This window comes from Streptomyces sp. NPDC058637 (assembly GCF_042717325.1).
Lineage (GTDB): Bacteria > Actinomycetota > Actinomycetes > Streptomycetales > Streptomycetaceae > Streptomyces.
The window spans coordinates 1-92,164 of sequence record NZ_JBHXRD010000017.1; the positions used below are offsets into that span (position 1 = coordinate 1).

The 92,164-nt window shown below is 71.3% G+C and carries 70 protein-coding genes and 1 pseudogene; 41 read left to right on the top strand and 30 right to left on the bottom strand.

What is annotated here, in order from left to right:
* Window positions 1–156 precede the first annotated feature (156 nt).
* The gene (locus ACFWVP_RS18630) at window positions 157–4,005 is read right to left on the bottom strand and encodes a GH92 family glycosyl hydrolase (RefSeq protein ID WP_384497894.1); all 3,849 of its coding nucleotides are present in this window, start codon (window positions 4,003–4,005) and stop codon (window positions 157–159) included.
* 498 nt (window positions 4,006–4,503) lie between these two features.
* On the opposite strand from ACFWVP_RS18630, the gene ngcE reads away from it, so the two are divergent.
* The 4 genes from ngcE (at window position 4,504) to ACFWVP_RS18650 (ending at window position 8,536) form a co-directional block, all read left to right on the top strand.
* A complete protein-coding gene (ngcE, locus tag ACFWVP_RS18635; protein ID WP_384497895.1) occupies window positions 4,504–5,952 on the top strand; it encodes an N-acetylglucosamine/diacetylchitobiose ABC transporter substrate-binding protein in 1,449 nt (482 codons plus the stop codon).
* Between the two features lie 50 nt (window positions 5,953–6,002).
* Window positions 6,003–6,926: a carbohydrate ABC transporter permease gene (locus tag ACFWVP_RS18640; protein ID WP_384497897.1), complete on the top strand. Its 924-nt coding sequence runs from the start codon at window positions 6,003–6,005 to the stop codon at window positions 6,924–6,926.
* A gap of 97 nt (window positions 6,927–7,023) precedes the next feature.
* Window positions 7,024–7,941, top strand: coding sequence for a carbohydrate ABC transporter permease (locus ACFWVP_RS18645; protein WP_384497899.1), 918 nt, complete (start codon window positions 7,024–7,026; stop codon window positions 7,939–7,941).
* Window positions 7,942–8,047: 106 nt separating this feature from the next.
* Entirely contained in the window at window positions 8,048–8,536 is a 489-nt protein-coding gene (locus ACFWVP_RS18650) for a hypothetical protein (RefSeq protein ID WP_384497900.1), read from the top strand.
* 17 nt (window positions 8,537–8,553) lie between these two features.
* Here ACFWVP_RS18650 and ACFWVP_RS18655 read toward each other — a convergent pair whose 3' ends face one another.
* Window positions 8,554–9,027: a hypothetical protein gene (locus ACFWVP_RS18655; RefSeq protein ID WP_384497902.1), complete on the bottom strand. Its 474-nt coding sequence runs from the start codon at window positions 9,025–9,027 to the stop codon at window positions 8,554–8,556.
* 324 nt (window positions 9,028–9,351) lie between these two features.
* Between ACFWVP_RS18655 and ACFWVP_RS18660 the strand changes: the two genes are divergently transcribed.
* The 6 genes from ACFWVP_RS18660 to ACFWVP_RS18685 all read left to right on the top strand — a co-directional run bounded on the left by ACFWVP_RS18660 (window position 9,352) and on the right by ACFWVP_RS18685 (window position 17,843).
* Window positions 9,352–10,551, top strand: coding sequence for an ROK family protein (locus ACFWVP_RS18660; RefSeq protein ID WP_384497904.1), 1,200 nt, complete (start codon window positions 9,352–9,354; stop codon window positions 10,549–10,551).
* A 121-nt stretch (window positions 10,552–10,672) separates the two neighbouring features.
* Complete coding sequence (locus ACFWVP_RS18665; RefSeq protein ID WP_384497906.1) at window positions 10,673–11,785, top strand: sugar ABC transporter substrate-binding protein; 1,113 nt, start codon at window positions 10,673–10,675, stop codon at window positions 11,783–11,785.
* Window positions 11,786–11,977: 192 nt separating this feature from the next.
* The gene (locus ACFWVP_RS18670; RefSeq protein WP_384497907.1) at window positions 11,978–12,766 is read left to right on the top strand and encodes an ATP-binding cassette domain-containing protein; all 789 of its coding nucleotides are present in this window, start codon (window positions 11,978–11,980) and stop codon (window positions 12,764–12,766) included.
* Window positions 12,763–14,040: a sugar ABC transporter permease gene (locus ACFWVP_RS18675; protein WP_384497909.1), complete on the top strand. Its 1,278-nt coding sequence runs from the start codon at window positions 12,763–12,765 to the stop codon at window positions 14,038–14,040. The genes ACFWVP_RS18670 and ACFWVP_RS18675 overlap by 4 nt, the downstream gene beginning before the upstream one ends.
* 172 nt (window positions 14,041–14,212) lie before the next feature.
* Entirely contained in the window at window positions 14,213–16,126 is a 1,914-nt protein-coding gene (dxs, locus tag ACFWVP_RS18680) for a 1-deoxy-D-xylulose-5-phosphate synthase (protein WP_384497911.1), read from the top strand.
* 253 nt (window positions 16,127–16,379) lie between these two features.
* Entirely contained in the window at window positions 16,380–17,843 is a 1,464-nt protein-coding gene (locus ACFWVP_RS18685; RefSeq protein ID WP_384498097.1) for an amino acid permease, read from the top strand.
* A gap of 30 nt (window positions 17,844–17,873) precedes the next feature.
* On the opposite strand, the gene ACFWVP_RS18690 is transcribed toward ACFWVP_RS18685, so the two are convergent.
* Together ACFWVP_RS18690 and ACFWVP_RS18695 are read right to left on the bottom strand one after the other, a co-directional pair.
* The gene (locus tag ACFWVP_RS18690; RefSeq protein ID WP_384497913.1) at window positions 17,874–18,287 is read right to left on the bottom strand and encodes an NTP pyrophosphohydrolase; all 414 of its coding nucleotides are present in this window, start codon (window positions 18,285–18,287) and stop codon (window positions 17,874–17,876) included.
* 20 nt (window positions 18,288–18,307) lie between these two features.
* Complete coding sequence (locus tag ACFWVP_RS18695) at window positions 18,308–19,408, bottom strand: LCP family protein (RefSeq protein WP_384497915.1); 1,101 nt, start codon at window positions 19,406–19,408, stop codon at window positions 18,308–18,310.
* Between the two features lie 342 nt (window positions 19,409–19,750).
* On the opposite strand from ACFWVP_RS18695, the gene ACFWVP_RS18700 reads away from it, so the two are divergent.
* Window positions 19,751–20,872: a hypothetical protein gene (locus ACFWVP_RS18700; RefSeq protein WP_384497917.1), complete on the top strand. Its 1,122-nt coding sequence runs from the start codon at window positions 19,751–19,753 to the stop codon at window positions 20,870–20,872.
* 67 nt (window positions 20,873–20,939) lie between these two features.
* Here the strand turns inward: ACFWVP_RS18700 and ACFWVP_RS18705 are convergent, their stop codons facing one another.
* The 9 genes and pseudogenes from ACFWVP_RS18705 to ACFWVP_RS18745 form a co-directional block, all read right to left on the bottom strand.
* Window positions 20,940–22,943, bottom strand: coding sequence for a glycosyltransferase (locus ACFWVP_RS18705; protein WP_384497918.1), 2,004 nt, complete (start codon window positions 22,941–22,943; stop codon window positions 20,940–20,942).
* A gap of 37 nt (window positions 22,944–22,980) precedes the next feature.
* Complete coding sequence (locus ACFWVP_RS18710; protein ID WP_384497919.1) at window positions 22,981–24,477, bottom strand: SDR family NAD(P)-dependent oxidoreductase; 1,497 nt, start codon at window positions 24,475–24,477, stop codon at window positions 22,981–22,983.
* 47 nt (window positions 24,478–24,524) lie between these two features.
* A complete protein-coding gene (locus tag ACFWVP_RS18715; RefSeq protein ID WP_384497921.1) occupies window positions 24,525–26,537 on the bottom strand; it encodes a hypothetical protein in 2,013 nt (670 codons plus the stop codon).
* Between the two features lie 412 nt (window positions 26,538–26,949).
* On the bottom strand, window positions 26,950–29,082 hold the full coding sequence (locus ACFWVP_RS18720) for a 3-hydroxyacyl-CoA dehydrogenase NAD-binding domain-containing protein (protein ID WP_384497923.1): 2,133 nt from the start codon (window positions 29,080–29,082) through the stop codon (window positions 26,950–26,952).
* Window positions 29,079–30,299 (bottom strand): thiolase family protein, encoded by a 1,221-nt coding sequence (locus ACFWVP_RS18725; protein WP_384497924.1) that lies wholly within the window; start codon window positions 30,297–30,299, stop codon window positions 29,079–29,081. The genes ACFWVP_RS18720 and ACFWVP_RS18725 overlap by 4 nt, the downstream gene beginning before the upstream one ends.
* 122 nt (window positions 30,300–30,421) lie before the next feature.
* A pseudogene (locus ACFWVP_RS18730) lies at window positions 30,422–31,019 on the bottom strand (ferritin-like domain-containing protein).
* Between the two features lie 139 nt (window positions 31,020–31,158).
* Window positions 31,159–32,433 (bottom strand): HRDC domain-containing protein, encoded by a 1,275-nt coding sequence (locus ACFWVP_RS18735; RefSeq protein WP_384497926.1) that lies wholly within the window; start codon window positions 32,431–32,433, stop codon window positions 31,159–31,161.
* 117 nt (window positions 32,434–32,550) lie between these two features.
* Window positions 32,551–33,213, bottom strand: a complete 663-nt coding sequence (locus tag ACFWVP_RS18740) for a response regulator transcription factor (protein WP_056791805.1) — start codon at window positions 33,211–33,213, stop codon at window positions 32,551–32,553.
* Window positions 33,214–33,433: 220 nt separating this feature from the next.
* Complete coding sequence (locus ACFWVP_RS18745; RefSeq protein WP_384497927.1) at window positions 33,434–34,090, bottom strand: DUF3000 domain-containing protein; 657 nt, start codon at window positions 34,088–34,090, stop codon at window positions 33,434–33,436.
* 92 nt (window positions 34,091–34,182) lie between these two features.
* Between ACFWVP_RS18745 and hemE the strand changes: the two genes are divergently transcribed.
* Window positions 34,183–35,253, top strand: coding sequence for a uroporphyrinogen decarboxylase (hemE, locus tag ACFWVP_RS18750; protein WP_384497929.1), 1,071 nt, complete (start codon window positions 34,183–34,185; stop codon window positions 35,251–35,253).
* 325 nt (window positions 35,254–35,578) lie between these two features.
* Here the strand turns inward: hemE and ACFWVP_RS18755 are convergent, their stop codons facing one another.
* Window positions 35,579–36,961 carry an FAD-dependent oxidoreductase gene (locus ACFWVP_RS18755; RefSeq protein WP_384497931.1) on the bottom strand — a complete coding sequence of 461 codons (1,383 nt, stop codon included), beginning with the start codon at window positions 36,959–36,961 and terminating at the stop codon, window positions 35,579–35,581.
* A 45-nt stretch (window positions 36,962–37,006) separates the two neighbouring features.
* A complete protein-coding gene (locus ACFWVP_RS18760) occupies window positions 37,007–38,002 on the bottom strand; it encodes a DUF4349 domain-containing protein (protein WP_384497933.1) in 996 nt (331 codons plus the stop codon).
* Window positions 38,003–38,127: 125 nt separating this feature from the next.
* On the opposite strand from ACFWVP_RS18760, the gene hemG reads away from it, so the two are divergent.
* Entirely contained in the window at window positions 38,128–39,672 is a 1,545-nt protein-coding gene (hemG, locus tag ACFWVP_RS18765; protein ID WP_384497935.1) for a protoporphyrinogen oxidase, read from the top strand.
* A 4-nt stretch (window positions 39,673–39,676) separates the two neighbouring features.
* Window positions 39,677–40,390, top strand: coding sequence for a hydrogen peroxide-dependent heme synthase (hemQ, locus tag ACFWVP_RS18770; protein ID WP_384497937.1), 714 nt, complete (start codon window positions 39,677–39,679; stop codon window positions 40,388–40,390).
* A gap of 288 nt (window positions 40,391–40,678) precedes the next feature.
* Here the strand turns inward: hemQ and ACFWVP_RS18775 are convergent, their stop codons facing one another.
* From ACFWVP_RS18775 to ACFWVP_RS18795, 5 genes are all read right to left on the bottom strand, one after another.
* Window positions 40,679–41,461 carry a TIGR04222 domain-containing membrane protein gene (locus ACFWVP_RS18775; RefSeq protein ID WP_384497939.1) on the bottom strand — a complete coding sequence of 261 codons (783 nt, stop codon included), beginning with the start codon at window positions 41,459–41,461 and terminating at the stop codon, window positions 40,679–40,681.
* Window positions 41,462–41,561: 100 nt separating this feature from the next.
* Entirely contained in the window at window positions 41,562–42,635 is a 1,074-nt protein-coding gene (locus ACFWVP_RS18780) for a TIGR04222 domain-containing membrane protein (RefSeq protein ID WP_384497940.1), read from the bottom strand.
* Window positions 42,632–43,933, bottom strand: a complete 1,302-nt coding sequence (locus ACFWVP_RS18785; RefSeq protein ID WP_384497942.1) for a DUF692 domain-containing protein — start codon at window positions 43,931–43,933, stop codon at window positions 42,632–42,634. Before ACFWVP_RS18785 ends, ACFWVP_RS18780 begins: the two co-directional genes overlap by 4 nt.
* Before the next feature lie 123 nt (window positions 43,934–44,056).
* Window positions 44,057–44,809: a DUF4142 domain-containing protein gene (locus ACFWVP_RS18790; RefSeq protein WP_384497944.1), complete on the bottom strand. Its 753-nt coding sequence runs from the start codon at window positions 44,807–44,809 to the stop codon at window positions 44,057–44,059.
* Window positions 44,810–45,011: 202 nt separating this feature from the next.
* Complete coding sequence (locus tag ACFWVP_RS18795) at window positions 45,012–45,770, bottom strand: peptidyl-tRNA hydrolase (RefSeq protein WP_384497946.1); 759 nt, start codon at window positions 45,768–45,770, stop codon at window positions 45,012–45,014.
* 71 nt (window positions 45,771–45,841) lie between these two features.
* Between ACFWVP_RS18795 and ACFWVP_RS18800 the strand changes: the two genes are divergently transcribed.
* Both ACFWVP_RS18800 and ACFWVP_RS18805 read left to right on the top strand, forming a co-directional pair.
* On the top strand, window positions 45,842–46,519 hold the full coding sequence (locus ACFWVP_RS18800; protein WP_384497948.1) for an AIM24 family protein: 678 nt from the start codon (window positions 45,842–45,844) through the stop codon (window positions 46,517–46,519).
* Between the two features lie 26 nt (window positions 46,520–46,545).
* The gene (locus ACFWVP_RS18805) at window positions 46,546–46,725 is read left to right on the top strand and encodes a hypothetical protein (RefSeq protein ID WP_384497950.1); all 180 of its coding nucleotides are present in this window, start codon (window positions 46,546–46,548) and stop codon (window positions 46,723–46,725) included.
* A gap of 42 nt (window positions 46,726–46,767) precedes the next feature.
* Here ACFWVP_RS18805 and ACFWVP_RS18810 read toward each other — a convergent pair whose 3' ends face one another.
* The 4 genes from ACFWVP_RS18810 to zapE all read right to left on the bottom strand — a co-directional run bounded on the left by ACFWVP_RS18810 (window position 46,768) and on the right by zapE (window position 51,011).
* Window positions 46,768–47,613, bottom strand: coding sequence for a polysaccharide deacetylase family protein (locus tag ACFWVP_RS18810; protein WP_384497952.1), 846 nt, complete (start codon window positions 47,611–47,613; stop codon window positions 46,768–46,770).
* A 194-nt stretch (window positions 47,614–47,807) separates the two neighbouring features.
* Window positions 47,808–49,184 carry an alkaline phosphatase PhoX gene (locus tag ACFWVP_RS18815; protein ID WP_384497954.1) on the bottom strand — a complete coding sequence of 459 codons (1,377 nt, stop codon included), beginning with the start codon at window positions 49,182–49,184 and terminating at the stop codon, window positions 47,808–47,810.
* 134 nt (window positions 49,185–49,318) lie between these two features.
* Entirely contained in the window at window positions 49,319–49,744 is a 426-nt protein-coding gene (locus tag ACFWVP_RS18820) for an OsmC family protein (RefSeq protein ID WP_384497956.1), read from the bottom strand.
* Between the two features lie 85 nt (window positions 49,745–49,829).
* Window positions 49,830–51,011, bottom strand: coding sequence for a cell division protein ZapE (gene zapE / locus ACFWVP_RS18825; protein ID WP_384497958.1), 1,182 nt, complete (start codon window positions 51,009–51,011; stop codon window positions 49,830–49,832).
* On the opposite strand from zapE, the gene ACFWVP_RS18830 reads away from it, so the two are divergent.
* From ACFWVP_RS18830 to msrB, 4 genes are all read left to right on the top strand, one after another.
* A complete protein-coding gene (locus ACFWVP_RS18830) occupies window positions 51,010–51,792 on the top strand; it encodes a pyrimidine reductase family protein (protein ID WP_384497960.1) in 783 nt (260 codons plus the stop codon). The two genes, zapE and ACFWVP_RS18830, sit on opposite strands and share 2 nt — an antisense overlap.
* A 156-nt stretch (window positions 51,793–51,948) precedes the next feature.
* Window positions 51,949–52,401: an indole-3-glycerol phosphate synthase gene (locus ACFWVP_RS18835; protein ID WP_384497961.1), complete on the top strand. Its 453-nt coding sequence runs from the start codon at window positions 51,949–51,951 to the stop codon at window positions 52,399–52,401.
* Window positions 52,402–52,446: 45 nt separating this feature from the next.
* Window positions 52,447–53,841 carry a UDP-N-acetylmuramate--L-alanine ligase gene (gene murC / locus ACFWVP_RS18840; protein ID WP_384497962.1) on the top strand — a complete coding sequence of 465 codons (1,395 nt, stop codon included), beginning with the start codon at window positions 52,447–52,449 and terminating at the stop codon, window positions 53,839–53,841.
* Between the two features lie 10 nt (window positions 53,842–53,851).
* The gene (msrB, locus tag ACFWVP_RS18845; protein WP_384497963.1) at window positions 53,852–54,259 is read left to right on the top strand and encodes a peptide-methionine (R)-S-oxide reductase MsrB; all 408 of its coding nucleotides are present in this window, start codon (window positions 53,852–53,854) and stop codon (window positions 54,257–54,259) included.
* A gap of 21 nt (window positions 54,260–54,280) precedes the next feature.
* Here msrB and ACFWVP_RS18850 read toward each other — a convergent pair whose 3' ends face one another.
* Window positions 54,281–54,751 carry a hypothetical protein gene (locus tag ACFWVP_RS18850; protein ID WP_384497965.1) on the bottom strand — a complete coding sequence of 157 codons (471 nt, stop codon included), beginning with the start codon at window positions 54,749–54,751 and terminating at the stop codon, window positions 54,281–54,283.
* 673 nt (window positions 54,752–55,424) lie between these two features.
* Here ACFWVP_RS18850 and ACFWVP_RS18855 point away from each other — a divergent pair.
* The 20 genes from ACFWVP_RS18855 (at window position 55,425) to ACFWVP_RS18950 (ending at window position 84,599) form a co-directional block, all read left to right on the top strand.
* Entirely contained in the window at window positions 55,425–57,275 is a 1,851-nt protein-coding gene (locus ACFWVP_RS18855; RefSeq protein WP_384497966.1) for a phage tail sheath C-terminal domain-containing protein, read from the top strand.
* A 42-nt stretch (window positions 57,276–57,317) separates the two neighbouring features.
* Window positions 57,318–57,842, top strand: coding sequence for a phage tail protein (locus ACFWVP_RS18860; protein ID WP_384497968.1), 525 nt, complete (start codon window positions 57,318–57,320; stop codon window positions 57,840–57,842).
* Between the two features lie 8 nt (window positions 57,843–57,850).
* Window positions 57,851–58,609, top strand: coding sequence for a hypothetical protein (locus tag ACFWVP_RS18865; RefSeq protein WP_384497969.1), 759 nt, complete (start codon window positions 57,851–57,853; stop codon window positions 58,607–58,609).
* Window positions 58,602–59,321 carry a hypothetical protein gene (locus ACFWVP_RS18870; protein WP_384497970.1) on the top strand — a complete coding sequence of 240 codons (720 nt, stop codon included), beginning with the start codon at window positions 58,602–58,604 and terminating at the stop codon, window positions 59,319–59,321. Before ACFWVP_RS18865 ends, ACFWVP_RS18870 begins: the two co-directional genes overlap by 8 nt.
* A gap of 4 nt (window positions 59,322–59,325) precedes the next feature.
* Window positions 59,326–60,162, top strand: a complete 837-nt coding sequence (locus ACFWVP_RS18875) for a DUF4255 domain-containing protein (RefSeq protein ID WP_384497972.1) — start codon at window positions 59,326–59,328, stop codon at window positions 60,160–60,162.
* Between the two features lie 30 nt (window positions 60,163–60,192).
* The gene (locus tag ACFWVP_RS18880; RefSeq protein ID WP_384497974.1) at window positions 60,193–62,250 is read left to right on the top strand and encodes an ATP-binding protein; all 2,058 of its coding nucleotides are present in this window, start codon (window positions 60,193–60,195) and stop codon (window positions 62,248–62,250) included.
* Window positions 62,241–62,528 (top strand): hypothetical protein, encoded by a 288-nt coding sequence (locus tag ACFWVP_RS18885; RefSeq protein ID WP_384497976.1) that lies wholly within the window; start codon window positions 62,241–62,243, stop codon window positions 62,526–62,528. The genes ACFWVP_RS18880 and ACFWVP_RS18885 overlap by 10 nt, the downstream gene beginning before the upstream one ends.
* On the top strand, window positions 62,525–68,674 hold the full coding sequence (locus ACFWVP_RS18890) for a DUF4157 domain-containing protein (protein ID WP_384497978.1): 6,150 nt from the start codon (window positions 62,525–62,527) through the stop codon (window positions 68,672–68,674). Before ACFWVP_RS18885 ends, ACFWVP_RS18890 begins: the two co-directional genes overlap by 4 nt.
* Window positions 68,674–69,360, top strand: coding sequence for a hypothetical protein (locus tag ACFWVP_RS18895; RefSeq protein ID WP_384497979.1), 687 nt, complete (start codon window positions 68,674–68,676; stop codon window positions 69,358–69,360). The genes ACFWVP_RS18890 and ACFWVP_RS18895 overlap by 1 nt, the downstream gene beginning before the upstream one ends.
* 11 nt (window positions 69,361–69,371) lie before the next feature.
* A complete protein-coding gene (locus ACFWVP_RS18900) occupies window positions 69,372–70,058 on the top strand; it encodes a hypothetical protein (RefSeq protein WP_384497981.1) in 687 nt (228 codons plus the stop codon).
* A gap of 5 nt (window positions 70,059–70,063) precedes the next feature.
* Window positions 70,064–70,438, top strand: coding sequence for a LysM peptidoglycan-binding domain-containing protein (locus ACFWVP_RS18905; protein ID WP_384497983.1), 375 nt, complete (start codon window positions 70,064–70,066; stop codon window positions 70,436–70,438).
* Window positions 70,431–71,570 (top strand): hypothetical protein, encoded by a 1,140-nt coding sequence (locus tag ACFWVP_RS18910; protein ID WP_384497985.1) that lies wholly within the window; start codon window positions 70,431–70,433, stop codon window positions 71,568–71,570. The genes ACFWVP_RS18905 and ACFWVP_RS18910 overlap by 8 nt, the downstream gene beginning before the upstream one ends.
* 37 nt (window positions 71,571–71,607) lie before the next feature.
* Window positions 71,608–72,138: a phage baseplate assembly protein V gene (locus ACFWVP_RS18915; protein ID WP_384497986.1), complete on the top strand. Its 531-nt coding sequence runs from the start codon at window positions 71,608–71,610 to the stop codon at window positions 72,136–72,138.
* Between the two features lie 45 nt (window positions 72,139–72,183).
* A complete protein-coding gene (locus ACFWVP_RS18920) occupies window positions 72,184–72,525 on the top strand; it encodes a hypothetical protein (RefSeq protein WP_384497988.1) in 342 nt (113 codons plus the stop codon).
* Window positions 72,522–72,899 carry a GPW/gp25 family protein gene (locus ACFWVP_RS18925; protein ID WP_384497990.1) on the top strand — a complete coding sequence of 126 codons (378 nt, stop codon included), beginning with the start codon at window positions 72,522–72,524 and terminating at the stop codon, window positions 72,897–72,899. The genes ACFWVP_RS18920 and ACFWVP_RS18925 overlap by 4 nt, the downstream gene beginning before the upstream one ends.
* The gene (locus ACFWVP_RS18930) at window positions 72,896–76,063 is read left to right on the top strand and encodes a putative baseplate assembly protein (RefSeq protein WP_384497992.1); all 3,168 of its coding nucleotides are present in this window, start codon (window positions 72,896–72,898) and stop codon (window positions 76,061–76,063) included. The genes ACFWVP_RS18925 and ACFWVP_RS18930 overlap by 4 nt, the downstream gene beginning before the upstream one ends.
* Window positions 76,060–79,875, top strand: coding sequence for a putative baseplate assembly protein (locus ACFWVP_RS18935; RefSeq protein WP_384497994.1), 3,816 nt, complete (start codon window positions 76,060–76,062; stop codon window positions 79,873–79,875). The genes ACFWVP_RS18930 and ACFWVP_RS18935 overlap by 4 nt, the downstream gene beginning before the upstream one ends.
* A gap of 22 nt (window positions 79,876–79,897) precedes the next feature.
* Window positions 79,898–82,063 carry a hypothetical protein gene (locus ACFWVP_RS18940; protein WP_384497995.1) on the top strand — a complete coding sequence of 722 codons (2,166 nt, stop codon included), beginning with the start codon at window positions 79,898–79,900 and terminating at the stop codon, window positions 82,061–82,063.
* 75 nt (window positions 82,064–82,138) lie between these two features.
* Window positions 82,139–83,686: a DUF6519 domain-containing protein gene (locus tag ACFWVP_RS18945; RefSeq protein WP_384497997.1), complete on the top strand. Its 1,548-nt coding sequence runs from the start codon at window positions 82,139–82,141 to the stop codon at window positions 83,684–83,686.
* Window positions 83,687–83,714: 28 nt separating this feature from the next.
* On the top strand, window positions 83,715–84,599 hold the full coding sequence (locus ACFWVP_RS18950; RefSeq protein ID WP_384497998.1) for a peptidoglycan-binding protein: 885 nt from the start codon (window positions 83,715–83,717) through the stop codon (window positions 84,597–84,599).
* 67 nt (window positions 84,600–84,666) lie between these two features.
* Here the strand turns inward: ACFWVP_RS18950 and ACFWVP_RS18955 are convergent, their stop codons facing one another.
* From ACFWVP_RS18955 to ACFWVP_RS18970, 4 genes are all read right to left on the bottom strand, one after another.
* Window positions 84,667–84,993, bottom strand: a complete 327-nt coding sequence (locus ACFWVP_RS18955; protein WP_384497999.1) for a hypothetical protein — start codon at window positions 84,991–84,993, stop codon at window positions 84,667–84,669.
* A 249-nt stretch (window positions 84,994–85,242) separates the two neighbouring features.
* On the bottom strand, window positions 85,243–87,666 hold the full coding sequence (locus tag ACFWVP_RS18960) for a GTPase-associated protein 1-related protein (protein WP_384498000.1): 2,424 nt from the start codon (window positions 87,664–87,666) through the stop codon (window positions 85,243–85,245).
* A 284-nt stretch (window positions 87,667–87,950) separates the two neighbouring features.
* Window positions 87,951–88,202: a hypothetical protein gene (locus tag ACFWVP_RS18965; RefSeq protein WP_384498002.1), complete on the bottom strand. Its 252-nt coding sequence runs from the start codon at window positions 88,200–88,202 to the stop codon at window positions 87,951–87,953.
* A 56-nt stretch (window positions 88,203–88,258) separates the two neighbouring features.
* On the bottom strand, window positions 88,259–89,017 hold the full coding sequence (locus ACFWVP_RS18970) for a DeoR/GlpR family DNA-binding transcription regulator (RefSeq protein ID WP_384498004.1): 759 nt from the start codon (window positions 89,015–89,017) through the stop codon (window positions 88,259–88,261).
* A 74-nt stretch (window positions 89,018–89,091) separates the two neighbouring features.
* On the opposite strand from ACFWVP_RS18970, the gene ACFWVP_RS18975 reads away from it, so the two are divergent.
* Window positions 89,092–90,303 carry an MFS transporter gene (locus ACFWVP_RS18975; protein WP_384498006.1) on the top strand — a complete coding sequence of 404 codons (1,212 nt, stop codon included), beginning with the start codon at window positions 89,092–89,094 and terminating at the stop codon, window positions 90,301–90,303.
* A gap of 81 nt (window positions 90,304–90,384) precedes the next feature.
* On the opposite strand, the gene ACFWVP_RS18980 is transcribed toward ACFWVP_RS18975, so the two are convergent.
* Window positions 90,385–91,977 (bottom strand): MFS transporter, encoded by a 1,593-nt coding sequence (locus ACFWVP_RS18980; RefSeq protein WP_384498007.1) that lies wholly within the window; start codon window positions 91,975–91,977, stop codon window positions 90,385–90,387.
* Window positions 91,978–92,164: the final 187 nt, after the last annotated feature.

Genomic DNA, 92,164 nt, shown 5'->3' on the forward strand with positions numbered 1-92,164 from the left:
TCCCCCGCCCTTCCCGGCCCCCGGCCGGGGGGCCCGGGGGGGGGGGGGCCCCCGCCCCCCCCCCGCGGCCCGGGGGGGCGCCCCCCCCGGCGGGGGGGGGCCCCCCCCCCGCACACGCGGGTGGCCGCCCCCGGCCCCGTAACTCCGGTCAGGTGATCAGGAGATCAGTTCGATCTCCGCCAGCGTCGCCGCCGCCGTGCTCACCAGCCGGTACTTCGCGTACGAACCCGGCGCGCCCACCGAGAACACCCGGGTCTGCTTGTCCCAGGCGAACGTCTGGCCGGACCGCTTGTCGAGGTCCTTCCAGGTCGTGCCGTCCGAGGAGCCCTGCAGCACCCAGCCCGTCGGCGCCTTCGCCGCCGCGGACGAGGTCAGGGTGTACTGGACGGCCTTCGTGGCCGCGTCCACCGGCAGGTCCACCGACTCGACCGCGGCCGAGGTGGCCGAGGTGTTGTCGTACAGCGCGCCGTCGCCCTTGAGCACGTCGCCCTTCGGGGCGGGCACCTCGTCGTCCTGAGTGATGGAGACCGGGGCCGCGTTCCCGCCCGTGCCCCACGACGAGGGCTTGGAGCCCATGTCGAACTCCAGCACGCCGCCCTTGGCCAGCAGGTCGTGCGGCAGCGAAGTGGACGTCCACTTCTTGCCGTTGACCTTCAGGCCCTGGACGTAGATGTTCTTCGCGCTGTTCTTCGGAGCCTTGACGACCAGCTCGCGGCCGTTCTCCAGGTGCACGGTCGTCTTCGTGAAGAGCGGCGAGCCGATCGCGTACTCGCCACTGCCCATGACCAGCGGGTAGAAGCCGAGCGAGGAGAAGAGGAACCAGGCCGACTGCTCGCCGTTGTCCTCGTCGCCGTGGTAGCCCTGGCCGATCTCGCTGCCCGTGTACAGCCGGCCGAGGACCTCGCGGACCTTCTCCTGCGTCTTCCAGGGCTGCGAGGCCGCGTTGTACATGTACGTGGCGTGGTGCGCGACCTGGTTGCTGTGACCGTACTGGCCCATCCGCACGTCACGCGCCTCCGTCATCTCGTGGATGACGCCGCCGTAGGAACCGACGAACTCGGGTCCGGCGGTCTCCGGGGTCGAGAAGTACGTGTCCAGCTTCTCGCCGAGACCGTCGCGGCCGCCGTACAGATTGGCCAGGCCACGGCTGTCCTGCGGGGCGGTGAAGGCGTAGCCCCAGCCGTTGGTCTCGGTGTAGTCGTAGCCCCAGACCCGCGGGTCGTACTGGTCCGAGGGCAGACGCCAGTCGCCGTTCGCCTTCCTCCCCTGGAAGAAGCCGGCCTTGTCGTCGAAGAGCTTGACGTAGTTCTGGGCGCGGTTGAGGAAGTACGCGGACTCCTCCTTGTAGCGCGCCTTCTTCGTCTTCGCGTAGAGCGCCTTGCCCATCTGCGCGATGCCGTAGTCGTTGAGGTAGCCCTCCAGCGACCAGGAGAGGCCCTCGTGCGTCGAGGTGTTGGCGTAACCGGTGAAGACCGAGGTCTCCATGCCCTTGCGGCCGACACCCGGGGCCGGCGGGGCCACCGTGGCGTTCTTGACGGCCGCGTCGTACGCCGCCTCCGCGTCGAAGTCCACGCCCTTGACGTACGCGTCCGCGAAGGCCACGTCCGAGCTCGTGCCCGTCATCAGGTCGGAGTAGCCGGGGGAGGACCAGCGGGAGATCCAGCCGCCGTCCTTGTACTGCTGGACGAAGCCGTCGACCATCTTGCCGGCCTGCTTCGGGGTGAGGAAGGAGTACGCCGGCCAGGTCGTCCGGTAGGTGTCCCAGAAGCCGTTGTTGACGTACACCTCACCCTTGACGATCTTCGCGCCTGTGTGGGTCGGGGTGTCCGCGCCGGTCTGCGGCGAGAAGGGGCTCGCGTAGGTGCTCTGCCCGTCGACCTGCTCGAAGCCCGAGTTCGGGTAGAGGTAGAGCCGGTAGAGGCTGGAGTAGAGCGTGGTCAGCCGGTCGGCGTCGGCGCCCTCGACCTCGACCTTGCCGAGGATCTTGTCCCAGGCCTTCTGCGCGTTCTTCCTCACCTTGTCGAAGGAGGTCTTCGCCGGCAGCTCCATGGCGAGGTTCCTCTTCGCCTGGTCGACACTGATCAGCGAGGTGGCCAGGCGCAGACCGACCGTACGGTCCTTGCCCGCGTCGAAGCGGAAGAAGCCCGTCACGTCGTCACCGCCGCCGCCCTTCAGTTTTCCGCTGTCGGTGACCGGCGCGTCGAAGGAGCCGTACACGAAGAGCCGGGTGGCCCCGGTGGAGCCTCCGCTCTTCACGTCGGAGTATCCGGTGAAGGAACCGGTCTCCGGGTCGAGGGTGAGGCCGCCGTCGTTGGAGACGTTGTCGAAGACGAGGCTCGCGTCGTCACCGGGGTAGGTGAACCGCATGCGCGCCGCGTGGTCGGTGGGCGTCATCTCGGCCTTGAGGCCGTTCTCGAACGTCACCCCGTAGTAGTGCGGGGTCGCCGTCTCGTTCTCGTGGCGGAACGGCAGCGCGCGCGCCGTGCGGGAGGCGTCCGGGGTGCCGGAGGCAGCCGACGGCATCATCTGGAAGGTCTGGCGGTCGCCCATCCAGGGGCTCGGCTCATGACTGGCGCTGAAGGCCTGCAGCGTCGGCAGGTTGTCCGCGTTGTTGCCGCGCGCGTAGTCGTACAGCCAGCTCGTGGAGCCGGCGTTGGTCACCGGCGTCCAGAAGTTGAAGCCATGCGGGACCGCGGTCGCGGGGAAGTTGTTGCCGCGCGAGAAGCCGCCGCTGGAGTTGGTGCCGCGGACCGTCGAGGCGTAGTCGGAGAGGTGCGCCTTGCGCTTCTCCGGAGCCTTCGGGGCGATAGTGATGTCGTCGAGCCAGCCCTGGAACTTCGAGGGGCCCTTGGGGGAGTCGTACGCCACCAGGATCCGGTCGACGGTCTTGCCGGCCGCGACCGTGCCGATGCGCGAGGCGACCTTGTTCCACTGGTTCACGTACAGCCGCTTGGCGTCGGCCTGGCCCTGCGGGTTCAGCGGCCCGCCGTGGCTGTCGGTGGCCTTCAGTCCGCTCAGGTAGGTGCCGTCGGTGAAGGCCAGGTCCACGGCGACATGGGTCGCCGGGTAGTCGAGGTCCGTCTCGGTCATCTGGGGGTAGACCAGGTACGAGAGCTGGGTGTCCGCGGTGACGGCGGTGTCGACGTCGAAGACCTTGTTGTACGAGTACGCGTGGCCGTCCGGCCTGTGCGTGCCGGCGTACCGCAGGGCCTTCTTCCCGGTGAATCCCGCACCCGACTTCGCGGTGGGGGAGCCGGACGGGCCGCGGTCGACCAGGCTGCGCATGTCGGCGGGCGCGGGGGTGGTGGTGTCGCCGTCGGAGAACTGGACGTCGGCGAGCTGGATCGCGTCCGACGCGCCGTTGTTCTTCGTGATCTCCAGCCGGAAGTGCTGATAGGCCGTTTCGGCGGTGAAATCATACGACTTGGTCTGGAAACGCTCGGAGAAGGCCTGGTCGGTCCGGGTGTCCAGATCCGTCCAGGTCTTTCCGTCGGTGGAACCCTTCAGGGTCCAGTCCCTGGGGTCGCGCTCGGCGTGGTCATTTGCGGAAGTGAGCGCGTATGTCACGACCTTGACGGGTTCCACGAGATCGAATTCGGCCCAGCCGGAGGACGCGAAGGCCAGCCACTTGGTGCCGGACTCCACATCGGCCAGGTTCTCCTTGACCTCGCCGCCGCCGGTGTTCTCGCCACTGGCACGGACCTCGGTGACCTGATCGGTGACATTGCCCGGTATTCCGGCGGAGAACCCGCCGTCGATGCCCGACGCCCTCTTCTTTCCGTCCGCACCCTCTTCGACTGTATTACGCCAGTCCGGCTGCTTTTCGTCGTCCTCGAAGGAGGAGCTGAACGACGTTTCCCCGGAGGGCTTCTGTGAGGGTCCGGACGGTTGCGCGAAGGCCGCGGTGGGGGCCGCCGCGACCAGGACGAGAGAGGCCGCGATCACCGCGGCGGAGTGGCTTTGTCTCTTTCGAGAGCCTTGCTGAAGACCACGCAGGGGCTGCATACGGAGTCGTTCCTCCCGGGGGGCGTACATGGACAACGTTGTCATTGCGGGATACGTGTTCCAGTAGGGAGCCAAGTGCTGGGATGTGTCAAGGGTGTTGCGTGCGGTCGCATGCGCGAATCGACCGTAATCCGGAAATGAGCGTTCCGGTGCGAGGGCGCGCGGTGCCGAGGAGCCGGTGAGGTCTCAACTCGGGAAAGACTGCCGCTCAACCCTGCTTTCGATCTTGCTCAGTTGGCGGCAAGTGGACTATACCTGTCGGCGTCTGCACAGGCCGTTCCACACGGCCCGCGGACACGGGGGACGGTGGAACGTTCTGTGGGGTGCCCGAGGCATCTCCCTGTACGGTCCTCGGAACTCCCCCACTGCACCTGGAAAACCGGCAATCTGTACGACCCAAGCGCAACTGACCGCGGTGGCGGGGCCCTTCGCCTGAGGCGAATTCACGACGGGTGACCGGTACACCGCCTGAGTCCTGGAGAAGGCGAGGACTTGAGCATGGGATCCACCTCCGCCCACAAGAATGAGGGCCTTGGCCGTCGCGATGTGATCAAGCGTTCTGCCGCACTCGGCCTGATCGCTGTTCCGACGATGAGCTTCCTTTCGGCCTGCGCGAGCGGCGACAGCGGGAGCGACGAAAAGGTCACCAAGGGCAAGACGTCCGCGAAGAACCCGCTGGGCGTCAACGAGACCGCAGCCCTCGAGGTCGTCATCTTCAACGGTGGCTTCGGCGAGCAGTACGCCATCGACGCGGAGAAGAAGTACAACGAGGCCTTCCCCAAGGCTCCGAAGGTCAAGCACGCCGCGACCCAGAAGATCCAGTCCCAGCTGCAGCCGCGGTTCAACGGCGGCACCCCGCCGGACCTGATCGACAACTCGGGCGCCGAGCAGATGGACATGGGTGTCCTCGTCGGCAAGAAGCAGCTGCTCGACCTGACGCCGCTGATGGACGCCCCGTCCTACGACGACCCGGCCAAGAAGGTCCGCGACACGCTGCGCCCCGGTGTCCTGGAGATGGGCCAGTTCGACGGCGACCCGGTCTGGATCATGTACTACGCGTACACGGTCTACGGCGTCTGGTACTCGCAGACGAACCTGGAGAAGCTCGACTCGGCGTACCCCGAGACGTGGGACGACATGCTCGCCCTCTGCGCGAAGGCTAAGAAGCAGGGCATCGCCGGCTGGACGTACCCCGGCAAGTACCCGTACTACCTGCCGTTCTCGCTGTACCCCTTCATCGGCAAGATCGGTGGCCGCGAGGTCCTCGACAAGATCGACAACCTGGAGCCGAACGCCTGGAAGGACCCGGCCGTCAAGGCCGCGTTCGAGGCGTACTACGAGCTGTTCCAGAAGGGCTACATCCTCAAGGGCACCCCCGGTCTGACCCACATCGAGTCGCAGACCCAGTGGACCAAGGGCAAGGCCCTCTTCATCCCGAACGGCTCGTGGGTGGAGAACGAGGCCGCGCCGACCACGCCCGAGGACTTCAAGATGATGGTCGGTGCGCCGTCCAGCCTGGACGCCTCCGACAAGCTGCCCTACGGCACCATCTGGGCCTCCGGCGGCGAGCCCTTCATCGTCCCGTCCAAGGCGAAGAACCCCGAGGGTGCCATGGAGCAGCTGCGCATCATGCTCTCCGAGGAGTCCTCCAAGAACTTCACCAAGCAGGTCAAGTCGCTCAGCGCCTTCAACGGCGGCACCGACGGGCTGACCCTGTCCACCGCCATGCAGTCCGGTGTCGACGTGCTGAAGACGGCCGGCGACAACGTGGTGAACCCGCGGCTCCAGGACTGGTACGTGAAGCTGCAGAAGGAGCAGATCGGTATCGCCGGCATCGGCGAGATGATGGCCGGCCGCGCGACCCCGGCGGAGACCATCAAGAAGATCCAGGGCTTCGCGGACGCCGCGGCCAAGGACCAGTCCATCAAGCACTACAAGCACCAGTGAGCAACCGTCACCAGCGGCGGCACCCGCTCAGAGATCGGGGTCGGTAAACGATGCAGCACGGCAGGTACCGGTTCATCGTGGGGTTCCTGGCAGCCCCACTGGCGTTGTACGCCATCTTCGTCATCTGGCCCTTCGCCCAGTCCATCTACTACTCGTTCACGGACTGGACCGGCTTGAGTCCGGACTTCCAGATGGTCGGCTTCGACAACTACAGCCGGATGCTCGACGACGACATCTTCTGGAAGTCGCTGCAGCACAGTGTGCTGCTCGTGCTGCTGCTGCCGCTGGTGACGCTCGGCCTGGCGCTCTTCTTCGCCTTCATGCTCAACGTCGGCGGTCGGCGGCGTAAGAACGCCGCGATCGCCGGCGTGCGGGGCTCCTCGTTCTACAAGATCGCGTACTTCTTCCCGCAGGTCCTGTCGATCGTGATCGTGGCCCTGCTCTTCCAGTTCGCGTTCAACCCGACGTCGGGCATGCTGAATTCGACGCTGAAGGCGGTCGGCCTCAACAGCCTCCAGCCGGACTGGCTCGGCGACCCCGACCTCGCGCTCTACTGCGTGATGGTGGTGCTGATCTGGTCGACGGTCGGGTTCTTCGTCGTCCTCTTCTCCGCCGGAATGGCGTCCATCCCGAAGGACTTCTACGAGGCGGCACTGCTCGACGGTGCCAGCCGCATCACGACGTTCTTCAAGATCACGCTGCCGCTGCTCTGGGACACGGTGCAGTCCGGCTGGGTCTACATGGGCATCCTGGCGCTCGGCGTGGAGGCCTTCACCGCCGTACAGGTCATGACGGTGGGGCCGGGCGGTCCCGACTACTCCACCACCGTCCTGCCGCTGTACGTCTACCAGACGGCCTTCCGCGACGCCCAGGCCGGATACGCGACCACGATCGGTGTCGGTCTGCTGATCGTCACGATGCTCTTCGCGGCCGTCGTGATGCGGCTGGGCCGGCGCGATCGGCTGGAGTACTGATGCCGGCCGTCGCGGGGTACGGCGACCGGGACACCGGGAGCACGCACATCAGCTCGGTCCCGGAGGCCGGCTCGACAGCTGTACGAGGTGAACACACGTGAAGGTCACTGAGACTCCTCCCGCTGCCCGGGCCCAGCGCCCGCCGGTGGCGAAGACGGACGGTCCGGGCGGCGAGCCGGCGAAGAGCGGCGAGGGCAAGGTCCTCAACGTCTTCTCGCACGGCGTCCTGGTCATCTGGGCGGTGCTCGTCGTCATGCCGCTGCTCTGGGCGGTGATGGCCTCCTTCAAGACCGACGACTCGATCCTGTCGACACCGTGGGCGCTGCCGGACAAGCTCCACTTCGAGAACTGGTCACGGGCCTGGACCCAGGCCCACATGAGCGACTACTTCCTCAACACCATCCTGGTGGTCGGCGGTTCGCTCATCGGGACCCTGCTGCTCGGCTCGATGGCGGCGTACGTGCTGGCGCGGTTCGACTTCCCCGGGAACCGCTTCATCTACTTCCTCTTCATCGGCGGGATGAGCTTCCCGATCATCCTGGCGCTGGTCCCGCTGTTCTTCGTCATGAACAACATGGGGCTGCTCAACTCGGTGCACGGGCTGATCCTGGTCTACATCGCGTACTCGCTGCCGTTCACCGTCTTCTTCCTCACCTCCTTCTTCAGGACGCTGCCGACCTCCATCGCGGAGGCGGCCATGCTCGACGGGGCCTCGCACACCAGGACGTTCTTCCAGGTGATGCTCCCGATGGCGAAGCCCGGCCTGATCAGCGTCGGGATCTTCAACTTCCTCGGTCAGTGGAACCAGTACATGCTGCCGACGGTGCTCAACACCGACCCGGACGGCAAGGTGCTCTCCCAGGGCCTGGTCGAACTGGCCACCAGCCAGGGGTACAAGGGGGACTGGTCCGGCCTCTTCGCCGGACTGGTCATGGCGATGCTGCCGGTCCTCCTGGCCTACATCGTCTTCCAGCGCCAGGTGGTCGCCGGTCTGACGGCCGGGGCGCTCAAATAGCCCCGGCAGGCCGCCGGCGACGGAAGACCGTGCCCGTGAGGGCGCGGTCTTCCGCACGCGTCCGAGGTGGCGGCGGGGGCTTGGCGCCCGGGAACCCGGAGGTTTCGTGATCACCGCGTCCGACCCCTGGCAGGGGCACGACTTCGCGACGCTGTTCACGGTCCTGCTCGCCGGAGCACCCGCCCTGCTCGGCCTCGCCGCGTACCTCTGTTCCCGGCTCTCGCGGCGGGCGCGACGAAGCCGCACCTCTCTCGCCGTCGCCGTGTGGCGGGACCTGTCCCTGGCGGCGGCCGGCGCGACGCTCGCCCTCTATCTGTGGGGATGCCTCCACGTCCTCTTCGTCGAGGACCAGGAACTGGCGCAGGAGTGCGAGCGGAACCGCCCCGAGGGGGCCCCGGAAATGGTCGGGCGCAGGGGCGACTTCGTCCCGTTGCGGCTCGTGTGCGAGGTCTCGGACGGCCGCGACTTCACAGTCCTCATCCCCGGCTACGTCAACCCCGCCCTCGCCGTCCTGCTGTCGCTCGCACTCGTCTGCGGCGTCGTGGCGGGCCTCCTCCACCTGAGGCGGCGCAAGGCAGTGGGCGGCGAAAGCTGATCGTCGGGCGCACGGCCTCAGGGTCTGCCCTGCCTCACTTCGATCCAGTACCTCGGGCGTGCGGCCCAGGTCAGCGCCAAGGCGGTCCCGCCGAAGAGCCCCGCGGCGGGGTTCACGTACCCGGGTACGACGGCCTCGTACGTCCGCCCGTCGGTGAGGTGGCACCGGAATTCCAGGGGGAGGAACCCGTAGGCGGACCCGCTGACGGACCCGGCGGGCTCCGTGCGCAGCCTCTCCTGACAGGCCAGCGCCTGACGGCTCTCGTCCAGGGTCATGAGATGGAGCAGGCCCCACGTGCAGAACCCGAACGCGCAGGCCCACGCGGCGGCTGCGGCGCCTCGGACGGCGGTGTGCGCGTCCCGCCGGCCCCGCCGCCCGCGCAGCAGCCGCAGGCCGCGGACGGCCGCCCACAGCGTGAGGCCGATGCCCAGCGGGGTCAGCAGGAACACGAGACCGATGGAGAGGTCGTCGGAGGTGTCGGTCACCAACATGCGGCGGTGCCTTGTCAGTTGTCCCGGAAATGTGGAGCGGTACTTCTCCATGTTCGGGCAGGGTGCTGTCCGCCGTCCGCCCGTCGGCCGGCCCCGTCCCCCGGCACGGTATCCGGCCGCCCGTTGCGCCCGGGTTCCTGCCTGTGTGCCGCGTGCCCGTTCGAGAGTTTCAGACAGTGGGGGCGCTTCGGCCGGGTTCGGGCCGAGAAGCGGAGCATCGTGCTCATCAGAGGCTCTGACTGCTCAAGGTCTTGACGGGGGGCACCCCAAAACGCTCAGCTTAGGGTTCACATGTTAGAGAAACCGGCAGGAGTGAGAGAGTCGATGGAGACTCCGGGGTCGCAGACATCTCTGCACAGGGCCAACCTTGAGCGGGTCGTACGTGCCGTGAGGATGGCGGGGTCACTGACCCAGGCCGAGATCGCCAGAAGCACCGGCCTCTCCGCAGCCACTGTCTCCAACATCGTTCGCGAACTGAAGGAGGGCGGCACGGTCGAGGTGACCCCCACCTCGGCGGGCGGGCGCCGTGCCCGGAGCGTCTCCCTGAGCGGGGACGCGGGCATTGTCATAGGGGTTGATTTCGGACATACCCACCTTCGGGTGGCCATCGGTAACCTGGCCCACCAGGTGCTGGCCGAGGAATCGGAGCCGCTGGACGTCGACGCCTCGTCGGCGCAGGGCTTCGGCCGGGCGGAACAGCTGGTCAACCGCCTGATCGAGACCACCGGGATAAGCCCCGGGAAGGTGATCGGCGTGGGCCTGGGCGTACCGGGACCGATCGACGTCGAGTCCGGCACGCTGGGCTCCACCTCGATCCTGCCGGGCTGGACGGGTATCAATCCGAGCCAGGAGCTCGCCGGTCGCCTCGGTGTGCCCGTGTACGTGGACAACGACGCCAACCTCGGGGCGCTGGGCGAGCTCGTGTGGGGCAGCGGCCGCGGGGTCAGGGACCTCGCGTACATCAAGGTCGCCAGCGGCGTGGGCGCCGGTCTGGTGATCGAGGGGAACATCTACCGCGGACCGGGCGGCACGGCCGGCGAGATCGGGCATATCACGCTCGACGAGTCGGGCCCTGTCTGCCGCTGCGGCAATCGCGGCTGCCTGGAGACCTTCACGGCCGCCCGGTACGTCCTGCCCCTGCTGCAGCCCAGCCACGGGCCCGATCTCACGATGGAGCGGGTGGTCCAGCTGGCCCGTGAGGGCGATCCGGGCTGCCGCAGGGTCATCGGGGACGTGGGCCGGCACATCGGCAGCGGGGTGGCCAACCTCTGCAACCTGCTCAATCCCAGCCGGGTGGTCCTCGGCGGGTCCCTCGCGGAGGCCGGGGAGCTGGTGCTCGGGCCCATCCGTGACTCCGTCTCGCGGTACTCGATCCCCAGCGCGGCGCGACAGCTCTCCGTGCTGCCCGGCGCGCTCGGCGGCCGGGCGGAGGTGCTGGGCGCGCTGGCCCTCGTTCTCAGCGAGATGGGGGATTCGACCCTTTTGGAAAGCACACTCCCTGCCGCGACGCCTGTCTTCACTTAGATAACGAATGGCACCGTTGTCATCTCGTTAAGGATTTACTCCTTGACGCTGACGTTGCGGCCGAGTTGACTTCCGTCCACCTCGGCCGCAACGTCGCGGCCTCGTCAGGGAGGTTCGAAGGATGAACACGCGTATGCGTCGTGCCGCCGTTGCCGTTGCCGCCACCACGATGGCCGTCTCGCTCGCTGCCTGTGGCAGCGCCAAGGAGTCGGGCGACAAGACCAGCACGGAGTCGGGCGACAAGGGTGATGGCGTCAAGATCGGGCTGCTCCTGCCCGAGAACGTCACCGCCCGCTACGAGAAGTTCGACAAGCCGATCATCGAGAAGAAGGTCAGCGAGCTGACCAACGGCAAGGGCGAGGTCGTCTACGCCAACGCCAAGCAGGACGCGACCCTGCAGGCGCAGCAGGTCGACACCATGATCACGAACAAGGTCGACGCGCTCATCGTCGACGCGGTCGACGCCAAGGCGATCGAGAACAGCGTGAAGAAGGCCAAGGACGCGGGCATCCCCGTCGTCGCCTTCGACCGTCTCGCCGAGGGCCCGATCGACGCCTACACCTCCTTCGACAACGAAGAGGTCGGCCGCGTGCAGGGCACCGCCCTCCTGGAGGCCCTGGGCTCCGCGAGCAAGCCCACGATCGTGATGATGAACGGGTCGATCACCGACCCGAACGCCGCGCTCTTCAAGAAGGGCGCCAAGTCCGTCCTCGACGGCAAGGTGACGTACGGCAAGGAGTACGACACCAAGGAGTGGAAGCCGGAGAACGCCAACGCCAACATGGAGGGCGCGATCACGGCCCTCGGCAAGGACAAGATCGCCGGCGTCTACTCCGCCAACGACGGCATGGCGGGTGGCATCATCCAGGCCCTCAAGTCCGCCGGTCTCTCCAAGCTCCCGCCGGTCACCGGCCAGGACGCCGAACTCGCCGGTGTCCAGCGCATCGTCACCGGTGAGCAGTTCATGAGCGTCTACAAGCCGTACCCGCAGGAGGGTGTCGTCGCCGCGGAGATGGCCGTCGCGCTCGCCAAGGGCGAGAAGCTCGACGCCATCGCCACGTCCAAGGTCGACAACGCCGGCACGAAGGGCATTCCCACCGTGCTCGTCCCGGTCGTCTCGCTGACCAAGGACAACATCACCGACACGGTCATCAAGGACGGCATCTACACGTTCGACGAGATCTGCTCGGCGAAGTACAAGGCCGCCTGCGACGCCGCCGGTCTGAAGAAGTAGGCCCCACCGCGGGGCGCCTGTCACAGGCGCCCCGCGCGGCCTCCCGAAGCCTGTCCGGTGTCCCGCCCACCAACTGTCCCGCTACCGGGCGGGGCGCCGGACGGAACGCTTCCGCTGTTTCTCACTCTTCTGCTCAACCACCGCACCCCCTCGGGCGGCGCGGTATCCCCGCCGGGTCAGGCGGCGAAGGAGATGGTGCACGTGTCCGCTACGCCCGTGTTGGCGTTGCGAGGGGTCTCCAAGCGATTCGGTGCCGTCCAGGCGCTCACCGACGTCGAGCTTGAGGTCCACGCCGGTGAGGTGGTCGCCCTGGTGGGTGACAACGGAGCCGGAAAATCAACGCTGGTCAAGACGATCGCCGGAGTCCACCCCATCGATGACGGAGTCATCGAGTGGGACGGCCGGCAGGTCCAGATCAACAAGCCGCACGACGCCCAGAACCTCGGGATCGCGACCGTCTACCAGGACCTCGCGCTCTGCGACAACATCGACGTCGTCGGCAACCTCTACCTCGGCCGGGAGCTCCGCAAGTTCGGAATCCTCGACGAGGTCGAGATGGAGCGCCGCTCCCGCGAGCTCCTCAGCACCCTGTCCATCCGCATCCCCAGCGTCCGCATCCCGATCGCCTCGCTCTCCGGCGGTCAGCGCCAGACCGTGGCCATCGCCCGTTCGATGCTGGGCGAGCCCAAGCTCGTCATCCTCGACGAGCCCACCGCCGCACTCGGCGTCGAGCAGACCGCACAGGTCCTCGACCTCGTCGAGCGGCTGCGCGAGCGCGGCCACGCGGTCATCCTCATCAGCCACAACATGGCCGATGTGAAGGCCGTCGCGGACAAGGTCGCCGTGCTCCGGCTGGGCCGGAACAACGGGGTCTTCGACGTGAAGACCACCTCGCAGGAAGAGATCATCTCCGCCATCACAGGCGCCACGGAGAACGCCGTGACCCGTCGTGCGGCGCGCAACGCGGAGGTCCAGAAGTGACGACCGACAAGACGTCCACCGCAGTGGTCAACCCGGAGGCCGCCAAGGGCGCCGACACCGCGGTCGACCCCCGGCTCCTCGTGCGCGAGCAGGGCCTCGGTGGCTACCTCACCGAGTTCAAGCGCAAGATGCGCGGTGGTGACCTCGGCTCGATCCCCGTGATCATCGGCCTGATCATCATCGGCGTGGTCTTCCAGAGCCTGAACTCCGAATTCCTCTCGGCGAAGAACATCAGCGACATCGCCGTGACGATGGTGGCCACCGGCATGATGGCCGTCGGCATCATCTTCGTGCTGCTCCTCGGCGAGATCGACCTCTCGGTCGGCTCGGTCAGCGGAGTCTCGGGCGCCGTCGTCGCCGTGCTCAGCGTCACGCACGGCATGAACGAATGGCTGGCCGTCCTCGTCGCGATCCTCAGCGGCGCGGTCATCGGAGCCATCCACGGCTTCTTCTTCGCACGGATCGGCGCCCCCGCGTTCGCGGTGACCCTGGCCGGTCTGCTGTTCTGGCTCGGCTTCATGCTCCAGCTGCTCGGTGACACGGGCACGATCAACCTGGACAGCGACGGCGTCGTCGGCAAGCTGACCACGTACTACTTCGCGGACGTGGCGGCCGCCTACGGCCTCGCCGCCCTCGCGGTGATCGGTTACTTCCTCTCCGCGTTCCTGGACACCCGCCGCCGTGAGGCCGCGGGCGTCCCGTCGCGGCCGATCGTCGACATCGTGGTCCGCACCGTCGTCCTCGCGGTGTTCGCCTTCGGCGCGGCGTTCATGTTCAACCAGTACCGCGGCCTCCCGCTGGCCCTGGTCCTCTTCCTCGTCGTCCTGGTCGGTACGGACTTCGTCCTGCGCCGCACCTCCTACGGGCGCAAGATCTTCGCGCTCGGCGGCAGCGTCGAGGCGTCCCGCCGCGCGGGCATCAACGTCACGGCCATCCGCGTCTCGGTCTTCGCCATCGCGGGCACCTTCGCGGCGATCGGCGGCCTGTTCTGGGCCTCCAAGATCGCGGCGGCCAACCAGGGCTCCGGCGGCGGCGACCTCCTGATGAACGTCATCGCCGCGGCCGTCATCGGCGGAACCAGCCTCTTCGGAGGCCGGGGCCGCACCTGGAACGCGCTCCTCGGCGTCATGGTCATCGTCTCGATCCAGTACGGCCTCGCACTGGAAGGCATCGCCACACCGATCAACTACATGATCACCGGCGCTGTTCTTCTCATCACGGTCGTCATCGACTCCATCACCCGCAAGACGCAGAAGACCGCGGGCCGCGCCTGACCGCCGTACCTGCACACCTGTGCCCGGCGCCCCCGTGACGCCGGGCACAGGCATGTCCGCGGGGACGCGGCGCGGGGCGGACCAATGCGCCGCCCGATGACCGCGGCCGTCGGCGGAACATTAGACTCATCGGATCGACACGCTCGACCAGCTCACACGCAAGGAGGCACGGGTGGATCTGCTGACCCGCATCAGGGGACCGCGCGACCTGGACCGGCTCAGCCCTGAGCAGCTGGACCAGCTCGCCGAGGAGATCCGTACCTTCCTCGTCGACGCAGTGTCCAAGACCGGCGGCCACCTCGGCCCGAACCTGGGCGTGGTCGAGCTGACCATCGCCCTGCACCGGGTGTTCGAGTCGCCGCGGGACAAGGTCCTCTTCGACACCGGCCACCAGAGCTATGTGCACAAGCTGCTCACCGGCCGGCAGGACTTCTCGAAGCTCAAGAGCAAGGGCGGCCTCTCCGGATACCCGTCCCGCGCCGAGTCCGAGCACGACGTCATCGAGAACTCGCACGCCTCGACGGTGCTCGGCTGGGCCGACGGCCTCGCCAAGGCCAACGAGGTCCTGAGGAAGGACGACCACGTCGTCGCCGTCATCGGTGACGGCGCACTCACCGGCGGCATGGCCTGGGAGGCGCTGAACAACATCGCCGCCGCCAAGGACCGCCCCCTCGTCATCGTCGTCAACGACAACGAGCGCTCGTACGCCCCGACCATCGGCGGCCTCGCCAACCACCTCGCCACCCTGCGCACCACCGACGGGTACGAGCGGTTCCTGGCCCGCGGCAAGGACCTCCTGGAGCGCACCCCCGTCGTCGGCAGGCCGCTGTACGAGACCCTGCACGGCGCGAAGAAGGGCCTCAAGGACTTCATCGCCCCGCAGGGCATGTTCGAGGACCTCGGACTGAAGTACGTCGGACCCATCGACGGCCACGACATCGAAGCCCTGGAATCCGCCCTGACGCGCGCCAAGCGCTTCGGCGGACCGGTCATCGTGCACTGCCTCACCGAGAAGGGCCGCGGCTACACCCCCGCGCTCCAGGACGACGCGGACCGCTTCCACGCCGTCGGCAAGATCCACCCGGACACGGGTCTGCCCATCTCCACCTCCGGCCTGGACTGGACCTCGGTCTTCGGCGAGGAGATGGTCAAGCTCGGCCACGAGCGGGAGGACATCGTCGCCATCACCGCGGCCATGCTCCAGCCCGTGGGCCTCGGCAAGTTCGAGGAGGCCTTCCCGGACCGGATCTACGACGTCGGGATCGCCGAGCAGCACGGCGCGGTCTCCGCGGCGGGCCTCGCCACCGGCGGACTCCACCCCGTCTTCGCGGTCTACGCCACCTTCCTCAACCGCGCCTTCGACCAGGTCCTGATGGACGTCGCCCTGCACAGGTGCGGCGTGACCTTCGTCCTGGACCGGGCCGGAGTCACCGGCACGGACGGCGCCTCGCACAACGGCATGTGGGACATGTCGATCCTGCAGTGCGTGCCGACGCTCCGCATCGCCGCCCCGCGCGACGCCGACCAGGTCCGCGCCCAGCTGCGCGAGGCCGTCGACGTCGACGACGCCCCGACCGTCGTCCGCTTCTCCAAGGGCGCGGTCGGCCCGTCCGTCAAGGCCGTCGGCACCGTCGGCGGCATGGACGTCCTGCGCGACGCGGACACGGACACGCCGGACGTCCTCCTGGTCTCCGTCGGAGCGCTCGCCCCGATGTGCCTGGAGATCGCCACACTGCTCGACGCGCAGGGCATCTCCACGACGGTGGTCGACCCTCGCTGGGTCAAGCCCGTCGACGAGGCACTCGCCCCGCTCGCCGCACGGCACCGCGTCGTGATCACCGTCGAGGACAACAGCAGGGCGGGCGGCGTCGGCTCCGCCGTCGCCCAGTCACTGCGTGACGCCGACGTCGACGTACCGCTGCGCGACTTCGGCATCCCGCCGGTCTTCCTCGACCACGCCTCCCGCGGCGAGGTCATGGCCGACATCGGGCTGACCGCGCCGGACATCGCCCGTCAGGTCACCGGTCTGGTCGCCAAGCTCGACGGCCGCTACGAGAGCCGCGCGGTGGAGCCCGCCCGCGACTGATCCGGACCGCCGAGTCCTGCGGCACACGACAGTGCGCCCCCGCCGTCCCCGGACGGCGGGGGCGCACTGCCGTACGCGCCCCCGCACCGGCGCCGTTACTCCGTTCGGCCGACCGGGCTTCCCTCTCCCGGGCCCCATCGGGTGAATCGCGCCCTCCCACCGCCCCCCGGCCGCGCGTCGTCTCGATCATGACCGTGATTCGGGTAACGCGGGACGCGGCGACGGACATCACGGAGGCAGACCGGTGAACACACTGTTTCGGACGAAGACGGTCGAACAGTCCATCAGGGATACGGAGGAGCCGGAGCACTCGCTCAAGAAGTCGCTCTCCGCCCTGGACCTCACGGTCTTCGGGGTGGGTGTCATCATCGGCACCGGCATCTTCGTCCTCACGGGCAAGGTCGCCAAGGAGACGGCGGGCCCCGCCACAGCCCTCGCCTTCGTGGCCGCCGGGATCGTCTGCGCCCTCGCGGCCCTGTGCTACGCCGAATTCGCCTCCACCGTCCCCGTGGCGGGATCGGCGTACACCTTCTCGTACGCCTCGCTGGGCGAGCTGGTGGCCTGGATCATCGGCTGGGACCTGGTGCTCGAATTCGCGCTGGGCACGGCGGTGGTGGCCGTCGGCTGGTCCGGCTACGTCCGCTCGCTCATGGACAACGTGGGCTGGACGATGCCCGAGGGGCTCTCCGGGCCGGACGTCGCCAGCGGATTCGGCTTCGACATCCTGGCGTTCGCCCTGGTGCTGATCCTGACCGTCATCCTGGTGCTCGGCATGAAGCTCTCCGCACGGGTGACCACGGTCGTGGTCGCCATCAAGCTGGCCGTCGTCGGGGTCGTCATCATCGCAGGCCTGTTCTTCATCAAGGCGTCCAACTACTCGCCGTTCATCCCGGAGGCCGAGCCCCAGCCGTCCGGTTCCGGCCTGGACGCCCCGCTGGTGCAGCTGATCTTCGGCTACGAACCGACGAACTTCGGCATCATGGGCATCTTCACCGCGGCCTCCGTCGTCTTCTTCGCCTTCATCGGCTTCGACGTCGTGGCCACCGCCGCCGAGGAGACGAAGTTCCCGCAGCGGGACATGCCGCGCGGCATCCTGGCCTCGCTCCTCATCTGCACCCTGCTCTACGTCGCCGTGTCGATCGTGGTCACCGGTATGCAGCACTACTCGGAACTCTCGGTCAGCGCCCCGCTGGCCGATGCCTTCAAGGCGGTCGGGCACCCCTTCTACGCGGGAGTCATCAGCTTCGGGGCCGCGGTCGGCCTCACCACGGTCTGCATGATCCTGCTCCTCGGCCAGACCCGGGTGTTCTTCGCGATGAGCCGCGACGGCCTGCTCCCGCGGTTCTTCTCGGTCACGCACCCGCGCTTCGGCACCCCGTACCGGCCGACCATCCTGCTCGGCGTGATCATCGCGATCGTGGCCGGCTTCACGAGCATCAACGAACTGGCCACCCTGGTGAACATCGGCACGCTCTTCGCCTTCGTGGTCGTCGCCCTCGGCGTCATCGTCCTGCGCCGCACACGCCCCGACCTGCACCGCGCCTTCCGCACCCCGTGGGTCCCGCTGCTCCCGATCGTCTCGGTGGCCGCCTCGGTCTGGCTGATGCTGAACCTGCCGGCGGAGACCTGGCTCCGGTTCGGGATCTGGATGGCACTCGGGGTGATCATCTACTTCGTGTACGGGCGCAGGAACAGCCGTATGGCGAAGGAGGTCTGACTTCCCGGCGGGCCCGCGCCCGGCTCCCGTTCAGGCCCCGCGTGACGGCGGCAGCGGCCGTACCGTACGCGGGCCCGCGCACCGGGCCCCGTACGCCTCGACCCGCTGCCGCAGCCCCCGGTCCGCCGTGACGACGACGCAGGCGCGGTCCGCGTCCGGCCCGGCGGCCCAGCCGGCGACCAGCCCGGCGATCAGGTCGTCGCCCGAGCCGGGCGCGGACTCCACCCGGACGCCCGGCGCGGAGGCCACGTCCCGGGCCGCGCCCTCGACGACCAGGACGAGCTCGACGGGACCGGGATGCCCGGGCAGGCCGTCGGCGGCGTACGGGACGAGGGAGTCCCGCAGCCGCTCCGCCGCACCGTGCCGGTCCCGCCACCAGCCGTCCGGCACGGACCCCACCACATTGGCGGCGTCGACGATCACCAGGGCCTGTTCGTTCGTCACCCCGTCAGGGTGACACGGACTCAGCCGCCGGTCGCGGGGGACTTCTTCGCGGACTCCGGGATCGTGGCGCCGGTACGGATCGCCTTCCAGAGGTCACCGGCCTGCGGCTGTGCCGCCACCACCCGGTTCGGGTCCTGCTTGTCGTACGCCACCGGCAGCATGATCGTCTCCATGGAGGAGGGGTCGACGCCGTTCATCGAGCGGGCGAACTCGGTGAGGGAGGTCAGCGAGGCCAGCCCCTCGTCGGTGGTGAGCGACTTGGTGGCCGAGCTGGCGATCTTGTAGGCGGTCGTCGGGCTGCCCAGCAGGTCCTGCGACTTGATCTCGGTCAGCAGCGAGAACAGGAACTGCTGCTGCAGTCCGATACGGCCCAGGTCGCTGCCGTCACCGACACCGTGCCTGGTACGGACGTAGGCGAGGGACTCGGTGCCGTCGAGCTTGTGTGAACCCGCGGCCAGGTCGAGCCCCGAGGCCTTGTCCTGGATCGGCTCCTCGACGTCGACGGTGACACCACCGATGGCGTCGACCAGGTCCTTGAACCCGGCGAAGTTGATCTCCATGTAGTGGTCGATGCGGACCCCGGACATCTTCTCCACGGTCTTGACCACACAGGCCGGGCCGACCTCGGAGTACACGGAGTTGAACATCCTGCGCTCCGCGGACGGGACCTCGGTCCCGTCGTCCTTCATGCACGCGGGCCGGGTCACCAGGGTGTCGCGCGGGATGGACACGGCGACGGCCTCGGTCCGGCCCTCGGGTATGTGCACCACCATCGCGGTGTCGGAGCGCGCCCCGCCGACGGCGCCGCCACCGCCGAGCTCCTTGTTCTCGGCGCCCGCGCGCGAGTCGGAGCCGAGGACGAGGAGGTTCTGCCCGGCGGTGGGCAGCTTCTCGGGGCGGTCCTCACCGAGCGCCTTGTTGATGTCGACGCCCTTGATGTTGCTGTCGAGGCTGCTGTACATCCAGTACGCGGTGCCGCCGCCGGCGAGCACCAGGACCAGCAGGACCCCGAGCGTGATCTTGAGGCCGCGGCGGCGCTTGCGTTCCTTCTTCCGTCCCCGGTTCGAGGGTTCCGCCCGCCGTGAGGCGGACCGGCCCGGGGGCGTGGCGTCGTGGCTCATCCTGCGAGAGTCCCTTGTTCTCATCGCCCCGAAGGGCTGGGGGCAAGTTGGGGGACTCGGGTGGGGCCGGTCCACGCATGTGGGGGAGGGCTAAGTTTGCACTATAGACATGTATTCGATTCTCGTGTACATCTTCACGCAACCTTCGGCGTGATCTCCCGGAATGTTCCGCAACGCGTGATAGAGACGTCGCCTTCGGTGAGTGCCCTACGGACGCGGGGAGCGCCGGGACCCCGGGTGAGCGGGGATCCTATGATGGGGCGTGTTCGGTCGGCCGCGGGCCGGAGCGCGGGGCGTTCCCGGACGCGGGGCCGAGAAGCTCGGGAAGGACAACCTCACGCCATGCCGGTCAGATCCAGGCGCGCCACCCAGGGCAGGGCCCCGGCCCAGGGGCCCGAAAGCCCCGGCACCAGCGCGCATCACGTGGTGCGGGAGGTGGCGGGCGGCCGCTGGCTCGTCCTGGGCAAGGACGGCCGGCTCAGCGCGTACGCCCTGGCCGACGAAGGAATGCTCCGCTGGACGGAGGAGCGCCCCGGCGGCTCCGCGTGGGCGGGCCCCGAGCTCGTTCCCGTCCCGCACCTCACCTCACTGACGGTGGCTCAGGGGGCCGACGGATTCGTCCACTTCGTGGGCAGGCGCGCCGTGGAGAAGGACGACGGCCCGCCGGTCGTCGACCTGGTGACCGCCACCCAGTTCCAGACCGGCCGCCCCGTCACCCAGTGGCGCCCCCTCGGCAACCCCCACAAGGAACGGCCCAAGGCGGCCCTCCTCGGTGTGCCGGCCGCGGCCGTGAGCGAGACGGGGACGCTCCACGTCTTCGTACGCAACGAGGGCGGCGCCCTGCTCGTCCGGTGCGAGAGGCCCGACGGGAAGTGGGAGGCCTGGCGCGACCTGAAGGTCCGGCGGGTCCAGGACGGCACGGCCACGGTCACCACCGCCTCCGGCCGGGTGGAGGTGCTGGTCCCCGGGGCCGGAGTGACCCCGCGCCTCGTCCGGGAGCCCGGCGGTGCCTACCAGCCGGACCAGGACATCCCCTTCGCGCACGCCCCGGGCAGCGCCGTCGCCCTGGAGACCGCCCAGGACAGGGTCACGTACTACTGGGCGGACGACTCCACGGGAGGGGTCATGGCCTACCGGCCCGGGACCTGGGCGATCCCGCTGGGCGGCTCCGCGTCCACCGGACCGGTCGCCGCCCTGCGGACCCTGCTCGACGGCTACGACTGCACGGTGCTCGCCCACCGCGCGCACGACGGCCAGGTCATGCTCACCGCGTGCGGTACGGAGAACGAGGGCGGCGGCGTGTGGTGGTCCCCCACGGGCGAGTACTGCACGGGCGGCCCCGCCCTCGCGTACGACGCGTACGGGCGGGTGGTGCTCGCGCTCGTCGGCAAGGACGGGGCCCTGCACATCGCACGCCAGAACCGTGAGTCCGGGCTGGCCCTGGACCCCTCCGTCCGGGTCTGAACAGCCGGACACGCGGGAGGGCACCCACGCCCGTGGGTGCCCTCCCGCGTGTCCCGCCCCGTCGGGCTCAGGAAGCGGGCTTGAGCCCGATCGACAGGTAGTTGCTGTCCGTGTAGTACGGGTTGTAGACGACCTTGCGGCCCTCGGTGGTGGTCACCGGGGTCTTCGGATAGACGTTCACGGGCTTGCGCTGCGTGATGTCGTCCCCGAACCGGCCGAGCCGCAGCCGGTGGGACTCGCCCGACACCGTCAGGTTCCCCGGGATGCTCAGCGAGAGGTCCCAGATCGTGTCGACCTCGACCATCCGGTCGGCGTACTGCTGGAGTTCGAACGTGAAGCTCGCACCCCCGTTCGCGAACGCGCAGGGGATCGAGAAGAACGCGTTCGCGTCCTTGCGGCTCTGCGCGATGATCTGCGCGCCGTGGCCCGCGATGTCGACCTGCGGGCCGTGCTGCGCCGCGGGGACCCCGAGGGCGTAGACCTGCACGTTCAGGTGCGGGCCGGCCGACTCGACGGAGAGGACCTCCGCGTGCGCGGGGAACTCCCGGGAGACGATCTGGAGATGACCGTCCTCGGAGCGGGTGAACGACCTGAACCGCACCGGGCCGGCGTCGCCGGGAGCCGAGATCAGCGAGTTCGCGGTCTGCTGGAGCTCCTTGACCTTCACCCGGCGCATCACCCCGTCGTCCTCACGGCGCAGCAGGACGTTCCACGTACCGCCGGGCAGGCGCAGCTGCCCGGGGATCGCCGCGTAGTGGCGGCCGTTGGCGGTCTGCTCGACGGCGGCGGCCATCAGCGCCTGGCGGCCGTCCGCGGCGTTGACGCACAGCACCGAGAAGCGCCCACCGGGGGCCCGCGTGGGGTCGACGACGAACTCCAGGTCCCCTGCGGACGTGGCCCGGCACAACGCCTCGGGGCGGAAGTCGCGGGCGGTGAGCAGGCGGCTCAGCCAGCCCTCGTAGCTCTGCGCCTGGGCCTCGTCGCTGTAGTTGCGTGACTTCTCCACGGCGTGCGCACCGAGCCGCACCCGCAGGTCGGCGTCGCCCATGAGCCGGTCGAGGTTCTTGGCGAAGGCGTCCACGTCGCCGACGGGGGACAGGGCGCCGTCCACCCCGTCGGAGATGATCTCCGACGGGCCGTGCGGACCCGCGGTGCTCAGGACGGGTACCCCGCAGGTCATGGCCTCCACGATGGTCAGGCCGAAGGTCTCGTCCGTCGAGGCGGACGTGTGCAGGGCTGCCTTCGCGAGCTCCTCGCGCAGGTGCTTCGTGTGCCCCATCAGGAGGATGCGCTCGTTCGCGCCGAGGCCGTCGACGAGCTTGCGGAGCTTGGCCTTCTCCTCGCCGCTGCCGTAGATGCGCAGGGTCCAGTCGGGGTACTTCCGGCCGAGCTGCGCGAACGCCTCGACGAGGAGGTCGAACCGCTTCCAGCCCACGAGGCGCCCGGACGCGGTCACGATCCGCGACTCGTGCACGTCCGCCCGCATGAACGTGCTGGTGACGGCGTTGGGAATGGCGTGGAAGACCGTTCCCACGGCGCCGTACGCGTCCCGGTGGGTCTGGGCGTCCCTCGCCGTCACCGTCACGAAGCCGTCCAGCCGCGGGATGGCCGCGTCCAGCATCTTCCGGGAGCCCGCCGTCTGGTGGTGGTAGTGCGTGTGGGCCTGGCCCATGGTGATGTACTGCCCGGTGCCCAGCGAGGTCAGCAGGGCGATGGTGTTGGGCGCAGTCGCGATGACGACGTCCGCCTCCGTGCTCCGCAGATAGGCGGCGGCGCGCTCGTCCATGAGCCGGCTGTAGCGGTTCTTCTCGTCGGCCTTGTAGCCGGTGCAGTGCTCGGACGCGACCGAGTGCTGCGGATCGTCGAGGTCCACCGAGCCGTTGCGGGTGTCCACCAGTGTGCGCAGCCCGATCTCCGGCGCGAACCGGAGCGGCGGCACGTCGTGGTACTGGAACACGCTCACGAGCTCGATGTCGTGCCCGCGGGCCGCGAGCGAGTTGGCGAGCGTCTGGGTGGCGACGGACGTACCGGCCTGGCCGTAGGCGCTGTACATCAGAAAAGCGATCTTCACGGGGTCTCCTGCGACGGTGGTCCGGGGGCGCTCGGACTCAGACGGACTGGTCCTCGGATGTGCTCAGGACCTGCGAGAGCGCCGATTCGAAGGCCGAGTCGGGCGCGGCCGTGGGGTCCTGCCGCCGTACGTCGATCACATGGCCGGTCATACCGGAGAGGAGGACGTCGAGGGAGCGGCGCGCCACCTCCTGGGAGGAGAGCAGCGATCCGTCGGGCTCCGCCCCGAAGGCCTTCGTCCGCATCGGCGTCGCCGTCCGCTCCGGGTTCACGCAGTTGACCCGGATGCCGTCCTCCGCCCATTCGTCCGACAGCGCCTGGGTGAGGTTCACCATGGCCGCCTTCGTCGAGGAGTACAGGCTGTACTCGGCACGGCCGCGCGTGTAGCTGCTGGAGGTGAACAGCAGCAACTGGCCCCCGGTCTCCGCCAGGTACTTGTACGCGGTGCGGGCGATGTTCACGGGCGCGAGGTAGTTGACCTCCAGCGCTTCGCGGATGGTGGCGTTGTCGGTCTCGTCGAGCCTGCCGATCCGCAGGACGCCCGCGGTGTTGACCACGAAGTCGATGCGGCCGGTCTCCGCGTACGCCCTGGCGAAGGCCTCCTCGACGTGGTCGGGGTTCTCCACATGGGTCCCGGTGGTGGAGCGGCCCAGCGCGTGGACCCGCGCCCCGTACCCCTCGGCGGTCCGGGCGATGTCGGCGCCGATCCCGTACGAGCCGCCGAACACGATGACGGTCCTGCCCGCCAGCCGGTCCCGGTAGAACGCGTCGTCACCGGGTGCCGGAGCGGTCGTGGACGCCAGCTGGAAGAGCTTGTCCGCGATGAAGACGTCGACCGGCTGCGTCACCTTCATGTTGTACTCGTCGCCGATCACGACGTGGACCGGCACCTCGGGAAGGTACTTGACGACGACCGAGCAGTCGTCCGTGGCCTGGAAGAACGGGTCGGCGGCGGCGTGCTCGTACGCCTCGCGGATGGTGGAGAGCCAGAACCCCTGCGGCGTCTGGCCGCGCCTGAGGCGGGCCCGGTCGGGGACGTCCGTGATGAACTCGCCGTCCTCGCCGTGCGTCCTGGTCACGATCACCGTGTCGGACGACGGAATGGCCACGTCGACGGCGGAGTAGCGCTCCAGCGCCGTCACGCACTCCTTGACCACGTGCTGGGACAGGAGGGGACGCACCGCGTCGTGGAACAGGAGATTGCAGTCCGTCCCGCCGTCGAGCCGCTCGGAGACCGCCCGTATCGCGATGTTCGTGGTCTCGCTGCGCGTGCCGCCGCCGGCCAGCACGCACGACACCTTGCGCAGCCCCGCGCGGGCCACGATCGCCTCGGCCTCGGCCACATGGCTCGGCGTCATCAGGACGACGATGTCGTCGATGTCCGGAGCGTCCTCGAAGATCTGCAGGGTGTGTTCGAGGATGGGCTTCCCCGCGATCTTCAGGAGCTGCTTCGGTATGGAGAGACCGATGCGCTGCCCGGTGCCACCGGCGAGGACAACTGCGACCGTACGGCGACGGGTGGCGCGGATGCTCAAGACGTTCCTGCTTCCTGGAAGGGATGGGGGTGGATCCGGAGGGCCCGTCAGGCGGGCTGGTGCGGCTGGGACTCCGGGGCTTCCTGCGCCGTGTACTCGACGGGGAAGTCCCTGAGCCCGCGGAGGTAGAGATCGTTCGCCGCCTGGGCGAAGCGGACCGTCGACGGGGGGTGGTCCGGACCGAGCAGGTATTCCTTCAACTGCTCCCGGTACGGGGCCATGACGTCCTGGTCCCTGGAGAGCATGGCGTCCAGGGCCATCTCCAGGCCGTTGCACTCGGAGTCGAGGAGGTACGACGCGTACGCGGTCCGCTGCTCGTTCCTGAACTCGGCGTCCGGGAGACCTTCCAGATTGAAGATCGCGTAGGGCTTGCGGGTCGCCACGAAGTCCGAGACCACGCTCGACATGTCGCCGATGAGCAGGTCCGAGTGGTTGAAGCAGTCGTACAGCGTGGGAACCCGCTCGGTCACCACGTGGTGCGCGTCGGCGGGCAGCGAGTCCCAGTAGAGCGAGCCGGCCTGGTCACGGAACTTGCGGATCCGGGTGGTCCGCTCATCCTCGGTGAGGTCCGGGTACCTGGAACGGACCCCGCGCTCCTGGAGCGCGGCGAGACGCTTGTCGATGCGCGCCAGCCTGCGGGTGGCGGTCTTGGAGTCCATGACCTTCCGGCCGAACCGTCGGGCGTTGTCGTCCTGGAGCAGCGCGATGATGCGCCGGTGCGCCGCTGCGGCGGCGGGGGAGCGGGTGCCGGTCAGCGGGTGCGGCTTGTAGATGATCCGCAGCCGCCGTTCGTGGCCGAGCAGGGTGCGGATGAGGTGCTCACCCGCGGGGATGACCGACGTGTAGCAGGCGTCGTCCGTCCAGCCCTCCCAGGTGGGGGCGTAGATCACGGTGGGTGTCTCGTCGGCGACCTGGCCCGTCCAGCGGCGCAGCGGCATCAGCTGCGGACGTCCGACCTCGACGATCTGGTGGGAGGAGACCGCGTGCTTGATGCGCTCGTACCGGTCGCGTCCGGCGCGGCCGGCCACCCAGATCTCGTCGAAGACCTTGCTGACGCGGTTGCTGCTGGCCAGCTTGTCGCTGTCGCCGTGACCGATGAAGACGTGCTTGACCTCGTGCCGCTGGAGCATGTGCACGTTCTTGCCGGCGTTGCCGGGGTACAGCGCGACCCGGAGCTCCGGCATCTCGACCCGTGCCAGGTTCTCGGCCTTCGGCACACAGATGACGGGTACGGAGGTGGCGTCGAGGAAGCGCAGGGTCGCGCGTTCGCGCAGCACGATGACGGGCCGCAGCTCCATCTCCTCCAGCGACTCCAGCCACATGTTCACCTGGTACATGAAGTCCTTGGAGACGGCGGCGAAGGTGAAGTAGAGCGCGACCTGCGGGCGGTACTGCGCGAGCTGCCAGTTGAGCTCGCCCATGGCGTCGTCCGGAGTGGGCAGGATCAGGGCGTTCCTGGCGCCGGGCAGCAGGACGAGGACGGCCAGGAAGGCGAGCCACACCGACGCGATGCCGCCGAAGGTCACGTACTGCCAGTTGTCCGTCGCGATGGTGCCGATCGCCCCGGCGACGAGCGGGACGTCCAGGTGCAGCATCTTGCGGACGTGCTTGCTCATCAGGAACGGGTGCGGCAGGCGGCGGATCCCCAGCGCCTCCAGGTCCAGCCCGCGGGTGGTGAACGGCAGCGCCGCGCGCTCCGACCTGACCCGCTTCAGCAGGGCGCCGTAGACCAGCTGCAGGACGAACAGCAGCAGCAGTCCGACCGACGTCATCTGGACGACGAACGAGTCGAGGTCGATCATGGCGCCGCAGAGCGCGAGCAGCAGGAACTGGCGGATCAGGAAACGGATGGTCAGACCGAAGCGGGAGTCCCTGAGGCGGTCCAGGGTCGAGGACTCGGCGGTGTGCAGGAGGAGGTCGGCCGCATAGCTGATCGCCACGGCGTAGGCGAAGACCGGGAGTGACACCATCACGACCGCCGCCGTCATGGCGACGAAGCTGAGTACCAGTGCGGCAGAGATCAGCACCCCGATCACGGCCTGACGCTGCGGCTTGCCCATGGGCGGACAGCCCCTCCTTCAGTGATGTTGTGCGGCGCGTGGCGACGGTGCCAGCTGGAGACAGTGGAGTGCCGCACGTCATCACAGTGGGGGGCCGAGCCGCAGGTCTAGCTGAAGGGCGGACGGTGCGTAAGGAGCTCGTGAAGCATCAGGGGGAACTTTAGACACTCACGAAAGATTCAGTGAACTTTCAGAGGGAAAAAGTCGAATATTTGATAGCTGGATGCTGAACAGTTATATACGGACAGCTTCTCGTGGTCGCGCGAGCCTTGCTTCGCACGCTGGGTGACGGGGATGACGCCCGCCCCCACGTGCAGGCCCGCACGTGTCCGCCCCGCGCGTCCCCGGGCACGACGAAGGGGGGTACGGCCCGGTCACCGGGCCGTACCCCCCTTCGCGTGTCGGACAGATGTTACGCCGGGACGCTCGCCACGCCCTGCGCGAGGAACCGCTTCCCGTTGACCCGCTCCGAGACGCCCTCACGGTCCAGGTACGGCGTGATGCCGCCCAGGTGGAAGGGCCAGCCCGCGCCGGTGATCAGGCAGAGGTCGATGTCCTGGGCCTCGGCGACGACGCCCTCGGCCAGCATGAGGCCGATCTCCTGCGCCACCGCGTCCAGGACGCGGTCGCGGACCTGGTCCTCCGTCAGGACGCTGTCGCCCTGCTCGAGGAGCGCCGCGACCTCCGGGTCCAGCTCCGGCTTGCCGGAATCGTAGACGTAGAAGCCGCGCTTGCCCGCCTTGACCACCGCGGCCAGGTTCTCGGAGACGGTGAACCGGTCCGGGAAGGCGCGGTTCAGGGTCTCGGAGACGTGCAGACCGATCGCCGGGCCGACGAGCTCCAGCAGCACCAGCGGGGACATCGGCAGGCCGAGGGGCTCGATGGCCTTCTCCGCCGTCTCGACCGGGGTGCCCTCGTCGATGATGTTCTGGATCTCGCCCATGAAGCGGGTGAGGATGCGGTTGACGACGAACGCCGGGGCGTCCTTCACCAGGACCGCGGTCTTCTTCAGCTTGCGGGCGACACCGAAGGCCGTGGCCAGCGAGGCGTCGTCGGTCTGCTCACCGCGGACGATCTCCAGGAGGGGGAGGACCGCGACCGGGTTGAAGAAGTGGAAGCCGACGACCCGCTCGGGGTTCTTCAGCTTCGACGCCATCTCGGTGACCGAGAGGGACGAGGTGTTGGTGGCGAGGATCGCGTGCGCCGGGGCGACCGCCTCGACCTCCGCGAACACCTGCTGCTTGACGCCGATCTCCTCGAAGACCGCCTCGATGATGAAGTCGGCGTCGGAGAAGCCCTCCGCCTTGTCCAGCACACCGGAGACCAGGGCCTTCAGGCGGTTCGCCTTGTCCTGGTTGACGCGGCCCTTGCCGAGCAGCTTCTCGATCTCGGCGTGGACGTAACCCACACCCTTGTCGACACGCGCCTGGTCGATGTCCGTGAGGACGACCGGGACCTCCAGGCGGCGCAGGAACAGCAGGGCGAGCTGCGAGGCCATCAGGCCCGCGCCCACCACACCGACCTTGGTGACCGGACGGGCCAGGGACTTGTCCGGCGCGCCGGCCGGGCGCTTGGCGCGCTTCTGGACCAGGTTGAAGGAGTAGATCCCCGAGCGCAGCTCGCCGCCCATGATCAGGTCCGCGAGGGCCTGGTCCTCGGCGTCGAAGCCGGCACCCAGGTCGCCGTCCTTGGCCGCCGCGATGATCTCCAGCGCGCGGTACGCCGCCGGGGCCGCGCCGTGCACCTTGGAGTCGGCGATGGCCCGGCCACGGGCGACGGCCTGGTCCCAGGCGTCACCGCGGTCGACCTCGGGACGCTCCACCGCGATCTCGCCCCTGAGGACGGAGGCGGTCCAGAGCAGCGACTGCTCCAGGAAGTCCGCACCCTCGAAGAGGGCGTCGGCGATCCCGAGTTCGAAGACCTGCTTGCCCTTGAGCTGGCGGTTCTGGTTCAGCGAGTTCTCGATGATCACCGAGACGGCGCGGTCGGCGCCGATCAGGTTGGGAAGCAGCGCGCAGCCGCCCCAGCCGGGGACCAGACCGAGGAAGACCTCGGGCAGCGAGAACGCGGGGATCGCGGAGGAGACGGTGCGGTACGAGCAGTGCAGGCCGATCTCGACACCGCCGCCCATCGAAGCGCCGTTGTAGTACGCGAACGTGGGGACCGCGAGGCCGGACAGCCGGCGGAAGACGTCGTGGCCGCCCTTGCCGATGGCCAGCGCGTCCTCGTGCTTCCTCAGCAGCTCGACGCCCTTGAGGTCGGCGCCGACCGCGAAGATGAACGGCTTGCCGGTGATGCCCACACCGGTGATCGCGCCCTCGGCGGCCTCCTTCTCGACCTGGTCGACGGCGGCGTTCAGATTCGCCAGCGACTGCGGGCCGATGGTGGTCGGCTTGGTGTGGTCGAAGCCGTTGTCCAGCGTGATGAGGGCGAACCGGCCCGCACCGCCGGGAAGGTCGAGGTGGCGTACGTGCGCCTGCGTGACGACCTCACCGGGGAACAGCTCGGCCGCGCCCTTCAGAAGCTCAGTGGTGGTGGTGCTCACTTGTTGCCTCCGTCGAAATTCGGGTTCTCCCAGACGACCGTGGCGCCCATGCCGAAGCCGACGCACATCGTCGTCAGGCCGTAGCGGACCTCCGGCTGCTCCTCGAACTGGCGGGCCAGCTGAGTCATCAGGCGGACGCCGGAGGAGGCCAGCGGGTGACCGTAGGCGATCGCGCCGCCGTACCGGTTGACGCGCGCGTCGTCGTCGGCGATGCCGTAGTGCTCCAGGAAGGCGAGCACCTGCACGGCGAAGGCCTCGTTGATCTCGAAGAGACCGATGTCGGAGATGGAGAGACCGGCCTTGGACAGGGCCTTCTCCGTCGCCGGGATCGGGCCGTAGCCCATGACCTCCGGCTCGACGCCGGCGAAGGCGTACGAGACGAGACGCATCCTGACCGGGAGGCCCAGCTCGCGGGCGACGTCCTCGGCGGCGAGCAGCGAGGCGGTGGCGCCGTCGTTGAGCCCCGCGGCGTTGCCGGCCGTCACGCGGCCGTGGGCGCGGAACGGGGTCTTCAGACCGGCCAGGGACTCCATGGAGGTGCCCGGGCGCATCGGCTCGTCGGCGGTGACCAGGCCCCAGCCCGTCTCGCCGGCCTCCGCGTTGGTGCGGCGCACGGCGACCGGCACCAGGTCCTGCTGGATCTTGCCGTCGGCGTACGCCTTGGCGGCCTTCTCCTGCGAGCGGACCGCGTACTCGTCGGCGCGCTGCTTGGTGATCGAGGGGTACCTGTCGTGCAGGTTCTCCGCGGTCATGCCCATGAACAGGGCGGACTCGTCGACCATCTTCTCCGAGACGAGACGCGGATTCGGGTCCACGCTCTCGCCCATCGGGTGGCGGCCCATGTGCTCGACACCACCGGCGACGACGACGTCGTACGCGCCGAAGGCGATGGAACCGGCCGTCGCCGTGACGGCGGTCAGGGCGCCCGCGCACATGCGGTCGATGGAGTAGCCGGGGACCGACTGCGGCAGACCGGCCAGGATTCCGGCGGTGCGGCCGAGCGTGAGGCCCTGGTCGCCGATCTGCGTGGTCGCGGCGATGGCGACCTCGTCGATCAACGCGGGGTCCAGGTCCGGGTTGCGGCGCAGCAGCTCCCGGATGGCCTTCACGACGAGATCGTCGGCTCGGGTCTCGTGGTAGATGCCCTTCGGGCCCGCTTTGCCGAACGGGGTGCGGACGCCGTCGACGAAGACGACGTCCCGGATGGTACGAGGCACGGTGGCTCTCCTCCAGGGTGCGGGATGGCACTGCTGCGGGGCGCGCCCAGGAGCGCGCCGCCCCCCACATGCTACTTGCGGGTAACCAGGCTGCCCACCCCCTGCGGGCGGAGCGGCGAAGGTCACACGTCACACACTGCCCGTACGGCCCTCCCGCGCACCATGTCCGCGGCGATCGGGTGCGAGGACCGGAGCACCTCGGCGACGAACCCGCGCCTCGGCACCCCCGGATGACGCAGTGCGGGACCGTGGTCCCACGCGACCACCACGGCGACGGCGCCCAGGGCCGTCCGCCGGCCGAGCGTGGCCAGGGCGCGCACGGGGCGGGGGAGAGCCCCGAGCGCCCGGCGCGGGCGTGCGCAGTGGAACGGCACGTGCCGCTCCTCGTCGGTGAGGATCCGGCCCGCCACCTCACGGGTGAGCGCGTCGTCCGTCCCGTCGCGCAGGGCCCGGTGGTAACGCAGCGCGATCACTTCCGCGATCATCGGAGCCAGCGGCTCCAGCAGTCTGCGCAGCGCCACGAAGACCCGGTCGCTCCGGTGCGAGCGGAGCGTGGACGCCCCGCCCGCGGCCGGCAGCAGTGCGAGCAACCTGGCGTGATTTCGCTCCTCGTCGAGGAACAACCGGACCGCCGACGTGTACGCCAGGTCCCCCCGCGGCCTCCGCGTCGGCGATCAGATTCGCGCCGTCCCCGTCCTCGCCGACCTGGAAACACCGCAGGCTGCGCCGGACCGGCCCGCGCGGCCGGGCACCCGGCTCCCACTCCCGATCCCCCCGGCGTTCGCGCTCGTCCTCGAACGCGCGTAGCCAGTCGTCGAACCCGTCTGTCGTCCGCTCCCCCCGGGGCGTACGTACGTGGTCAGGCGCTCGTGTCCAGGGCGCGCAGCAGCAGCGGGCCGACCTGCTCGATCTGCCAGCGGCGGGCGCCGTACCCGGCGAGCGCGTCCTCGACCCCGTCCGGCGTCAGGCCCCGGGGCGGCTCCCAGCAGAGCCGGCGCACGGTGTCCGGGGTGATCAGATTCTCCTGCGGCATGTGCAGCCGCTCCGCGAGCTCCGACACCGCGGTGCGGGCCGCCGACAGGCGGGCCGCGGCGGCCGGGTCCTTGTCCGCCCAGGAGCGGGGCGGCGGCGGTCCGGCGGGCATCTGGCCGGGCTGCGGGAGCTCCGACTCGGGCAGCTCCTTGGCCCGGTCGACGGCCGCCTGCCACTGCTCCAGCTGACGGCGCCCCATGCGGTGGCCGAAGCCGGGCAGCGCGGTGAGGGCCTGCACGTTCACCGGGAGGGCGAGGGCCGCTTCGATGATCGCGGCGTCGCCGAGCACCTTGCCGGGCGAGATGTCACGGCGCTGCGCGACCTGGTCACGGGCGGTCCACAACTCCCGTACGACCGCGATCTGACGGCGCCGGCGCACCTTGTGCATGCCGGAGGTGCGGCGCCAGGGGTCCTTGCGCGGCGGGGCGGGGGGCGCCGTGGCGATGGCGTCGAACTCCTCCAGGGCCCACTCCAGCTTGCCCTGCCGGTCGAGCTCCCCCTCCAGGGCGTTACGCAGGTCGACCAGCAGTTCGACGTCGAGCGCGGCGTAGCGCAGCCAGGGGTCGGGCAGTGGGCGGGTGGACCAGTCGACCGCGGAGTGGCCCTTCTCCAGCGCGTAGCCGAGGACGTTCTCCACTATGGCGCCGAGGCCGACCCGCGGGAATCCAGCCAGCCGTCCGGCGAGCTCCGTGTCGAAGAGCGAGGTCGGGATCATGCCTATGTCACGCAGGCAGGGCAGATCCTGGGTTGCGGCGTGCAGGATCCACTCGGTGCCGGCGAGGGCCTCGCCCAGGCCCGAGAGGTCGGGGCAGCCGACCGGGTCGATCAGGGCGCTGCCCGCGCCGTCGCGGCGCAGCTGCACGAGGTAGGCGCGTTGCCCGTAGCGGTAGCCGGACGCGCGCTCGGCGTCGACGGCGACGGGTCCGGTGCCCGCGGCGAACGCCGCGATCACCTCGGCCAGCGCGTCGTCGGTCGCCACCACCGGGGGAATGCCCTCGCGCGGTTCGAGCAAGGGGATCGGCGCCGGGGCGACGTCGTCCGGGGGAGCGCCCCCGGTGGTTCGCAGTGAGGTGTCTGCTGCGGTCTCTTGGGCGTCGGTCACATGCCAAGGGTATCTGTGTATGTGCGGCACCCGTCGACGTAACGTTCCGCCGACGGGTGCCGATGCACGTAAACCGGCCGGGTACGCATCGCTGCACGTACCGGCGGGGAGTGGGGGTCAGTGGATGATGCCCGTCCGCAGGGCCACGGCGACCATTCCTGCGCGGTCTCCGGTGCCGAGCTTGCGGGCGATGCGGGCGAGGTGGCTCTTGACGGTGAGGGCGGAGAGGCCCATCGAGACGCCGATGGCCTTGTTGGACTGGCCTTCGGCGACCAGGCGGAGCACCTCCACCTCACGTCCGGACAGTTCGCGGTAGCCGCCCGGGTGGCTCGGGGAACCGGGAGGCCTGCGGTGCATGCGGGCTGCGTTGGCGCCGATCGGAGCGACACCGGGTCGGGAGGGGTGGCCGATGTTGGTACGGGTGCCGGTGACGACGTAGCCCTTCACGCCGCCCGCGAGGGCATTGCGAACCGCGCCGATGTCATCGGCGGCGGAGAGGGCGAGGCCGTTCGGCCAGCCGGCGGCTCGGGTCTCGGACAGCAGGGTCAGCCCGGAACCGTCGGGCAGGTGGACGTCGGCAACGCAGATGTCGCGCGGGTTGCCGACGCGGGGGCGGGCCTCCGCGATGGACGACGCCTCGATGACGTCACGAACTCCGAGTGCCCACAGATGGCGGGTGACGGTGGAACGGACGCGCGGGTCGGCCACGACGACCATGGCCGTCGGCTTGTTCGGGCGGTAGGCGACCAGGCTTGCGGGCTGCTCGAGGAGAACGGACACCAGGCCTCCTGGGGAGTGGCGGTACGGGCCGGCTCGGGGGTGAAGCCGGGGCGAACCGTGCTTGAAGGGTCATTGACCTCTTCGGCAGCAGGCGCGTCCTCCTTTAGGGGAAGATCACGATTTAGTGAGTAACAATTCGGGCAAATAGGACGCGCGATCGATTGTACGAAAAGAGAGCCGGTGCTCGCGCGGCCGGCTCCCTCCCAAAGGTGACGCTGCGTCAGGGCTTCTGGGGGCCCCGCCGCTGGGGCAGCGTCACGACCGCCGCGTCGGTCCCCGACGGCGGCAGACCGGCGAGCTGGCAGAGCAGGTCGCCCCACGCGGTCAGGTGCCCCGCCGTGTCCGGCACGCCGCCACGCCCCTCCCGTGGCGTCCAGGAGGCCCGGATCTCGATCTGTGTCGCCGGGCGCCGCGCGCCCAGCGCGCCGAAGTAGTGAGATCCGGCGCGCGTCACCGTCCCGCCCGCCTCCCCGTACGACAGGCCCCGCGCGTCCAGCGCACCCGTCAGCCAGGACCAGCACACCTCGGGCAGCAGCGGGTCGGCCGCCATCTCCGGTTCCAGTTCGGCCCGCACCAGCGTCACCAGCCGGAAGGTGCCCTGCCAGGTGTCGTGCCCGGACGGATCGTGCAGCAGCACGAGACGGCCGTCGGCGAGATCGTCCTCGCCGTCCACGACCGCGGCCTCCAGGGCGTACGCGTGCGGGGCGAGGCGTTGGGGCGGCCGCGTCGGCTCGACCTCCAGTTCGGGGCGCAGGCGGGCGGAGCGCAGCGCGTCGACCGCCGAACGGAAGGCGGACGGGACGGAATCGTCCCCACCGCTCTCCTCGGTAGCAGCGCCATCGGAATGATCGGAGAATTGTCCCTGAGCCGGAGCCATGCCGGGAAGAGTAGGCGGAACCGGAGCCTCGCGCAGGGAGGGACACCCATGCGGGGTCGGGCTCGTTACGCATGCGTGCGAAGATTCCGTGTGTGAGTGCCAACGACAGCCCCTCGGGCCTGCAGACGACATCCGCCACCCATGAGTCGGCCTTCCTCAAGGCGTGCCGGCGTGAGCCCGTGCCGCACACCCCGGTGTGGTTCATGCGCCAGGCGGGGCGCTCACTCCCCGAGTACCTGAAGGTCCGCGAAGGCATCGCGATGCTCGACTCCTGCATGATGCCGGAGCTCGTCACCGAGATCACCCTGCAGCCCGTACGCCGCCACAAGGTCGACGCCGCGATCTACTTCAGCGACATCGTCGTACCGCTCAAGGCCATCGGCATCGACCTCGACATCAAGCCCGGCATCGGCCCGGTGATCGCCGAGCCGATCCGCACCCGCGCCGACCTGGCCCGGCTGCGCGACCTCACGCCCGAGGACGTCCCGTACGTCACCGAGGCCATGGGCATGCTCACCGCCGAGCTGGGCGCCACGCCGCTGATCGGTTTCGCCGGTGCGCCGTTCACTCTCGCGAGCTACCTGGTGGAGGGCGGCCCGTCCCGCAACCACGAGCGCACCAAGGCCATGATGTACGGCGACCCGGAGCTCTGGGCCGACCTGCTCGACCGGCTCGCGGCGATCACCGGGGCGTTCCTGAAGGTCCAGATCGAGGCGGGCGCCTCGGCGGTCCAGCTGTTCGACTCCTGGGTGGGCGCCCTCGCCCCCGCCGACTACCGCCGCTCCGTGATGCCGGCCTCCGCGAAGGTGTTCGACGCCGTCGCGTCGTACGGCGTCCCGCGCATCCACTTCGGTGTGGGCACCGGTGAACTGCTCGGCCTCATGGGCGAGGCCGGTGCGGACGTCGTCGGCGTCGACTGGCGGGTCCCGATGGACGAGGGCGCCCGTCGGGTCGGCCCCGGCAAGGCCCTCCAGGGCAACCTCGACCCGGCGGTGCTGTTCGCGCCGACGGAGGCGGTGGAGGCGAAGGCCCGCGAGGTGCTCGACGCCGCCGCCGGTCTCGAGGGCCACATCTTCAACCTGGGCCACGGGGTCATGCCGACGACCGACCCGGACGCGCTGACCCGGCTCGTGGAGTACGTCCACGAGCAGACGGCACGCTGACCCGGGCGCGGTGCGGCTCCGGGTCCCTGACCCGGGAGCAGGCCCGGCATTCCGTCGAGGCGGTCGTCGGAGACGACCGTCCTCTCCCGGAAGCCGCTGCCGCAGTCCGGGCAGTCGCGGCCGGAGCGGGTGACCCAGCGGGCCGGAAGGCGCGGGCGGCTGCTGCTCAGCAGGACGCCGAGGCCCACACGGGCGGCAGCCCCCGGCACCAGGAGGGACGGGCCGGGTACGGACGTCCGGGGCTCCTCGGGTTCGGACCGACGGGCGTTCCACGAGGGGACGAGGTCCGGCCCTTCGCCGTCCAGGCGGTGCCCGCCTCCCCGGTTCAGGCCGTGCCCGCCTTCCGTACCGCCGTCACCGTCTTGCGGGCCGCCACCAGGACCGGGTCCCAGACCGGGGAGAACGGCGGGGCGTAACCGAGGTCTAGCGCGGTCATGGCCTCCACCGTCATTCCGGCGGTGAGCGCCACCGCCGCGACGTCCACGCGCTTGGCGGCCCCGTCACGGCCCACGATCTGCACGCCGAGGAGCCGGCCGGTCCGGTACTCGGCGATCATCTTCACCGTCATCGGCCGCGCCCCCGGGTAGTAGCCCGCCCGCCCCGTCGACTCGATCGTCGCCGTGACGTACCGCAGGCCGACCGCCCGCGCGTCCTTCTCGCGGAGTCCGGTCCTGGCGATCTCCAGGTCGCAGACCTTGCTGACCGCCGTACCGACCACACCCGGGAAGATGCCGTAGCCGCCGCCGACGTTGGCCCCGATGATCTGGCCGTGCTTGTTGGCGTGGGTGCCCAGCGCGATGTGGCGGGTGCGGCCCGCCACGAGGTCCAGGACCTCCACGCAGTCGCCGCCCGCCCAGATGTCGTCGTGGCCCACGACCCGCATCGACAGATCGGTCAGCAGGCCGCCGTGCGGGCCGAGCGGCAGACCGGCCGCGCGGGCCAGGGCGGTCTCCGGCTCGACGCCGATGCCGAGCACCACCACGTCCGCCGGATAGCTCGCGTCGTCCGTGGCCACAGCGGTGACGCGACCGTCCGGCCCGGTGTCGATACGGGTGACCGCGGCGCCGTTCACCGTGGTGATGCCCAGCCCGTCCATCGCCTCGTGGACGAGACGGCCCATGTCGGGGTCGAGCGTCGCCATGGGCTGCGCGCCGCGGTTGAGCACCGTCACCTCGAAGCCACGCTTCAGCATCGCCTCGGCCATCTCGACGCCGATGTAGCCCGCCCCGACCACGACCGCCCGGCGTCCGGGGGCGTGGTCCAGCGAGTCCAGGAGCGCCTGGCCGTCGTCCAGGGTCTGCACCCCGTGCACCCCGGGGGCGTCCATCCCGGGCAGCTCGGGCCGGACCGGGCGGGCTCCCGTCGCGATCACCAGCTTGTCGTAGCCCGTCCAGTACGTCCGCCCGCCGTCCCGGTCCAGTGCCCGCACCCGCCGCCCGGCGACATCGATCTCCGTCACCTCGGTGCGGATCCGCAGGTCGATGGAACGGGCCCGGTGCTCCTCGGGCGTACGGGCGACGAGGTCGTCCCGCTCCTCGACGTCGCCGCTCACCCAGTACGGGATGCCGCAGGCGGAGTACGAGGTGAAGTGGCCGCGTTCGAAGGCGACGATCTCCAGGTCGTCCGGCCCCTTGAGCCTGCGGGCCTGCGACGCGGCGGACATGCCCGCCGCGTCGCCCCCGATGACCACCAGTCGTTCCGCCGCCATGCCGGGTCCCTTCGCCGCAGTGTCAGGGAGCCCACGCTACGGCGCTCATGGTGCCGACGGGGCCTCCGGGGCGGGAGCGTTGGGCGTCGTCGTGGGCGGGGCCGGACGGTGACGACGCGGCAGACGGCCGCGGAGCAGCCGCCACAGACCCGCCAGGACGGCCGCCGCGGCCAGGAACGGAGCCGTGGCACCGATCGCCACAGCGATCCACCGCAGCATCGTCACGAACGCGTCCCAGCCGCCGGCCAGCGCGTCCAGGAAGCCCGTGTCCTCGTCCTCGGGATCCTTCCCGTCCTCGTACGGCTCGCCGAGTTCGAGTGTGATCGTCGCCAGCGAGGTGCGGTCCTCCAGGGACGCCTGCCGGGCGAGCAGCGACTCCAGATCGGCCTGACGCCTGCTCAGCTCGCCCTCCAGCGTCACCACGTCGGTGAGCTTCTCGGCCTTGTCCATCAGGTCCCGGACCCGGACGACGCTCGCCCGCTGGGTGGCGATCCGGCTCTCCACGTCGACGACCTGGCCGGTGACGTCCTTCGCGTTCGACGTACGGGACCGGAGCTTCCCGGTCCCCGCGAGCTCCCGCAGCACCGCGTCGTAGCGCTCCTGGGGCACGCGCAGCACGAGGTGCGACATCTCGTGGGTGTCGTCGACGCGTTCCGTGGTCTCCTCCGAGACGAGCCCCCCGGCCCTCTCCGCCACCCCACGGGCGGTGGCGACCGCCTTCGGCACGCTCTTCACCTCGATGGCGAGGACCGCCGTGCGGATGACATGGACTGCGCCCGTCGCCTCCGGCTTCGGTGCGGCCGAGGCGCCGGCCCCGTACCTGGCCGCCTCCTTGCTGTCCGCGTTCGCGCCGGAGCCCAGCCCCCTCTGGTCGGCGGCGGCGACGCCCTTGTCGCTCGACGCGCTGTCGTCGGCACCGCACGCGCCGGTAGCCAGCAGCACGACGAGCACCCCGGCGGCCAGGGCGGCGCGCGGACGGCGTGCGGGACGCGGGAGCGGGCGTGCGGGTGGACGGTTGTCCACGTGGTGGTCGATCTTCATGACGAGTCCCCCCAGGGCCGTTGTCGATGTGCCGGTTCGACGTACGGGACCCTGCGCGGGTTGCCCATCAGCGGTTTCGAAGTGGTCACGTTCGGGACTCGACAGCGGTTTGAGAGAGTGGACTCATGCAGTCTCCTCTTCAGCGCGACACCACGCGTACGGGCCATGTCGTCGTCGTCGGCGGTGGCATCGCCGGACTTGCCGCCGCCCACCGGCTGCTCTCCACCGGCCTCCGGGTCACCGTCCTGGAGGCGACCGGGCGGCTCGGCGGCAAGCTGATGACCGGCGAGATCGCGGGCACCCGGGTCGACCTCGGCGCCGAGTCGATGCTCGCCCGCCGCCCCGAGGCGGTCGAGCTCGCCACCGCCGCCGGCCTCGGCGACCGGCTGCGGCCGCCCGCCACCGCCACCGCCTCGGTCTGGACCCGCGACGCCCTGCGCCCCATGCCCAAGGGCCATGTGATGGGCGTGCCCGGCGACCCGGACGCGCTCAGCGGTGTGCTCTCCCCCGAGGGACTGGCCAGGATCGCCCAGGAACGCGACCTCACCCCGACCGCCGTCGGCGAGGACGTCGCGGTCGGCGCGTACGTAGCCGACCGGCTCGGCCGCGAGGTCGTCGACCGGCTCGTGGAGCCGCTGCTCGGCGGGGTGTACGCGGGCGACGCCTACCGGATCTCGATGCGCGCCGCCGTACCGCAGCTCTTCGAGGCCGTGAAGGAGGGCGGCTCGCTCCTCGACGCGGTCCGGCGCGTCCAGGAGCGGGCGGCCGCCCGGCAGCGGACCGGACCGGTCTTCCAGGGCATCGACGGCGGCATCGGCACCCTGCCGGACGCCGTGGCCGACGCCGTGCGCGCCGGAGGGGCGGACATCCTCCTCGCCACCCCCGTACTCGGGCTGACCCGGACCGCGCAGGGCTGGGACGTACGCACCGACACCCGGGTGATCACCGCCGACGGCATCGTCCTGGCAACCCCGGCCTGGTCGGCGTCCACACTGCTCGCCGCGGAGAGCCCGGCCGCGTCCGTCGAGCTGGCCGCCGTCGAGTACGCCTCGATGGCCCTGGTCACCCTGGCCTTCCGGCGCTCCGACATCGCGGGCACCCCGGCGCTGCGAGGACGTTCGGGCTTCCTCGTCCCGCCCGTCGACGGACGCACCGTCAAGGCGTCGACCTTCTCCAGCAACAAGTGGCAGTGGGTCGCCGACGCCGCCCCCGACCTCTTCGTGCTGCGCACCTCCGTCGGCCGGTACGGCGAGGAGGAGCACCTGCACCGCGAGGACTCCGAACTCGTCGACGTGTCGCTGAGCGACCTCGCCGCCGCGACCGGGCTGAAGGCCCGCCCCGTGGACACCGAGGTGACCCGGTGGATCGGCGGACTGCCGCAGTACCCCGTGGGGCATCTGACCCGGGTCGCCCGGATCCGTGCCGAGGTCGCCGAACTGCCGGGGCTGCGGGTGTGCGGAGCGGTGTACGACGGGGTCGGCATCCCCGCCTGTGTCGCGAGCGCACGGCGGGCCGCGGACGAGATCGCCCGGCACCTCACGGGCGGGATCGCGGGCGAGACCGGGGAGGAGCACACGGGGGACATGGGGGATCGGACGGGGGAGCGGACAGGGGAGATCATCGCCACGTCGACCCGGGTTCAGGGCACTCGGAGCGAGGCGGGACAATAGCCGTATGAGTGCGCCAGAAAAGCTTCCGAACGCAGGCAAGAAGGCCAAGGACCTCAACGAGGTCATTCGCTACACCCTGTGGTCCGTCTTCAAGCTGCGAGATGTGCTTCCCGCCGACCGCGCCGGTTACGCCGACGAGGTCCAGGAGCTGTTCGACCAGCTCGCGGCCAAGGACGTCACGGTCCGCGGCACCTACGACGTGTCCGGTCTGCGGGCCGACGCCGATCTGATGATCTGGTGGCACGCCGAGACCTCCGACGCCCTCCAGGAGGCGTACAACCTCTTCCGGCGCACCACGCTGGGCCGCGCTCTGGAGCCGGTCTGGTCGAACATGGCGCTGCACCGCCCCGCCGAGTTCAACAAGTCCCACGTGCCGGCCTTCATGGCCGACGAGGAGCCGCGCGCCTACGTCAGCGTGTACCCCTTCGTCCGCAGCTACGACTGGTACCTGCTCCCGGACGAGGACCGCCGCCGCATGCTCGCGGACCACGGCAAGATGGCCCGCGGCTTCCCCGACGTGCGCGCCAACACCGTCCCCTCCTTCTCGCTCGGCGACTACGAGTGGGTCCTGGCGTTCGAGGCCGACGAGCTGTACCGCATCGTCGACCTCATGCGTCACCTGCGGGCCTCCGAGGCACGGCTGCACGTCCGTGAGGAGGTCCCGTTCTACACGGGGCGCAGGAAGTCCGTCGCAGACTTGGTGGCCGGTCTCGCATAACCAGCGTTTCCGGTCACCCAGACCCGGAAGATCAGTTGGCGGGCTACGGCGCCGGCGCCGGCGCAGCCGCCCGTCGTTCCAGCGACACCGGGTCCGGTTCCGGGCACATCGGCCGGTACCGGCGAACTGCGGTGACCCGCGGGGGAGTCAGCCATTCCTCCCCGCAGGCCGCCGCTCCTCGCCGTGTACGGGCCGATGTGCCGCGGGCCGAACAGAGCACCGCGGAAGGGCCGTTCCCGTCGAGGGGGCGGCCCTTCCGCCGTCCTCCCTCGTGCCGTCCTCGGCCGCTCAATGGCCCGTATACGCCGTGCGGCCGTCGCGCAGGGCAGCCCTCAGCCCAGGGTCCTCCACCGCCCCCACCCCCCGTACGGCCACCGCGGCCAGCAGATCGCGGTCCGCGCCCCGCACCGGCGCCGGGAGCGAGTCCAGCCACCGCTGCCCGGACGGTGACGCCCAGGGGCTGTACGGATGGTTCTCCACCCGTGCGATGGCCAGGCAGCCCAGCGTCAGCACCAGCGGCAGCCCGAACCACGCCACCACCGGGCCCGCGTAGCCGGGTTCCTGACCCGGCAGCAGCACCGCGGCGGCTGCCAGCACCACCACCAGCACGGCCGCACCCCGCACCGCGCGCACCGCCGACGCCAGGGTCGTCCGGGTGCCGTGCGGTACGGCGAGGCCCGCCGCGACGAGCCGGTCGGCGAGGGCGCGTACGGCGTCGGCGGCGGCGGCCGACGCCCGTATCGGCGCTATGCGGGACTGGCCCTCCGGGCCGATCGCCCGGATCACGGTGCGCTCCACCTCGTCCCGGCCCTCCGGATCCACGACCGTCGCCCAGCCCGTGTGCGCGAGCAGCAGACGGCGCCGCAGATGCATGGAGACCAGCGCCAGGTCGGCGACCCGCTGCGGGCCGCCGGCCAGGAAAGCCGTCTCGTACAGGTTGAGTTCGTGAAGGGCGGGTGCACGGACGGCCTCGGCCGACCGCTGGGCCGCGCCCGCGGTGACGAGGCAGAGCCGGATGCAGGAGACGGCCGACGCGCCCCACGCGACCAGAAGAAGCAAGACCCAGAGCATGGCCAGGTTCTATGCGAGATGGGCAAGGAAGCGCCATGGGTTGTTCACGATATGGACGACTTACGGTCACGGACGGTCATCGGTGGCCGAATCCATACGTTCAGGAGCTGCTGCCGCAGCTGGACCCGCCGCCGCCGCTGCTGCTGCTGCTGCTGCCGCAACTCGAACCACTGCTGCTGCAACTGGACCCGCTGCTTCCGCCGCAGCCCGACCCGCCGCCCGAACCTCCGCCGCAGCCCGATCCGGAACTGCAGGAGGATCCCGTCCCGTGGCCGCCACCGCCGCCGGAACTCCCGCAACTCCCGCTGCCCGGGCCCGCCCCGGCGCACCACACCACGGGCAGGAGCACGGCGCCCGTGGCGTACGAGTCCGTCGACGGGGAGTACGGGGCGGAGGACGGCGAGGGGCGCCGGGCGGAAGGATGCCGCGCGGCTGCCAGCAACTGCCCCTGGAGCACCGGGTCGGGGAGCGCGCGCAGCCCCACGGTGGCCACCAGGTGGGCCGGGTCCGGCACGTGGGCGTGGGCGGCCCGGTATCCGTCGGCGGCCAGGCGGCCGGCCCGGGTGACCCGGGCCCTGGCCGACGCGGCGACGACGAAACCGACGACGCCGCCGGTCACGAGCGCGGGCAGCACCTTCAGGATGAAGGGGAACGGCATGTCCGCGTAGCCCTCGTGCAGGGCGTACTGCACGAAGGTCAGCACCAGGCCGACGGGGAAGGCCACCGTGCACACGACCCCCTGGGTGAGCGCCCGGCGGCGGCGGGTCAGGCTCTCGCCCGGCGCGACCATCAGCCCGCGGGCGGCGAGACCGTCACCGATCTCCTGCACCGCCGGATGCCGCATCACGGCCGACCGGAGGGTGTGCAGGGCCCCGCTCGGGGCGACGGACAACTCCTGGAGCACGGCACGCTCCACCACGTCACGGGCCTCCGCCCGCTGTACGGCGACGATGCCGGGGCCGCCGATGACCAGCCGTCCGTCCGTGTACAGGGCGGTGAGCGCGGTGTCCACGACCCTGGCCGGGCCGCCGCCGAGGAAGGCGGCCTCGGACCGGTCGTGCACGTACACGGGGCCGCCGCCGCCACCACGACGGCCGGCTTTGCGGGCCGAGACGATCAGGAGCGTCGAGGAGACGGCCACGGCGAGGGTCAGCACAAGAGCGAGGACGTTCATCGGGGTCCCCTTCCCATGAGGGCGGCACGGGCCGCCCGGACGAACGCGGTGCTCCGGCGCGGCGGACGCGGCGCCGCCCGGTCCTGCCACCAGTGGGTCAGCCGGAGGCGGGCCGCGGCGTCCGCCGGACGGCCCGTGATGAGCAGCCGCTCGGCGAAGTCCAGGGCGTCGCGGCGGTATCCGGCGGACATCGGCCGGGTCCTGGCGTACCCGAGGAACGCCTCGCGGTAGCCGGCGCCGAGGATCTCGGGGAGCTCCGGTGCCACCTTGGCGACGACCTCGGCGCGCTTGGCGGCCAGGGCGCGGCTCTGCACCCCGAGCCGCCGGTGGTCGAAGCCCTCCGGTGCCGGCGCGCCGGCGACCAGCGAGGACAGCAGCGACGCCTGGGCCAGACCGAGCCGTTCACGGGCGCCGGCCGTCCGTCCGGCCGGCTCCGGGGGCCGGCCGGGCCGCCGGAGCACGGGCGCCGGAGTGCCGGCAGCGGCGGCCAGCGTGGCGCGGATCGCGGTCAGTTCGCCCGCGAGCTCGGACGCCGGGGGGAAGTCGTCGTCCCGCTCCAGCAGCACACCCGGCGGATCGACCCGCGAGCGGAGCTCGGCCAGCACGTCCAGGACGGGCCGGGTCACCGGATGGGCGTGCGTGTCGTGCCAGACCCCGTCCTTCTCGACGCCGCCCGCCACATGGACGTACGCGATGGCCTCGACCGGTAGTTCGCCGAGGGCCGTCGCGGGATCCTCGCCCCGGTTGACGTGGTTGGTGTGCAGATTGGCCACGTCGATGAGCAGTCGCACCCCCGTGCGCTCGACCAGCTCGGCGAGGAACTCCCCCTCGGTCAGCTCCTCACCCGGCCAGGAGATCAGAGCCGCGATGTTCTCCAGGGCCAGCGGCACGGGCAGCGAGTCCTGCGCGATCCGGACGTTCTCGCAGAGCACCTCCAGCGCGTCCCAGGTCCGCGGTACGGGCAGCAGATGCCCCGCCTCCAGCCCCGGCGACGCGGTGAGCGGGCCCCCGGCCCGTACGAACGCGATGTGCTCCGTGACGAGTGGTGTGTCCAGCAGGGCGGCCCGCGCCGCCAGGCCGGCGAGGCGTCCCGCGTCGGGGCGGCCGGCCCCGCCGAGGCCCAGCGAGACACCGTGCGGGACGACGGTGACGCCGCGCTCCCTGAGGCGTACGAGCGAGTCGGGGAGGTGATCGGCGCAGATGTTCTCCGCGACCACCTCGACCCAGTCGATCCCGGGCAGCGCCTCCACGGCGTCCTCGATCTCGGGCCGCCAGCCGATACCGGTTCCCAGCTTCATCCCGTCCCCCCTCGTCCGCTCCATCGCTTCGTGCGGGGGTGATGACCCGGCATGGCGGTGGTGAATCCGAAATGAAGGACGTTCAGAGGTGGATCTGAGGTTCCCGGGGCCGCGCGGCCGTGCTCAGGGCCGCGGCAGCGGCTCCAGGGTCGGCGGCACCGGGCGCGAGGTGAACGACTGGTCCCCGCTCGGCGTCACCGGCACCGGGACCTGCGGTAGGTTCCCGCCCGACGACATGGGCGGGCCCGAGGGGCTGGCCGTCGACGTGCCGGCCGCCTCGCGGGCCAGACCGTCGAAGTCGACGAATCCGGTGAGCTCCAGCATGGTGATGTGGTCCAGGACGGTCTGGTTGGCGTCCGAGGCCAGCTGTCGGATCAGCGCGTTGCGCGTGGTGTGCCGGACCTGGGCGATCAGCGAGAAGACCTTGCCGTGCGCGGCCCGCAGCAGATTGGCGAACTTGCGCTCGTACTCCTCGCCGCCCGCCGCGGTCAGCTCGCGCAGCCAGCCCTGCTGCTGCTCCGTCGGCTGGTTCGGCAGCTCCACCCCGAGCTTGGCGGCCACGTCCCTGGCCCGCCGGTCCAGGTCGGTGTGGCCGACCACCAGGTGATCGCCCGCCATCTTCACCGCCTCGCTCGGCGCCCGCTCGATCGCCTGCTGCCCCGCGGGCAGCTCCCACAGCCCCGCCAGCCGCACCTTGACCAGGAAGTCCCGGTCGGTCGCGGAGAGCGGGCCCCACTGGGTCGCGACGCTGGAGGCGTTCAGATTGGCCTCACCGGTGCCCGAGCGGTCCGAGTAGGACCACACCGGATAGGCGAGCGCGCCGAGCGTGGCGACCAGTGCCGCGATGATGAGGGCCGTTCCGTTGATGCGTCGCAACGTGTGTCTCCCGGGCCGATACGTGACAGCTCTGAACCAACCGCCAACTGACTCGGCTTGCAACCTACTTGGCGGTAATGCCGGTACGGCGGTACCGGGAGATACGTAGATCGGCGCAGGGATGTTCAACAGCACGGCAGGATGTCCGACCGCGCTGTTCCGGGGACCCGCTGTCCCGGTGCCCGGCCGCGCGGCCCGGTGCTCAGCGGCGCAGTGCCGGGTGGTCCGCGACCACGGTGCAGGATCCCGGCGCGATCTCGGTGAATCCGGCGTCCCGCACCACCGGCAGCCCGCTCACCGTGAGCTCCCGCCAGCGGGCCGCGTCGGGCGTGGCCACGGAGAGCGGGAAGCCGGCTTCCCGCCAGGCCTTGCGCTCCGTGTCCGACAGCTCCCACCAGGCGAGCTGCGCAGCGTGCCCGGCCTGGGCCATGGCCTTGCCCGCCGACATGCCCACGTCCGGATTCATCCACAGCACCGGCGCTGCGGGATCGGGTGCGGCCGGCGGCCCGGGATCGTCCAGATCCGTGCCCGACACCTGGAGCTTGGCCAGCTCCTTGGGCCAGCCGTCCAGGGGCACCGGCGGGAACACCCGTACCTCGGCGTGCTCACCCGTGACCGTGATCCCGGGCAGCGCGGACGCCTTGCGCCACTCCGCGCCCCGCGCCCGCCGCACCACCTTGCGGATCCGGGCGTCCTGCCAGTCCCGCATCACCCGCGCCCACTCGCCCTCGCCGAGCGAACGCTCGTCGGAGAGCATCGTCAGCACCGCACGGGCGGCGGTCCGCAACGCGTCGGTGCGCGCCGGGGGATCCGTCTTCTCCAGGCGCACCACCAGCGGCAGCACGAACTGTGGAGCCTCGTCGCGGGAGGTCGGCTCCGTGCGGAACGGGCTGTCCGCAGACTCTGGAACCGCCTCGGGGGCGGGCTGGGGAAGGGGCTCGGGAAGGTCGTCGCTGCTCACGGACTCCAGTCTGCCAGGCCCGCGGAAACCGTTTCTTGCTGGAACGAAGGGCTCCGGGTGAGGATGCGGGCATGAAGAGCGATCTCTTTTCCAGTGAGCACATGGCCCAGCAGGCCACCGCCCCCGGCATGTCCCTGCAGAACGCCAAGTCCATCAAGTACGCCGTCAACGGCGAGATGCACGCGCGTCAGGGATCGATGATCGCTTACCGCGGCGATCTGCAGTTCGAGCGCAAGGGGCAGGGCATCGGCGGCATGCTCAAGCGCGCGGTCACCGGCGAGGGGCTGCCGCTCATGGCCGTCCGTGGCCAGGGCGAGGCGTGGTTCGCCCACGAGGCGGCCAGCTGCTTCATCGTGGAGATGGAACAGGGCGACGTCCTGACCATCAACGGCCGCAACGTCCTGTGTTTCGACGCGAGCCTCGCGTACGAGATCAAGACGGTGAAGGGGGCCGGCATGACCGGCGGCGGCCTCTTCAACAGCGTCTTCAGCGGCTACGGCAAGCTCGGCCTGATATGCGACGGCCAGCCCATCGTGATCCCCGTCACGGCCCGGCAGCCGGTGTACGTCGACACGGACGCGGTCGTCGGCTGGAGTGCCCAGCTGTCCACCACGCTGCACCGCTCGCAGAGCTTCGGCTCGATGGTGCGCGGCGGCTCCGGCGAGGCCGTCCAGCTGATGCTGCAGGGCGAGGGATTCGTGATCGTCCGGCCCAGCGAGCTCAAGCCGGAGAAGGCGTCGGCCAACTGACCTCGCCGGTCGGTACGCTCGGAGCCATGGACGATTCGTACTGTGCTGCGCCCGCGCCGGCCCCCGTACCCGCCGACGCGGGCCCGCCGTACGCCGAGTGCGTGCTGTGCCGGAAGCCGACCGAGTACCCGGAGGCGACCGAGGGCAGCACCCTGTGCCCCGTCTGCGAGTGGCAGGAGGCGGGCCGCACGGCCTGCTCCGGTTGACGGGGCGGTCGTGCGCGCGGGGCGTGGGCGGCCGGCCGGCCCTCAGCCCCGCATGAGCTCGGAGACCTTGACGAAGCGGTAGCCCCGTTCGCGCAGCTCCGGGATCACCCGCAGCAGCGCCCGGTCGGTGACGGGGGCCGCGCTGCGCGTGCAGTGCATGACCACCAACGAGCCGGGCTCCACCCCGGCCAGCACCTGTTCGGCCACCGCGTCCGCGTCCGTGGCGAACGCGTCCCCGCTGACGACGTCCCACTGCACCGCAGTGACCCCCGTAGGTGCCAGGGCCTTCAGCGACGCGTCGTCGTAGCAGCCACCGGGGAAGCGGAAGTACGGCACGACATTGCGTGCCCCCGTCTTCCGGATCGCGGTGAAGGCCCGTTCCACATCGGCCCGCATATCGGCCTTCGCCACGACCGGCAGTCCGTAGCAGGGCGTGGCGAAGGCGTAGTGGCTGTACGAGTGGTTGGCGATCTCGAACAGCGGATCGGTGCCGATCGAGCGGGCCTGGGACGGGTACTCCTGCGCCCACCGCCCGGTCATGAAGACCGTCGACGGCACCCTCAGCCGGCGCAGCAGCGCGATCAGGCCCGGGTTGTCGAAGTGCTCGCCCGCCGCGGCACGCGCCCCCTGATCCGCCGTCATGTCCGCGTCGAAGGTGAGCGCCACGACCTTGTCGGCCGCGGGAGTCCCGCCGTCGGCCCCGGCGGCCCGGCGCTCGAAGACCGGGGTCAGGCCCTGCGGCCCCGGCGCCATCGTCGGCGGCCGCTCCTCCGCCCGCACCGTGGGGACGGCGGTAGGGCTCTCCGGGGGTGCGAGGGCGGCGGTCCGCGAGACCTCCGGGCTGCCGCAGCCGGTGAGGACCACACCCAGAACCGTGAGTGCTGTCATCGTACGAACAGATTTGATCACCGGGAGACGTTAGCTGATGGATGATCAGAATCTGTTCAGGCTCTCCGGCCCCTCCTCCTGCGCACCCGGGGCCGCCCTAGGCACTCCGGCACGGCACACGGAACCGTCGCGACGGTCGCCGCGGGGGCGGGCGCGGGCATCGCCGCCCGGCCCCGCGGCCCGCTCCCGGTCGCTCAGCGCCAGGGACCCGTCACCGCGAACGTCGTCCCCGGCGTGTAGCAGTTCACGAACATGGTCCCGCCGTCCGGTGAGAACGTGACCCCCGCGAACTCGCCCCACTCGGGGTCCTCGGCCGTCCCGGTGTTCTGCCGCCCCCGCGCCATCGGATAGACCTCTCCGCGCCGCGTCACCCCGAGCACGTGCTGCGCGCCGCCACCGTCCTCGCACACCATCAGCCCGCCGTCGGCGGCGAGGCAGATGTTGTCCGGGGACTCACCGGGCAGCTGGACGTCCGTGTCCGGGCCGAAGACGACCACCAGCGTGAGCCGGCGCCGCTTCGGCTCGTAGCGCCAGACCTGCCCGAAGTGGTCGCCCGCCGACCCCTCCGCACTGCGCGCGAAGCTGGAGACGAAATAGACCGACGAGCCGCCCCAGTAACACCCCTCCAGCTTCTGGGCGTGCGTGACGCCCTTCGGCCCGAAGTCCTGCAGCCGGATCGGCGTCGCGGCGGCCAGTGGATCAGGGACCGGGACCCACTCGACCCGGTCGAAACCCGCACCGGTCTCCTGGACCGCGGACAGGTCGGGCAACCCCGGGACCCGCATGGCTTCGAGCGCGCCCCCGGCCTGCAGTGAACCCGTGCCACCGAGCGGCTTCCCGGGCAGGAAGCGGTAGAAGAGCCCGAACGGCCGCTCGAACGCGTCCTCGGTCTCGTACACGACCCCGCTCTTCGGATCGACCGCGATCGCCTCGTGCTGGAAGCGGCCCATCGCGGTCAGGGGTACGGCCCCGGTGCGGCGCGGATCGGCGCCGTCCACCTCGAAGACGAAGCCGTGGTCCTTCGTGTAGCCGTTGGTACCGGCCTTGTCCTCGGTCTCCTCGCAGGTCAGCCAGGTGTTCCACGGCGTGGGACCCCCCGCGCAGTTGACGGCCGTACCGGCGATGGCGACCCGCTCGCCGAGCACGTTGTTCCGGCTGTCGAGCTCCAGGACCGTACAACCGCCCTTGCCCACCGGGTCGTACGTGAGGCCCTCGACCGTCGGGACGCCGATCTTTCCCGTGACCCGGTTCTCATGGTTGCGCACCAGATGGACCCGGCCGTGGCGGCCGGCGAAGGCGGCCATGCCGTCGTGATTGCCGGGCACGGGACCCTCGCCGGAGCGGAGCGGGTCGCCCTCGCGGGAGAGCACCCGGTAGCGGAAACCTTTCGGCAGATCGAGCAGGCCGCCGGGGTCCGGCAGGAGGGGGCCGTAGCCGCTGTGGCCACGCGCGGCTGCCGTGCCCGCGAAGAGTTCGGTGAAGGCCCCGGCGAAGGCGATGGAAGCGGCGGTCGCGCCGCCGCGGGCCAGGACCTGGCGTCGTGTCGCGAGTCGTCGTGTTTCGGAGGACATGAGGCAACTCCCTGTTGGCGGACAGGTGTAGTGACCCGCATGTGTGTACCACGCGTCGTGTCACGCGGGAACCATGCGGGTCACCGTGCCTTGATGTGCCCCAGGGGCGAAAGCGGCCTCCGGGACGGGTGAGGTCAGTCCAGCGACGCGGTGAGCGTGATGGTCGTGCCCGTGAGTGCCTGGCTGACCGGGCAGTTCGCCTTGGCGTCCTCGGCGGCCTTCACGAAGCCCGCCTCGTCCAGACCGGGAACGACGCCCGCCACCGTGAGGTGGATGCCGGTGATGCCGGTGCCGGGCTGGAACGTGACGTCGGCCTGGGTGGTCAGCCGGGTGGGCGGGTTGCCCGCCGACGCCAGGCCGTTGGAGAGCGCCATCGAGAAGCAGCTGGAGTGCGCGGCCGCGATGAGCTCCTCCGGGCTGGTCTTGCCGTTCGCCTTCTCCGCGCGGGACGGCCAGGAGACCGGGAACTCCCCGATCTCGGAGGAGTCGAGGGTGACGACGCCCTTGCCCTCGAGCAGGTTGCCTTCCCAGACCGTGTGCGCCTGACGCGTGGTAGCCATGCTGGATCCCTTCAGAACGGTGTGCGCGGTTGAACGGGACGTACGAGGCACCCGGGAGCACCTCGTACGCGGTACGCCCCCGAACCTACTGCGCCACCAGTCCCTTTGCGTCACGCGCCAGTGCGGTCAGCCGGGAGATCGCCCGGAAATACTTCTTCCGGTACCCGCCGTTCAGCATCTCCTCACTGAACAAGCGGTCGAACGGGAGGCCGGACGCGAGCACCGGGACCTCGCGGTCGTAGAGCCGGTCCGCGAGCACCACCAGGCGCAGGGCCGTCGACTGGTCGGGGACCGGCCGCACATCCGTGAGGCAGACCGCCGTGATCCCGTCCGTCAGCGCGCCGTAGCGGCTCGGGTGGACCCGCGCGAGGTGGTCGAGCAGGGAGGGGAAGTCGTCGAGGGAGGCCCCGGGAGTGGCGTACGCGGCCCGGGTGACCTGCTCGTCGGAGTACGGCGGCGGGGCCTCGGGCAGCCCGCGGTGCCGGTAGTCCTCGCCGTCGATCCGCAGCGGCCGGAAATGGGAGGCGAGGCCCTGGATCTCGCGCAGGAAGTCGGCCGAGGCGAAACGGCCCTCGCCGAGCTTGCCGGGCAGGGTGTTCGAGGTGGCGGCCAGCGCGACCCCCGCCTCCACGAGCCTGCCGAGCAGGGACGACACCAGGACCGTGTCACCCGGGTCGTCCAGTTCGAATTCGTCGATGCACAGGAGCCGGTGGCCGCTCAGGGTCTGCACGGTCTGCTGGAAGCCCAGCGCGCCGACCAGGTTCGTCAGCTCGACGAACGTGCCGAAGGCCTTCAGCGAAGGGGCGGCCGGGGTGGCGTGCCACAGGGAGGCCAGCAGGTGGGTCTTGCCGACGCCGTAACCGCCGTCGAGGTAGACCCCCCGGGGCCCGGCAGGCGGCGCCGGCTTCTTGCCGAACCGCCCACCCGTCGCCCGCCACCACCCCTCGACGGACGCGCTTCCGGCTCTTCCCTTCCTGCCCGCACCACTGGCGTGCGCCCCGCCGAGGCCACCGGCGAAATCGCCGAGCACCCTGACGGCCTCGGTCTGGCTCGGCTGGTTCGGGTCGGGTACGTACGTATCGAAACGCACCGAGTCGAAGCGCGGCGGCGGCACCATCTCCGCGACCAGACGGTCGGCGGGGACGCGCGGCTCGAGGGCGCACAGGGACTGCGGGGCCGTTTCGGCTATGGGGCTCTGCCCCGGCACGGCGGAGGAGGAGGACGACACAACTCTCCACCTTAAGGGCCGTGCCAGACTGCGGGGCATGCGACGCCTGCTCCCTGTGACGGACCTGACACCCACGGCCGCCGGTACCCCCGCCGCCACCGATCGCGAGTGGACCCTCGACGAACTGGCCGAGGCCTACGTCTACCCCGGGGGCGACCGTGCCTGGCTGCGCGCCAACATGGTGTCCACCCTGGACGGCGCCGCCCACCACGACGGCCGCTCCCAGGGCATCTCCTCCGCGTCCGACATGCGGATCTTCGGCACCCTGCGGGGGCTGGCCGACGCGGTCGTCGTCGGCGCCGAGACCGTGCGCAAGGAGGGCTACCGGCCCGCCAGGGCACGGGACGCCTTCGCCGCACGCCGCGCGGCGGCCGGGCAGGGTCCCGCACCCGCGATCGCCGTCGTGAGCGCGAGCCTGGATCTGGACTTCTCCCTGCCGCTCTTCGCCTCGCCGCTGGTCGCGACCCTGGTGGTCACCGGGGCCGCGGCACCGGCCGGCCGGATCCGCGCGGCCCGGGAGGCGGGTGCCGAGGTGCTGATCGCGGGGGACGGCGCGGGCGTCGATCCGGCACGTGCCGTCGCCGAGCTGGCCGCGCGCGGGCACACCCGGCTGCTCACGGAGGGCGGACCACGGCTGCTCGGCCAGTTCGTGGCGGCGGGGGTGCTGGACGAGCTCTGCCTGACCCTGTCCCCGATGCTCGTCGCCGGAGGCGCGCAGCGGATCTCGGACGGCCCGCCGGTGATCGTGCCGGAACGTTTCTCCCTCGTGTCGCTGCTGGAGGAGGCAGGATTCCTCTTCAGCCGGTACGGGAAGATCTGACACTTAGCGGAATTTGTCGTTCCGGTTAGCTGCAGGTGGGCACTATTAGTCCTGCAACCCCGTGCAATTGCGGGGAAGGATGGTTTCAGCAGCAGCGGCCGTCCAGGGCCGATGAGATGAAACGGAAGGGCGCCTGCCGTGTTCACAAGCGTTTTGATGATCGAGAAGCCCCTCACTCCCGAGGACGTGGAATTCGTCACGACCCTCCACGGCGAGGAGCGGATCTCGTTCGTCGTACTGATGCAGCCGCGCGGTGACCAGGCCGACGTCCTGCTCCGGGCGATCGACGACGTGGCGCTCGGTGAACTGAGAGAAGCGGTCCGCGAGGGCGAGGAACCGGAAGGCAGGGCGGCGCAGGAACCCGCGGCGGTCGCCCTGGAGTACTCGCTCCAGGAACTGCGCAAGGCCGGGTCGGAAGCGGTCGGACAGGTGATCGAGGACCATCCCCTGGACAAGCTGAAGTCCGTGGTCGAGGACGCGGGGGCCGACGAGGTCATCGTGCTCACCGCCCCGCACTACGTGGAGGAGTTCTTCCACCGCGACTGGGCCTCCCGGGCCCGGCACAAGGTCGGCGTACCGGTGCTCAAGCTCTTCGCGCACAGCGAATAGGCTGGGGGCGGACCGCACCCACCTCGCACCCTCGGAGACGCACGCATGGCACCCGGTATTCCTGCCGCCCTGGAACGGCCGCACTTCATCGGCATCGGCGGCGCCGGAATGTCGGGCATCGCCAAGATCCTCGCCCAGCGGGGGGCGAAGGTGGCGGGCAGCGACGCCAAGGAGTCCGCCACCGCCGAGGCCCTGCGCGCGCTGGGGGCGACCGTCCACATCGGGCACGCCGCCGGTCATCTGTCGGACGACGCGTCCTGCGTGGTCGTCTCCAGCGCCATCCGCCCGGACAACCCCGAGCTGGCCCGCGCCGCGGAGCTGTCCGTCCCGGTCGTGCACCGCTCCGACGCGCTCGCCTCCCTGATGGAGGGCCTGCGCGCCATCGCGGTCGCCGGCACGCACGGCAAGACCACGACCACGTCGATGCTCGCCGTCGCCCTGTCGGAGCTGGCCCTCGACCCCTCGTACGCCATCGGCGGTGACCTGGAGGGCCCCGGCACCAACGCCGCGCACGGCGGCGGCGACATCTTCGTCGCCGAGGCCGACGAGAGCGACCGCAGTTTCCAGAAGTACGACCCCCAGGTCGCGATCGTCCTCAACGTCGAGCTGGACCACCACGCGAACTACGCCTCGATGGACGAGATCTACGACTCCTTCGAGACGTTCGTCGGCAAGGTCGTCCCCGGCGGCACGCTCGTCGTCTCCGCCGACCAGCCCGGCGCGGTGGAGCTGACCCGGCGGGTCCGCGACAGGGAGTCCCTCGACGTCGTCACCTACGGCGAGTCCGAGCACGCCGACGTACGCGTCCACAAGATCACCCCGCGCGGTCTGACCAGCGAGGTCACGGTCGTCCTCAACGGCAAGTACCTCACCTTCACGGTCTCCGTGCCCGGCAGCCACTACGCGCACAACGCGGTCGCGGCCCTCGCCGCCGGTGTCGCCCTAGGCATCCCGGCCCACAACCTGGCCTCCGCGCTCGGCAAGTACACCGGTGTTAAGCGCCGCCTCCAGCTCAAGGGCGAGGCGGCCGGCGTCCAGGTCATCGACTCGTACGCGCACCACCCCACGGAGATGACCGCCGACCTGGCGGCCATGCGCGGCGCGGCCACCGACGCCCGCCTGCTGGTGGTCTTCCAGCCCCACCTGTTCTCCCGCACCCAGGAGCTCGGCACCGAGATGGGGCAGGCGCTCGCCCTCGCCGACGCCTCCGTCGTGCTGGACATCTACCCGGCCCGCGAGGACCCGATCCCGGGCATCACCAGCAGCCTGATCATCGAAGCGGCGAAGACGGCCGGAGCCGACGTCACGGCCGTCCACGACCAGGCGGCCGTCCCCGCCGTCATCGCGGGAATGGCGAAGCCGGGCGATCTGGTTCTCACCATGGGAGCGGGCGACGTCACCGACCTCGGCCCGCAGATCCTGGACCACCTGTCGAGCTGAGGGAGCCACCGTGTCGTACGACGTCGAGAAGCCGGACGAGCAATGGCGGGCGGAGCTGAGCCCCGCCGAGTACGCGGTGCTGCGCAAGGCCGGCACCGAACCCGCGTTCGTCGGTGAGTACACCGACACCAAGACCGAGGGCGTCTATTCCTGCCGGGCCTGCGGCGCGGAGCTGTTCCGCTCCGACACCAAATTCGAGTCGCACTGCGGCTGGCCGTCCTTCTACGACCCGAAGGACACCGAAGCCGTCGAGCTGATCCAGGACACCAGCCTCGGCATGACCCGCACCGAGGTGCGCTGCTCCCGCTGCGGCTCGCACCTGGGCCACGTCTTCGAGGGCGAGGGCTACCCCACGCCCACGGACCAGCGGTACTGCATCAACTCGATCTCGCTGACGCTCGCGCCCGACGAGGGCTGAGCCGCCGGGGCGCGACCGCCGTCAGTCCTCCTCGGACCCGGCGGTCGCCTCGGCCCGCAGCAGCGGATGCCTGACCCCGGGGAACACCCGGGCCCGCACGACCTCTTCCGCCGACCCGCCCTGGACCACGGTCTCGGCGACGCCCCACGGCCGACCGGCCAGGCGGACGGTCAGGGTGTACGAGGACGAGCAGCCGAGGCACTCGTACCGGTCCGCCCAGACCTCCACGTCCGTGACGCTGCCCGGATAGCGCTTCACGTGCCGGTGCCGGGCGTGGCAGTGGTCGCACGTCTCGCCCGGCTCGCAGGTACCACCGCACGGGCAGGGCACGTCCAGCGACTCCGCGGGCTGCCAGCGCTGGACGAGCATGGCGTCGCGGGTCGCGCCCATGTCCTTCATCGCCTTCAGATTGCGCGCGGCGACGTTGTACGACTCGCCGGTCGCGGCCATCCGGTCCCGGATGACGTCCTTGCGCCCGCGGTTCGTCGTCATGTGTTCCTCCTGGGTGTACGCAGCCCGTCAGGAGGCCCACGAAATCGTCCTCCCTACGGTACCTGCCGCCGCACACCCGCGGGTGCGGCGGCCCGGGCCACCCGCACCCGTCGTCCGCGCCCTCATGGCGCGCCGATCCGGCCCACGAGGTCCGCGTGGTCGCGAGATCCGCGAGATCCGCGAGATCCGCGAGTTCGTGAGAATCCCATATGGCCTGGGTGCTACATCCGTCCGGTAATCGAACCTGGTTGCTGGTCCTGGTGCTCCCCGCGCACGGCGGCGCGCGCCGTCATCGAGTCAATGCGGCTTGTTTCTCCTGTGGGCTCCGAATTTTCTGTGAAGCGATGGTGAATTGAATCTTCATATGCTGATGGGAAAATCTTCTGACCATGACGAACCGTTTATCGGCGATCCGGTCAGGAGCCGTTCCGGGATGACCGAATCGCTACCTTGACCCGTTCTCGTGGCGCGATACACACTCGCAAGAGGCACTCATGCATCAGGAGCCACCAGCGCACACGGATGCGGATGGCCCTGCGAGACCAGATATCGCACGGGGTGAACGACGGGGGATGCACGCGGGGGATCGTGTGCGCATCGCGTATTCGACGTATGCGCGCAATTGTTTCTCCTCTCCTCTCATCTCTTGGTGCGCGAAGGGAATGGAGGGGGAATGCCGACGCACATGGGCTATCCCGGTGTGTACATCGAAGAACTTCCCAGCGGCGTCCGCACGATCGCCTCGGTCACCACCTCGGTGACCGCGTTCGTGGGGCACACCCGCCGGGGTCCGCTCAACCAACCGGTACGGGTGACCAGCTTCGCGGACTTCGAGCGCCGCTTCGGCGGGCTCACCTCGCAGAGCGCCCTCAGCTACGCGGTGCACCAGTTCTTCGGCAACGGCGGCACGCTCGCGGTGATCGTCCGGGTGGCCGAGGCCGGCACGGGAGAGGACGCCCGCGTCACCCTCCGCTCCACCGAGGGGCACAGCGAGTGCCCGGTGCTGGAGGTGCACGCGAAAGAGCCGGGGGTGTGGGGCTCGGTGCTGCGGGTGGCCGTCGACCACGACACTCCCGCGCCGGACCGGACGTTCAACCTCCAGATCCTCGACGCCCGCGGCGGAGCCCGGGAGTCCTTCACCGGCCTTTCCATGGACGCCGGCCACGGCCGCTTCGTCGAGACCGTCGTCAACGCGGGTTCCTCCCTCGTCCGGGTGAAGGCACTCGACGAGGACCGGCCCGACCCGTCCGGCACGGTCTCCAAGCCCTTCGCGGCGGACCTGCCCGGCCTGGAGGTCGAACTGAAGGTCAAGATCGGCGACGTGGAGCGTGAGTTCACACTCTTCGAACCCGACCGCGACGGTGAACCGCCGAGCAGCGTCACCGAGCTGGCCCTCCTGCTGGAGCGCAAGCTGCGCGCGCTGCCCGACGCCCCCGGCAGGCACGCCTTCGCCGGGTCCGAGGTCACCGCCTTCGGCAGGCGGCTCCAGGTCGTCGCCGGGTCCGTCGATCCGGACGACGTCGTCCGCTTCATCGGCGAGTGCGCCAACGACCTGGGACTCGAAGCCTCCGTCAATCCGCCCGTCTTCCCGCTGGAGGGCGGCAAGGACGGCGACCCGCCCGGCCCGCGCGACCTCATCGGCAGCGAGGGGAGCAAGACCGGCCTCCAGGCGCTGCGCGACGTGGACGACGTCAACCTGCTGGCGCTGCCGGAACTGTCGGCGTACGAGTCCACCGAGGACATGGTCACCGTCCTCTCGGCGGCCGAGCAGCTCTGCCAGGAGCGGCGGATCTTCCTGCTCGTCGACTCACCCTCGACCTGGGGCAGCGTCGACGCCGCGCGGGCCGGGATCGGCGCGTTCGAGCCCGTACGCAGCAACCACGCGGGGCTGTACTTCCCGCATCTGCGGCTGACCGACCCGCTGACCGGGCGGCTGCGTTCCTTCCCGCCGTCCGGTGCCGTCGCCGGGGTCATCGCCCGCACCGACGGCGAGCGCGGGGTGTGGAAGGCACCGGCCGGCACCGAGGCACGCCTCGCCGGCGTCCGGTCCCTGACGGTCAGGCTGACCGACCGGGAGAACGGACTGCTCCACCCGCTGGGCGTGAACTGCCTGCGTACCTTCCCCGTGGTGGGGCCGCTCGTCTGGGGCGCCCGCACGCTGGAGGGCGCGGACGCGCTCGACAGCGAGTGGAAGTACGTGCCGGTGCGCCGGCTCGCGCTGCACGTCGAGGAGAGCCTCTACCGCGGTCTGCAGTGGGTCGTCTTCGAACCCAACGACGAGCAGCTGTGGCAGCAGATCCGGCTCAAGGCGTCGGCCTACCTCAACGACCTGTTCCGGCAGGGCGCGTTCAAGGGCGGCACACCGCGCGAGGCGTACTTCGTGAAGTGCGACAAGGACACCACCACCGACGCCGACATCGAACGCGGAGTGGTCAACGTCGTGATCGGTATCGCCCCGGTCAAGCCCGCGGAGTTCGTGATCGTAAAGATCCAGCAGTTCGCCGGGCAGTTCGACCTCTCGTAGCCGACGACCCGTAGTCAAGGAAAAGGAACACGAAGGAAACCGATGGCTGAGTTCCAGATCAACGCCCATCGCTTCGACCCCTACAAGAATTTCAAGTTCCTGGTCCTCTGGGACGGTCGAACGGTCGCGGGTATCAGCAAGATCAGTCCCCTGAAACGCACCACCGAGGTGGTCAAACACCGCCACGGCGGTGATCCCAGCTCACCGCGCAAATCGCCGGGCCGATCCGAGTTCGAGGGCGTCACACTCGAACGCGGTGTCACCCATGATCCCGAATTCGACCGCTGGGCCAACAAGGTCTGGCAGGTGGGCGCCGGTCTCGGCTCGGAGGTCTCGCTCCGGGACTTCCGTAAGGACATCATCATCCAGGTGCTCAACGAGGCAGGACAGGTGGCCATATCGCACAAGCTCTACCGGGCCTGGGTCAGTGAGTACCAGGTCGTCGGCGAACTCGACGCGAACGCCAACGCCGTCGCCATCCAGAGCGTGAAGCTGGAGTGCGAGGGCTGGGAACGCGACTACGAGATCCCGGAACCCGTCGAGCCGTCGTTCACCCACCCGGCCTGAACGTCGTCGTGACACCAGGAACGGCCCCGGTGGGGCCCGCCGAACTCCTGGCCGCCTGGGAGACCGGGCTGCTTCTGGGCGCGGCGGAGAAATCGCTGCTGCTGCACCGGACGGCCCGCCCGGGGGCCGGCACCGACGCATTGCTGTCGGTGCCGGTCGGCGAGCGGGAGGCGGATCTGTTCGCGCTGCGCCGGTCGCTCTTCGGCGAACTGATGCAGGTGCGGATCGAGTGCGGCACCTGCGGCGAGGCCATGGAATTCGACCTCGACGCCGGTGCGCTGGGCGTCCGTCCGGCCGCCGGGGACCGGCTGCTGCGCGTGGCGGAGGACGACTGGGTGGTCGACTTCCGGCTGCCCACCGTCGCCGACCTCGCGGCAGCCGGTGCGGCCGGTTCGCCCGACGGGGCCCGCCGGCGGCTGGTGACGGACTGCACGGTGCGGGCACTGCGGGGCGGAGAACCCGTCGCCACGGAACGACTGGCCGCCCTGCTGCCCGAACGGGTGGAGCGGCTCGTCGCGGAGAAGGCCGCCGAGGCGGACCCCACGGCCGAGGTGACGCTGAACGTCGCCTGCCCCGAATGCGGCGAGGCCACCCGGGCCGAGCTGGACATCACCTCCTACCTCTGGACCGAACTGGACAACTGGGCGCGGGACCTGCTTGTCGACGTCCATCTGCTCGCCACCGCCTACGGGTGGAGCGAGCCGCACATCCTGGCGCTCAGCCCCCTCCGGCGCCGCTACTACCTGGAGCTGTGTACCGATGGCTGACTACTTCGACCGGCTGCTCGCCCGGTACACGCCGGTGGCCGCGACCGGCGGCGCGCGCGTCCGGGTGCGGCCCCGGCTGGCCGGTCCGTTCGAACGGGCCGAGGCACTGCGGTACGGCCCGCACGAGCCGGACGGACCGGCCGCGCTGCTCCCCTCCGCCCCCCGGGCCGCCACGGACCCGCCCCGGCCGGCCCGGGAGGTCCACACCGAGCGGCACACCGTGCTGCGTACCGAGCGGGCTCCGCGGCCCGGTGAAACGGCCCCGCGGGTCCGGCCCGCGGCAGCGGTCCCGTCACCGCTGCCGCGGCCCCCGGTGGCTCCGTCGCCGAAGGCCCGGCCCGCTGGGGCGGAAGAAGGCGTACATGCGGCGCGCCGGGGGCGGCAGTCCGCGCGGGAGGAACCCGCGTCGGTGCCCGTGGTGGCCGCACCGGCACAGTCCGCCGCCGCGCCGGCACGTGCGGCGGCGCTCCCCGTGCCGCGCGGCTCCGACTCCGCCGCCGCGCGGGGCGCGGCACCCGGACCGGTGGGGCGGCGCGCCCCACGCCCGGCCGAACGCGTCGTGCACGTACGGATCGGCCGGCTGGAGGTCAGTGCCGCGCCACCGCCCGGCGCGAACGCCTCACCGGCCGGGCGCCCCGCGCAGCCGGCCGGCCGGCCCGCACCCGTACTGACGCTGGACGACTACCTGTCGCGCGGCGGGAAGAGGGACTGACGACATGAGCAACGCACTCGCCGTCGCCACGGTCACCCAGGCGCTCGCCCTGCTCATCGAGAGCAACCTGGGACCCGAGATGGACATCGCGGTCAAGGTGGAGACCCGTAAGCCGCCGGTGGAGCCACCGGGCGAGCCGACCGTCACGGTGTTCCTCTACCAGGTGACCCCGAACCCCGCGATGCGCAACAACGACCTGCCGACGCGTACCGCCGACGGCACCCTGCGCAACCGGGCGGCCGCACCGCTGGACCTCCACTACGTGATCAGCGCGTACGGGGAGGAGACGGAGCTGGTCGGGCAGCGGCTGCTGGGCTGTGTGATCCGGACCCTGCACGAGATTCCCGTACTGCCCAGGGAACTGATCGAACTGGCCGCCGAGCGACCGCATCTGGCAGGCAGCGATCTGGCGGACTCGCCCCAGAAGGTCCGCTTCACGCCGACCGTCATGGACGTCGACGAGACGTCCAAGCTCTGGGGAATGCTGCACCAGACCCCGTACACCCTGTCGGTGGCCTACCAGGCGTCGCTGGTGGTGATCGAGGGCCGCGGGAAGCCTGCCCCGGCGAAGCCCGTGGACAAACACACGGTACGGGTGGTGCCGTTCGGGGCGCCGGGGGCGCCGGTGCCGCCCGGCACGGACGGAGATGCCGGGGTTGTCGGGGTTGCCGGGGTTTCACGGGCGCCTGTCACTCCGGCCGCCCCCACGAAGAAGGCCCCGGCGCACAAGACCGCGAAGGCGTCGGCCAAGCCCACCAGGGCCGCGGCCAGGCGAACCGCTCCGCCGCGCCCCCGCAGGCCGGCCACGAGCGACACGCCGACGCCGGACGACAAGGGCTGAGCCGCGGTGCGGAACACGGGGGGTGAGGGCATGGGCACGGGCGCGGAGGCCGGCCGGGACGAGGGCCGCGACGCGGCGGCGGGAGGACGGGCGCTCCTGGCGGCCGTCCACGCCGTGCTCGCCCGCGTCGACACCCATGCCGGGCGCACTGCCGGGCGCACGGCACCTGACCCCGGTCCGGCCGGGGCCGCACGGAGCGGCGGCGACCTGGGTGCGGATGCCGTCGCCCGGTCCGACGGCACGGCTGCCACCGCCACCGCCACCACCGCCGCCCCGGCCGCGCCCCCCGGTCCCGCGTCCCTCGACGCCCTGGTCGCCTGCTTCGGTCTCAGCCCGTTCGAGCGCGAGATCGTCCTGCTGGCCGCGGCGGCCGAGCTCGACCCCACCACGGCCGCCCGCTGCGCCGCGGCCTGCGGGGACCCGGAGCGTACGTACCCCACCTTCTCGCTCGCCCTCGCCGCGCTCGACGATCCGCACTGGAGCGCCCTCACACCCGTCGCCCCGCTGCGGCGCTGGCGCATCCTCGAGCTCGACGACGACACCCGGCTGACCACCTCCCGGCTCCGGCTCGACGAGCGGATCCTGCACTTCCTGGTCGGCTCGCCCTACCTCGACACACGGCTGCACGGCCTGCTGCGCCGGGTCACCGCGCCGGACTCGCTGCCCGCCTCCCACGACCTGGCGGCAGGCCGGGTCGCGGCCGGGTGGGCGGGGACCGGGAGCGGCGCGCCGCTCCGGGTCGAGCTGGTTGGAGGCGATGCCCGTACCCGCGCGGACATCGCCGCGGTCGCGGCCCGTCGCTCGGGGCTCGGCCTCTACGAGATGTCGGCCGCCGACCTCCCCACCGCCCCGGACCTACGCGACCTGCTGGCCCGCCTGTGGCAGCGCGAGGCGGTGCTGCTCCCCGCCGCGCTGCTGGTGGAGGCCGGTGACCTGGACCGTGAACAGAGCTCGGCCACCGACGCGTTCGTCGGGAGCGCGGCCGTACCGCTGGTCGTGTCGAGCACCGATCCGCGGCGCTCGGCCCGCCCCCGCGGCGAGCGCGTCGTCGTCCCGCCGCTGGACGCGGACGAACAGCTGGGGGTGTGGACCGACGCGTTCGCCGAAGTGCCCGAGGTGTCGCAGGGCGACCTGCGTGCCCTCGTGGCCCAGTTCTCGCTGCCGCCCCATCTGGTCCGCTCGGCGGGAGCATCCGTGGCGAGGGACCTGCCCGGCGAGGACGAGCTGGACGCGACCGGACTGGCCTGGCAGGCGGGTCTCGCCGAGGCCCGGATGGGCATGGACGAGCTCGGCCGCCGGATCGAGCCGCAGGCCGCCTGGGGCGATCTGGTGCTCGCTGAACGGCAGTTGCGGGTACTGCGCGAGATCACCGCGCATGTACGGCAGCGGCCGACCGTGTACGAGGAGTGGGGCTTCGCCGGGACGCTGCGCCGTGGGCTGGGCGTCACCGCGCTCTTCGCGGGCGGCTCCGGCACCGGCAAGACCCTCGCCGCCGAGGTGATGGCCACGGAGCTGGGCCTGGACCTGTTCGTCATCGACCTCTCCCAGGTGGTCAGCAAGTACATCGGTGAGACCGAGAAGAACCTGCGCAAGGTCTTCGACGCCGCCGAGCAGGGCGGGGCGCTGCTGCTCTTCGACGAGGCCGACGCCCTGTTCGGCAAGCGCAGCGAGGTCAAGGACTCCCACGACCGCTACGCCAACCTCGAAGTCAGCTACCTGCTGATGCGGATGGAGGCGTACCGGGGACTGGCGATCCTCACGACGAACATGAAGCAGGCACTGGACACGGCGTTCATGCGCCGGATCCGCTTCGTCGTCGACTTCCCGTTCCCGGGCGAGAGCGAGCGCGCCGAGATCTGGCGCCGGGTCCTGCCCGCCCGTGCGCCGACGAAGGGCGTCGACCCGGCACTGCTGGCGCGCCTGACCGTGGCCGGCGGCTCCATCCGCAACATCGCGCTGTCCGGCGCGTTCCTCGCGGCGGAGGAGGGCGACCGGCTCCGGATGCGCCACATGCTGGAGGCCGCCCGCGGCGAGTACCTGAAGCTCGACCGCTCCCTGACACCGTCGGAGGTGCACGGATGGGTCTGAACGAACAGCGGCGCACCGTACGGGTGGACATCGGCGAGCTGGTCCTCGACGGGTTCGGCACGGTGGACCCGGAACGCGTGTCGGAGGCATTCCAGGCGGAGTTGGGCCGGCTCGTACGGGAACGGGGGGTGCCCCTCGCCGCAGACGGCGGGCAGGCCCTGGACGCCCTGGCGGGGCTGCCCCCGCTGCCGGCGACGGTCTCCGCGCGGCGCCTCGGCCAGGAGCTGGCGCGCGCGGTGCACACAGGTCTTTCGGGCGGGGGTGAGGCGACGCGATGAGTACGTCCCACACGCAGGAGACACGGTCGGACCAGGCCGGCAAGCGCCGCAGGCGCAAGGAGCGTGCCACGACCCGCGCGCCCGAGCCGAAGAACATCGTCAGCGGCGCGGGCCAGCCGCTCGACCTGAGCGTACGGCGGGAGCTGGAGGAACAGCTCGGCCACGACTTCGGCCGGGTACGGCTGCACACCGGCCGGGACGCGGGCGCGCTCACCGAGATGCTGGGCGCCGACGCGGTGGCGGTCGGCCAGGACATCTTCTTCCGCGAGGGCGCCTACCGTCCGGGCACCCTGGACGGTCAGCGCCTCCTCGCCCACGAGTTGCTGCACACGGTGCAGAACCCGCACGGTCTCGGCGCCCTGCGCGCGGGCCGTGACCTGGGCGCGGTGAGCCTGCCTCAGCAGGCGGTGGAGCGCGAGGCGGAATCGGCGGCGCAGGAGGCCGTACGGGATGGGAGGCCCGCGCCGGAGATCGCTCCGAACGGGTCCACACCCGGCTGGCTGCGGTACGCGACCGTGGACGCCGACCGGCTGCGTGCCGAACGCATGGACCCGGAGACCGTCGTCGACCGCCTGGTCAACGGTGTGCTGCGCTCGCTGCGCGGGGACCCGGCGGACGCCTCGGGGAGGGTACGTCTCCAGCTGGCGCGGATGCCCGAGGAGCTCCAGGACACGGTCCTCGACGCGTTGGAGACGCGGCTGCCCACCCCCGCCCACGACCGGCTCGTCGACCTGGTCGACGAGGTGGACCGGGCGCCGCTGCCGTCGGAGGCGTCGGTCCCGCTCGCCCCGCAGGTGGTCCCCGACGCGATCGAGGAGATCACCTGGGAGCAGGAGTCCGGGGCGGAGGCGTGGCGCGCCAGGCTCGACAGCGCGGACGAGCTGGAGAACGAGCGGATTCGGCAGGCGCAGCGGCGCAAGGCCGAGGACCCGGGAGCGGACAGCGGCGCGTCCGAAGAGGCGCGGGCGACCGATGCGGACGCGGGCGGTGCCGCACCGTCGGGCGCTGTTCCGCGGGCGGAACAGGGAGGGCGGGGACCGGCCGAAGCCCGACCCCTCCAGGTGGAGGGCCGGTCCACCGGCGCCGGACAGGGACCCGGCGCGGCCGAGGACAAGGGCGCGCCCGGTGGTGCGAGGGACGAGGACCGGCAGGCCGAGCCGCAGCAGGCAGGCACCCCGCAGCCGCGACCGGCCGAGGCGAAGCGCGAGGAGGCGTCGGCCGGGCGGACCGGAGTCGTGCGCCCGACGCCCGTGGACAGGAGCGCGGCGGAGCGCGACGACACCCGCGACCCGGCCCGGCAGGACACCTCTCCCGAGCCGGAACAGGACCAGGACGACGGGCCTTCGGGTGCCGACGAGGCCGAGGCGCTTGCCGAGCTGGAGGACCTCGTCGCGGAGGCGGAGCGGGACGCGGCCGATCCCGCACCGGCGCCCCGACAGGACGATTCGGGTCCGGTCGACCTCGAAGGGGCCACGACGGACGCTTCGGCCTCGCGCCCGGAAGGGGGCACGGGCGGCTCGTCGCCCACGCCGCGCGTGCCCGTCGCGGACACGGACGCGTTGGCGGCGGCCGTCGAGGAAGTCAGCGAGGACCTCGACACGGAGGGCGCTCTCGACCAGCAGGAGGCGACGGGTGAGCCGGACGGCGACACGGGCGGCCGTCCGGGCGCGGCGCGTGACGGCTCGTCGGGTGGGACGGACCCCGAGGCCGAGGCCCAGGAGCGCGACCTGGCGGCCGAGCCGCAGCAGGCGGACGGAAGCCCCCGGGAAGAACAGGGCGGTGGCGACGGTACGCCCCGCGGCGAGACGGCCCCGGGCCGGCTGGCCAAGGCGGCCGAGGACGCGCGGGGGCAGGCGGCCCCCTCTGCGGGCGGCGGGGGTCCGGGCGGTTCGGACGCGCCTGCGAAGCCCGCGGCCGCCGCTGCGCCGCGGCCCGCCGCGGCCCCGGCTGCCGCCGCCGCTCCAGGGGCGGGCGGCGACACCGGTGTCGTAGCACCGGCGGCGGAGGTCGCTCCCACCGTTCCCCGGACCCAGACGCCGCCGAAGCACGAGCCCGCACGGGCCGACAGCGACAAGCCCGTCACCGTCAAGGCGGCGCCCCGGGCCAGGGGCGGTGGGAGTCCGGGCGGCGGCGGTCGCGGCAGGGCCGCCGCGAAGCCGAAGAAGGCGGCGCCGGCTCCGAACGTCGCGGGCAGCACCCCCGAGGCCGGGCTCGCGTCCGCGGCAGGCCTCCAGCCCCATCTGGCGATGACCACGCTGAAGGGCGTCAACGCGGCGGTCGGCACGTCCGTGTCCGGGGAACGGGAGGGTCTGAAAGGTGCGCCGCCCACGATGGAGCGGCCCGTCGGCTCACCGACGACCGTACGGGGTGGGCCGAAGCCGTCGGCTCCGGGCACGTACACCTCACAGGGCGTGGGCAGGACGGAGGCGGCGCGGGGCAGCACTCCGGAGATCAAGGGCGAGAAGGCGCCGAGCGGTGAACTCCCCGGTGCGGACATGGAGGAACCGGGCTGGTGGGACGTCGGCAAGGCGCTGTTGACGGGGCTCGGAAAGAAGCTCCTGTCCAAACTCCTGCCCCTCGACAAGCTCACCGGCTCCATCGACAAGGTGCCCGGCACGGACAAGGGACTGCACGGCGCCAAGGTCGGTGACGCGCCCGGACTGCCCCTCAAGGACGACTCCGACCCGGAACGGACCGACAAGCAGGCGAAGAAGCTCGACGACAAGGGCGCCGAGCTGCACACCACGGGCCGGGAGGACGCGGCCCGCCCGATGGGCGAGGACCAGCTCTACCCGGACGTACCGAAGGAGACCCTGACCGCGCGCATCGGCGGCGGCAGGCGTCGGAGTGGCGGGCGGGACGGCCCGGCGGACACCCCCGGGGCGGGCCTGGCGCCGGAAGCCGTCTCGGCGGTCGCGGAGCACGAACAGGGCCCGCGGATCAAGCAGGCCTTCGGGCAGGCGCGGCAGAAGATGACGGGCGCCCGCCAGGAGAAGGAGACCGAGGCCAAGCAGGACCGCCGCCAGTACCAGCAGGACGTCAGGCACGAGGTCGACACCAACACCAGGGCACAGGCGGACGCACGCGACCGGGGCCGCACCGACATCGCCCGCTCCCGCATCGGTTGGCGCAAGGAGCAGGACGACAAGCTAGCCGAGGTGGACGGCAGGAAGGGCAAGCGGTTCGCCAAGACACGCACGGACATCAAGGAGAAGCAGGACAGGACCGACCAGGACGTCGACCAGCGGACCAAGGACGATCAGAAGAGGATCGACGACGGGCGGACCGGGGCCGAGAAGGAAGCGACACAGAAGCGCGACGAGGGGAAGAAGGACTCCCGGAACTGGTTCGAGAAGGGCCTCGACTGGATCAAGGACCAGTTCACCAAGCTGAAGAAGGCCGTCAAGGACGTCTTCGAGAAGGCCCGCAACCTGGTCAAGGGCGTGATCGAGGAGTTCAGGAAGCAGGTCTTCACCCTGATCGACGAGGCCCGCAAGTGGGTCGTCCAGCAGATCGACGACTTCGCCGACGCCCTCATCCGCCTCGGTGACGAACTGCTGAAGGACTACCCCGCACTGCGGGACAAGTGGCGCAAGTCCATCGACGGGCTGCGTGACGCGGCGGTCAGGAAGGTCAACCAGGCCGCGGACAAGCTCAAGGACATCGCGGGCAAGCTGATCGACGCGTTCGGCGACATGCTCCTGGCCGGCCTGGACCTCATGGAGCAGGGAATGCTGGTCGCCGTCGAGATCGCGGAGACCGTGACGGTCAAGGCGATGGAAGTCGGCGCGGCGCTCCTCGAGGGCCTGGGGGAATGGGCGGCCATCGCCACGGACATCCTCAGTGACCCGGGCGGCTGGATCGGCAAGGCGAAGGACGCCGCGGTCACCGGATCCAGGGAACACCTCTTCACGGAGATCAAGGCCGCCGTGAAGGAGTGGTTCAACCAGAAGGTGCAGCAGCTCATCGGCATCCCGACGGAGATGTTCAACCGGCTGGTGAAGGGCGGCACGTCCAAGGAGGACATGGCCAAGATGGCCTGGGACGAGGCGCTCCCCCAACTCCCCGTGATCATCGGCGAGCTGATCGTCACGAAGGTGGTCGCGAAGCTGATCCCCGGTGCGGGCTGGGTCATGGCGATCATCGACGCGCTGAAGACGGCGTACGACGCGCTGGGCTCGATCCTGCGCGCGTTCGGGATGTTCATGACGTTCCTCAAGGCCGTCAAGAGCGGAAGCGGTGCGCTGCCGTTCGCGAAGGCCGTGGCCTCGGGCGTGGTCGCGCTCCTGGAGCTCGTCTACCAGTGGCTGGTGAGCGGTGTGGGCAAATACCTGGGCAAGGTGGCGACGGCGCTGCGCGGCAAGGCGGAGAAGCTCGGGAAGAAGGACCCGCCCTCCGACAAGCGACCGGACAAGGGACCGGACAAGCGTCCCGAACCGAGGAAGGAAGCACCCCGCCAGGACTCCCCGGCCGCGAAGCCGAGCCGGCCTCCGAGGCGGAACCGCCCGCAACCCGTGCCCACGCCCGGACGCAAGCCCGGCACGACGCCCGCGAAGCCCAGGGACGAGCGCGACGACGACCGCCCCGCGAACGGGGCCGGTCGTGGCCCCCGACCGAAGCCGGGCAGGGACCCCGACACGAAGCGCCCGGGGGGCCGGGGCCCGGACACGAAGCGCCCGGACACGAAGAAGCCCGACGACAAACGCCCGGACCTCCGCAAGCCGCCCAGGGACGGCAGGCGCCGCAACAAGGACGCCCCCGGCCAGAAGCCCGACCGGAAGCCGAGGAGGCCGAGCGCACCGAGCCGCGTCAGCAACGCGGCGAGGAACGCCGTGACGAAGATCCGCGACGCGCTGCGCAGCCTCGGGGCCAAAGCCCGGAATCTGCTCGACAAGCTGAAGAACCTTACGCGCCGACTGAAGGACGCGTTGCGGAAGGTCAAGGACAGACTGCGGCGCAAGGACGACGACAGGAAGCGTCCGGACGACAGCACGCGACAGGTGCCACCGCTGCCCAGGGTGCGGTTCCGAATGGCGAACGGCGAGATCCACACGCTGCTGTTCAACGGCCGCGCCAGGAGTGCCTACCTCGTGGTGCACAGCAACGAGACGTCGATGGACACATTCTTCTCGGGGTGGAAGAAAGAGCTCACCGGCATGGTCGAAAGCCCCGAGAAGGAATCCCAGGAGCGGGTGCTCGGCCTTGCCGAGAAGCTCCGTACCGTCGTGGACACGACGCAGGACCGGATGCCACATCGCGAGTCGGTCAACTCCGGCAACAGGAATCCCATCACCACCGCTGCCACAAGGCAGCAGACCGAGGCCCTGCGCAGAATGATGGTCCAGCTCGCTGCGTACATGGCGAAGCGCAATGGTTCGACTGCCGAACTGCCACCCACCATCTTCCCTCCTTTCGCGGACAACGTCCGGGCCCCCCGGCTTACCAAAGCCCATTACCTCAAGCGGGGAACGCCCGCCGGTGAGGTGGCCGATGACGCCGGACCCGCAAATCCCGTGGGCTACACCCGTGCGATGCACGGCTGGCCGGACACCATCGTGCGGATGCACCTCCTTACGGAACGGCTGGGAGGTCTCGCCTCGGGTTCCAATCTGGTCCCCGCTCCCCAGCGCGTGAACAGCAGATTCGCCACGCATGTGGAGCTCGATGCCAACAGGGCGGCCAGGGCATCCATCAAATCAATGATCTGGTACACCGTCAAAGTCGGGTTCCATGGGTCGCCTCACCAGAATTTCCCCGCGCACATCACAACCAGCTACAACACCTACGACCTCACCAACGGGAAGTGGAAGGAGAGACCACCCGACCCGAACAAGACCTATTCAGAGGCGGTTCCCACCCCTCGTAAGCCTGGCGGCAAGCATCCGATCCGGGTGAACGACCCCCATGAATCGGCCATGCTCATCCGTAGAGGGTTCGGGGACCATTTCCCGAGCAAGAAGGCCCCGCCCCGGTACGGGAAGACCATCAAAGCCCTGGCCGCCGGTCGGCCGTACCTCGACCATGTGGACCTCAAGACCAGGCTCGCGGCCTACGAGTCGGGCAGGCGACGCCCCGACGTCACGGAACTGGGCAGCGTATTGAAGGCAATCGACGATCGCCATAAAGAGGGGAGAATCGAGACTTGATGAACAGCCCGCTCACGCAGAGCGAAGCGCAATTGCGCAAGATGCTCGCAGAACTGGAATCCGGTCCCGGGGTGGAGGTCTTCTTCGCCGAGGAAGGGAACATCCAGGAAGAGCTCGGTGATGCCGATTCAGCCTTCCGGATGATCTCCGCCGTGCATGGGGTCGAGCTGGATCCGGCGCTGGCCCGGTGTTTCATGCGGTTCGATCGGATCGCCTGTCATTGGCGATTGGAACGTCCCGGCGTCAGAATCACCGGCGAGTTCAGGACGCGTAACCTGCTTGCCGCCCTCTTCGACCGTCCCCCGGAGCAGGACCGGGCCTCCACCCCCTTCGAGGAACGTCTCTACTCCGAACTCCGGGTGATCGACGACCATCCAGGAGGGGGCAGCGGTACCTTCGCCGCGCTGCGTGTCGGTCCGGAGGTCACCGAACCCGAGGTGTGGTATCACGACTTTCGACGCGGTGCTTTCAAGCTGGATATGAACTACTGCGCGTACCTGACGGCGCTGGCGGCCACCAAGGGCGTATCCGGCTGGCATTACCTGTTTGCCGATGTGTCACTCAAGGACGAGGAATTCACGTTCTACGAGGGCCCGCTGACGGCTGCTCTGGACGTCCTGCCGCAGCTCTTCCCCGAACACGACTACGCCCCTCTGCGAGCCCGGCTCGCAGACCGCGTCCGATAGGCAGGCGAACCGTGACCCGATACGCAGACATCCCCAAACCCATCCGCTCCGGAATCGTCGTCGTCGACCCCGAACGCGGCACCCCCCAGCGCATCATCGTCCTCCAGTTCAACCCCGACACCCTGGAACGGAGCCTCGCCCCCCAGTCCGCGGGCGGGAGCGGGGACTCCGGGGGAGGGGGCAGTGGGAGCGGGGACCGTAACGAGGCCCTCCGGCTCAAGGGGCCTGCCCAGGAGACCTGGAAGTTCACCGCCGAGATCGACTCCACGGACCAGTTCGAGGTCGCCGCCCCCGACGGGATCCACCCCGAGCTGGCCACCCTCGAAATGCTGGTGCACCCGACCACGGCCCAGCTGCGCGAGGCGAGCCGACTGGCGAAGAAGGGGACCATCGAGATCAGCCCGATCGAGATGCCGCTCACCCTCTTCACCTGGGGCAGCAAACGCGTCATGCCCGTGCGGCTCACCGAACTGTCCATCAACGAGTCGGCGTTCGACGTCAACCTCAGTCCGATCCGGGCGAGTCTCAGCATCGGCATGAAGGTGCTCAGCGTCAGCGATCTGCCCGCCGGGCACCGCGGGGCCGATCTGTACATGGCGCACCTCGCGCAGAAGGAGCAGCTTGCCAGGGCCGCGCGCGGTGGCGGGCTCGCCTCACCGGGGACTGCCGGGGCCAACACCTTCATGGGAAGGGGCTGAAGGACATGACCGGGACCGAACCGTACGAGAACGCGCTGGACGCCGTGCCCGGCGCCCACCCCTACCCCCGTTCCAGCCGGTACCACGACGCCGAGATCGGTGTGCACCGGATGGCCGACGGGACCGAGGTGCGGTACACGAAGCGGCGGTTGCTGCCGGCGCCGGACGAGGCGGCACGGGAGAGCGCCCCGCACACCGTCAGCAGCGGAGACCGGCCTGACCTGCTCGCGCAGCGGTACTTCGGCGACCCCGGGCAGTGGTGGCAGATCGCCGACGCCAACCCGGTGCTGGACCCGCACGAGCTGACGGAGGAGCCCGGCCGCACCGTCGCCGTCCCGCACGCCGGCGGATTCCCCGGGACGGGGGCGCGGTATGTCTGACCTGCCCGTGGGGAGCGGGCCCATCCACATCACGCTGGAGGCGGGGCCCCGGCTGACCAGGCCCGTTCCGCCCGAGGTCACCGAAGCGCTGCTGTCCGCCCAGATCACCGCCACCGCGGGCGAACGCGGCGGGTTCCAGATCGCGTTCGACCTCACCAAACAGGGCGCGCTGTCCCGGCGGCTGCTGCCCGAGGGCTTCTTCGACCCGAAGACCCGGGTGATCCTCTCCGTGAGCGTGAAGGGCACGGCATGGGTGCTGCTCGACGGACTGATCGTCCGTCAGGAGGTCGGTGCGAGCAACCAGCCCGGGCACTCCACCCTCACGGTGACCGGCGAGGACCTGACCCTCCTCATGGACCTGGAGGAACGCACCGACCGGTACCCGAACCTGCGTCCGTCCGGACGCGTCGCCCGCATCCTCGCCAAGTACGCCGGCTACGGCATCGAGGCACGCGTCTTCCAGGAGCAGATCGAGCAGCCGCCCCGCGAACAGCTCAGGGTCGACTACCAGTCGGGCACCGACCTGAGCTACGTCAACGAGCTGGCCCGGGCCAACGGCTACACGTTCTACCTCGAACCAGGACCCCGCCCCGGCCGCTCCACGGCCGTCTGGGGACCGGAGGCCCGCATCGGACAGCGGCAGCACGCGCTCAACGTGAACATGGACGTCAACTCGACCGTGGACCAGCTGACGTTCGCGTACGACGGGACGGCCAGGGAGGAACCGCAGGCCCGGGTGCAGGACCCGGCCACCCGGGACAGCAGGCTCCTGCCGCAGCCCGACATCGGGCCGCTGCGCCCCCCGCTCGGCCGCCGCGCCACCCCCGCGCTCAAGCGGCGCACGCTGTCCGGCACGGCCAAGAAGGAGTCGGCGCAGGCGCAGGCCGAGCTGCTGGCGCGGGCCGCGCTGTCCGCCGACGCCATCTCGGGGTCGGGGTCGCTGGACGTGAACCGGCACGGATACATCCTCCGGCCGCGGGAGCTGGTCGGGGTCCGTGGCGCCGGGGTGACGTACGACGGCGACTACTTCGTCAAGTCCGTCACCCACACCCTCAGGCCCGGCTCGTACCAGCAGAACTTCACGCTCTCGCGCGAGGGCCTCATCGCCCGGAGCGGGACCGTACGACCGTAGCGGCCGCGACAGCGGAAGCGGACCAGGAGAACTACGCATGGCTGCAGGACCGAACAACCGGTTTCTCGGCAAGTTCCGGGGGCGGGTGGTGAGCAACGACGATCCGCTGAGGACCGGCCGCGTCACGGTCAAGGTGCCCGACGTCCTGGGCGACGAGACGTCCACCTGGGCCATGCCCTGCCTGCCGTTCACGGGACCGCAGTCGGGGCAGTACGTCGTGCCCGCCGAAGGGGCGGGCGTGTGGGTGGAGTTCGAGCAGGGGGACGTCAGCTTCCCCATCTGGACCGGCTGCTGGTACGGCGACGCGTCCGAACTGCCGCCCGACGCGCTGACCGGAGGGCCCGCTCACCAGAACGTGGTGATCCAGACCTCCGACCGGCACAAGTTCGTCATGGGCGACGTACCGGACGGCGGGAACGGAATCCGTCTGCAGGCCGCGACCGGGGCGTACATCCAGGTGGACGAGAAGGGCGTGACGATCGCCGACGGGCAGGGCGCGTCGGTCGTGCTGGCCGGCGGCGAGGTCGACATCAACGACGGCCGGCTGATCGTCGCCAAGAAGCAGTGACGCAGCGACGCAGTGACGCGACAACAGACAACGGGGAGAGAAGACTTGTCCATCAGCCAAGGGACCATCGTCAACGCCGCCGCGAGCCTCCACTGCCCGCACGGCGGCCGGGCCTCCGCCGCCTCCGCGCACGCGGCCGTGCGCCTGGACGGACTGCCCGTGCACACCGCCTCCGACACCTTCGTGGTGACCGGGTGCCCGCACACCGTCGACGGGGTGCCACACCCGTGCGCCACCGTCCGGTGGAGCCCGCACGCGGACGGTGTGCGCGTCGACGGCGTACCCGTCCTGCTGCACACCACCGAGGCACAGTGCTTCGGCGCCGCGCTCGTGCCGCAGGGGCCACCGGTCGTGAACGCGGCCCGGCGGGGGGCGACCTGCCGATGAGGACCGTACGCGGTGACCTGGCGTTCCCGTTCCGCGGCGACCGGCGCGGCCGGACGGCGCACGCCCCGTACGACGAACACGTGCGGGACCTGGTCGAGCAGCTGCTGTTCACCAGCCCCGGTGAACGGCTGATGCGGCCCGACTTCGGCTGCGGCCTGCTGGATCTGGTGTTCACGCCGAACAGCCCGGAGCTGGCCTCGGCGCTGGAGCTCTCCGTGCAGGCCTCGCTGCAGCGCTGGCTGGGCGAGCTGATCGACGTGGAATCCCTGGACGTGGTGAGCGAGGAGAACGCCGTCCGGGTCTACCTGCGCTACGTGGTGCGCTCCACCGGGAGCCGGCGCGACGAGGTCTTCGAAGGGAGCGGACCCGCATGAGCGGCACGGACAGGGAGGTGGCCTGCCGGACGGACGGCAGGCGCGGCAAGGTGCGCGCGGCGCGGCTCCACGGCGTGGACGCGGTGGAGGTGGGCGACGACGGGCTGACCCTCACGGTGACGTTCCTCGGCAAGGCCCCGCACGGGCTGTGCCCGGAGAACATCCGCGTCGACGGCGGCCGTCGCGTCACCGGCGTCGAGGCGGTCGAGGTGACCGTGGAGCGGGAGGAGGACCCGGAGCTCGACGACCGGCTGCTCGTGACGGTCGACCGTACCGGCGACACCTCGCGCTACCGGCTGTCGGTGGTGGAGGCCGATCCGTACGGCAGGCCGGGCACCGAACCGTTCCCCGGCTTCGACCAGCGGTACTTCCGGGCGGAGTTCGACTTCCGGCCGGACTGCCCCACACCCTTCGACCGTGTGGACGGCACGGCGGGCCGCGACCCCGGCCCCCGGGCCGAGGCACCCGTCATCGACTACACGGCGCGCGACTTCGACTCCGTGCGCCGGCTCCTGCTGGACCGGCTCGCGCTGACCACGCCCGACTGGGTGGAGCGCAACCCCGCCGACCTCGGTGTCACCCTCGTCGAACTGCTGGCGCACACCGCCGACCGGATCAGCTACCAGCAGGACGCGGTCGCCACGGAGGCGTATCTCGACACCGCCCGCAGGCGGGTGTCGGTGCGCCGGCACGTACGGCTGATCGACTATCCGATGCACGACGGGTGCAACGCGCGGGCCCTGGTCACCGTCGAGGTGACGAGACGGCTGACGCTGTCGCCGGGCACGTTCCGCTTCGCCGCGATCGACGTCCGTACGCCGGGACTCCGCGCGCCCGAGACCGGCACCGTCGTCGAGGACCGCGACCTGGCGGTGCTGGCCGAGCGCGGCGCGGTCGAGGTGTTCGAACCGGTGGTGGACACCGAACCGGCCGAACTGCGCCCGGCGCACAACACGATCCGTCTCTGGACCTGGGGCGAGGAGGTGTGCGCCCTGCCGAAGGGCGCGACGTCCGCGACGCTGCGGGACGGGTGGACCGACAAGACGTGCACGACGCGGTCGCTGGCCCTGGCGCCCGGCGATCTGCTGCTGTTCGAGGAGGTGCGCGGGGCGCGTTCGGGCACGCCGGGCGACGCGGATCCCGCACACCGGCAGGCCGTACGGCTGACCTCGGTCACCCCGGGCGTGGACCGGCTGGCCGACCAGCCGGTCCTGGAGGTCACCTGGGCCCTCCAGGACGCGCTCGCCCTCCCCGTGTGCCTGTCGACGCGCGGCGGACCCGACTGCGCGCCGGTCGCGGACGTGAGCGTCGCCCGGGGCAATGTGGTCCTCGTCGACCACGGCAGATCACTGACGTTCGGCGGGGCACCCGCGGAGACGGTGACCGTACCCCCGGAACCCGCGGTCCCCGGCTCCTGCGAACCGCCCGGCTTGGGCTGCGAGGACGTCGACAGGGGCAACGCGGCAGCCCGTCTCCTGGGCGAACGCCTGGAACAGACGCGGCACGGACGGCTGCTCACCGCCGAACAGGTGCGGGAACTGTCCGAGCGGATCGGCGACGACCAGGTGACACGCGCCGGGATCGGCCTGGAGCTCGCGGGGCGACGGCGCGAGAAGGTCGTCCCCGGTACGGCGTACGAGCAGGCCGAGGCCCTGGCGACGCTCCTCGCGCAGGTGACCTACCCGGGCATCAGGCCCCGCTTCCGGCCGGTGCTCCAGCGCTCCCCCGTCGTCCAGGCGACGCCCTTCCCGCTCCCCGGGCACGTGGCGGCCGGGCAGGCCGACCGGCTGGCCGCCGTCCCCGGGCGGGTCCGCGAGCGGCTGGTGGAGCTGTGGCGCAGCGCCCGTGACCGCGACGGGCTGACCGAGGCGGAGATCGACGAGCTGACCGTGCTCTTCGGGCTGCGGGCCCTGGAACATCTGGAGCTGCACCTCCACCCCGTACGCGCGCTGCGTGAACTGCTGCACCGCGCCGACCGGCTGCTGGCCCCGAAGCTGCGCAGGCTCCAGGTGCTGACGGCCCGGGCCCGGGCGGGCACGGTGCTCGACGCCGGCATCGCCTGGGAGATCACCCAGAGCTGGGGCCCCGGCCACGCGGCCGGACTGCGTCCGGACGAGCCCGTGCTGCGGGGGCCCGCCGCCGCTCTCGTCCAGGACCCGCGGGCCGCGCTGCCCGCGGTGACGGCCGTGGACGGCGACGCGGTGTGGACCGCGCGCCGGGACCTGCTCGCGGCCGGTCACCGCGACCGGCACTTCGTCGGTGAACTGGAGGACGACGGGCGGATCGCGCTGCGCTTCGGCGACGGGCGGCACGGCGCCCGGCCCCGGCCGGGAGCCCGGCTGGAGCTGCACTACCGGCTCGGCGGCGGCACGGCGGGCAACGTGGGCGCGGAGGCCGTCAACCACCTGGTGCTGCGGCGCGGGCGGGACACCGAGGACGCCGGGGTGCCGCTTCCCGTCGCCGGGGTACGCAATCCGCTGCCGGCGGTCGGCGGGACGGAACCCGAACCGCTCGAACAGGTCAGGCAGCTGGCCCCGCTCGACCTGAGGCGCACCGTGCGGCGTGCGGTGACCGCCGAGGACTACGCGGCCCTGGCCTCCGCACTTCCCGGGGTCCGGCGGGCGGCGGCGGAGATCCGCTGGACGGGCAGCGTGCAGGAGGCGCATGTCGCCGTCGACACACCGGGGACCGGCGATCCGGAGCCCGAGCTGCTCGACTCGGTGGCATACGCGCTGGAGCGCTACCGGCGGATCGGACACGACCTGGTGGTCGGCCCCGCGAGCGGCGTACCGCTGGACATCGCCCTGTCGGTGTGCGCGGCCCCCGGGCACCAGCACGGACAGATCCTGGCCGAGCTGTACCGGCTGCTGGGCAGCGGCCGGCTGCACGACGGGCGGCTCGGCTTCTTCCATCCCGACGCCCTGGTGTTCGGCGGACCGGTGCGGCTCAGCCGGCTGGTGGCCGCCGCGGCCGGAGTGCGGGGGGTGGAGAGCGTGACGGTGACCCGGTTGCGCCGCCTCTTCGACGACGCCGACGGGAACGGTACGGCTCCGGAGACGGGCCTGCTGCGGCTCGGCGCGCTGGAGGTCGCACGCTGCGACAACGACCCGGACCGCCCGGACAACGGGCGGCTCACCATCGAGATCGCCGGAGGCACCCGATGAGCGGCGCGGGCAACTGCGGCTGCGGCTGCGGTGGACACGACGAAAGCAGAGCCCCCGAGGCCCTGTACAACCCGCCGGGGCGCACCGCGCTCGACTACCGGGTCGGGGACTACGGATCGTTCCTGGCGGCCATGGTGGACCGGCTCGCCTCCCCGGCGTACCCGGCGCTGCGCGGGCTGACGGTGCGGACCCCGGACGATCCGGCGATCGGACTGCTGGACTCCTGGGCCGTCGTCGGCGACCTGCTGACGTTCCACTCCGAACGGATGATGGACGAGGCGTACCTACGCACCGCGAACGAGCACCGCTCGCTGGCGCTGCTCGGGCGGCTGGTGGGACACCGCCCGGGGCCGGGCATCACCGCCGGCACCCATCTCGCGTACACCCTGGACAGGGACCCGCGGGGCGTGGACGTGGAGGTGGTCGTCCCGCGAGGGGCGCGCAGCAACAGCGTTCCGCTCACCTCCGAAGAGGAGTCGCAGGTCTTCGAGACGGAGGCGGACCTCACCGCCCGCGCCTCGTGGAACGAGCTCGTCGTGCGCCGGCGCAGGCCCGCGCTGCTGACCGAGCGGGACCTGAGCCGGCGCTCCGAGATCCAGGTGGCGGGCACCACGACCGGCCTGCGGACCGGGGACCGGCTGCTGTTCGTCCTCAAGGGCCAGGACGGCGCAGGCACTCCCGGGCAGCGGCTGCTGCGCACCGTCGCCCGGCTCCGGGTGGACCGCGAGGACGACGTGACGGGGATCGGGCTCCAGCAGTCCGCCCCGCCGTCCCTGGGCGCACTGCGGGAGCTGCTCCGCGAGTGGATCACCGAGGACGAGCGGGCCGTCGAGGACGGCGAACCCACGCCCGACAACCCCAACCCCCGGCCGGTCAGCCGCTTCATCGCCGACTTCGACGCCCAGGTCCTCGCCCCGCTGAGGGCCGACCTGGACACCCTCACCTCACCGGCCGCTCTCGCGGCACGGCTGGCGGAACCCCACGAGCGGCTGGCCGAGGCGCAGGTCGTCGCCCGTGCGCACCTCGATGTCGCCGCCTGGTTCGCGGAGTTGGAGGCGATGACCGGCGAGGTGATCGCGCAGGCGGCCGACCTGGAGCCCTCCCGGCCGGCTCCCGAGACCCCGCACACCGGCGCACACGGCACGCCCCGGGCCGCCGGCGCACACGGCACGCCCCGCACCGCCGCCGCACCGGCGTCCGCGGCGCTGCGGGCGCTCGGCGCGGTGCTCCCCGCACTCCGTAGCGAGGTCGTGCGCCCGTCCCGCAAGAGGCCGGCACCGGCGCACGCCGGTACGACCCCCGGGGCCCCCGGCTCCGACCTGGGCGCACGGCTCCTGGCGGCGCTCGACCCGCGGATCGCCGACGGGCTCTACCCGGCGTGGCGGCGGTCCGCCCCCACCGCGCCTTCGCTCCTGCACGAGGTGCAGGCGATGCGGGTGACGGCCGCCCCGTTCGGGGCGATGGCCCCGCTGAGACCGGTGCAGGACGAGCGGGGCCGGGTGATCAGGCAGGCGGACTGGCCGCTGACCGGCTCCGCCCTCACGACGATGCGCGTCGTGTTCGACACGGCGGGCAGGGTTCCGGTGCGTGCGGAATTCCAGCACACCGAGACGGGTTCGTCCGTCCAGCACTCGGAGAACCTGCCGTCGCAGGCGACGTTCGACCTCGGGCCCGGCCGGGTCGCGGTCATGACCCGGACCGCCCAGGACCACGATCCGGGCCGGCCGAACAGGCGCCCAACCGACTCGCAGGAGCCCGGCGTCACCGCCCAGCTGCTGGACGGCCTGCCCGAGCGGACACTGTTCGTGTCCCGGCCCGCCGACGACGGCCGTGTCCACGTCGCCGTGCGCAACGGCGAGCCGAGGAGCTGGCACCTCGCGCCCGGCGACCACGAGCAGATCAGGCACGGCGGCCACGAACTGACCGTGCGCTACACGGTCGGCAGCGAACCCGCGAACGTGGTGATCGGCATCGCCACGGTGCCGGAGCCCGCGAACCGGCGGGTGATCGCCCTGGACTCGGTGCAGGACTCGGTCACGGTCGGCAGCTGGGTCGCGATCGAGCGCCCCCGCAAGGGCGCCCAAGGACCCGACGGCATCCCGGGTGACCCCGTGCTCAGGTTCGTCACCACCAGGGTCACCTCCCTGCGCACCGCCGTGTACACCGACTTCGGCATCACCGGCCGGGGCACGGAGCTGACCCTGGCCGACCCCTGGCTCGACGAGCACGACGTACTGCTCTCCACCATCCGCGACACCACCGTGCACGCCGGCGGGCAGGCCCTGCGGCTCGCCGACGAACCCCTCGCCGAGGACGTCCACGGCAACGAACTGGAACTGGCCGAGCTGTACGACGGGCTGCGCCCGGGACGGCGGCTGATCGTGTCCGGGGAACGCACCGACGTACCCGCCGCCCCGGCCACCGAACTGGTGACGGTCGCCGGTGTCGAGCAGGTGCTCGACCCGCTGCTGCCCGGCGACCACGTCCACACGCGGCTGACCCTGACGACGGACCTCGTCCACCGCTACCGGCGCGCCACCGTACGTGTACGCGGCAACGTCGTCGCGGCCGGACACGGTGAGAGCCGGGAGGAGGCGATCGGCAACGGGGACGCGGACCTCGCCAACCAGACGTTCGCGCTCTGGCAGGCACCGCTGACCTGGCTGCCGGCCGACAACCCGCCGGGCGCGACCCCGGCCCTCGACGTGCGCGTCGACGGGCTGCTCTGGCACCGGGTCGACAGCCTCGCCGGGCGCGGCCCGCGCGAGCGGGTCTACGTCTGCGGAGACGCGGGCGGCCGGACGACGGTGACGTTCGGCGACGGGGTGCACGGCGCCCGGCTGCCCACCGGCCACGAGAACGTCCGGGCCCGCTACCGCTTCGGCACCGGCCGGGCCGCCAACGTCCGGGCCGACCGCATCACCCAGGCCGTGACGCGTCCGCTGGGCGTCACCGGGGTCACCAATCCCCAGCCCGCGACGGGCGGCGCCGACGCGGACGGTCCCGGCCGGACCCGCACCGCGATCCCGCTCGCCGTGTCCGCCCTCGACCGGCTCGTGTCCGTCGCCGACTACGAGGACTTCGCCCGCTCCCGCGCCGGGATCGGACGGGCGGCGGCCCGCGAACTCTTCGACGGCAGGCGGCGGACGCTGCACGTCACCGTCTCCGGGGTCCACGACATCCCGATCGCCGAGGACTCCGACGTGCTCACCGCACTGCGCTCCTCGCTCGCCCGGTACGGCGACTCCCGGCTGCCCGTACGCGTGCAGGTACGCGAACTGCTGCTGCTCGTCCTCGCGGCGAAGGTGAAGGTGGCCCCCGACCACAGCTGGCAGCTCGTCGAACCACACCTGCGCCGGGCCCTGCTGACCCGGTTCGGCAGCTCCCGGCGCGAGCTGGGCAGCCCCGCACACCTGTCGGACGTACTCGCGACGGCGCACTCCGTACCCGGTGTCGACCACGTGGACGTGGACGTATTCGGCGGAGTACCGGCCACCCTCACCGCCGACGGTCTGCCCGGCCTCGCGGACAGGCTCGCCGAACCGCGGACCACCGTCCCGGCACGGCTCGCCACGTACGACGAGGACGTGCACCGGGTCACCGCACAGGACGGCGAGACGCTCACCTCGGTCGCCGCCCGGTACGGCATCACCCTCACCGGACTGCTGCGCCTCAACCCGGACATCACCGGCACCCGGCGCCTGGCGAAGGGCCGCGCTGTGTGCGTCTTCCGCGGCATCCGGCCCGCACAGCTCGCCCTGCTGTCACCGGACGTCCCCGACACGCTGACTCTCACGGAGGTCACGGCATGAACACCCAGCAAGGGAGCGCCGCATGAGCAGGGAACCCGACGGGCTCGCGGAGCTGCTCCCGCAATGGCACCGGTTGCGGGACGAGGAGGGCGGGGAGCCGCTGCGGGCCCTGCTCGCGGTCATCGCCGAACAGGTCGACCGGGTGCGCGACGGCGTCGACCAGAGCTACGAGGACCTGTTCGTGGAGACGGCGGCGCCCTGGGTGCTGCCCTACCTCGGCGACCTCGTGGGCTACCGTCCGCTGCCCGGGTACGAGCGGGTCCTGACGGCCGGACTCGGCGACCCGGGCGACGAAGAGGCCCGTTCCCGGCTGGCCGAGGCGCTCGCCCCGCGCCGCGACGTCGCGGCCACGGTCGCGAACCGTCGACGCAAGGGCACCCTCGCCCTGCTGGAGGAGCTGGCCCAGGAGGTCGCCGGATGGCCGGCCAGGGCCGTGGAGTTCTCCCGGCTGGTCTCCCACGCACAGCCGGTCAGGCTGTACGGGACGGGGGCGGCGGCCGGCGACGTACGCAGGAGGTCGCGCGGCAGGACGGCCGACGTACGCGACGGTGCCCGGCTCGACCTGGCGGGCGGCCCGTTCGACGAGCTGGCCCGCTCCGTCGACGTACGCAGGGCCGCGTCGCCGCGGCGGCGGGGCGGTCATTCCCCGGCCGGGGTGGGCCTGTTCGTGTGGCGGCTCAAGCCCCACCGGGTGAGCCGGGCACCGGCGTACTGCGTCGACCGGGCCCGGAGCCTGTACACGTTCTCGATCCTGGGCAACGACACCGCGCTGGTCACCCGTCCCGTGCCCGAACCCTCCGCCACACACATCGCGACCGTCGACCACGTGCCCGCGTCCATCGGCAGGCGGCAGCTCACGGACCGGCTCGCCGACCACTACGGTCCCGGCAAGAGCTTCACCATCTGGCGTGACGGGCAGGGTGAGCCCGTGCCGCTGTCGGACATCGTCGTGGCCGACCTGACCGGCTGGCGCTACCGCCCCGAGCTCGGCCAGGTGGCCGTCGACCCGGTGCTGGGCCGGATCGCCTTCGGGTCCCGCTCCGCACCCCGGCAGGGGGTCCGGGTCACCTACCACCACGCCTTCGGCGACGACACCGGCGGCGGCGAGTACCCGCGTGAGCGCGTCACCTCACCCGCCGCCCGGATCTACCGTGTGGGCCCCCGCCAGGCCCATCAGCGGATCATGGACGCGTACGAGCAGTGGCGCACCGACCGGCGGTCCGGGCACTGCGGTGCCGAGGGCATCATCGAGATCACACACAGCGGCGCCTACCAGGAGCAGCTCGACTTCGACCTCGGCCGCGGCGACCGGCTGGAGCTGCGGGCGGCCGAGGGCTGCCGCCCGGTGATCCGGCTGCTCGACTGGTACAGCAACCGCCCCGACGCGCTCAACATCCGGGCGCAGGACGACCCGCGGGGCAAGGGCGACGCGCCGCGGATCGTCCTGGACGGACTGCTGGTAACCGGACGCGGGCTCCATGTCAGCGGACCCGTCGGCGCGGTCGTGCTGCGCCACTGCACGCTCGTGCCGGGCTGGTCGCTGGAGACGGACTGCGAGCCGCACTCGCCCGAGGAACCGAGCCTGGTCCTGGACCGGACCACCGCCTGCGTGTCCATCGACCGCAGCATCCTCGGCACCATCGAGGTGATCGGCGACGAGGTGAGCACCGATCCGCTGCCGATCCACATCCGCGACAGCATCCTGGACGCCACCGGCCACGACCTGCCGGCCCTGTCCGCCCCGGACTGCCGCCACGCGCACGCCGTGCTGCACGCGCACCGCACCACGGTCATCGGTGAGATCCACACCCACGCCGTGCTGATCGCCGAGAACAGCGTCTTCACGGGGCAGCTGCGGGTTGCCCGGCGCGGCATCGGCCGCCTGCGCCACTCCTACGTACCGCCCGGCTCCCGCACCCCGCGCCGCCACCGCTGCCAGCCGGACCTCGTGGGCGCCGACCTGGCCGGGCAGGTGCGCCCGCTGTTCACCAGCGAGCGGTACGGCACCCCGGCGTACGGGCGGCTCGCCGACGGCGGACCGTGGCAGATCCGGCGGGGCGCCGACGACGGCTCCGAGATGGGGGTCTTCCACCAGTTGTACGAACCGCAGCGCGAGGACAGCCTGCGGGCCCGGCTCGCCGAGTACACCCCGGCGGGAACGGACGCCGGGATCCACACCGTGACCTGACCGCCCCCAGTCCTGAGCCGACCCCGCCCGCCCCGATCTCTTCCGACCGACGTACCTCCGAGGGGGACCCCTTCCATGCACGCAGATCTCTCCCGCGACACCTTCCGGCCGGACCGGCACTACGCGGCGGTCCTCGCCCAGCAGGGCCGGGTCCAGCTGGACGCCGACGCCAACGAACAGGCCGCGATCCAGCTGCACCGGGCCCGGACCACCACCGCCGACCTGATCGGGCGGCACGGCGGCCCGCTCGGCGCGACCGGATTCGAGGTGGGGTTCCTGGGCGGCAGCCGGGAGCTGGACGACCTCTCGCTGGGCGCCGGCCGCTACTACGTCGACGGGATCCTGCTGGACGCGACCCGCCCGGAACCCGGCGCACCGGCCGGTGAGGACGCCGCCGACGACACGGAGACCCCGGCGACCTGGACCTACTGGGACCAGCCGGACGGCCACCGGGACCCGGAGCGCCCCGGCGACCGGCTGCCCACCCAGTTCCCGTACCTCGCCTGCCTCAAGGTGTGGGAGCGCTCGGTGACCGCGGCCGAGGACCCGATGCTGCGCGAGGTGGCGCTCGGACCGGCCATGCCCGACACGGCGGCCCGGATCAAGACCGTCTGGCAGGTGCTGTCGCTGCCCGGCGCGCAGTTGGAGATCGAGGACGGGGCGACGAAGGACCAGGTCCGCGAGGCGTTCGCGCGGTGGACGGCCGCACAGGCGCCCACCGCCCGGATGGCGGCACGCGCCGAGCGGCCCGAGCACGCGGACGACGCCCCCTGCCTGGTGGAGCCGGACGCCCGCTACCGGGGCCCGGAGAACCAGATGTACCGCGTGGAGATCCACCAGGGCGGCCAGGCGAAGGACGCCACCTTCAAGTGGTCCCGGGAGAACGGCTCCGTGGCACTCCCGGTGGACGGACTCGACGGGACCTGGGTCGAGTTGGCATCGCTCGGCAACGACGACAAGCTCGGTCTGGACGTCGGTGACCAGGTGGAGTTCGTGGACACCGGTTACACCAGCAGGGGCGAACCGCTGCCGCTGCTGCGGGTCGAGGAGATCGACCTGCCGGGGCGGCGCGTACGCCTCTCCGACGAGCCGCACCCCTCGGTCGGGCGACGCCCGGAACTCCACCCGTTCCTGCGGCGCTGGGACCAGCGGTCCGGATCCCGGCACACGGGCGGTACGGGCCGTACCAAGCAGGCCGCCGCGAAGCTGCGGGGCGGGGCGGTCCGGATCGAGGAGGGCGGCTGGCTGCCGCTGGAGGACGGCGTACTCGTCTACTTCGAGCCGGGCAGGACCTACCGGTCCGGTGACTACTGGACCGTCCCCGCCCGCACCGCGACGGGCGGTGTCGAGTGGCCGACGGACGCCGCCCGCCGCCCGCTCCTGCGGTCACCGAAGGGCATCCGGGTCCACTACGCACCGCTGGCCTGGGTGCTGGGGGAGGGGTCGGTCGCGGATCTGCGCATGACGTTCGCGCCCCTGGCCACCGCCATCCCCGCGGCCGACGCGCAGGCACTCGCCGCGGAGGCGGAGGCCGAAGCGGAGGCGAAGGCTACGGAAAGCGCGGCCGCCGGCCCGGACGGCCGGACGTCGGGACAGGACGACGAAGGACAGCCCGAGAACTGACGCACCACCTGGGTAAAGGAGCACCACGATGGCAACACCCCTGTCCGCCGACCGACTGCTCAAGGCCCTGCGGGACGAGGGTCTGCACGTCGTCGAGCACCGGAGCTGGCGCACACACAACCGCAACCACAAGGGCCCCTGGGGCCCGGTGCACGGAGTGATGATCCATCACACCGTCACCTCGGGCACGCAGAGCTCCGTGGACCTCTGCTACAACGGCCATTCGAGCCTGCCGGGCCCGCTGTGCCACGGAGTGATCGCCAAGGACGGCTCGGTCCACCTGGTCGGCCACGGCCGGGCGAACCACGCCGGACTCGGCGACGACGACGTCCTGCGCGCGGTGATCAACGAGACGTCACTGCCCGCCGACAACGAGGCCAACACCGACGGCAACCGCTCCTTCTACGGCTTCGAGTGCGTCAACCTCGGCAACGGCAAGGACCCGTGGCCGGCCGCCCAACTGGAGGCCATCGAGAAGGCGGCCGCCGCGATCTGCCGTGCCCACGGCTGGAACCAACGCTCGGTGATCGGCCACAAGGAGTGGCAGCCGGGGAAGATCGACCCGCGCGGCTTCACGATGGACTCGATGCGCGGCAGGGTCAGGACACGCCTCGCCGGCAACCCGGACGGCCCGACGAAACCGCCCGCCCCCAAACCCCCGGCGAAGTACGAGCCGTTCCCCGGAGCCGCCTTCTTCCGGGCCGGCCGGCGCAGCGCCGTCATCACGGCGATGGGGAGAAGACTGGTGGCCGAGGGCTGCGGAAAGTACGAGGTCGGCCCCGGCCCGGACTGGTCCGAGGCGGACCGCAAGTCGTACGCCGCGTGGCAGCGCAAGCTGGGCTACTCGGGAACCGGCGCGGACGGCACCCCGGGCAAGGCCAGCTGGGACAGACTCAAGGTGCCCAACGTCTGAGCCGGTATGCGGCGGCCCTCTCCTCGCGGACACGGGCCGCCGTGCACCGGGCGGGTCGCGTCACGGGTCATGCGCACTTCAGCTCACGCTGCGCGAAGGCGGCGAACTCCTCCAGCAGAGGCGGCAGGACGCTACGAACCTCCTGCTCGTCGCCCTCCGAGCGGAAGGTGGTCAGGCGGAGCTCGATGTACGAGCCAGGAGCGGACACATCCTCCGAGGGCTGACAGACGATGTACGCGGCCGCCCCGTTGTCCCAGACGAGGCCTTTCTCGCCCACGCCGACCGAGTCCGGGTCCGGCCCGACGAGGGACTTCCAGTTGATCCACTTCTCGTAGCTCCGGCGGATGGCGGTCGCCTGGAACGACGGCCGGCCATCGACAGTGCAGCTCGGCATGTCCAGGTTCCCGGCCAGCACGAACGGGCGCGAACGCGGGGCGGCCTCGTCGCCTGTCGGCAGCAGCGGGGCTTGTCCGACCAGCCGTCGGCGGCGGACTTGAGCTTGCCGACGGGCGCGTTGACGACATCATCGAACTTCACTCGTTCCCCCGACGGTTCCGCTGCGACCGGGCGGTCGTGCCCGGCCGCGCGAAAGCCTGACCGAGTCGATGTTGCCGCCGTGCGCACATGCAACTGGTCCCTGTCATCACCCCCGGCGCACCCGCCCCACGATCCGCTTGCCGAGGCGTCCGATCGAGCGGGACGGCCGGTTCCAGGTGCGGAAGGCGTCGAGGGTGCGGCTGCTTCCGCCGCGTTCGACGGCCGCCTCCACCGCCGTGACACCCTCCGGGGACAGGGCGCGTACCGCGGGGCGCAGGACCTCGTCGAGCAGGGTGGTGCGGGTCCTCGTCCAGGCGTCGCCCGCGTGCGGGTGGGCGGTCCATACGGTGAAGCAGTCCGCCGCGTACGAGGGTTCGTCCCGCAGCCGGGTCAGGATCTCCTCACGCTGGGCGACCCGGCCGTACGCCGCGATCAGGTCCTCGTCGCTGCTGTGCACGAATGCGTACAGCTCCGCCTCGGGGCGGTCGGGGGCGAGCAGTCGTCGGGCCAGGGCGCCGTAGGCGTGTTCCAGAACCAGGGGCTCGACCGGTTCGGCGAGGGTGCGCAGGGAACGGGCCCGTTCCGTCCAGCCGGGCTCCGTCGCACCGGAGCGCACATCGCGGGCGAAGTCCAGCAGCAGCAGGGAGGCGCGCACCCGGGCGCCGATCTCCTGGGGGAAGCTGCGCAGCAGGTCGTGGGCGAGTTCCGGGGCGTCCCCGTCGTCGAAGGGGGCGCCGAGCGCGGCATCCACCAGGCGGGCCCAGGTGCCGGCCGTCCGGTGGGCGTCGGACGTGGTCTCGCCCAGCAGCGAACGGGCCTCGCCCGCCGTGGGGGTGTCCTCGCCCCACACCAGGCCCACGGCCGTGCGCAGCACCAGCGGCTCGGCGAACGGGGACATGCCCGCGGCCCGCAGCACCGTGTGCAGGACCATCACCCGGTCCGCCCCGCGCGCCTTGGCACCGGGCGCCTCCGCGCACATCCGCAGATGCGGCAGCGCCTGCGTCCCAGTGAACGGCAGCGCCACCTGGGTCAGCAGCCGCTCCGTCCCCGCCGGGTCGTCCGGAGCGAGCCGGTCCAGCTCGCCCAGCAGCGCCGTACGCACGTCGAACTGCTCGTCCAGCAGGTCGAGCAGCGGGCGGCACCCGCCGGCCTCAGGGTCGTCGAGCAGCGCACGGGCCAGCCGGTGCACGACCCCGGGCAGCAACCGCTCGCAGTCCACGTCGAGCAGCCGCACGATCCGCAGCACCTGCACCGTACGGGCCACACCCCGGGGCACTCCGGCGGCGAGTTCGGCCAGCAGTTCGTCCCCGAGCTCCTCGACCAGCGCCGCGGCCACGCGCTCCCCGGCGGGTTCGGCGAACGCCGAACGCGCGGGCGGTTCGAGCGTGACGTCGCCGCCCCGCACCGCCTCCGTCACCAGCAGCGCGGCCAGCGGAGCCGTGACCGCGGCCGGGCAGCGGCCGTCGAGCGCCGTGAGCAGGCGCAGCGCCGCGGCGCATTCGGCGGGCGTACGGTCGTCGGCGGGCGCCGTGAGCGCCTCGGTCAGCTGCTGCGTCCGCTTCTCGTCCAGCGCGTACGGCCGGTCTGCCGCCCAGTCCGCCGCCGCGGCACGCTCGTTCGACCCGAGCGCGATGCCCGCGCCCAGTGCCGTCACGGCGAGCGGACCGGCGGCGAAGGGTTCGCCCGGCAGCTCGGCCGCGTCCCGGAACAGCTCCGGGGCCCGGCTGCGCCAGATGCGCGCGGCGGTGCCCGCCCAGGCGTCGTCCACCGTCCCGGCGGGGCGCGGCCCCGTGGCGGCGTGCACCCGGAAGCGGGGGTCGCGCGCGTCGGGCGCGTCCTGCGGAAGGACGCCCAGGACCTGGTGCGACATGGTCCCCGGATGCCGGGTGTACGTGGTGAAGGTCAGTTGCTCGGCGTGCTCCCGGGGCAGGACGGCGGTGGCCAGGGCGACCCACCGGGCCACATCCGCGCTCTGCCGTTCCACGAGCACGACCGGCGGTGCTGACCGGTCCTCACTCACCTTGCGCAGATCGCTCAGGAAGGCGGCCAGCCACGGGCTGCGGGACACGGCGAAGTCGCCCAGCCCTTCGCGGGACAGACCGCGCGAGAGGCCGCGGGGGCCGGAGGCCGCGGACAGCGAGGTCAGCGGGTCGGGCAGCGTGCGGTCCGGTGTCGTGGCGAGCCACCCCGCGGCCCCCCACGCGGCGACCGGGAGCGCCTGCCCGGGCGGCGGCGTGCCCGCCGGGAGATGGACGGCGTGCGCGTGGAAGCCACCCGTACCGGCGGCGACCGTACGACTGAGCAGATGGCTGCCGTCGGAGAGCGCGGTGAAGCTGAACGCGACGGGCAGCGCGCGGAGTTCGGCGTCGGTGAGGCGCCCGGGAGTGCCTGCCGGAGCCTCGTAGGCCAGCAGCGGTCCGGCCTCGGCGCGGACCGGCCCGGGTATCGCGGGGTCGACGGCGGTGAACCGGCCGCCGGGCTCCCCGTCCCCGGGCGTACCGGAGGTGTAGTGCAACTGCGCGAGGCTCATGCGTAGGTCCTTTTTCCATGCCACGTCCGTCCGGGCCCACCGCGGTCACCGCTCCGCGAGGGAGCGGTCCGTAGTCGCTCGGGCGACGCTATCAAGGCCCGGGCCGCACGCTCTCGTTGTCGTCCCGAGCCGTGCCGCCGTGCCCGGTCGGCGACGCGCATCCAGGCCGGCGGTACGACCGGTGTGCCGCTGTCCGCGGGAGTGGTGGAGTAGGAGGACTCGGGTGGCGACGGGCAGGTGGAGGTGCTGCCGCACGGCGTCGCGGCGAACGGTTCGCTCCGGCGTCACGTGGTCGGCGAACCGCGCTCCGGCTTCCGGTACGCCGTGCCCGCGCTGTCGCCGGGCGCCCACCGCCGGCCGATGCGCCCGGACGCCACACCGGCGGTCCCCGGAGTCGCCCGGCCGGTGGCGGATTTCCTGGAGGCGCTGGACCTGCGGGACGTCACGTCCGCCGGGACCTCGGGGCGTACGTACGCGGCGCGCCGCCCGGGGGGCGACTCCGGGGACGGGCCGAGGTGCTGCGGGTCTTCGGCCATCCCACGCCCGCACACCTGAAGCCCGCGCCCGCGCATCCGGGGACCCCGTCGGGCACTCACACCACCCGTACGTCCACACCCAGCGCGCGCAGCGCCTCCACCTCGTCGGAGGGAGCCGCCGTGTCCGTCACGACCGTGTGCAGCCCGGAGGCCGGGGTGACGAGGGCGAGGGCGGTGCGGGACAGCTTCGCGGCGTCGGCCACGGCGACGACGCGGCGGGAGGACGCGATCGCGGCCCGCTTGACCGCCGTGTCCTCCAGGTCGTAGGCGGTCAGCCCGTCGGCGGCCGTCAGTCCGCAGCAGCCGATCACCGCGGTGTCGAAGCGCAGCGACGCCAGGGAGGCTTCGGCCAGCGGTCCGGTCAGCGCGAGTTCGCCGGGGCGCGGCCGGCCACCGGGCAGCAGCAGGGTCACCCCGGTCGCCCCGGTCAGGGCGTTGGCGGCGTGCAGGGACAGCGGCATCACGGTCAGCCGGCGGTGGGCGAGGGCGTGTGCCACCTCCAGGCAGGTGGTGCCGCTGTCGACGACCACCGACTCGCCGTCCGTGATCAGCGACGCCACCTCGGCCGCGATGCGCCGCTTGGTCTCAAGTCCCTCCTGGGCCCGCAGGGCGAAAGGAGGCTCCTCGCCGCGCAGTACCAGGCTGCGCGCCCCGCCCCGGTACCGCTCCAGGACTCCCTGACCGGCCAGCGTCTCCAGGTCGCGCCGGATCGTCATCTCCGAGGCACCGGTGAGCGCGGCCAGTTCCGCGACCGTTCTGCGGCCCGTCTCCAGGACCGCGTGCGTGATCTGCTTCAGTCGGTCTGCGCTCGCCATGAGGCAGAGTGAACACCAAGAGTGTGCGTAAAACAAAGTTACGCTCAGAAAATCTGTTTGTTAGGTTGACGCGCATGGAAAGATCTCTGCGGGTCGGCCGACTGGCCACCTTCGTCTACTTCACCCTCTGCGGCTTCGTCCTGGGCATGTGGATCGTCCACATCCCCACCATCGAGCAGCGGGTGGGTATCAGCCACGCCGTCCTAGGCTGGCTCCTCCTGCTCCTGGGCGGCGGGGCCTTCGCGGGGATGCAGCTGATCGGCCCGCTCAGTGACCGCTTCGGCGCCCGCAAGGTCGTACCGGTCAGCTCCGCGCTGTCCTGTGCCGCCCTCGTCCTGCCCGGCCTGGCCACCAACCCCTGGACCCTGGGCGCCGCGCTCTTCGCGCTGGGCTGTACGACCGGATGCCTGGACGTCGCGATGAACGCCCACGCGGTGCAGGTCGAACGGGGTTACGGCCGGCCCGTGATGTCGGCCTTCCACGCCATGTTCTCCATCGGCGGGGTCTTCGCGGCGCTCGTCGGCGCCTTCACCCTCGGCCGGGACTGGAGTCCCGCGGTCACGCTCACCGCCATGGCCGCGCTCAGCCTCGTCGTCACCCTGGCCACCGTGCCGGCGCTCATGCCCCCGGAGGCGGCCCCGGCCGGCACCGGTGCCGAGGGCGATGCCGGTCCGAAGTCCGCCCGGCGTCCCGTACCCCGCCGCATCTGGATCATGGCGGCGCTCGCCCTCATGCTGATGCTCTCCGAAGGCGTGGCCAACGACTGGAGTGCCCTGCACCTCAGGGACGTGCTCGACGCCTCCCCGTCGACCGCGGCCTTCGCGTACGGCGCCTTCGCCACCGCCATGACCGTCGGCCGCCTGCTAGCCGACCGGGTCGCCGCGCGCTTCGGCCCGGTGGCGATCCTCCGCTACGGCTCCGGAGCGGCGGCGGCCGGACTCGTCCTGGCCGCGCTGTCGCCCACGATCCCGGTGGCCCTGATCGGCTGGACGGTCTTCGGTATCGGCCTGTCCGGCACCATTCCGCAGCTCTTCAGCGCCGCGGGCCACATCGACCCGGCCGCCGCGGGCACGAACGTCTCGCGCGTGGCGGGCCTCGGCTACATCGGCATCCTGGCGGGCCCCGCGGTGATCGGGCCGATGACCCACTTCATGCCGCTGAACCTCACCTTCTTCCTGCCGGTGGCCTTCTGCGTCATCGCCTGCCTGACGGCCCCGATCCTCACGTCCGACTCCGCGAGGACGGCCGGGGCGACGGGCAAGGAGCCCACGCCCCAGGAAGCCTGAAGCGTCCCCGGGCGTACCGCGATGCGTGGGCCGACGCCTTCGCGCCGGTCCACGCGTCGCGGCCGGGGACCACCGGGCGGTTCAGTGCCCGGCGTCGACCGGTCCGGCGCCGCGCCGCAGGCCGAACCCGGCCAGGAGCGCGCCCACGACACACAGGACCGCGGTGACGATCACCGCACTGTGCACCCCGTTCATGAACGCGTTGCCGCTGGCCTCGACGACGGCTGCCCTCAGCTGGGCGGGCATGTCGCCGGAGACCGGCGAGACACCCATCGCCACCGCGTCCTCGGCCTCCGCCAGACGGGCCGCCGTCGATGCCGGGACGCCTGCCGAGGTCAGCTCACCGGTGAAGGTGGAGCCCACCTTGCCGCTGATCAGGGAGACCAGCACGGACGTGCCGAGCGCGCCGCCGATCTGCAGGGAGGTGGCCTGCAGACCGCCCGCGACGCCGCCGTCCCTCTTCGGCGCGTTGCCGACGATCGCGTCGGAGGACGCGGACATCACCATGCCGACGCCCAGACCGATCGCGAGGAACGGCGGCCACAGGGCGGCGTACGAGGAGTCCGCGTCCCAGGTGAGGATCCAGATCGAGGCCGCCGCCTGGAGGAGCATGCCGAGCGGCATGGTCAGACGCGGGCCGTAGCGCTGGGTCAGCGCGGCCCCGAGCGGGGACGCGACCACCGTGGCCAGGCTCAGCGGCAGGGTGCGGACACCGGCCTCGACGGGGGTGAAACCGCGCACGTTCTGCAGGTACATCATCAGGAAGAAGATGACGCCGAGCAGCACGAAGAAGTTGATCGCGGTGACGAGCGTGCCGATGGTCAGGGCCGGACTGCGGAACAGCCGCATCGGCAGCAGCGGATGCCGGACACGCGTCTCGTACCAGCAGAAGGCGGCCAGGACGACCAGGCCCCCGGCGAGCGCGCCCAGGGTGCCGGCGGACGTCCAGCCCCAGGTCTCGCCCTTGACCACGCCGAAGACGAGCGACACCAGGCCGACGGCGAGCAGGATCACGCCGGGTACGTCGAAGCGGTGGTGGCCGGTGGAGTCCTTGCTCTTCGGCAGGACGTAGGCGCTGAAGGCGAGCGCGACCACACCGATCGGCGCGTTGATCAGGAAGACGGACTCCCAGTTGACGTGTTCGACGAGCAGCCCGCCGACGATCGGACCGAGCGCCGTGGAGCAGGACGCGACCATGGCCCACAGGCCCACCGCCATGCCGAACTTCCGCGGCGGGAAGACCGCGCGCAGCAGACCGAGAGTGTTCGGGATCAGCAGAGCCCCGAAGAGGCCCTGCAGGGCACGGAAGGTGATGACGCCCTCGATCGAACCGGACAGGGCGATCGCGACCGACGCCACGGTGAATCCGGCGGTGCCGATCAGATAGAACGTGCGCCGCCCGACCCGGTCGCCGAGCTTGCCGCCCAGGATCAGGAACGCGGCCATCGCGATCAGGTACGAGTTGGTGACCCACTGCAGGTCGGCGGTGGACGCGTTCAGCTGCCGGCCGATCTCCGGGTTGGCGATCGAGACCACCGAGCCGTCGAGGTTGACCATGAAGAGGCCGATGGCGACGGCGATCAGCGTCAGCCAGGGGTTCGCGCGCCTGCCCGTCGGGGCGTCCGGAGGAGCTTCCGAGGGCAGGGGGGACTTGTCCACGGTCGTGGAGGACATGGAAACGCCTTGTCTGTGTACGTACTTCGGGGGTGCGGAACAGGCGCGTCGCGTCAGCGCGCGGGCCCGGCCGCGGGGACGTGAACCGGCAGCGGTCAGGGGGCCCGGGTCGCAAGAGGCGCCCGGCCCCAGACCCCCCCGCGCGGGGGTTTGAGCCGGCGGGGGTGGGGGGGCCGGCGCGGCGTGG

Bases quoted from the DNA above. Each gene is read 5' to 3' on its own strand.
- ACFWVP_RS18630 (WP_384497894.1), bottom strand. From the start codon at position 4,005: ATGCAGCCCCTGCGTGGTCTTCAGCAAGGCTCTCGAAAGAGACAAAGC.
- ngcE (WP_384497895.1), top strand. From the start codon at position 4,504: ATGGGATCCACCTCCGCCCACAAGAATGAGGGCCTTGGCCGTCGCGAT.
- ACFWVP_RS18640 (WP_384497897.1), top strand. From the start codon at position 6,003: ATGCAGCACGGCAGGTACCGGTTCATCGTGGGGTTCCTGGCAGCCCCA.
- ACFWVP_RS18655 (WP_384497902.1), bottom strand. From the start codon at position 9,027: ATGTTGGTGACCGACACCTCCGACGACCTCTCCATCGGTCTCGTGTTC.
- ACFWVP_RS18660 (WP_384497904.1), top strand. From the start codon at position 9,352: ATGGAGACTCCGGGGTCGCAGACATCTCTGCACAGGGCCAACCTTGAG.
- ACFWVP_RS18665 (WP_384497906.1), top strand. From the start codon at position 10,673: ATGAACACGCGTATGCGTCGTGCCGCCGTTGCCGTTGCCGCCACCACG.
- ACFWVP_RS18670 (WP_384497907.1), top strand. From the start codon at position 11,978: ATGGTGCACGTGTCCGCTACGCCCGTGTTGGCGTTGCGAGGGGTCTCC.
- ACFWVP_RS18695 (WP_384497915.1), bottom strand. From the start codon at position 19,408: ATGAGCCACGACGCCACGCCCCCGGGCCGGTCCGCCTCACGGCGGGCG.
- ACFWVP_RS18700 (WP_384497917.1), top strand. From the start codon at position 19,751: ATGCCGGTCAGATCCAGGCGCGCCACCCAGGGCAGGGCCCCGGCCCAG.
- ACFWVP_RS18715 (WP_384497921.1), bottom strand. From the start codon at position 26,537: ATGGGCAAGCCGCAGCGTCAGGCCGTGATCGGGGTGCTGATCTCTGCC.
- ACFWVP_RS18745 (WP_384497927.1), bottom strand. From the start codon at position 34,090: ATGGCTCCGGCTCAGGGACAATTCTCCGATCATTCCGATGGCGCTGCT.
- ACFWVP_RS18755 (WP_384497931.1), bottom strand. From the start codon at position 36,961: ATGGCGGCGGAACGACTGGTGGTCATCGGGGGCGACGCGGCGGGCATG.
- ACFWVP_RS18760 (WP_384497933.1), bottom strand. From the start codon at position 38,002: ATGAAGATCGACCACCACGTGGACAACCGTCCACCCGCACGCCCGCTC.
- hemG (WP_384497935.1), top strand. From the start codon at position 38,128: ATGCAGTCTCCTCTTCAGCGCGACACCACGCGTACGGGCCATGTCGTC.
- hemQ (WP_384497937.1), top strand. From the start codon at position 39,677: ATGAGTGCGCCAGAAAAGCTTCCGAACGCAGGCAAGAAGGCCAAGGAC.
- ACFWVP_RS18775 (WP_384497939.1), bottom strand. From the start codon at position 41,461: ATGCTCTGGGTCTTGCTTCTTCTGGTCGCGTGGGGCGCGTCGGCCGTC.
- ACFWVP_RS18780 (WP_384497940.1), bottom strand. From the start codon at position 42,635: ATGAACGTCCTCGCTCTTGTGCTGACCCTCGCCGTGGCCGTCTCCTCG.
- ACFWVP_RS18785 (WP_384497942.1), bottom strand. From the start codon at position 43,933: ATGAAGCTGGGAACCGGTATCGGCTGGCGGCCCGAGATCGAGGACGCC.
- ACFWVP_RS18800 (WP_384497948.1), top strand. From the start codon at position 45,842: ATGAAGAGCGATCTCTTTTCCAGTGAGCACATGGCCCAGCAGGCCACC.
- ACFWVP_RS18805 (WP_384497950.1), top strand. From the start codon at position 46,546: ATGGACGATTCGTACTGTGCTGCGCCCGCGCCGGCCCCCGTACCCGCC.
- ACFWVP_RS18810 (WP_384497952.1), bottom strand. From the start codon at position 47,613: ATGACAGCACTCACGGTTCTGGGTGTGGTCCTCACCGGCTGCGGCAGC.
- ACFWVP_RS18815 (WP_384497954.1), bottom strand. From the start codon at position 49,184: ATGTCCTCCGAAACACGACGACTCGCGACACGACGCCAGGTCCTGGCC.
- ACFWVP_RS18820 (WP_384497956.1), bottom strand. From the start codon at position 49,744: ATGGCTACCACGCGTCAGGCGCACACGGTCTGGGAAGGCAACCTGCTC.
- ACFWVP_RS18830 (WP_384497960.1), top strand. From the start codon at position 51,010: ATGCGACGCCTGCTCCCTGTGACGGACCTGACACCCACGGCCGCCGGT.
- zapE (WP_384497958.1), bottom strand. From the start codon at position 51,011: ATGCCCCGCAGTCTGGCACGGCCCTTAAGGTGGAGAGTTGTGTCGTCC.
- ACFWVP_RS18835 (WP_384497961.1), top strand. From the start codon at position 51,949: ATGATCGAGAAGCCCCTCACTCCCGAGGACGTGGAATTCGTCACGACC.
- murC (WP_384497962.1), top strand. From the start codon at position 52,447: ATGGCACCCGGTATTCCTGCCGCCCTGGAACGGCCGCACTTCATCGGC.
- ACFWVP_RS18850 (WP_384497965.1), bottom strand. From the start codon at position 54,751: ATGACGACGAACCGCGGGCGCAAGGACGTCATCCGGGACCGGATGGCC.
- ACFWVP_RS18855 (WP_384497966.1), top strand. From the start codon at position 55,425: ATGCCGACGCACATGGGCTATCCCGGTGTGTACATCGAAGAACTTCCC.
- ACFWVP_RS18860 (WP_384497968.1), top strand. From the start codon at position 57,318: ATGGCTGAGTTCCAGATCAACGCCCATCGCTTCGACCCCTACAAGAAT.
- ACFWVP_RS18870 (WP_384497970.1), top strand. From the start codon at position 58,602: ATGGCTGACTACTTCGACCGGCTGCTCGCCCGGTACACGCCGGTGGCC.
- ACFWVP_RS18875 (WP_384497972.1), top strand. From the start codon at position 59,326: ATGAGCAACGCACTCGCCGTCGCCACGGTCACCCAGGCGCTCGCCCTG.
- ACFWVP_RS18880 (WP_384497974.1), top strand. From the start codon at position 60,193: ATGGGCACGGGCGCGGAGGCCGGCCGGGACGAGGGCCGCGACGCGGCG.
- ACFWVP_RS18885 (WP_384497976.1), top strand. From the start codon at position 62,241: ATGGGTCTGAACGAACAGCGGCGCACCGTACGGGTGGACATCGGCGAG.
- ACFWVP_RS18890 (WP_384497978.1), top strand. From the start codon at position 62,525: ATGAGTACGTCCCACACGCAGGAGACACGGTCGGACCAGGCCGGCAAG.
- ACFWVP_RS18895 (WP_384497979.1), top strand. From the start codon at position 68,674: ATGAACAGCCCGCTCACGCAGAGCGAAGCGCAATTGCGCAAGATGCTC.
- ACFWVP_RS18905 (WP_384497983.1), top strand. From the start codon at position 70,064: ATGACCGGGACCGAACCGTACGAGAACGCGCTGGACGCCGTGCCCGGC.
- ACFWVP_RS18910 (WP_384497985.1), top strand. From the start codon at position 70,431: ATGTCTGACCTGCCCGTGGGGAGCGGGCCCATCCACATCACGCTGGAG.
- ACFWVP_RS18915 (WP_384497986.1), top strand. From the start codon at position 71,608: ATGGCTGCAGGACCGAACAACCGGTTTCTCGGCAAGTTCCGGGGGCGG.
- ACFWVP_RS18925 (WP_384497990.1), top strand. From the start codon at position 72,522: ATGAGGACCGTACGCGGTGACCTGGCGTTCCCGTTCCGCGGCGACCGG.
- ACFWVP_RS18930 (WP_384497992.1), top strand. From the start codon at position 72,896: ATGAGCGGCACGGACAGGGAGGTGGCCTGCCGGACGGACGGCAGGCGC.
- ACFWVP_RS18935 (WP_384497994.1), top strand. From the start codon at position 76,060: ATGAGCGGCGCGGGCAACTGCGGCTGCGGCTGCGGTGGACACGACGAA.
- ACFWVP_RS18940 (WP_384497995.1), top strand. From the start codon at position 79,898: ATGAGCAGGGAACCCGACGGGCTCGCGGAGCTGCTCCCGCAATGGCAC.
- ACFWVP_RS18945 (WP_384497997.1), top strand. From the start codon at position 82,139: ATGCACGCAGATCTCTCCCGCGACACCTTCCGGCCGGACCGGCACTAC.
- ACFWVP_RS18950 (WP_384497998.1), top strand. From the start codon at position 83,715: ATGGCAACACCCCTGTCCGCCGACCGACTGCTCAAGGCCCTGCGGGAC.
- ACFWVP_RS18955 (WP_384497999.1), bottom strand. From the start codon at position 84,993: ATGCCGAGCTGCACTGTCGATGGCCGGCCGTCGTTCCAGGCGACCGCC.
- ACFWVP_RS18960 (WP_384498000.1), bottom strand. From the start codon at position 87,666: ATGAGCCTCGCGCAGTTGCACTACACCTCCGGTACGCCCGGGGACGGG.
- ACFWVP_RS18965 (WP_384498002.1), bottom strand. From the start codon at position 88,202: ATGGCCGAAGACCCGCAGCACCTCGGCCCGTCCCCGGAGTCGCCCCCC.
- ACFWVP_RS18970 (WP_384498004.1), bottom strand. From the start codon at position 89,017: ATGGCGAGCGCAGACCGACTGAAGCAGATCACGCACGCGGTCCTGGAG.
- ACFWVP_RS18975 (WP_384498006.1), top strand. From the start codon at position 89,092: ATGGAAAGATCTCTGCGGGTCGGCCGACTGGCCACCTTCGTCTACTTC.
- ACFWVP_RS18980 (WP_384498007.1), bottom strand. From the start codon at position 91,977: ATGTCCTCCACGACCGTGGACAAGTCCCCCCTGCCCTCGGAAGCTCCT.